This is a genomic window from Rhodococcus sp. BS-15, assembly GCF_000813105.1.
Lineage (GTDB): Bacteria > Actinomycetota > Actinomycetes > Mycobacteriales > Mycobacteriaceae > Rhodococcoides.
Genome location: NZ_BAOX01000001.1, coordinates 1 through 86,552 on the forward strand (window position 1 = coordinate 1; position 86,552 = coordinate 86,552).

Annotated in this window: 77 protein-coding genes and 6 pseudogenes; 35 read left to right on the forward strand and 48 right to left on the reverse strand. The window is 62.5% G+C overall.

The features are described from left to right. A partial coding sequence (locus tag RHBS_RS00005) for an MFS transporter (protein ID WP_128644458.1) occupies positions 1-840 on the forward strand: 840 nt, incomplete at its 5' end. Next, entirely contained in the window at positions 837-1,400 is a 564-nt protein-coding gene (locus RHBS_RS00010; protein WP_128644459.1) for an NADPH-dependent FMN reductase, read from the forward strand. The genes RHBS_RS00005 and RHBS_RS00010, both read left to right, overlap by 4 nt. 20 nt (positions 1,401-1,420) lie before the next feature. On the opposite strand, the gene RHBS_RS28595 is transcribed toward RHBS_RS00010, so the two are convergent. Continuing rightward, complete coding sequence (locus RHBS_RS28595) at positions 1,421-2,173, reverse strand: glycosyltransferase (RefSeq protein ID WP_187298292.1); 753 nt, start codon at positions 2,171-2,173, stop codon at positions 1,421-1,423. 584 nt (positions 2,174-2,757) lie between these two features. Here RHBS_RS28595 and RHBS_RS00020 point away from each other — a divergent pair. Together RHBS_RS00020 and RHBS_RS00025 are read left to right on the forward strand one after the other, a co-directional pair. Beyond that, entirely contained in the window at positions 2,758-3,369 is a 612-nt protein-coding gene (locus RHBS_RS00020; RefSeq protein WP_187298293.1) for a TetR/AcrR family transcriptional regulator, read from the forward strand. Positions 3,370-3,418: 49 nt separating this feature from the next. Next, entirely contained in the window at positions 3,419-3,604 is a 186-nt protein-coding gene (locus RHBS_RS00025) for a hypothetical protein (protein WP_128644462.1), read from the forward strand. Positions 3,605-3,772: 168 nt separating this feature from the next. Here RHBS_RS00025 and RHBS_RS00030 read toward each other — a convergent pair whose 3' ends face one another. From RHBS_RS00030 to RHBS_RS31985, 3 genes and pseudogenes are all read right to left on the reverse strand, one after another. Continuing rightward, positions 3,773-4,657: a DMT family transporter gene (locus RHBS_RS00030; RefSeq protein ID WP_128644463.1), complete on the reverse strand. Its 885-nt coding sequence runs from the start codon at positions 4,655-4,657 to the stop codon at positions 3,773-3,775. Positions 4,658-4,789: 132 nt separating this feature from the next. Next, positions 4,790-5,758, reverse strand: coding sequence for a LysR family transcriptional regulator (locus RHBS_RS00035; RefSeq protein WP_128644464.1), 969 nt, complete (start codon positions 5,756-5,758; stop codon positions 4,790-4,792). Positions 5,759-5,807: 49 nt separating this feature from the next. Further along, positions 5,808-6,842: pseudogene (locus tag RHBS_RS31985) on the reverse strand (NAD(P)-dependent alcohol dehydrogenase); the annotation flags it as partial. Between the two features lie 89 nt (positions 6,843-6,931). On the opposite strand from RHBS_RS31985, the gene RHBS_RS00045 reads away from it, so the two are divergent. From RHBS_RS00045 to RHBS_RS00055, 3 genes are all read left to right on the forward strand, one after another. Further along, positions 6,932-7,885, forward strand: coding sequence for a GlxA family transcriptional regulator (locus RHBS_RS00045; RefSeq protein ID WP_128644466.1), 954 nt, complete (start codon positions 6,932-6,934; stop codon positions 7,883-7,885). Between the two features lie 178 nt (positions 7,886-8,063). Beyond that, complete coding sequence (locus RHBS_RS00050) at positions 8,064-8,735, forward strand: TetR/AcrR family transcriptional regulator (RefSeq protein ID WP_128644467.1); 672 nt, start codon at positions 8,064-8,066, stop codon at positions 8,733-8,735. Next, entirely contained in the window at positions 8,732-9,664 is a 933-nt protein-coding gene (locus tag RHBS_RS00055) for a TIGR01777 family oxidoreductase (protein ID WP_128644468.1), read from the forward strand. The genes RHBS_RS00050 and RHBS_RS00055 overlap by 4 nt, the downstream gene beginning before the upstream one ends. Before the next feature lie 19 nt (positions 9,665-9,683). Here the strand turns inward: RHBS_RS00055 and RHBS_RS00060 are convergent, their stop codons facing one another. From RHBS_RS00060 to RHBS_RS00070, 3 genes and pseudogenes are all read right to left on the reverse strand, one after another. Next, positions 9,684-10,439: an SDR family NAD(P)-dependent oxidoreductase gene (locus RHBS_RS00060; protein WP_128644469.1), complete on the reverse strand. Its 756-nt coding sequence runs from the start codon at positions 10,437-10,439 to the stop codon at positions 9,684-9,686. After that, entirely contained in the window at positions 10,436-11,992 is a 1,557-nt protein-coding gene (locus RHBS_RS00065) for a long-chain fatty acid--CoA ligase (protein ID WP_128644470.1), read from the reverse strand. Before RHBS_RS00065 ends, RHBS_RS00060 begins: the two co-directional genes overlap by 4 nt. An 11-nt stretch (positions 11,993-12,003) precedes the next feature. Next, positions 12,004-13,127 (reverse strand): annotated as a pseudogene (locus tag RHBS_RS00070) (DUF5938 domain-containing protein). Between the two features lie 246 nt (positions 13,128-13,373). Between RHBS_RS00070 and RHBS_RS00075 the strand changes: the two are divergent. Beyond that, a complete protein-coding gene (locus tag RHBS_RS00075) occupies positions 13,374-14,012 on the forward strand; it encodes a TetR/AcrR family transcriptional regulator (RefSeq protein WP_128644471.1) in 639 nt (212 codons plus the stop codon). Here RHBS_RS00075 and RHBS_RS00080 read toward each other — a convergent pair. Next, a complete protein-coding gene (locus tag RHBS_RS00080) occupies positions 14,006-15,190 on the reverse strand; it encodes a citrate synthase (protein ID WP_237668874.1) in 1,185 nt (394 codons plus the stop codon). The genes RHBS_RS00075 and RHBS_RS00080 overlap by 7 nt on opposite strands. Positions 15,191-15,303: 113 nt before the next feature. On the opposite strand from RHBS_RS00080, the gene RHBS_RS00085 reads away from it, so the two are divergent. After that, a complete protein-coding gene (locus RHBS_RS00085) occupies positions 15,304-16,449 on the forward strand; it encodes a citrate/2-methylcitrate synthase (RefSeq protein ID WP_128644473.1) in 1,146 nt (381 codons plus the stop codon). Between the two features lie 114 nt (positions 16,450-16,563). On the opposite strand, the pseudogene RHBS_RS31990 reads toward RHBS_RS00085, so the two are convergent. Then, positions 16,564-16,962 (reverse strand): annotated as a pseudogene (locus RHBS_RS31990) (N-acetyltransferase family protein); the annotation flags it as partial. 84 nt (positions 16,963-17,046) lie between these two features. Here RHBS_RS31990 and RHBS_RS00095 point away from each other — a divergent pair. Further along, the gene (locus RHBS_RS00095; protein ID WP_187298294.1) at positions 17,047-17,610 is read left to right on the forward strand and encodes a TetR/AcrR family transcriptional regulator; all 564 of its coding nucleotides are present in this window, start codon (positions 17,047-17,049) and stop codon (positions 17,608-17,610) included. Beyond that, a complete protein-coding gene (locus RHBS_RS00100) occupies positions 17,607-18,884 on the forward strand; it encodes an alpha/beta fold hydrolase (RefSeq protein ID WP_187298295.1) in 1,278 nt (425 codons plus the stop codon). The genes RHBS_RS00095 and RHBS_RS00100 overlap by 4 nt, the downstream gene beginning before the upstream one ends. Here the strand turns inward: RHBS_RS00100 and RHBS_RS00105 are convergent. Then, complete coding sequence (locus tag RHBS_RS00105; RefSeq protein ID WP_128644476.1) at positions 18,798-19,442, reverse strand: putative glycolipid-binding domain-containing protein; 645 nt, start codon at positions 19,440-19,442, stop codon at positions 18,798-18,800. The two genes, RHBS_RS00100 and RHBS_RS00105, sit on opposite strands and share 87 nt — an antisense overlap. Before the next feature lie 146 nt (positions 19,443-19,588). Here RHBS_RS00105 and RHBS_RS00110 point away from each other — a divergent pair, with 146 nt between their 5' ends. Next, positions 19,589-20,083 carry a hypothetical protein gene (locus RHBS_RS00110; RefSeq protein ID WP_128644477.1) on the forward strand — a complete coding sequence of 165 codons (495 nt, stop codon included), beginning with the start codon at positions 19,589-19,591 and terminating at the stop codon, positions 20,081-20,083. On the opposite strand, the gene RHBS_RS00115 is transcribed toward RHBS_RS00110, so the two are convergent. Further along, positions 20,068-21,495, reverse strand: a complete 1,428-nt coding sequence (locus RHBS_RS00115) for an MFS transporter (RefSeq protein ID WP_236745309.1) — start codon at positions 21,493-21,495, stop codon at positions 20,068-20,070. The two genes, RHBS_RS00110 and RHBS_RS00115, sit on opposite strands and share 16 nt — an antisense overlap. Before the next feature lie 74 nt (positions 21,496-21,569). On the opposite strand from RHBS_RS00115, the pseudogene RHBS_RS29935 reads away from it, so the two are divergent. Beyond that, positions 21,570-21,914: pseudogene (locus RHBS_RS29935) on the forward strand (winged helix-turn-helix transcriptional regulator); the annotation flags it as partial. Between the two features lie 93 nt (positions 21,915-22,007). Here RHBS_RS29935 and RHBS_RS29940 read toward each other — a convergent pair. The 3 genes from RHBS_RS29940 to RHBS_RS00135 are packed head-to-tail and all read right to left on the reverse strand — an operon-like array spanning position 22,008 to position 24,927. Next, positions 22,008-23,366, reverse strand: a complete 1,359-nt coding sequence (locus RHBS_RS29940; protein ID WP_128644479.1) for an MFS transporter — start codon at positions 23,364-23,366, stop codon at positions 22,008-22,010. Further along, positions 23,366-24,298: an NADP-dependent oxidoreductase gene (locus tag RHBS_RS00130; protein ID WP_237668875.1), complete on the reverse strand. Its 933-nt coding sequence runs from the start codon at positions 24,296-24,298 to the stop codon at positions 23,366-23,368. Before RHBS_RS00130 ends, RHBS_RS29940 begins: the two co-directional genes overlap by 1 nt. Beyond that, positions 24,295-24,927, reverse strand: coding sequence for a DsbA family protein (locus RHBS_RS00135; protein ID WP_187298296.1), 633 nt, complete (start codon positions 24,925-24,927; stop codon positions 24,295-24,297). The genes RHBS_RS00130 and RHBS_RS00135 overlap by 4 nt, the downstream gene beginning before the upstream one ends. 97 nt (positions 24,928-25,024) lie before the next feature. On the opposite strand from RHBS_RS00135, the gene soxR reads away from it, so the two are divergent. Then, positions 25,025-25,528 carry a redox-sensitive transcriptional activator SoxR gene (gene soxR / locus RHBS_RS00140; RefSeq protein ID WP_128644481.1) on the forward strand — a complete coding sequence of 168 codons (504 nt, stop codon included), beginning with the start codon at positions 25,025-25,027 and terminating at the stop codon, positions 25,526-25,528. 45 nt (positions 25,529-25,573) lie between these two features. On the opposite strand, the gene RHBS_RS00145 is transcribed toward soxR, so the two are convergent. The 4 genes and pseudogenes from RHBS_RS00145 to RHBS_RS31995 all read right to left on the reverse strand — a co-directional run bounded on the left by RHBS_RS00145 (position 25,574) and on the right by RHBS_RS31995 (position 27,863). Then, positions 25,574-26,335, reverse strand: a complete 762-nt coding sequence (locus RHBS_RS00145) for a class I SAM-dependent methyltransferase (RefSeq protein ID WP_128644482.1) — start codon at positions 26,333-26,335, stop codon at positions 25,574-25,576. A gap of 135 nt (positions 26,336-26,470) precedes the next feature. After that, on the reverse strand, positions 26,471-26,806 hold the full coding sequence (locus RHBS_RS00150; protein WP_128644483.1) for a hypothetical protein: 336 nt from the start codon (positions 26,804-26,806) through the stop codon (positions 26,471-26,473). 3 nt (positions 26,807-26,809) lie between these two features. Beyond that, positions 26,810-27,214: a hypothetical protein gene (locus RHBS_RS00155; RefSeq protein ID WP_128644484.1), complete on the reverse strand. Its 405-nt coding sequence runs from the start codon at positions 27,212-27,214 to the stop codon at positions 26,810-26,812. A 53-nt stretch (positions 27,215-27,267) separates the two neighbouring features. Then, positions 27,268-27,863: pseudogene (locus tag RHBS_RS31995) on the reverse strand (cysteine hydrolase family protein). Positions 27,864-28,147: 284 nt separating this feature from the next. Between RHBS_RS31995 and RHBS_RS00165 the strand changes: the two are divergent. Both RHBS_RS00165 and RHBS_RS00170 read left to right on the forward strand, forming a co-directional pair. After that, positions 28,148-29,482: a glycosyltransferase 87 family protein gene (locus RHBS_RS00165; protein WP_128644485.1), complete on the forward strand. Its 1,335-nt coding sequence runs from the start codon at positions 28,148-28,150 to the stop codon at positions 29,480-29,482. Positions 29,483-29,630: 148 nt separating this feature from the next. Then, positions 29,631-30,389, forward strand: coding sequence for an N-acetyltransferase (locus tag RHBS_RS00170; RefSeq protein WP_128644486.1), 759 nt, complete (start codon positions 29,631-29,633; stop codon positions 30,387-30,389). A 144-nt stretch (positions 30,390-30,533) separates the two neighbouring features. On the opposite strand, the gene RHBS_RS00175 is transcribed toward RHBS_RS00170, so the two are convergent. Then, positions 30,534-31,286 (reverse strand): alpha/beta hydrolase, encoded by a 753-nt coding sequence (locus RHBS_RS00175; RefSeq protein WP_128644487.1) that lies wholly within the window; start codon positions 31,284-31,286, stop codon positions 30,534-30,536. Between the two features lie 260 nt (positions 31,287-31,546). Here RHBS_RS00175 and RHBS_RS00180 point away from each other — a divergent pair, with 260 nt between their 5' ends. Continuing rightward, complete coding sequence (locus RHBS_RS00180) at positions 31,547-31,918, forward strand: PLD nuclease N-terminal domain-containing protein (protein WP_094613338.1); 372 nt, start codon at positions 31,547-31,549, stop codon at positions 31,916-31,918. Here RHBS_RS00180 and lepB read toward each other — a convergent pair whose 3' ends face one another. From lepB to RHBS_RS00200, 4 genes are all read right to left on the reverse strand, one after another. Further along, positions 31,919-32,656: a signal peptidase I gene (lepB, locus tag RHBS_RS00185; protein ID WP_128644488.1), complete on the reverse strand. Its 738-nt coding sequence runs from the start codon at positions 32,654-32,656 to the stop codon at positions 31,919-31,921. A gap of 386 nt (positions 32,657-33,042) precedes the next feature. Further along, positions 33,043-34,638 (reverse strand): ABC-F family ATP-binding cassette domain-containing protein, encoded by a 1,596-nt coding sequence (locus tag RHBS_RS00190; RefSeq protein WP_128644489.1) that lies wholly within the window; start codon positions 34,636-34,638, stop codon positions 33,043-33,045. A 320-nt stretch (positions 34,639-34,958) separates the two neighbouring features. Continuing rightward, positions 34,959-35,420 carry an SRPBCC domain-containing protein gene (locus RHBS_RS00195; RefSeq protein ID WP_128644490.1) on the reverse strand — a complete coding sequence of 154 codons (462 nt, stop codon included), beginning with the start codon at positions 35,418-35,420 and terminating at the stop codon, positions 34,959-34,961. 131 nt (positions 35,421-35,551) lie between these two features. Then, positions 35,552-35,947 carry a hypothetical protein gene (locus RHBS_RS00200; protein WP_128644491.1) on the reverse strand — a complete coding sequence of 132 codons (396 nt, stop codon included), beginning with the start codon at positions 35,945-35,947 and terminating at the stop codon, positions 35,552-35,554. Between the two features lie 138 nt (positions 35,948-36,085). Between RHBS_RS00200 and RHBS_RS00205 the strand changes: the two genes are divergently transcribed. Then, on the forward strand, positions 36,086-36,949 hold the full coding sequence (locus RHBS_RS00205) for a type IV toxin-antitoxin system AbiEi family antitoxin domain-containing protein (protein ID WP_128644525.1): 864 nt from the start codon (positions 36,086-36,088) through the stop codon (positions 36,947-36,949). 22 nt (positions 36,950-36,971) lie between these two features. Here RHBS_RS00205 and RHBS_RS00210 read toward each other — a convergent pair whose 3' ends face one another. Further along, positions 36,972-37,184 carry a hypothetical protein gene (locus RHBS_RS00210; RefSeq protein WP_128644492.1) on the reverse strand — a complete coding sequence of 71 codons (213 nt, stop codon included), beginning with the start codon at positions 37,182-37,184 and terminating at the stop codon, positions 36,972-36,974. 93 nt (positions 37,185-37,277) lie between these two features. Between RHBS_RS00210 and RHBS_RS00215 the strand changes: the two genes are divergently transcribed. Beyond that, complete coding sequence (locus RHBS_RS00215) at positions 37,278-37,571, forward strand: hypothetical protein (RefSeq protein WP_128644493.1); 294 nt, start codon at positions 37,278-37,280, stop codon at positions 37,569-37,571. Between the two features lie 74 nt (positions 37,572-37,645). On the opposite strand, the gene RHBS_RS00220 is transcribed toward RHBS_RS00215, so the two are convergent. Further along, the gene (locus RHBS_RS00220; protein ID WP_128644494.1) at positions 37,646-38,863 is read right to left on the reverse strand and encodes a GGDEF domain-containing protein; all 1,218 of its coding nucleotides are present in this window, start codon (positions 38,861-38,863) and stop codon (positions 37,646-37,648) included. Positions 38,864-39,009: 146 nt separating this feature from the next. Between RHBS_RS00220 and RHBS_RS00225 the strand changes: the two genes are divergently transcribed. From RHBS_RS00225 to RHBS_RS28610, 5 genes are all read left to right on the forward strand, one after another. Then, positions 39,010-40,200: an MFS transporter gene (locus RHBS_RS00225; RefSeq protein ID WP_128644495.1), complete on the forward strand. Its 1,191-nt coding sequence runs from the start codon at positions 39,010-39,012 to the stop codon at positions 40,198-40,200. 28 nt (positions 40,201-40,228) lie between these two features. Then, a complete protein-coding gene (locus RHBS_RS00230; RefSeq protein ID WP_032396178.1) occupies positions 40,229-40,585 on the forward strand; it encodes a metalloregulator ArsR/SmtB family transcription factor in 357 nt (118 codons plus the stop codon). 27 nt (positions 40,586-40,612) lie between these two features. Beyond that, positions 40,613-41,137 carry a copper resistance CopC family protein gene (locus RHBS_RS00235; protein WP_128644496.1) on the forward strand — a complete coding sequence of 175 codons (525 nt, stop codon included), beginning with the start codon at positions 40,613-40,615 and terminating at the stop codon, positions 41,135-41,137. 35 nt (positions 41,138-41,172) lie between these two features. Continuing rightward, positions 41,173-41,901 carry a TetR/AcrR family transcriptional regulator gene (locus RHBS_RS00240; protein ID WP_187298297.1) on the forward strand — a complete coding sequence of 243 codons (729 nt, stop codon included), beginning with the start codon at positions 41,173-41,175 and terminating at the stop codon, positions 41,899-41,901. Between the two features lie 110 nt (positions 41,902-42,011). Further along, the gene (locus tag RHBS_RS28610) at positions 42,012-42,158 is read left to right on the forward strand and encodes a hypothetical protein (protein WP_187298298.1); all 147 of its coding nucleotides are present in this window, start codon (positions 42,012-42,014) and stop codon (positions 42,156-42,158) included. Here RHBS_RS28610 and RHBS_RS00245 read toward each other — a convergent pair. From RHBS_RS00245 to RHBS_RS00255, 3 genes are all read right to left on the reverse strand, one after another. After that, positions 42,131-43,099 (reverse strand): diiron oxygenase, encoded by a 969-nt coding sequence (locus RHBS_RS00245; RefSeq protein WP_128644498.1) that lies wholly within the window; start codon positions 43,097-43,099, stop codon positions 42,131-42,133. The two genes, RHBS_RS28610 and RHBS_RS00245, sit on opposite strands and share 28 nt — an antisense overlap. A gap of 163 nt (positions 43,100-43,262) precedes the next feature. Further along, entirely contained in the window at positions 43,263-44,747 is a 1,485-nt protein-coding gene (locus tag RHBS_RS31325) for a diguanylate cyclase (protein ID WP_128644499.1), read from the reverse strand. A 94-nt stretch (positions 44,748-44,841) separates the two neighbouring features. Continuing rightward, positions 44,842-45,276, reverse strand: coding sequence for a hypothetical protein (locus RHBS_RS00255; protein WP_128644500.1), 435 nt, complete (start codon positions 45,274-45,276; stop codon positions 44,842-44,844). A gap of 176 nt (positions 45,277-45,452) precedes the next feature. On the opposite strand from RHBS_RS00255, the gene RHBS_RS00260 reads away from it, so the two are divergent. From RHBS_RS00260 to RHBS_RS00270, 3 genes are all read left to right on the forward strand, one after another. Continuing rightward, positions 45,453-46,064 carry a bifunctional 2-polyprenyl-6-hydroxyphenol methylase/3-demethylubiquinol 3-O-methyltransferase UbiG gene (locus RHBS_RS00260; protein ID WP_128644501.1) on the forward strand — a complete coding sequence of 204 codons (612 nt, stop codon included), beginning with the start codon at positions 45,453-45,455 and terminating at the stop codon, positions 46,062-46,064. A 354-nt stretch (positions 46,065-46,418) separates the two neighbouring features. Further along, positions 46,419-47,387, forward strand: a complete 969-nt coding sequence (locus RHBS_RS00265; protein WP_128644502.1) for an AAA family ATPase — start codon at positions 46,419-46,421, stop codon at positions 47,385-47,387. Beyond that, positions 47,380-49,938, forward strand: coding sequence for a S8 family peptidase (locus tag RHBS_RS00270; RefSeq protein WP_128644503.1), 2,559 nt, complete (start codon positions 47,380-47,382; stop codon positions 49,936-49,938). The genes RHBS_RS00265 and RHBS_RS00270 overlap by 8 nt, the downstream gene beginning before the upstream one ends. A 244-nt stretch (positions 49,939-50,182) precedes the next feature. Here the strand turns inward: RHBS_RS00270 and RHBS_RS00275 are convergent, their stop codons facing one another. The 4 genes from RHBS_RS00275 to RHBS_RS00285 all read right to left on the reverse strand — a co-directional run bounded on the left by RHBS_RS00275 (position 50,183) and on the right by RHBS_RS00285 (position 53,421). Beyond that, positions 50,183-51,763 carry a hypothetical protein gene (locus RHBS_RS00275; protein ID WP_187298299.1) on the reverse strand — a complete coding sequence of 527 codons (1,581 nt, stop codon included), beginning with the start codon at positions 51,761-51,763 and terminating at the stop codon, positions 50,183-50,185. Beyond that, positions 51,702-52,172 carry a transposase gene (locus RHBS_RS00280; protein WP_187298300.1) on the reverse strand — a complete coding sequence of 157 codons (471 nt, stop codon included), beginning with the start codon at positions 52,170-52,172 and terminating at the stop codon, positions 51,702-51,704. Before RHBS_RS00280 ends, RHBS_RS00275 begins: the two co-directional genes overlap by 62 nt. Before the next feature lie 224 nt (positions 52,173-52,396). Further along, positions 52,397-52,684: a hypothetical protein gene (locus tag RHBS_RS29955; protein WP_237668876.1), complete on the reverse strand. Its 288-nt coding sequence runs from the start codon at positions 52,682-52,684 to the stop codon at positions 52,397-52,399. Then, positions 52,681-53,421: an ABC transporter substrate-binding protein gene (locus tag RHBS_RS00285; protein ID WP_237668877.1), complete on the reverse strand. Its 741-nt coding sequence runs from the start codon at positions 53,419-53,421 to the stop codon at positions 52,681-52,683. Before RHBS_RS00285 ends, RHBS_RS29955 begins: the two co-directional genes overlap by 4 nt. 165 nt (positions 53,422-53,586) lie before the next feature. Here RHBS_RS00285 and RHBS_RS00290 point away from each other — a divergent pair, with 165 nt between their 5' ends. Next, positions 53,587-54,633, forward strand: a complete 1,047-nt coding sequence (locus RHBS_RS00290) for a glycoside hydrolase family 26 protein (protein ID WP_236745311.1) — start codon at positions 53,587-53,589, stop codon at positions 54,631-54,633. A 15-nt stretch (positions 54,634-54,648) separates the two neighbouring features. Here RHBS_RS00290 and RHBS_RS00295 read toward each other — a convergent pair whose 3' ends face one another. Further along, complete coding sequence (locus RHBS_RS00295) at positions 54,649-55,593, reverse strand: glycoside hydrolase family 26 protein (protein ID WP_128644507.1); 945 nt, start codon at positions 55,591-55,593, stop codon at positions 54,649-54,651. A gap of 147 nt (positions 55,594-55,740) precedes the next feature. Between RHBS_RS00295 and RHBS_RS00300 the strand changes: the two genes are divergently transcribed. From RHBS_RS00300 to RHBS_RS00310, 3 genes are all read left to right on the forward strand, one after another. Next, entirely contained in the window at positions 55,741-58,851 is a 3,111-nt protein-coding gene (locus RHBS_RS00300) for a glycosyltransferase family 2 protein (RefSeq protein WP_128644508.1), read from the forward strand. Continuing rightward, complete coding sequence (locus RHBS_RS00305) at positions 58,848-59,612, forward strand: polyprenol monophosphomannose synthase (protein ID WP_128644509.1); 765 nt, start codon at positions 58,848-58,850, stop codon at positions 59,610-59,612. Before RHBS_RS00300 ends, RHBS_RS00305 begins: the two co-directional genes overlap by 4 nt. Positions 59,613-59,687: 75 nt before the next feature. Then, positions 59,688-60,710 carry a hypothetical protein gene (locus tag RHBS_RS00310; RefSeq protein ID WP_128644510.1) on the forward strand — a complete coding sequence of 341 codons (1,023 nt, stop codon included), beginning with the start codon at positions 59,688-59,690 and terminating at the stop codon, positions 60,708-60,710. Positions 60,711-60,729: 19 nt separating this feature from the next. Here RHBS_RS00310 and RHBS_RS00315 read toward each other — a convergent pair whose 3' ends face one another. After that, positions 60,730-61,233, reverse strand: a complete 504-nt coding sequence (locus RHBS_RS00315) for an LppA family lipoprotein (protein WP_187298301.1) — start codon at positions 61,231-61,233, stop codon at positions 60,730-60,732. 56 nt (positions 61,234-61,289) lie between these two features. Then, on the reverse strand, positions 61,290-63,014 hold the full coding sequence (locus tag RHBS_RS00320) for an alpha/beta hydrolase (protein WP_128644512.1): 1,725 nt from the start codon (positions 63,012-63,014) through the stop codon (positions 61,290-61,292). An 87-nt stretch (positions 63,015-63,101) separates the two neighbouring features. Between RHBS_RS00320 and RHBS_RS00325 the strand changes: the two genes are divergently transcribed. Then, the gene (locus tag RHBS_RS00325) at positions 63,102-63,401 is read left to right on the forward strand and encodes a WXG100 family type VII secretion target (RefSeq protein WP_128644513.1); all 300 of its coding nucleotides are present in this window, start codon (positions 63,102-63,104) and stop codon (positions 63,399-63,401) included. Position 63,402: 1 nt separating this feature from the next. Here the strand turns inward: RHBS_RS00325 and RHBS_RS00330 are convergent, their stop codons facing one another. From RHBS_RS00330 to RHBS_RS29965, 4 genes are read right to left on the reverse strand one after another with little or no spacing between them, the layout of a single operon-like run. Beyond that, a complete protein-coding gene (locus RHBS_RS00330) occupies positions 63,403-64,074 on the reverse strand; it encodes a S1 family peptidase (protein ID WP_237668878.1) in 672 nt (223 codons plus the stop codon). Next, on the reverse strand, positions 64,071-64,949 hold the full coding sequence (locus tag RHBS_RS00335; RefSeq protein ID WP_128644514.1) for a cyclopropane mycolic acid synthase family methyltransferase: 879 nt from the start codon (positions 64,947-64,949) through the stop codon (positions 64,071-64,073). Before RHBS_RS00335 ends, RHBS_RS00330 begins: the two co-directional genes overlap by 4 nt. Continuing rightward, positions 64,949-69,412 (reverse strand): amino acid adenylation domain-containing protein, encoded by a 4,464-nt coding sequence (locus RHBS_RS29960; RefSeq protein WP_237668879.1) that lies wholly within the window; start codon positions 69,410-69,412, stop codon positions 64,949-64,951. Before RHBS_RS29960 ends, RHBS_RS00335 begins: the two co-directional genes overlap by 1 nt. Further along, positions 69,324-74,783, reverse strand: coding sequence for a non-ribosomal peptide synthetase (locus tag RHBS_RS29965; RefSeq protein WP_237668880.1), 5,460 nt, complete (start codon positions 74,781-74,783; stop codon positions 69,324-69,326). The genes RHBS_RS29960 and RHBS_RS29965 overlap by 89 nt, the downstream gene beginning before the upstream one ends. 314 nt (positions 74,784-75,097) lie before the next feature. Here RHBS_RS29965 and RHBS_RS00345 point away from each other — a divergent pair, with 314 nt between their 5' ends. Beyond that, entirely contained in the window at positions 75,098-76,870 is a 1,773-nt protein-coding gene (locus tag RHBS_RS00345; protein ID WP_128644515.1) for a DUF4012 domain-containing protein, read from the forward strand. Positions 76,871-77,092: 222 nt separating this feature from the next. Here RHBS_RS00345 and RHBS_RS00350 read toward each other — a convergent pair whose 3' ends face one another. Continuing rightward, entirely contained in the window at positions 77,093-77,698 is a 606-nt protein-coding gene (locus RHBS_RS00350; protein WP_128644516.1) for a YveK family protein, read from the reverse strand. A 460-nt stretch (positions 77,699-78,158) separates the two neighbouring features. On the opposite strand from RHBS_RS00350, the gene RHBS_RS00355 reads away from it, so the two are divergent. Next, on the forward strand, positions 78,159-78,347 hold the full coding sequence (locus RHBS_RS00355; RefSeq protein ID WP_128644517.1) for a hypothetical protein: 189 nt from the start codon (positions 78,159-78,161) through the stop codon (positions 78,345-78,347). A 46-nt stretch (positions 78,348-78,393) separates the two neighbouring features. On the opposite strand, the gene RHBS_RS00360 is transcribed toward RHBS_RS00355, so the two are convergent. The 5 genes from RHBS_RS00360 to RHBS_RS00380 all read right to left on the reverse strand — a co-directional run bounded on the left by RHBS_RS00360 (position 78,394) and on the right by RHBS_RS00380 (position 83,487). Then, positions 78,394-80,010, reverse strand: coding sequence for a polysaccharide biosynthesis tyrosine autokinase (locus tag RHBS_RS00360; protein WP_128644518.1), 1,617 nt, complete (start codon positions 80,008-80,010; stop codon positions 78,394-78,396). A 549-nt stretch (positions 80,011-80,559) separates the two neighbouring features. Next, a complete protein-coding gene (locus RHBS_RS00365; protein WP_128644519.1) occupies positions 80,560-81,267 on the reverse strand; it encodes an SGNH/GDSL hydrolase family protein in 708 nt (235 codons plus the stop codon). Further along, positions 81,254-82,357, reverse strand: a complete 1,104-nt coding sequence (locus RHBS_RS00370; protein ID WP_128644520.1) for a glycosyltransferase — start codon at positions 82,355-82,357, stop codon at positions 81,254-81,256. The genes RHBS_RS00365 and RHBS_RS00370 overlap by 14 nt, the downstream gene beginning before the upstream one ends. Before the next feature lie 3 nt (positions 82,358-82,360). Then, on the reverse strand, positions 82,361-82,894 hold the full coding sequence (locus tag RHBS_RS00375; protein WP_237668881.1) for a DapH/DapD/GlmU-related protein: 534 nt from the start codon (positions 82,892-82,894) through the stop codon (positions 82,361-82,363). Then, positions 82,891-83,487 (reverse strand): serine acetyltransferase, encoded by a 597-nt coding sequence (locus RHBS_RS00380; RefSeq protein WP_237668882.1) that lies wholly within the window; start codon positions 83,485-83,487, stop codon positions 82,891-82,893. The genes RHBS_RS00375 and RHBS_RS00380 overlap by 4 nt, the downstream gene beginning before the upstream one ends. Positions 83,488-83,882: 395 nt before the next feature. Between RHBS_RS00380 and RHBS_RS00385 the strand changes: the two genes are divergently transcribed. Next, positions 83,883-84,605, forward strand: coding sequence for a cellulase family glycosylhydrolase (locus RHBS_RS00385; RefSeq protein WP_237668883.1), 723 nt, complete (start codon positions 83,883-83,885; stop codon positions 84,603-84,605). Here RHBS_RS00385 and RHBS_RS00390 read toward each other — a convergent pair. From RHBS_RS00390 to RHBS_RS00400, 3 genes and pseudogenes are all read right to left on the reverse strand, one after another. Continuing rightward, a complete protein-coding gene (locus RHBS_RS00390) occupies positions 84,557-85,822 on the reverse strand; it encodes a glycosyltransferase family 4 protein (protein ID WP_128644521.1) in 1,266 nt (421 codons plus the stop codon). The two genes, RHBS_RS00385 and RHBS_RS00390, sit on opposite strands and share 49 nt — an antisense overlap. Further along, the gene (locus tag RHBS_RS00395; protein ID WP_128644522.1) at positions 85,822-86,340 is read right to left on the reverse strand and encodes a DapH/DapD/GlmU-related protein; all 519 of its coding nucleotides are present in this window, start codon (positions 86,338-86,340) and stop codon (positions 85,822-85,824) included. The genes RHBS_RS00390 and RHBS_RS00395 overlap by 1 nt, the downstream gene beginning before the upstream one ends. Next, a pseudogene (locus tag RHBS_RS00400) lies at positions 86,337-86,552 on the reverse strand (hypothetical protein); the annotation flags it as partial. The gene RHBS_RS00395 and the pseudogene RHBS_RS00400, both read right to left, overlap by 4 nt.

Here is an 86,552-nt window from a genome sequence, read left to right on the forward strand (position 1 = left end):
GGAATAGTCCTCGCTGCGCGTCGGCTTCCGACCGGCATTCGCGACAGCACAGATCCCTTGGACGTACTGTCGCTTGCTCTGGCTATGGTCGGGCTACCTCTGACGGTCTACTGCATCAGCACTGTCGGCGACGGCGCGTTCCCATGGATCACTTGCATATTGGGTGTCGCAGCCCTCATTGCGTTCTTATTGCGGTCGGTGCGCGGCACCGGGACGCTCATCGACCTGACGCTGCTGCGAGACCGTCAATTCACCGCCGCATCCTTGGAAGTGTTCTTTGCCGGCGCGGCGCTCTTCGGCGGATTGATCGTGATGCCGCTGTATTTCCAACTGCAGTTGGGCGTCGACATCGTCGACGCCGGCCTGCTACTGATGGCATTCAGCCTCGCTGCCGCCGTGACCTTTCCGGTTGCTGGATGGCTTACCGATCGATTCGGGGGCGGACCAGTCGCCGCCGTCGGACTCGTGGTGACCGTGGCCGCAACGGTTCCCCTGGCTTTCCTGCCCGAGAACCCGAACCTGGTCACGCTCGAGATGCTTCAGGCAGTCCGCGGCGTCGGGTTGGCTCTGGCGGGTTCACCGGGCGTGTCAGCGGCCCTGGCCGCTGTTCGCCCCCACAAGATTGCCGACGCGAGCGTTCAGGTCAATATCTTCTCTCGCGTCGGTGGCGCGGTGGGGAGCTCCCTGTTGGTGACCGTAGTAGTCGAAGACGGAGCGGGCGAATCGGTTTCACCGAGCGACTTTCGAGTTGCGTTCTGGTGGTTGACCGGCACAGCCGTAGCCGCACTAGCCGCCTCACTATGGCTGACAATCGAACAACAACGAAAGAGCAGACGATGACAAGTATCGGCATCATCATCGGAAGTACCAGGCCTGGCCGGAAGAGCTCATCCGTCGCCGAGTGGGTTCGCATGCAAGCTGCCGGTTGCAGCGACGCGCACTTCGAGTTGATCGATCTCGCTGATTTCGACCTCCCACACCTCGATGAACCAGCGGCGGCGGCGATGAGCCGAGACTATCGAGGGCAACACACCATTCGATGGTCAAGCGCGATCGACCGCTACGACGGATACATCTTCGTCACCCCCGAATACAATCACGGTCCGACCGGGGTGTTGAAGAACGCGATCGACTACCTGTACTACGAATGGCGTGACAAGGCAGTAGGTTTTGTGGGCTACGGCACGTCCGGGGGTACCCGAGCCGTCGAGCAGCTACGTCTTGTGACCGCGGAACTTCACATGGCCAGCGTGCGAGACCAAGTCGCGTTGTCGCTGTTCGACGACTTCGACTCCGAAGGCAACATTGCACCACGCGACCACCATCGACAGACTTTGAGCCGCATGGTCGATCAGGTGGTCGCTTGGTCGCAGGCGCTGGCACCTCTACGGGGCATGTGACGCTATTCGCGTAGCCCAGCTCAGCGCGCGAGCATCACCTCGACGGCACCTGCCATTCCAGACGACGCACGCACCTGACGATGTAGGTAATCCGCACGGTCGGCATAGCCGCTGTCCCCAAGGACAGTGTCCACTGCCTTCCTGATTCGTCTGGAACCAACTCGTGTCCGGGCGATTCCGATGCCGATTCCGCTCCACTCGACACGAGCAGCCACGTCTGCCTTGTCTTGGGATCGACCGACGCTGACTACCGGCACCCCATGGCGGAGCGCGAAGCCAACCCCGCCGTATCCACCGTTGGTGATGAACGCGGATAGAGTTGGGAAAACGACGTCGTACGGCAAATCGGTTGCTAGATAGGTGTTTTTCGGCAATCGGCCGTCGAACTCGTCCAGTTCACGCCCCACCGATACGAGGACGTTGATGGGCCGGTCGGCGAGAGCTTCGATGGTCGGCAACACCAAATGCGAAAGATCCGTTTCGGCCGATCCCTGCGTCACCAAGACCGTCGGGATACTGCGGTCGAGGTCATTCCACCAGTCTGGAAGTCCATGAGCGGTTGTGTCGCTGACCGCAAGCGGTCCCACGAAGTGCACGAGGCGTGTGTACTCGTCCGGAATCGGAAACTCGAATTCGGGGACGGTCAACTGGACGATGTCGTCCACGAGACTGAGCCAGTCCAGAATGGACACCGGCAGGTCGGCCCCGACTCGCCGGATGCTCTGTTCGGCACGCCTCTGCGCGGCCCGCAGTGCCAGTGACCGAATAGCCACGTTAGCCAGCTCATTTCGCAAGCGACCCGACCAGGTACGCCCCGGTTGCCAACCCAAACCAGCTGGAGGTCGGTCGCCACCTGGTATCGAAAGAGGATTGCTCCCCCATGCCACGATCCTGGGACGAGTGTGGTTCGGGCTCAAAAGAAGTGGAATCGCCCCGAAGAACATTGATTCGACGACGACAACCTCGACCTCTTCTCGGGCGAGGATTCGCTGAATCATCTCCGACTGCGGAACCAATGGTTCGATGAAGATGTGCTCCAAGTCGAATTGCGCGCGCCGGGTACCACGAAGCCCGGCGCGCACGGGAAACACACTGTCGAGATCGTTTTCGTCGAAGTCCACCTCCACCGGCAGCGGCTCGAAAACAGCACCGACCGACTTGACCGAATCCTGGTATCGCCTTCCTGTCAGCACCAGTACACGGTGTCCGAGACCGACCAAGCGCTCGACAATAGGCAGCATCGGGGCGACGTGACCACGAAACGGCCCTGCACAGAACATGATCGAAGCCACTAGACGCCTCCCAGAATGGGTCAACAATTGACTACACTGACACTGTACCGAATACGATCGTCATCGTGACTGACACCCGCAGATACGATTCACCGACCCGAGCCGAAGCTGCGTCGCGAACTCGGCGCGCCGTAGTCGAAGCTGCAGCGGAACTGTTCGAGACCAACGGATTTGCCGGTACCACCATGCGCTCTATTGCCGAGCGCGCGCAGGTGAGCGTCGAGACGGTCAACGCCCTCGGGCCTAAACACGACCTGCTCCGAGCCGCATTCGAGCGTCGGTTTCTTGGGGGCTCCCTTCCCGGCGGAGAGTCGGCCATCGCGTTGGACGCAATCGATGCCGACTCCGTACGGACAGTTCTTGGACCGCTGATCCAGCAGTTCAACAGGTCCGTCGGCATGCACCGAACCCTCGTCGCCGCCGCCGACGCAGACGGCAATGCCCGCAATCTCGTCAACGAGCTTCGAGCCACCCAGCGTCGACAGATCTTCGACCTGCTTGATGCCCACACAGGTGCGCGAAGGGCCGAACGACGTCGAGCCGCCGATGCATTGTCGTTCGTGTTGTCGCACCACGCGTACGACCACTTCGTCGTTGGGTGCCGCTGGACTGAAGTGCAATACGAAGACTGGGCCGCGCGTGCAGTGCTCGAGGAAATGCGACGACTGCACCCGTGACGGGCCAATGGGTTTCACTCCGGACGCGGCTGCATGATGGGGTAACACCGTGATCGATCACGACGCATCGTCGCCTGTCCCACCGCGGACGCTGACGTGGGTTCGTCGACATCTGGGTGTCGGAGAACGAATCACAGAGATCGAGCAGATGTCGGGCGGCTCCACGGCAGAAGTACGAAAGTTGACCGTCGTCGCATGGGCGCAGCTTGGCGCGAAGCCGGACGGACGGACCTGACGCCACACGTCATCGAAGATCGGCTGGGCGCCTATATCTCGTTGTTGATGAATGGCCCGAAGCGAGCCGGCGATATCTGAGTGATGACCGACGCCAACTCGTCCCTCCTCGAGGACATTTGCGCTCGATCTCATCTCCGGGACACACGCGAACAGACACAGCTCCGCTCTACGCTTCTCGGTTGCGAGACTGCACGATCCACGCTCCGACCAGGATGACGGGGATACCGATGTAGACAGCAAAACGAATATCCTCCCCTCCGACAATGGTGCCGACGACAGTGGCGACGATCGGTACGAAGTAGGTGGCCACCGATGCTCTCGTCGGGTCCGTTCGTCCGGAGAGCCACGCGAAGACGACAAACGCGCCGCCTGTGCTGAAGGCTCCTAGCGCGAGCACAGCCGCAATCGGTACTGGGTCCGGCGTACTCGACAGCACTGACGGCATACCCGGAAGCACCAGGAGCAACGCAGCAATCCACATCGCTCGCATCACCACCGGCAATGCCCCGTATCGTCGCTGCAAGGGACCGGCGATGTTGAACGCTATTCCGTAGAGTGCCACTGCAACGAGAACCAGAGCTACCGACGTCGACGAGTTCGCGCCGCCGCCGTCGAGACTGGAGAGGCAGACCAGAAGGACACCTGAAAAGCCTGCCAGCAAGCCAAATACCACGATTGTTCTTGGCAGCCGGTGGTGAAGTATCGCCGCCACGATCGCCGTGAACAGCGGAGCGGACCCATTCACGACACCGGCAATGGCGGAGTCCAGATGCTGTTCGGCGACGGCGAACAGAGTCATCGGTAGCGCCATCCATACGATTGCCAACAGCACGATCGGACCGTGGTTCCTCCACGGGATACGGGTACGAGATGCCGGAATTGCAGCGAGTATCCCTGCAGCCACCGCCGCACGGGCGAAGGCAACACCGAAGGGGTCGAGCAGATTCAGCGACTCCCGAATGAGAAAGAAGGACATTCCCCAGGCGAGTGCGACGTAGGTAATCGCGGACGCGACCTGGACGTTTCGGGGACGCTCCTCGGCCGCGGTCAAAGTCCTCTGTCCCGGATTTCGAGTGGTAGCGACTGGTCGACCAATCCGTGTGCGAAGCAACGCTTGTCGTAGCTCATGGTTCGATCTCAGCACTGATCCCTGCTATGGGACAGCCGGGACCGCTGAACGTTTCTACATCGAGGATTCAGTTCGATCGATGCAGTCTCGAGGTAAGGCGCGCGCTTCTGGATCCGACGAACTTCGCTTGTCACGGGCGGCCACTTCCAGAGCCAGCACCGTTTCTCGAACGGCGGGGCGGATGGCGATCGACCGTCGCCGGCCCGCGTACACCGTGCGCAGCGGAGCAGGCGTCAGCCCGATCATGCGGACACCCGGTGGAAGCGGTCCTCGTCCCAGTCTCGGAATCAGTGCAATGCCGAAACCCGCAGCAACCATGGACAACTGCGTCGCATGTTCTCCCGCGGTGTAGGCCACATCCGGCCGAGCACCGACACTTCGGAGGGTGTCCGTCAGCCAGTCGTGGCACTGCCAGCCTGTCGGCCACATCACCCATTTGTCCTGCGCCACATCGTTCAATGTGACCGTGCTGTGGTCCGCCAGTCGGTGGCCGTCAGGAACGGCGATGTCGAAAACGTCGGTGAGCAGCCGTGCGGTCGCCACCTCGGGTGGGAGTATGAGCCGTGCACTCTCCCAGTCCTGGATGATGGCAATGTCGACGTTGCCACGAAGGAGTTCGTCGATCGATTCCTTGGGCTCCCTCTCGAATACCTCGATGTGCAGAGCTGGGAACGTGCTCGTGAGCTGCGACAGCACGGTCGGCAGCAATCCTCGGACCGCCGAGGAAAACCCGGCGATCTTCACATTCCCGACCACTGACCCCTTGTACGCCGCCAGTTCGGCCTCTGCCTCGGCCATCATCGCCAGCATGCCGTCTGCCCGTTCGACCAACAGCTTTCCAGCACCCGTGAGCCGTACCCCGCGACCACTTCGCTCCAACAAAATTTGCCCAGCTTCCCTCTCCAGCTTGGCAATTCGTTGCGATACCGCGGATGGCGTGATGTGCAGGATCTGCGCGGCAGTGGACACCGATCCTGTCCGCGCCACGGCGGCCAGAGCGTTCATTCCACCGAAGTCCAGCATTATGCGAGATTACCCAATCCCAGGTGTCGGCCTGCACCAAGACCAATTTCCCGAAGGGGGTTCCGCCCTTCAGGCGACGTAGCGACGCAACCACCACGTCATCTGAAGTGATTGGAACCGCCGAATCGATGACGGGTCGTATCCCGTGTTCGTCGATGAACGTTGCCAGCTGCTCGTACATCTCGCGCGAACCGGTTTCGATTCCGTGGATGGTCACGTTGCGGGTCACGAATTCGTAGGTGTTGATCGATGCCGACAGACCTGCGATCAGGCCGACGAAACTGATGCTGCCGCCGATGCGCACCGCGCGCAGAGATACGTTGAGATTCTCCCCTCCGACGGTCTCGACCACATGGTCGACACCGCGACCGTCGGTCCAGTTCATGACATTGTCCGCGACGTCGTCGTGACCGTAGTCGATGGTGTGTTCTACACCTAGCTCTCGCGCGAGCGCCAGCTTCTCTTCACTGCTGGAGGTGACAGCCACGCGAGCGCCACGAGCCCGCGCCAGTTGAATCGCCTGCAGCGCAACGCCTCCGGTCCCATGGATCAGCACGGTCTGTCCAGGTGCGACCTGCCCTCGGACCACCACCGCATGCCAGGCCGTGACACCCGCGACGGGCAATGTCGCCGCCTCCGCGTCGGTCAGCGTCCGCGGAGGTGCCGCCGCCTCGTCTTCGTGAACGACGACGTAATCCGCAAGCATGCCGCGATTGACCGGCCCGCCCACGGGGAGTACATACTTCCCGTCGTCCAGGTCGCCACCGCGCCAGCGTGGAAGAAACATCGCAGATACTCGGTCACCGAGCCCGAAGCGCGTCACCTCGGTCCCACGCGCGACGACCACACCGACGCCGTCGGAAACCGGAACAACAGGACTCGTGGGCCGCCAACCGGAATCCCCTTCGATGACCAGAAGATCGCGGTAGTTCAGTGACCACGCGCGCATACGAAGCAGCACCTCGTGTTCACCGGGAGACGGCACCGATGTGACGGTGCGTTCGAGGGCGTCTATGCCGCCACCGTCCGTCAGCCACGCAGTCATCGTTTGGGTTGATTCCGTCCGGCTTTTGCTTATCTCCATGTCTCCAGGATGCGTGCCACACCCGCTTCGCACGACTGGCAAATGCGACTCTTGTCGACAAGATCCCGCCACGGGGTCAAGATATCGATGTGCTCAGTACTGTCACGGTGATTCTGCAGGAACCTGTTGCCGTGTTCGAGCTCGGTGTTCTCGCCGAGATATTTGGGGTGGATCGCTCCGACGACGGGGTGCCTGCGTTCGACTTTCGAGTATGCACCGAAGCGCCGGGCAAGCAATTGTCCTCCGGCAACGGAACCTCGATCCTCACGCACCTACCTCTGTCAGCGGCCCATGACGCAGATTTGGTCACACTGATCTCGTCACCCATCGGTCGACCTCCGTCCGACGCGGTGATGCAGACCGTGCGAGATGTTCATGACCAAGGAGCTCAGCTACTTTCGGTGTGCACCGGGGTCTTTGCGCTCGCATACTCCGGTATCCTCGACGGACGTCGCGTCGCCACTCACTGGCGTCACGCGCCGCAGCTCGCCGCCGATCACCCGAGCATCATCGTCGATGCAGACCTGCTCTACCACCAGGATGGCCCCATCGTCTCCAGCGCGGGTACTGCCGCCGGAATCGACGCATGCCTCCACTTGATTCGGACTGCATACGGTCCTGCCGTCGCGAACCGAATTGCGCGCCGCATGGTCGTGCCCGCCCATCGACGCGGCGATCAGCGCCAGTTCGTCGACGCGCCTGTCAGTCTCGCACCGGACCACGGCCTCCAGAACGTCATCGATTGGATCGACAGCCACCTTGCCGACCCACTGACTACCTCCGATCTTGCTCGCGTCGCGGGCGTGTCGCCGCGGACGCTCGTCCGACGCTTCTCGAACGAGATCGGCTCTACACCGCACGGTTGGCTTACTCAGCGACGGATCGCCCGTGCGCAGGAGCTGTTGGAGCTGAACCAGTCGTCGATCGAGGCAGTTGCAGCCAGCACTGGGTTCGGCTCGGCTCCCCTTTTGCGCCAGCACTTCCGACGCCTGATCGGAATCACGCCCACCGAGTTTCGTAGACAGTTCGCCGCCGAACCGTGATCAGCGCGCTCGAGCGGAGCGACTGCGGGCCTGAGACATCGACGTTGGGGACGCCCGATCATCGTCGCTACCGGCACTGATTCCGAAGCCGCAGACGCGGTGTACGGATATTGCGACTTGAACGTGTTCAAAAACAGGTCTAGGTTCATGTTGAACACGTTCAGATCGAGGTGAATCGATGGCTCGCACGTCCGAGACTCGCGACAAGGTGGTCGAGGTAGCTCTTCGGCTGTTTCGCGAGGAGGGGTTTCAAGCAACCACCATGCGTCGGATTGCCGACGAAGCCGGCGTCTCGCTCGGGAATGCGTACTACTACTTCGCGGGCAAAGACGAGCTGGTCAACGAGTTGTACATCGTGATTCAGCGCGATCATCGCGAGCGTGCTCTCCACGTCCTCGTCGACGGCGGATCACTGTCCGAAAACTTTGCTGCCATTCTGCATTCCGGTTTGGACGTGATGGAGCCGTATCACGCCTTCGGTGGATCCTTCCTGCAGTTGGCGTTGCCCACCCGGTCCAGTTCCAGTCCGTTCTCGGAGGAATCGTCCGACGCCAGGTCCATGGCCATCGACCTCATGCGAATTACCTTGGAGACGTCGAAACAGAAGGTTCCGGGATCTCTGAAGGATGTTCTGCCACAGCTGCTCTGGATGATCTACATGGGTGTCACCCTCCATTGGGTCACCGATTCTTCGGACAACCAGGCGCGCACCCGCACCTTGGTCGACGAGCTCGTGCCGGTGGTGGCCAAAGCCGTACGCCTCGCTCGCCTCCCGGTGGCGCGGGGGTTGGTCACCGACGTGGCCGGCCTGTTGAAACGAATGACGTCCCCAGAAGGGCTCCAACAATGAGTGATTCACCATCGACCGTCGTCCTGTGCGGTGCCTCCGGCTACATCGGACGGTACCTGCGTAGCTACTACGAAGATCGCGGTATTCGTGTCAGGACCGTCGGCCGCGGAACATCCAGCGATGCAACGTGGTCCGATCATCGCAGCCTCGTCGATGTGCTCGACGGTTCCGATCTGGTCGTCAATCTCGCAGGCCGCTCGGTGAGCTGTCGCTACAACAAGACGAACGCGGACGAGATCATGTCATCGCGCATCCAGACGACGGCGCAACTCGGCCGTGCCATTGCCGACGTAGAAAACGCACCTCGATTGTGGGTCAACGCCAGCACCGGCACTATCTATCGCGATTCGCGTGACAGGCCGATGGACGAACGATCCGGCGCCATGGGGTCGGGATTCTCCGTCGAGGTCGCCCGTGCCTGGGAGCGCGAACTGTTCGAAGCAGATGTGACCATTCGCAAGGTGGCGCTTCGTATGTCGATCGTGCTGGGCGCAGGCGGCGGGGCCATCAACCCGATCATCGATCTCGCCAGAGTGGGGCTCGGCGGAAAGATGGGCGACGGCGGCCAGATGTTCAGTTGGGTTCATGTCGCCGATGTCGCTCGTGCCCTCGATCATCTCTACGACAACACTGGTATCTCCGGGCCGGTCAACGTTGCTACTCCGTTCCCGGTAACCAACGAGGACATGATGCAGCAGGTCAGGAATGTTCTCGGCCGCAGTCACGGTCTACCGACACCGGCGTGGCTGCTTCAGTTCGGTGCACGGGTGATTCGCACCGAGGCCGAACTGGTCTTGAAGAGCCGATGGGTGGAGCCACATGTGTTGACAGGCAGTGGTTTCGAGTTCCAGTATCCGAAGCTGGACGATGCGCTTGTCGACATCGCATCCGAGACGCCCCGGGGATTGCTCCCCGTCGCCCTGGGATAACGACGGGGAACCCTCGAACCTAGACGAGCGACGCAGACAAACCTCCGTCCAGGATGTAGTGGCTTCCGGTGATCCATGACGCCCGGTCGGAGGCGAGGAACAGCGTCACTTCCGCGATGTCCTCCGGTGTTCCCAGCCGTCCTTGCTTGGCTTTGACGAGGTCACCGAACGGGATCTGTGTTGCGGCTTCGAAGTCCGGGACCAGTCGATCGACCATTGCGGTATCGGCGAATCCGGGGCACACGGCGTTCACTCGCACTCCCGATGCGCGCATCTCGATGGCAGCGACGCGCGTGAGCTGGATGACTGCAGCCTTTGTGGCACAGTAGGACCCGAGCAATGCGGTACCGCCCACCCCGGCGAGCGAGGCGATGTTGACGATATTGCCCTTCGACTCGACCAATGCACCGATCGCGGCCTTCATCACCAGGAACGTGCCCTTGACGTTGACGGCGCAGATCTTGTCGAAGCTCTCCGTCGACTGCTGGAGCAGCGGTGACGACACTTCGATTCCCGCATTGTTGACGACGATGTCGAGTCCGCCGAGAATTTCCACGGCCTGCGCCACCGCACTCTGCACCTGACTCTCGTCGGACACATCGCAGTTCGCGATGCCGGCGGCACCGATCTCCTCGGCCGTCTTGGCTGCTGCGCCTTCGTCGATGTCGCTGACGACGACACGAGCGCCGCGCTCGATGAACATCTGGGAGATGGCTTTTCCGATGCCGGCTCCGGATCCGGTCACGAATACTCGCTTGCCCTCGAACTCTGTCATGGTGTGCTTCCCTTCGATGATGAGTGAGACATGGTGCTGCGTACTTCGGTCTTGAGGATCTTTCCCACTTTCGAGCGGGGAAGGTCGGTCCAGATCTGAATCTGTTTGGGTGCCTTGATGCTTCCGATTCGCGCCTTCACGTGGGTAATCAGCTCCTCGTCGGACGCGTCACGGCCGGGCCGCAACAGGACTGCCGCGGTGACGCGTTCGCCCCACTTGTCGTCGGGCAGTCCGACGACGGCGCATTCCTTCACCGACGGATGCGACAGCAGGGCCTGTTCCACCTCGGCCGAGTAGACGTTGAACCCGCCCGTGATGATCATGTCCTTCGCACGATCGACCACGTACAGGTAGCCATCGTCGTCGAGGTACCCGATGTCACCGGTGTGGTGCCACCCGTGTGCACCCACTTCGGCTGTGGCGTCGGGATTCTCGTGATAGCCCTGCATCACGAGGGGACCGCGAACGACGATCTCGCCACGCTCGCCGCGCTCGACCAGTCCACCGTCGTCGTTCATGATCGCCACCGTTGTCAGCCGAGTCGGCTTGCCTGCCGAACTCAGTCGCTCGGTAGCAATCGATCCGTCGCTGCGGAAGTGATCGGCCGGAGCGAGTGTTGCGATCATGTTCGGTGCCTCGGTCTGGCCGAACAGCTGTCCGAGAACCGGCCCGATGCGGGTCAGTGCCTCTTCCAGTCGAGTCGGTGACATCGGTGCGGCCCCGTACCAGAGGCACCGCAGCGAAGACAGATCCGTGACGTCGAGATCCGGATGATCGAGCACGCCGTAGATCACCGTCGGCGGCAGAAACGCGTGGGTGATCCCGTGTTGTTCTATGAGCGACAGGAACTGTCCGACGTCGGGAGCACCCATGACAACGACGTGTCCGCCCAGACTGAGGATGGGAAACGTCAGCACGCCCGCAGAATGAGTCAGCGGCGCGAGAGCCAGGTATCTGGGTCGATCCCCGAAGGGGTAGCTCATGAGTGCCGTTGCCGTGGAGGTCATCATGTTCTCCTCGGTCAGCCTCACCCCCTTGGGTTTTCCGGTCGTACCGCCGGTGCCGGCGATCATGCACAACCCGTCCGCCGGTCGTCTCTCCGCAACAGAATCGGAGCCGCGTTCGACGAGCCAGCTGTCGTACGAGAGCGCTCCCGGCACGTCGCCGTCCAGGCAGACGAGCCATTCCAGCCGAGGAAGCTGCTCGCGAATGCGACCGACGAGATCGGCGAAGGCTTTCTGGAAGAACAGGAATCGGCAGCCGAAGAGCTCGAACAGTTGACGGTTCTCGTCTGCTTCGTTGCGTGGATTGATGGGGCACCACACCGCCCCTGCCCGCGAGATCGCGAATACACAGGTCAACGCCAGCGGGTCGTTGGCGGAGAGCACGGCGACCCGGTCACCTGCTTCGATCCCGTTGTGCTGCAACGCAGCGGCGATGGCCACTGTGTCGTCGTACACCTGGCCGTAGTTTCGGGTGGTGTCACCGATGGTGAGACAGGGCGCGTCTCGGCCCAGTGACACACCTTTGTCGAGGTAGTCGGACAGCCGCATCGGCCCTGTCCTCAGCTGTGTGCAGTGACGATGGGTTCGAGCACCAGTCCGAACGCGCGGAGCACGCCGAGCAGTTCCCGATGTCCGAATGCCTGGCAACTCGAGGCGAATCCGACCTTCCTCGGCGGTCCCTGCAGCAGATGCGCCGCCGCGTAGGCGTTGAGCAGTGCGGTCTGCTTGTAGTTGCAGTTGCCGTGAATCACGGTGTGCACACGACCGAGTGGTCCCGACGCGTAGACCGAGTCGAGCGAGGTGTTGATGCGCGGGTTCTCCCGTGGGGGCGTCTCGCTGCGCACCGACGACGACACCGTGTCGATGATCTGGTACTTCTCCGCATCGGACTTGCCCTCCATCTGAGCCATTGCGGCAGAGATTATTTGAGGCACTGCCAGCATCAGAGGCTTGTTGATCACACCGCCCAGGGCCCGAGCATTCGCTACGCGCGGATCGTTCTTGAACCACACCGGATGGGATGTCCCACCCCAGGGCAGAGCCAGGCCCAGGTCGTGCTGGCCGGGCACAACGACCTGCATGACGCCGTCGTCCGGCCATTCGACGTACTCGTTCTGCTCCAGGTAGTAGGCCTTGGAGAACGCGGCGTTGGTGAGGATCGTGTTCGTCGACGCGACCGTCGGGTGTCCCTTCCAGAAGACCTCGATGTCGAGTGTGTCCAGCCCCGGCGTCTCGAGGCAGATGTTCGCAGCGATCTCACCGATGCTGTACATCTGCGCCAAACCTGGTGTGAGTACGAGGTTTCGGGATGCGAACTCGGCGCCGTACTTCGCCTCGGCGTCGATCATCCAGTCCTGCTCACCCGTGGTGTCGGTGTAGTGCGCACCGATCTCGATGCACGCCTGCGCAACTTCGTGGCCGTACCGCGAGAACGGACCGACCGTGTTGAGGACGATCTCGGCACCCCGGAAGGCTTCGGCGAGAGCCGCTGCGGTGTGGTCGACCTCGACGACGTCGTACTCGACGGTCTCGATTCCGGGAACCACGTCGACGATGCCTTAACTCGGCCTTCGTCACGTCCGGCGGCCAGGAACGGGATGTTGTACTCGCGCAGATATTCACAGATCAGTCGGCCGGTGTATCCCGACGCTCCGTAGACGACGACGCGCTTGTCGGTTGGCATGAAAAGTCCTCTCGTGATCGGCCCGTCCGCACGGCGGACCGAGATGGGTTGAGACTTCGGGCACCGGAGGGGACGTAGGGAACATCCGCCCTGCTGACGTGTGCCGTGGATCACACTAGGGTAGAATTTGTACAGACGTCAAGTTTTTTCTGGACAACTGCCCAGGATTTTGCCGACGCCGAGGTTCCTCTATCGGCCGTCGGGCATACACTGAGGTGACGACCACGCGCGGAAAGGACACGGACCATGACCCAAACCGCTGATCCGCGCGCGCGTATCGAGGAGCGCGCCCGCAACAAGTTCGAGTCCAAGCGGACCGAGCTGGCCGAGGCGACGCTGCACACATTGGCCGAATTGGGTTATGCGCGCACGTCCCTGCGGGAGATCGCGCAGAATTCCGAGTACTCGCACGGCGTGCTCCACTACTACTTCACCGACAAACTCGACCTGATCACGCACGCCGTCCGCCAGTACGAGGCCATCTGTGTCACTCGTTACGACGAGGTGGTAGCCAACGCGGTGGACGCCGCCGGCTTGTACGCGGACTTCGAGGAGAAGTATTTCGCCACGCTGGCCGCGGACGCCGGAATTCACCGTCTCTGGTACGACCTCCGTAATCAGGCCCTGTTCGACGGTTCGTTCCGCGGCGACGTGCTCGAGATCGAGGAGCGTCGCGAGGACATGATCTGGCGAGTGGTGGCTCGGTACTGCGAACTTCACGGCACCACGCCTGCACTCGACAAGGCCTCCGCCTACATCCTTCTCGACGGCATCTTTCAGCGCGCTCTATTGCACCACCTGGCCGGCAACACAGCCGAGATCACCGCCGCGCGTCGCCAACTGCTCGCAGCGTTCGCATTACTGGATTGCCCGACGCCTCAGTAGGTTCCCGGCCGAGTTCCCGTGTAGATGCCGGGCACCCGAAAGCGCAGGGGCGCTTCGTCGTACTCTTCGAGGGCGTGTGCGGTCCACCCGACAATTCGGGCGAGGGCGAACACCGTTTCCGGCGTGTCTGCTCTGAGCCCGTAGGCGAGGGTGAATGTGGCAAGAGCGAAATCCGAGTTGGGAAACGTATCGAATCTGTTGCTCACCTCCTCGATGATGACGTCCGCAGCAGCGACCACCACGGGGTCCGCACCGTGAGCGGGGGCCCGAAGCAATCGCAGTAGTTCCTCGGCACGCGGGTCTCGGTCGGTGTAGATGACGTGCCCGAAGCCGGGCACCCGCTCCCCCGACCTCAAATGTGTTGCGAGAGCGCCTATCGGATCGTCGATCGCCGCCGTGAGGAACCGGTACACGGGATCGGCGGCGGAGCCGTGCAGAGGGCCGTCGATACAGCCGAGGCCCGCCGAGACTATCGAGTACAGATTCGCTCGGGTGCTCGCAGCAACCCGAACTCCGAGCGTCGACGCGGCCAGACCGTGATCGACCATCAGGACGAGCGCGGGCTGCAGTACCACCAGACCGTTCGGATCGGACTCGTCGGACGTGATTGCCTCCCAGACTGATTCGGCGATCGGAAGCTCAGTGGAACCACGACCGAGGGCTGCTGCAACCGTCACCAGCAGCTGCCCTGCCTCGCGGACAACGGATGTGGACCCGGTGTCGAATCGCATCGGTCGGTAGGTGGAGGCGATGTCGACGGCGATGCGGATCCGATCGATGGACCGACAGCTCGGTGCCATCAGCCCCAGTGCATCTCGGCATCGTTGCACCACAACGGGATCGGCGACGAACTGGGTTCCGTCCACCAGCTCACCCGTCCACACGAAATGTGCAACCGATTCCAAAGTGCGCGAGCTGAGCTCGACGGCGTCACGCCCCCGATAGTAGAGATGCCCGTCGTCGATCAGCGTGACCCGAGTCCGAATTCTTTCCACGGCACCGATATCGGTGCGCCGAGCGGTATCGCGTCCGGCGAGAGATTCCACCTCGTCCACGTCGAACACGCTCCCCCGCACTCCGGGAAGTCGAGTACTGGTCAACAGTCCGCGGCTGACGTAGGCGTACACCGTTTCCGGCTTGACGCCCAACCGTGCGGCGGCCTGCGCGGTGGTGAGCATGTTCCGACCGTCGGCGTGCCTCATCTCCGCCTTTCACATTGACTCGATCAACATTGACAAGAATCAACGTTAGCGCGGATCGTAGGGATTGACCAGCGCAAAGGAGTGCAGCCATGACCGTTCTCGACGCCCCAAGAGGGCTTCACAACGTCGTCGTCACCACCACATCGATCGGAGATGTACGAGGCGACGAGGGTTTCTATCACTACCGCCAGTACTCGGCGATCGACATCGCGCTACACATGACCTTCGAGGACGCATGGTTCCTCATGGTCGAGAGCCGGTTGCCGAACGACGCCGAGCGCGCCGAGTTCCTGCGTACGGTGGCACCGCTGCGCGTGCTGCCGAAGGACGTCGCAGAGGCCGTGAAGACAGTGGCACTGTCGGGTCCCGAGCAACCACTCTTCGCATTGCGGACGGTGTTGTCGGGAATGGCAGGTGCTGTGCCGTTGTACGAGTCGACGGAATCGGACAAACGTGCGACCGCCCTGCGTCTGTGCGCGATGACGCCGACCATTCTTGCTGCCGTACACAGGATTCGAGCCGGCAAGGAACCCATCGATCCACGCGATGATCTGACGACGGCTCAGAACTGGTTGTTCATGATCACCGGGCAGGTGCCCGGGGCCGAACACGCCCGAGCGATCGACCGATACCTCACCGCCACGATCGATCACGGGTTCAACGCGTCGACCTTCACCGCGCGAGTCGTCGCGTCGACGGGGTCGGACATCGCATCCGCAGTGTGCGCCGCGATCGGGGCCTTTGCCGGACCTCTGCACGGAGGTGCCCCGGATCGTGCCCTCGACGGGCTGGACGAGATTGCCGACGTCGATTCCGCGGACGCGTGGGCACGAGCGAAAATTACTGCAGGCGACCGCATCATGGGATTCGGACATCCGGTGTACCGAACCGACGATCCCCGATCGGTGATGCTTCGCGATACGGCACAGGAGTTGGGCGGTGACCTGATCGACAAGGCAGTGCAGGTCGAGAAGGTCATCGCTGCTGCGCTCGCGGATCTCAAGCCGGACCGCAAGCTATACGCCAATGTGGAGTACTACGCAGGCGTCGTGATGGAGCTCTGCGGAATTCCTCGGTCGATGTTCACGCCCACTTTCGCGTCCAGTCGGATGGTGGGGTGGTGCGCCAACATCGTCGAGCAGTCGCACGACAGCAAGATCATCCGGCCGATCGCTCGCTACGACGGCCCAGTGCCTTCGGCAGTGGTGCGAAAAAGTGCCGCCCAGGGCACATAAGCACGCCACTGCGGAGCAGTCACAACCTCGCCCGCATAGCAGGAAAGGCGTTGGCAGTGAATCCGCTCCGCTCGTAGATTCCGCGCCCGGAGGCGTCGCCATCAACTCCACCCGTGCAATCCCGGTCTGACGAGCCCAGTCCATCACCGCATCGAACGCTCTGCCACCGAATCCCTGACCTCGGGCGAAGGGCGCAGTACATACGTTGCTGATCAAGACGTCACGCCCATTCGGCGAGAGCGGCGAGGGTGCCGCGTCGCGAACGGCACCCATGGCGCATGCTTTGATGACACCGTCGTGTTCGACGACAAAAATGCCGTAGTCCGCATCGTCCAATCGGTCGACGAACCAGTCGAATGCATTTGCGCGCCATAGTTCGTTGTCACCGACACTGCCCATCGATCGAAACATCTCGGCCCGCAACTCGACGAGATCATCCACGTCGCCGATGTGTGCCCGTCGAACTGTCACCTCGTTCACATTCGTCCTGCTTTCTCTGCCCGCTGTCGCCACTAGTGGTACGTCGTTCTAGTACGTTGTGCTAAATTGAGTTCTGTGCCTGACAGTAGACGGAGTGGCAGACGGGACGCCATTCTTTTGGCTGCAAGTTCCCTGGCAGACCGTGACGGTCTCGAGGCAGTCACCGTCCGAGCTGCTGCGCACGAAGCAGGTGTGGGAATCGGAACTCTGCGACACTACTTTCCGACACAGAGGGATCTGTTCGATGCGATCGTCGAGCGTCGGGTCGACGCGGTGATAGACGATTCGATCGTGCTCGATTCGGCAGCACCGATCGATGCACGGATCGCCGACATGGTCGGGCAGTTCCTGCCGGCCGAACTCGACCAGCCCGGAGCGCTGGGTCTGTGGTTCGCCTACTATTCCACCGCCTTGGGTCCAACTCCATCCGTGGCGAGCCAGCAACTCCTTACCGCTGCGGCACGCCGGTCGCACCAGCACATGCGCCGATGGTTGCGGCACTTCGCCAACGAGGGTCTCGTGGCCGACGACATGATCGACGATGCAACCGAGACTGCCATTGCGTTGACCGTCGGCCTGACCCTCGAAGCGTTGACTCCTGGATCCCCGATGACCATCGAGCGCGGCAAAATATTACTTGCACAGCACTTCTCAGAATTGTTGGCCAAGGCAGTGCAGTGACGAGAGACCAAGACAGACTACGCAGACTTGCATCGACAAGTCCCGGGCTTCGCACTCTTCGACGCCCGGCGACCACGAACTGCCCCGAATTCGATCTGGCATACACCCGCACCGGACAGCCGTCGGCCACACCTGTCGTGGTGCTGCCCGGTGGACCGGGTTTGGCCTCGGTTCTCCCCTATCGACGCTTCCGTCGGCGCGCAACCGCACGGGGGTTGGACGTCGTCATGATCGAGCATCGGGGAATCGGCCTTTCCCGCGCCGACACCACCGGACACGATCTTCCGCGTGCAGCGGTCACGATCTCAGCGGTGATCGGCGATATCGCAGCTGTGCTCGAGCACGAGAACATCGATGCTGCAGTGCTGTACGGCTCTTCGTACGGCACATACCTCGCGTGTGGCTTCGGTATCGAGCACCCACACTCGGTAGCCGGGATGGTCCTCGATTCGACAGTGCTGTCGGCGCACGATCACCATGCGGTTCGGTCACACGCGCGATCACTGCTTTGGGACGGACAGCACCCCGACACCGAGTCCAGTGCGCGGCTACTGCGCGATCTGATCGCCGGGGGTACCCACACCCAGGACGACGCGAGCGACGTTGCGCGGCTCACCTATGAATTCGGCGGACCCGCATTGCTGCAACGATTTCTGAAGCAGGCGACGTCCGGAAAAGCGCAGCGAACCTGGGCCTTCGTGTCGAATCTCGGAAGAAGCGAAATCGAAGACGAGGTCGCGACGCGTTTCTGGATGGAATTCGGGCCGGTCGCCGGCATCGCGTTCACCGAACTCAACTACGCACCCCCGCCCGACGGTGGCCCGTTCGATCCGGCAACTCAGTTCATTTCGGCTGCAGCCAAATACCCACCGTTCTCCAAGGAGCCATTCGACATTCCCGCGCATCTTTCGAGATTTCGGTGGCCGACGGTGATCATCACCGGAAGCCGCGATCTACGCACTCCCCGACCGATTGCCGAGCGCGCCCACGCTTCGATCCCCGGTTCGATTCTGCTCGGAATCGACAACGGCCACAGTGCGCTCGATACGCACCAGTTGGTGGCTCTGCACGTCATCGAACGTATGGCTCAGAATCAGTCCAACAGGTTGACCAGGCCGTCGGACACACAGATCATCCGACAACTGGCCGTTCGTGGTTCTGCCACACGGTTTCTGCCGCATATTATTTCAACTCGACTCAGATTGGAGAACGCAGCGGACACACTCCCTCGGCTCAGCCGATTCGGACTGCGAGCTCCGGGTACTCGACGATGAGCCTGAAGCGTCATAACGAAGATCTGCGGAGAAGTCGAACTGCGGGGCGGTGTAGCCGAGCGAGAACGGTGATGTGACGGTCGCCGGGATCTCGTACCTCTGGTCGAGCACTTCCACCACGTTGGCAGTGGTGCGCACATACACCGAGCGCACCTCGTGCGAACCGGGTTCTGCCCAGAGTCTATGGACTGGAATGGTGTTGGTGACGACAGAAGCTTCGAGATCGATGTCCGCGCATGCAGCCAGATCGGGGCGCACTTCACCGTCGACAAACCACGTGCCGTTCTCGTCACGAGCGAAGTCAGTGCTCCACGTCGCGTCGCGGATCTGCGTTTGGACAGTGGCCTCACGCGTTGCCCACTGTTCGTCGACGATCACGCGATAGGACACTGCATAGCTCGCGGATCCTTCCACCGCGACACTGCTACCCCAGATACGAGTCGTGCCGTCCGCAGGGTTCGAAGCGAAGTACGCCACCTCGAAGCCGTCGCGCAATCCGCGGTGCCGCCACGCTGCAGTCTCGGGAAGTTCGTGGAGGTCGTATTTCTCGATCGTCATGTCGGGACTCCGTATCGATGTGCGCTCGAAGATCGAGACTACCTGGACAACAGCTGCACCCCTTGACCTTCCAGTAACACGAAGCTCGATGCTGGCAGTCGCCGCTCCCTGCGGTCCACTGATGAATCACCGAAGGAGCAGAACCGATGACCGAAGACCTCGACACCACGATGACCGCGATCGTCGCAGCAGCAACCGAAGGACGCGTCGGCGATTCTGCCGGTGCTCGTCGATCACTGCTCGGACTGTGGAACGAAATCGGTACCGATGGGGATGCCCTACATCGTTGCACTCTCGCCCACTATCTGGCGGACCTGTACGACGACCCGGCGCAAGCCTTGGCATGGAACATTCGGGCTCTCGATGCTGCAGATGCCCTTACCGACAACCGAGTTCGACGCCATCATGGGTCGCTTCATGTCGCCGGTTTCTATCCTTCACTACATCTCAACCTCGCTGAGGATTACCGCCGTCTGGCATCGTTCGAGGCCGCCGGCGCGCACATAGATTCAGCTCGAAGGCTTGCGGAGGACCTTCCGGACGATCCGTACGGCACAGGCATCCGCGACGCCATTGCCGATATCACCGAAGCTATCGCCCGTCGCGACTCGGCCACCGATGCACGTCAATCCGCGTCCTGACCCACGCTCGTTCGCTGACGAACGAACAGCAGTATTCCGATGCCCAGGGCGAGTCCTGCTGCCACGGCGGGGACGATCAATGCACGCTGGTAGTCCTCGACCGACGGCTCGCCGAGACTTCCGCCGACGAGCACGACCGTCACGATCGAGACGCCTAGGGCAGCACCGAATTGGAATCCGGTGTACACGATTCCACCTGCCAATCCATGCTTGTCATCGCTGACGCCTTCTACTGCAGCAGCAGTCAGCGGGCCGTAGATGAATGCGAATGCCAAGCCCAGCAGGAGCAGCGATGGCAGTAGGTCACCGATTCCCGAGCCCTGATCCAACCGGAGGGTCAGAACGAACCCGAGTGCCACCGCCCCGAGGCCGGCAAGCATCACTGCAACGTTGCCGAATCGGGCGACCAACTTCGGTGTCAGGAACGGTGCAACGACCAACTCGATCCCCATCGCCGCGAATGCAGTGCCTGTCTGCAGCGGAGTCCAACCCAACAATTCTTGGAGATACAGCGTCAGGACGAATTGCCATGCGAAGAAGGCGCCGATGAACAGCAATCCCACCGACGTTGCCCACGGCAGCAGTCCGGCTGTCACCACTCCTGCGGGGATCAACGGGTTTTCCGCTCGCCTCTCGATGGCGACGAAGGCGCACCCGAGTAGAGCGGCGGCACCGAATGCACTGAGCCCCAGTACGTTGGACACGTTCCCTCCTACGGTGACAATCCCGTACACCAGGCTGACCATCGTTGCAGTGAGCGTCGCGCCTCCAGCAAAATCGAATGATTCGCGGGCTCGATCTTCGGTCTCTTCTGCGTCGCGCGCGATGAAAAGCCCTCCTGCGACGAGGAATCCGAGCCCCAGGACAGCCGGGGCGAAGAAGACCAGCCTCCAGTCCAGTGACGTGAGCACGCCTCCGGCGAACACTCCGAGGAGAAATCCGGAGGCCCCGATAGCTCCGTAGACGGCAAGGGCCTTGTTGCGCAACGCTCCTTCTGGAAATGTCGTGGTAAGGAGACTGAATCCAGCGGGTGTCATGAAACCGGCAGTTGCACCGGTGATGAACCGGACCACGATCAACACCCATGATTCGTGCGCCAACCCACCGATGGCAGAGAAGGCCGCGAACACGGCGAGAGCCGTCAAGAAGACCCGGCGTCGTCCGAGGACGTCGGCGGCGCGACCACCCAGAATCATGAACCCCGCGTAGGCGAGCACATAGGCGCTGATCACCCAGTGGGCCGAACCGGTGCCGAGGCCGATATCGGCAGCAATGCTGGGCACTGCCACGTTCAGCATCGCGATGTCGATCCCTTCGAGGAACAACGCTCCGGTCACGACACTCAGTACGACCCACGCACGGCCCGGCAGCAGCGACACATGGCCTTCGATTGCTGATTCGGATTCGGTCACAACACTCTCCTCGGTGACAAAACATCAGTTGGTTACTTCTTGTAACCGACTGCAGCCTGGGTCATCATGAGTGCATGACACAAGAAGGCACTTTGGAGTCAGTCGGTTCCCCGCAGGGAAGTGACCAGGTGGCCGACGGATGTTGCCGCGATGGCCGTGACGCGTACCAATGGGATGCCCGCGAGGACTGTGGCGTCAGGCAGATTCTCGATCGTGTCGCCGACAAGTGGTCGCTTCTGGTGATCGCGTTGTTGGACGAGCAAACCTTTCGATTCGGCGAACTTCGACGAGAGATCGACGGGATCAGCACTCGCATGTTGACCGTGACTCTGCGTAACCTCGAGCGCGACGGCTTGATCGACCGGCGCATGTACCCCGAAATTCCTCCGCGCGTCGAGTACCGACTCTCGGACCTGGGCCGAACGTTGCTGGGAACCATCCAAGCTCTCGTCGAATGGACCGAACACAATCAGCAACGAATCGCCCACGCTCGGGCAGTATTCGACGACGCGTCAGCGGTGACTCCGTCTCAGGTTCGAGTCGGGTCGACGCGCAACGAGAACGGCGGCACCGCCGACACCAGCAATCAGCGTGTAAGCGATCAGGAACTCGTGCGCGATCGCGAGCGACAACACCGCTCCTGACACCGCGATCAAGATCGATTGGTTCATCGACTCCGAAATCTGCAAACCGGAACTGTTGGCACCGTATGCGGCCTCCGTCGATTCCGCCAGAACAGTGGCGGTGATTCGCGGGTACGCCAGCCCCATACCTGTTCCCATGACGATGCATGCGCCCACCAGAGCAGGTACCGGTATCGCTCCGGCGATGAACAGCCACGCGCCGACAGGGCCGACGAACACCAGCGCTACCGCTCTCGGTACCAGAGCGGAACCACCCTCGCCGCCGGAGCTTCTACCCTGCAGCCAGGCTCCGAAAATCCATCCGATCGCTCCGAGGGCAACGATCAGGCCGGACGAACTGGGACTGTAGCCGAGCTGGCGCTGGAGGTAGAGAGGCAGATAGATGTCCGTTGCCGCAACGGTCGCACCCAGCAATCCACGTAGCACGGTCGCGCGAGGAATGCCCGGTCGAAACCTGAACGTGCCCTGGGGAAGAAGGCGTGTTGCCGACAACCCGATCAGCGAAACGGCGCACAAGCTGCCCAGGACAAGAATGGGAACTGTTTGCTGACCCGCGAGGTGCAGCGCAAGCACGCCCGCCGCTGCAACCATGGCCCATCTTCCTCGATTTCCGAATACTGCTGTGCCGTTACGTAACTGGACCGAACCACGGACCGCGACAAGCAGTATTGTCAAGGACACTCCGGATCCGACCAAAGCCAGCGCGAACACCGTTCGCCAACCGACGAACTCGACGAGTACGCCGGCGAGCAGCGGTCCCGAGATTCCGGGTAGAAGCCACGCAGCCGTCAACAGCCCGAAGGTTCGAGAATGCAGCTCGGCTGGGATGCACTGTGCAATGACTACGTACAAGACGACAGAGTTGATTCCGCCGCCGAATCCCTGCAGCAGCCGACCTGCCACGAAGAGCTCGATCGTGGGTGCCACCACACAGAGCGCAATCCCGATGAGAAAGGCAGTACCGCCCACTGCCATCGGGACCCTGACACCGCGTCGGTCGGCCCAATTTCCCCCAATGGTCATCCCCACCAGAGCTGCGGTCAGTGTCGAGGCATACGCGAGTGAATACCAGCGATCGGCACCGAAGTCATCGACGATCACGGGCAGAGCAGTGGTGATTGCGAACGACTCGAACGCAATGAACGTCATCGTTCCCAGCAGGCCGATAATCAGCGGCCGATGCTCTCCCGACAGCAGGTTCGAAGGACGGTCCACCCTGTCGGTCATCAGCTTCCTTCATCGACGAGCAACACGACCTTGCCGCGCCCGTGTCCGCTCTCGACGTCACGATGCGCCTGGCCGGTCTCGTCGAGCAAGTACGCGGCCCTGACTGTGACGCGCAACTGTCCGGTAGCGCACAGATCGACGAGTTCGCGCAGACGCTCGGCCGATCGATCGCTCGAAATCCATTGGCACTGGAGCTCTTTTGCCAGTGCCATGTCGACGATCGTTCCAATGCGGGAACGGTCGGACGTCAGATCGACTGCGGTGCGCAGGTTCTCATGTCCGGCAGCGTCGAGCACCACATCGACTCCTTCCGGAGCCGCTGCCGCGATTCGTTCGATCTGACCCTCACCGTAAGTTACTGCGACTGCGCCCATCTGCTCCAGATACGGGTGGTTGTCTCGACTTGCCGTGCCAATCACCCGCAGGCCTCGATGAAGCGCCAACTGAACCGCCATCGAACCCACCCCACCCGCTGCCCCATGGACCAGCAAAGTTTCACCTGCCCGCGCGCCCAACCGTTCCAGGGCGGTGTGGGCCGTCTGACCCGACGCGGACAGCGACCCCGCCGTGCGCCAGGAAACGTGAGAGGGCTTGGCTACAATCTGGTCGGTCGGAACGCTCACGTTCTCCGCGTAGCAGCCGAGAACTCGATATCCCAGGACGTCGTCACCGACCGCGAACTGGTGGACATCTGCACCGAGCGCCTCGACGGTTCCCGCAAATTCGTCGCCGAGAATCTGCGGAAACTCGATTCTCGCGCCCGGCGGTACCCACCCTTCCCGAATCGCCGCATCGGTCAGTTGCACACCGGCCACTCGAACCTTGACCAGCACCTCTCCAGAATTCGGAGTCGGCCGGGCAAGCGTTCGGGTCTTCAGCACCGATGCGGGGCCGTGTTCGTCGATCGCAACGGCGCGCATCGTGTTGATCATCGGCCGACCGCCGGGCGACCTTCGATCCGATCGAGACCGACGCTCGGATCACCAGTGATTCTTACCGAATCGGCAAGAACAGTCGGAATCGAGCTGATGCCGAGCGCGGCCGCATCGCGAATATCGTCGTCGACAGCGGCCGAGTACTCGTCGGTCTCTACGAGCATCGTGATGTCGCCGCCCGCCAGGCCCACCTGTTCGCCGACCGAGCGGAGGACCGTCCAATCCGCTATATCGTCGTTGAACTCGAAGTGCCTCGAATACAGGGAATCCCACGCCTCGAATCTGTTCAACTCTCGATCCGCCACCAGCTTCAGCAGTCGGTGCGCATTGCGTGAGTCGACTACCAACGCGGTGTCGATGTTGATGGTGAGCGATTCCGATGTACCGCCCGCCACGATCTTCCTGCTGTGAGCCGCCCATCGTGCTTCGTCGAAGCCCCACGAGGACAGCGCCGCTTCCCGAACGGTGATGCCGGAGCGAGTTGGACCGGCGGGTTCGAGCAGAAAGCTCCTGTACTCGACCCGCGTGCCGGATTCGAGACGGCCGAGTGCCCGCCCCAGTTGTCGATGCCCAATCCAGCACCACGGGCACCGTAGGTCCGCCCAATTCGTGATCGTTGTCGTCAATTGTCTCTCCTGACCTCGCCGAAGACTGCGATGTACAGTGCACTTCATCAAGTGCACTTGACGTCAAGGCGAGTGAGCGAACCCGGAGGGGCAGATCATGACACAACTGGATACGGACGCGGTATGGCTCAAGCCAGGCCAGGTCGCAGAACGTGCCGGGGTCGCAGTATCCGCCCTGCACTACTACGAACAGGTTGGATTGATTTCCAGTCGCCGCACGAGCGGAAACCGTCGGGAGTACCGGCGCGACGTGCTGCGGGTTATCGCCTTCATCAGAACAGCTCAGCGTCTCGGCGTGTCCCTGGAGAAGATCAAGGATGCGCTCGACCAACTGCCGGAACAGGCCATACCAGGAAAACGCGATTGGGCGCGTATATCTCGACAGTGGCGCGACGAACTCACTGCTCGCATCGAAGAATTGACGGCGCTGCGAGACAACTTTTCCGACTGCATCGGATGCGGATGCCTGTCGCTGACATCGTGCCCCTACTCGAACCCCAATGACATTCTCGGACAACAAGGTACGGGAGCACGACGCCTCACAGACCGGATGACGCAATCGACGAAACGCACAGGAACCGAAACCTCGCTATTTTCGTGATCGTGATCGTGGAACGATCGACGTGCCACGGACTTCTCGAACAGCTCAGTCGATTTTCTTGGCCTCGATGAGGAATCGAGTCGAGTGTGCAACGAATGGCCCGTCGTTCTCGATTCGTTCGTGCAGTTCGTACAACGAATCGCGATACTGCTCGACGGTGAAGCCAGGCACCATCCAGATCACCTTGCGCAGAAAGTAGATGACGGCACCGACGTCGAAGAACTCGATTCGTAGCGACTCGAATCGGATGTCCACTACGTCGAGCCCAGCGGCCCGAGCATCTGCGCTCTCGTCCTCGTAATGACGCGCGCGCCGAGTAGACGCGGGCTGCGGTCCCAGAAAGTACTCGACGAGTTCGAAGACACTCGAATGGCCAACGTGCTGCGCCAAATAGGTTCCGCCCGTGCGCAAGACGCGGGCGATCTCGTCCCACCACACCGTGGCAGGATGTCTACTCGTCACCAGATCGAAGGCCCCGTCGGCGAAGGGTAGAGGCGGCTCATCGGCGTCTGCCACCACCACAGCTCCGCGCGGATGCAGCAGCGCAGTCGCTTTCGCTACGTTCGGCGGCCACGATTCGGTAGCGACCATCACCGGCGGAAACGACGCCGCTCCCGCCAGCACCTCTCCCCCTCCGGTTTGGATATCGAGTGCCGCCTCGGCGAGTGCGAGCCGCTCGCCCATGAGCCGCTGATATCCCCACGAGGGACGCTGTTCGGACGCGCGACCGCTCAACCATGAGAAGTCCCAGCCATCGACCGACACGGAGTCCGCTTCGGCCACCAGCTTCTCGAACGATCGGGTCATGGGGCACAGCCTGCCAGACTCCAGACGTTCTGTTCCACACATTTTCGCGACGGATGGCGTCGTTCTGCCGCTCGTCACCGGAGCCATTTCGAGCTCCTTCGCGGGTTCGGCAACAAGAGCCACCAATCGACATGGTCACAAGGTCTTGATTTTGGCGAACGGGTAGCAACCGATCACCACGGCGACGAACACATAGGCTGCCAGCCCGGCCAACTCCCACGTCGTTCTTTCGCGCTGGAAGTCGGAGAATATCCAAAGCAACGGAGCCAGCAGCCAAATGGCGGCAGCGACGCCGCAGACGACGAACAGCCTGTTCGCCCGTGCACGCAGGTGTGGGGTGGTCTTCACCCGGTCCGGTACGTCGCTGCCGTAGTAGTCCGGATAGAGAACTTTGCCTCGCAACCCGACTAACGAGCCGAAGCCGAACGCGAAAATTCCCACGATCAGCCCGAGAGCGAGCGCAGTGTTCACGGATCACCGTCCCGCTACGGCTCGGCCCGGCTTGGATAGCGCTCTGTAGTTGCGAATTGTGTTGACGCACAACCACGCAGTGACGATGGGGGCGAAGAATCCGAGTGTCAGGCCCCCACCCATCAGCGAGATCACGACGACTGTGCACCCGATCAGAGTGACACCAATCAAATCGATCTTTCGGCCGATAGACGAACCCGCGGTCGCCACGATTCCGGGAAATCGCGGCGAGTCGACGAGCATCCGTCCCGCCGCGACGCATGCAGCCAGTCCTACAACGACCATGAATGCGAACACAATCGTTTCACCCCAACCGATCTCGGCCCAGTTCAACCGCGGCTCGAACAGCCCGCGAACGAACGCCTGGAGGGTGGGGACCGAAGCAAAGTAGCCCAGGTACAGCAACACGATTGGTCCCGCCAGACCCGCAGCCGTCCGCCCATTCGCCATACCGAACGGTATCAAAGGGCTGGAATGTCGGCAGGCGTTGACACCGAGAGCAGGTCCTCTGTCGTGACAACAGTTGCGAACTCATCGTGCAGGTTCGTCGCGGTGACAGCCGACAAGGTGGCGGCGGGCACGGTCGTTCCGTCAGGCCCGACGCGATCGAAGGTGTGTGTTGCGTCGATGACGAAGTACGTGTCGTATCCGAGGTTCCCGGCCATCCGAGCGGTCGTCTCGCAGCAATGATTTGTCGTGATCCCACAGATGACGACCTGGTCGATGCCCTCGCACCCAGCCAGGCATGAAGATCAGGGGTGCCGTAGAAGCTCGAATTGACTTGTTTGCTGATCAGCAGATCCGGACTTCCTTCGATGACGTCTTTGAACGCGTGCCCGGGACTACTCGGTGACAACGGAGACAAAGGGTTGTCGGAGTCGTGTCGAACGAACACCACCGGCCATGACTCGGACCGCCACAAGCGAACGAGGGCAGCGATATTGCCTTCGCACGACGGGTTGTCCCGCGGACCCCAGAACTCGGCATCGTCGAATCCCGCCTGTACATCGACAACGATCAGAGCGGGCCTTCGAAGGTCGATCTGCGCTGCGCCCATGCGGCCAAGGATACGACGAGGTTCCTACTGCCGAATATCCAACTCGACGGGTTGCACGCCCCCCAGAGCCGCCAATGCCGATTCTGCTGGCGTGAAACGCAACTCGACGAACCATCACAGATACCGGCGGATTGCCTTTTTGGCCGCTGGAAACGAGTCCAAGGTCTGGATGCGGCTCCAGTTCAGGGTCTGCATTCAGGTCGCCGCGCAGACAAGACCATAAAGCGACCAGTCAGTCCGTGTCGAATCCGTTGTTGTAAACGGCACGTTCTATCGTCACATGCATGACGTCGTCCAGCTTCACGCCGCTACGGACCAGAACTGGACAGCGCACGCACGCTGAGCGACGATCGATCACCGGAGACGCACGTGCACAGGTCGTTCCGGGCGCACCGGACTCATCTGCGCACACCACACCGAATCGTTTCGGTCGGTGGTGGCTGGCAGGGTCGGTACTTGCAGCGTGCATCGCGATTGCAGCGCATGCGTTCTTCCTGGGGTGGACGGTTCCGTTCGGTCTCTTCGGCAACGGAATCGACACCATTGTCTACAGGCACGGCGGCGACGTCGTCTTGCAAGGCCAGCCCCTGTACGAGTTCGCGTTGTTCGACATCGGATTGCCTTTCACCTACCCGCCGTTCGCGGCCTTGTTCTTCACCCCGCTGGCATTGCTCACCGTGACGAGTGCCGTGACCGTGCTGCAGATGATCAATGTTCTGCTGGTCTACGCCGCGGTTGTTCTGAGCTGGCGTGCTCTCGGATATCGCAGCGGCGGAATGTATCTCGTCAGCGCACTGATGGCAATTGCGTTCACATGGCTCGAACCGGTACGGATGACCATCTGGCTCGGGCAGATCAATCTGCTGTTGCTCGTGTTGGTTCTGTTCGATCTCAGCCGGGGCGAAAATAGTCGTCTCCGCGGTGCCGGTGTGGGAATTGCCGCGGGCCTCAAGCTGACGCCCGCCTTCTTCGTGCTCTACCTGCTGACTCTCAGACAGTGGCGTGCGGCGTTCACCGCGAGTGCCGCTTTCACGGTCACCGTCGCAGCCGGATTCTTGATCATCCCCTCCGATTCCTGGAAGTTCTGGACCACGACCATGGTCGACTCCGAGCGGATCGGGGCACTGGCATCACCGGCGAACCAGTCGATCCACGGCGCACTGGCGCGGTTGTGGCCGGGCCACACGCCGCCGTTCCTGGTGTGGCTTCTCTGTGCCGCAGCCATCACCGCCCTGGCATTGTGGACAGCTGCACGGGCTCACCGAGCTGGTAAGACGTTGCTGGCGTTGGTGATCTGCGGACTCGCAACGCCGATGGTCTCACCATTTGCGTGGGGACATCACTGGGTGTGGTGCATACCGCTAGCCATTGTCGCCCTCGACTACGCGAATCGACACAGCACGTGGTGGAGCTGGCTGGCACCACTAGCGGCCCCTTTGCCCATGATTGCCTGGTACTTCACCGACTACCGCGGCATCAAGGCAATCGGAATTTTCATGTTCGAGGGGTCCCGTGCCTTCGAGGCTGCCGTTCAATTCACCTACCCAGCGGTATTTCTCGGAACAATTGCCGTCACGCTGATCTGCTCGACGGGTCGGCGCCGTCCCACGACTGCGTGACGATCTCTGCTCACGTTCGGACCGCCCTGGCGAACGCTGATTCGCCCAACCCGCCCGAACCGAAACGCATACCCGAGTAACGTGGGCAATTACGCTGAGCTTCACTTGATATACGTCCTGCGAATAGTGGGTCAGGCACGATGAACAGGTGACCTTCACCGTCTCCGTTCTCGCTGATCGTCCCGATCTCGCAGAACCACTGTGGAACATGCACTCGTCGTGGCCGACGTTCATGACCAAGGATCCGATCGGTTCGATGTATTTCGATCCCGCCATCTTCGAGTTGTTCGCCGACCACGTCCTCGTGTGTCAGGACGACGCAGGAGCCGTGGTCGGCAGGGCCATTTCCATACCGTTCCATTTGCCCGACGCCTCTGTCCTTCCTGCCGACGGCTGGGACGGCGCAATCAGACGCGGCATCTGCACTCGACTCACTGAGAAGTCCGCCAATGTGGTTTCGGCGCTGGAGATTTCCTTGACTTCGAGCACTCAGGGACGAAGCTTGTCGACGACGCTGCTGGTCGCCCTTCGGGACAATGCCCGACGACTGGGCTTCAGCGAACTCTTGGCTCCGCTCCGTCCCAACGGTAGAACCGATCCAGATGAGCCGATCGCGTCGTACATCCACCGCACTCGACCGGACGGCTTGCCGGTCGACCCGTGGCTGCGCGTCCACGTCCGTGCGGGCGGTCGCATCGACAGTGTCGCGCCACGGTCGATGGTCGTGCCGGGAACTCTCGCCGAGTGGCGGGAGTGGACGGGTCTGCCGTTCGACCGATCAGGACCGGTAGATGTGCCGGGTGCATTGGTACCGGTGATCGTCGACCTCGATCGCGGCATTGCCGTGTACACCGAACCGAATGTGTGGGTGCGTCACGCGACGGACCCGCAAGGCGATGCTGAGTAGTTTGAGGTACGAGCTCGCTTCGAGCCGGTCGAAGTACCCGGATGCGAACGGCCCCTGAGTGCCAACAACGTTCTTATATTGGATTCGCTACGTCTCCGCGGGGACGACGGTTCGGCCCCACGGTGAGCTGTGCATTACATTCGCCTACCCGGGCGGTGTTCTCGGAACAATGAGATGCCGATCGAAGAACCGGTTTCCATCGTCGCCCTCGAAGTGTGGGACACCGGTGTGCCCACCTATGTTGGCGTGCAACGTTTTCTCCTGGGACCCGAAGGCGTCGAACAGATCCAACGCCATCTGTCGGTCGTTTCCTTCGTCGTCCCATTGCAGCAGAATCTGTAGTGGAATGGTGGTCTGCCTCGCCTCCTCGAACATACTGCGCGGCAAGAAGCTCCCGGCGTACAGAAGCGCAGCGGCGATGCGTGGTTCGACCACAGCGAGCCGAACACCGATTGCAATCACTCCTCCCGAGTATCCGACGGGGCCACAGATTTCGGGGAGTTCCAGTACGGCGTCCAAGGCGGATTGCCATTCCGGCACTGACTTCTCGACCAGAGGGAGCACGAGCCTATCCACCACATCGTCGGTCACTGGCTCACCGACCGCCACCGCGTGGCGCAGTTCTGCCCGAGCTTTCTCGGCATCCGCCGACCGCGGACGCGCACCGCTTCCGGGTAGTTCGATGGTGGCCGCCGCATAGCCCGCTGCCACTGCGTGACGCGCGCGGGTCGATACCCGCGGATACATCATGTCCAGTCCGCCGGGGTGACCGACGAGAATCAGCGGTGTCGGCTCGGCTGGTGTTTCTGGCGTCCAAAGAATTCCGGGGATGTCTCCGACGGTGAATCTGCGTTCGAGGACGTGGTCGTCGAGGCGGTGTTCGGAAGTGACGTGCATGGTCGTGCCTTTCGGGAGTGCTGTTGAACGGCACTCCCCGGGCGACTTACCGCCCGACCGTGACTCCACTGAGGAGCGCCAATGTCGATGCTGCGTCCACGGGTGTCACCTCCTCGTTTGCGTACGGCCCACCGAAAGCTAGCAGGGGTCGACGCTCTCCGCCACCGAATACGCGTCGAGGCCACAACTGTTGAATTCGCGACAACCTCGCTACGATGCTCGATACATCAGACCGAACGGTCTTGAACATGGAGGATCACATGCCGTATCTCGGTCTGCTGGTGATGTTGCTGTGGGTGTTCTGTCTGATCGACGTGATCACGGCCGACGACGGTGGAGTGCGATTCCTCCCGAAAATCGTGTGGCTGCTGTTGGTGGTGTTTCTCCCGTTGGCCGGCTCGTTGGCATGGTTGTTCGCGGGACGTCCGATAGGTGGCGGAATCTGGGGAGGTTCCGGCGGCGGTAACCGGCGGGCGAGCAATTCTGCGTTTCCGGAGTACGAGACGCGCCCTGGTCGTCAGGCGGCGCAGAATCCCGATGCCGATGCGGAATTTCTTCGGCAGTGCCGAGAGCGCGCGGAGGAGCAGCGTCGACTCGAGCGCGAGCGCCGCAAGCGAGATCTTGGATTCTGATCAGTGTTGCCGAATCGACGGCGACTCGATGGTGCCCCATCGCGACGGCGGCAGCACGATCAGTCGCGCTTTGCCGATGACATCTCCGACGGGGACCGTTCCGCCCAGTTCGTCTTTGCGGTGAGCTCTGGAATCGGCTGAACCGCTGCGGTTGTCGCCCATCACCCAGAGACTTCCGGTGGGCACGGTCACCGGCCCGAAGCAGCGTCCGGATTGGGGCGTGGTCTCGCAGGTGAGCGTGTTCTCGACGAACGGGAAGTCCATGACGACGTATGGCTCGTCGAGTGGCTGACCATCCACCTCGACGCGACCTTCCGCATCGCAGCACTGCACGGTTTGCCCACCGGTGGCGATGACGCGTTTGACGAGGTCGTTCTCGTCGGGCGCAACCAGTCCAACCCAGGAACCGGCGTCTTGTAGCGCCTTCGCTATCGGGTTGGTCGACCGCCCGGAGCTGTACCCGACATTCCACGACGAGGTTGGTGCACGGAACACCACCACATCACCCGGCTCCGGGTCACCGAAGCGAAAGGTCATCTTGTCCACAATGATCCGATCGCCCGTGCATCCCGCGCACCCATGCAGCGTCGGTTCCATGGACTCGGACGGTATGAAGTACACGCGACCGACGAACGTCTGCAGAGAAACGCTCAACACCAGCGCAACGACGACGAGGACGGTGATCTCGCGAAGCCAGGACGGGACTCTGCGTCGCTGCGGATCGCGTGCCGTTGTCATCCTGGCAGCCTAGAGCCAGACAGTTGCGTAACGTACTGAGCATGTTGTTTCTGGGCCTTGTGGTGGCTGTCCTCAGCGCGACGATGATGACCGTCGCGACGAGACAACTGTCGAGCGTCAACGAGGGCCACCATCTCCCGATGATCATCGGTAGATTCGCGGTCCGTTCCCCGTTCGCAGCCACAGCGCTTCGAGTAGGAGCTCAGACTGCAGCTCTCGTCGCTGCGCTGATCGTCATGAATGCGACGTGGGATTACACCGCTCCCTGGCCTTCGATCATTCTCACCACTACAACTCTCGTTGCGCCAGTTGCAATTCCAGTCATAGTCATAACCTTGACGCACAATCGACACTTGCCGGCCCCGGGACGGTGACCATCCACAACATCAACCGCACTCGAGGTCAAGAGTTTCCCAGGAATTTGTGTCTCGCAGCATCTGTCGATCGTGTGTGGAGACCACCACCGCGGCATCGGTCGCGTCGAGGGCCTGGGTCAATTCGTCCACCAGCGCGATGGACAGGTGATTGGTCGGCTCGTCGAGCAGCAGAACGCTCGGCCGGCTGGCGAGAGCCAGTGCGAGGTCGAGGCGACGATGTTGCCCCATCGACAGTTCACCGATCCGCTTGTTCATCTCTCGTGACCGCAGCAGGCCGAGCGAAGACAACGAGACCGTCCCGTCGAAGCGCGATCGAAAGTACTCTCCCGCTCGGCTTTCGGGCGGTAGTGCCGATTCCTGACGCAGCAGAACGACTCGCGCGTCGTGCGCTGCACGCACCTGACCGGTCGTCGGGTTCTCGTGTCCCGCGAGCACGGAGAGGAGTGTGGACTTCCCGGATCCGTTCGGCCCCGTCACCACCTGCTTGACGCCTGCCGACAGGGTCAGCGATACAGGCACACCCAGTCGCCCCTCCACCATCACATGTTCGGCAACCAACAACGTTCCCCGCCTTGCAACGATCCTCGGAAACCGTAGTTGCTGAGGTGGTTCCGGAACAGGGAGCAGCTGAGATTCCAGGTCCTCTTGCCTGCGGTGCACGTTTCGTACGAGACCGCCTGCACGCGTGGCTCGTTGATGCTTGTTCGTACCTTTGCTCGGCCTCCATCTGCTGACCAGCTTGTTCTGTGCTTTGCTCAGATCCTCGCGGAGCTTGACGGTCATCGCCAACTGCTGTTCGTACTCCTGCTCCCACGCGATCCGCTCGGCAGCGCGACCGGCCCGATAGCTGGCATAGCCGTCACCGTAGACGCGTGGGCGACCGTCCGGAGTCGGATCGAGATCCAGAATGTGTTGCGCTACATCGGACACAAGAGCTCGGTCGTGACTGACCACTACGACGCCACCGGCCCGATCTCGAAGCCGTCCGGTCAGATAGTCCAGGCCGGCTCGGTCGAGGTGATTGGTCGGTTCGTCGAGGAGCAGAAAGTCGTGATCTCCGCCGAGCAAACAGGCGAGTCGCACTCGGTAACGTTGTCCAACAGACAGTGTGGAAAGAACTCGGCATCTGTCGGTCACTGCTCCGAGTCCGTCGAGCGCAATGTCCAGTCGCCGCTCGGCGTCCCACGCGTCGAGAGCCTCGACGCGCTCCAACGCTGATGTGTACCTCTGTTCGGCTTCTGCTCCGCCAGAGGCCAATTCGTTCGATGCCGAGTCCAGCTTCGCCAACGCCGATATCGACTCGGCGATGGATTCGCGAAGGACCTCTCCGACAGTGCGTTCGTCCGTGGTGGCCATCTCTTGCTCGGCAACACCGAGGGTCCCGACACGTGACACGGTTCCCGAGTCGGGCGTCAACCGTCCGGCCAGGACGTGAAGGAGGGTGGACTTTCCGCGTCCGTTCTCGCCCACGATTGCCCACCGAGATACGGGTGTCACAGCGATGTCGACACCGGTCAATACCGGTGAGCCACCGAAAGCGACTGCGATGTCGGAGGCGATGAGTTGCGCGTCGGCGCGCGCAGGGATAGTTGCAGAATATGCCATGAGATCTCCGAAAAATAAGCGCAGCAACATAACTGCGCGTGAGTGACGGACGGACCGGGTAGGTCCGGAATCAACGGCACGGTCGAACGCGGGTAGTTCCACACGTTCGACTCGACCGATGAAGACCGTCACTCGAAGATCAAATGCATGCCGGCACGGTAGCAAGCCGAGTCGGCGGTCCGCCATCGGTTTTTCGTCAGCTGCTGGCGGCCTAGGCAAGCATCGGTCCATACTGTTCCGGTGAAGAGCCGGATTCGGGGCAATCACCCTGGTTGTCTTCGGCTGCGCCTGCGCACCCGTCGAAGTGGCCGAACAGTGGGCTATGACTGAGGTCGAGCCAGGACGTCGGGCAATTTGGTCGATAGGACTTGATTCCACCCTCGCGCAAATGCGTTGCGTGCCATGACCTGCCGCTTGTCTTCAACATCGAAACCACTGTGTGTCAACAGCAGCCGAGTACCACGCCCATGTGAATGGACCTCCCAACTCGAGAACCATCGCACGGGGCGAGCCGAGCGCAGGTCCATCCAGCTCCAGGTCATGGCTCTGTCGGGAGTAGCCGCCAACACTTCACACGCAATTTCGGCGGACGAACTCGACGGAACGGACAACAGGAAATGAGAACCGACGATGGCACCCATGTACCCGGTCGACGGCATCAACCACCGCTCGAGCGCTGCCGGATCGGTGATCGCGTTCCAGACAGCCTCCGGTTGCTGGGCGTAAAAACTGCCCACTTCGACGCGTGATAGATCCGGCTCGAAATCGAACTCCGGGCTCACTCGCTACTCCGCATCCTCGGGTTCCTCCGAGACTTCCATCCGTATCCGCCCTTGTTGCGTACGACCCGACACGACGACCGCACGCCTACCAAGGCATGACAGTAGTCCGACCGACCGCAAGCGTCTGACGTTCAAGCGGTGGGCCCCAGCTTCGCTGGATCCGCAGGCGCGAGAAAGTACGCGAATGCATAGCTCACCGATGTCAGTGTTGCGAGCATTATCAACGACTCCGGGTGCAGAGAAGGAGTTCCCGATGCCGCCTCGGCCCAGGCGAGCAGTCCCCCAACCACCAGCAACACGGCCGCTGCCGAACACAGCGCGAATCGATGTCTCCACCGGTTGCGAGTGCGCGGCGGCCAGAACACAGCAGTCCGCGCTGCGTAATGCCCACCTGCGACAGCGACGAGGCCGACGATCAGCCCGACCACTGCGCCGATCACAGCAGGGAGGGTCAGGTCCCACCACCGACCGTTGGCACTCGACCAGATGAGCGCCGCAGCCGTGCACGCACCACTGGCCGCTGCCACGCACAGCTCTTTGGCGACCCAATCCATGCAGATGACTCAAACACACAGAATCCGGTGCAGCCAACCGCGCTGAGCGCGGTCCAGTGCACCCGATTCGCTCCGCGGAACCGCTCCGGCGCAGTGAACGTCCAAGTGGACATGCTCGATGAATGGTTGGCGCAGCACGACGGCGTGATCACTCGCGCGCAGGCGGGGTTCTGCGGCCTGAGCGGCGATGCTGTGGACCGCTTGGTGCGCGCGGGTGCGTGGCGAACGATTCACCGCGCTGTGTACTTCGTAGTCGACCGCCCGTTCACTGCGGACGCGCGCATTCGGTGCGCGGTGTGGGGTGCGGGACAGAACGCTGTGCTCAGCGGGGAAGCCGCGGCCTTCTGGCATCGGGTGATAGCCGAGATGCCGAACATCATCGAGGTCACCACCCCGCGCAAGGGGCGCAGCCGCGCCGAGGGATGCCGGCTCCGTCGCCGCGATATCCACAGCAAGGACATCGTCGAGCGCCGCGGGCTTCAGGTCACGTCTCTCGACCTCACCGTTCTCGAAGCCTCGATCGGCAAGGCGCACATCATGGATCGGGCACTTCAGCGACACACCGACCTCGGGCGGTTGCAGAAAGCCCATGCGCGAAACCCCGGTCGCACCGGTGCTCCCGAAGCGAAGCGGCTACTGAAGATCGCAGCGAATGGTGCCCGCTCCGAGGGAGAGCGACTCTTGATCGGAGAGTTCCGGGCCCGCAAGATCAGCGGCTGGGTGGTCAACTATCGATGGGGCGAATACGAACTCGACATCGCGTTCCTCGCCGAGATGGTCGCCATCGAAATCGACGGCTGGGCATTTCACTCCGATCACGATGCATTCCAACGGGATCGGACCAGGCAGAACGGCATGACTCATAGCTGGACGATCCTTCGCTACACCTGGATCGACCTGACCGAAGACATGGATCGCGTAATCGTCGAAATTGTCGCCACTCTCGATCGAATCCGGTGCAGCCAGCCGCGCTGAGCGCGGTCAGCTGCACCCGATTTCATGGCCGCGGGGACCGGGGCGGACTGTACGACCCGTCGAGTCGACCCTTGATGCGTCGGATCGCCTTCCATCCCGCGGGCGTCACCGCGGTGCTGATGATCGCGCCGAACATGATGCCCTGCAGCAGTGCCGACCACTGGCCGGGACTGTCTCCGAACAGAGGCCATTTGTACAGAATTGCAAGGACCGCGAGGAACACCAGAGCACGCATACCTGCACCCTCCCACGACATCGTCAGCGCCGCGAACTATCCGGTACCGTGGAGAAAACGGGCAAAGTGGATCACACCAGGCCGGAGGCCGAGATGCAGAAGCCATTTCGCAAGTGGGTCATGACCGGGGCTCTGAGCAAGAAATGCGGCGCAACCCGAGCCGATTACATCAATGCATTGGCTCTTGCCCCCGCAGTCGGTATCGGCTTCCTTCTGATCCAGTTGATAGTCGACTCGGGTTCGACGGCTCTCGACACTGCGGCAGGGTGTCTGGGCGGTGCCATCACCGGTTTCCTGTACCTCTACATCGCGTATCGAGTCGATGCACGCAAGAACCGCGGGCCTATCCCTGCGCCGCCGCTGGGTGCTCGGCCGACACGGCTCTGAAATGCGCCCTGCTCCAGCGGATCAACGCGACTCTGTTGCATTCTGACCGACTGAAGCCCACATTGATCCCGATCTCAGGCGCGCTTCGAGGAATACATTCGTTCGTCTGCGATGCGGAGAAGGTTGTCGGGGCTGGTGGTCGGCTCCCAGCTCCATCCGACGCTCACTGTCACCTGGATTGCGGTGCCGGCGATGTCGTACGGCCCGGCGAGTAGGCCGACGACTCGTTCGGCCAATCGCTCGACTCCTTCGAGTGAGCGGGCACTGCGCAGCAGGACGACGAATTCGTCTCCTCCGATGCGGCAGGCGACGTCGTCCGAGCGGACATTGTCGAGGATGCGCCGACCGATTCCCTGCAGCACGGTGTCCCCCACGGCATGGCCGAATCGGTCGTTGATGGACTTGAAGCCGTCGACGTCCACGAAGAGTATTCCGACGGGGCGGTCGCCTGCCGACTCCCTGAGCGAGTGCAGTTCGGCCATCAATCGTCGACGATTCGCCAGGCCGGTCAAGTCGTCGATCAGCACTTGTCGTTCGAGGTCGGCTTCGGCTGTTTTTCGTGCGGTGATGTCCTGGATCTGCGCGATGATCACGTCGCCGGCTTCGCTGTCGCGTACCAGCGTGGCGTTGCGCTGCACCCAGATGGTTGCACCGTCCTTGCGGACGTACCGCTTCTCCGACGCGACGGTGGTCAGGGTTCCTTCTGCCAACGCGCGAAGGTGTTCGTCCGCGATGGGGATGTCGTCGGGATGAGTGAGGTCGCGAAAGGTTTTCTGCTGCAACTCTTCCGCGGTGTATCCCAATAGTTCGCAGAGGGCCTTGTTCACCTGCAACCAGCGTCCGCCGACTGTCAGAACGGCTTTGCCGATCGGGGCGTTCTCCATCGCGATCTGGAACAGCCGGATCGCTCGGTCGCGTTGCCGTTCCACTTCGGCGCGGGCGCTGATATCGACCACCAATTCGGTGAATCCGACGACGGTGTCGTCGACGATGTCGGGAACGTAGGTGGCCTGCGTGACGCGCACCGCGCCGCGGACATCGATGAGTGTGCGGTCGAACTGTTGCTGTTCACCGGCGAGCGCCGCGGTTATGTAGGGCGAGTTCAACCCGTACAGAGTTTCGCCGAACAGTTCGCTGATGTGCATGCCGAGCATTCGTGACGGCTCGATGCCGTAGTAGTCGGCGTAGACCCGATTGGCGAAAACGTTCTGCTGCGAGCGATCCCAGTATCCGATCATCGAGGGCAACTGATTGATGGCTCGGCACGCACTCTCCACAAATGCGTCGGCCATGAACCACCCCCGGATGCTCGATTGTGTCCCGAATGTACCGAAAAATACCGGTTCACGTGCGGCTGGTTGCGTGAACCGGGGGCAGAGAACCAATACCCGAAAATATTATGAGTGCGCACTTGCGCACATGTGTGTATGTTGAAGCCATGCTGCTCGACATTCCCGCGTTCCGACGCCTCTTCACCGCGCAGGTCGTCGCGTTGCTGGGCACCGGACTGTTGACGGTGGCGCTGGGGCTGCTCGCCTACGACATCGCAGGCAGTGCCGCCGGCGCAGTGCTCGGCACCGCCCTCGCGATCAAGATGATCGCGTATGTGTTTGTCGCTCCGATTGTTTCGTCACTGACCAGCACGCTGCCGCGCCGGCTCGTACTCGTCACCGCGGACGTCGTCAGGGCGCTCACCGCGCTGGCATTGCCCTTCGTCGATCAGGTGTGGCAGGTCTACGTACTCATCTTCGTTCTGCAGGCCGCGTCGGCCACCTTCACTCCCACCTTCCAGGCCGTCATTCCGTCCGTGGTGCCCGACGCGCAGCAGTACACCCGCGCGTTGACGCTCTCGCGACTCGCCTACGACCTCGAATCTCTGGTCAGTCCGCTCATCGCCGCAGCCCTGTTGACGGTCATCGGCTTCCACACGCTGTTCGTCGGCACAGCTCTGGGGTTCGTCGTCTCCGCGGCGATGGTGCTCGGCACCGCACTACCGAGACACCTCGCAACGAAGACCCAAAGACCCACCACGGGCATCGCGACCTTCGTCAGAAATCCCGAACTACAGGGACTGCTCGCGTTGAACACGGTGGTCGCGGCAGCGACGGCTCTCGTGGTGGTCAACTCCGTGGTCTATGTCCGCGATCTGTTCGGCGGATCGAGCAGTCAGCTGGCCATCGCTCTCGGCGTCTACGGTGCCGGGTCGATGGTGGCGGCACTGTTCATCCCGCGAGCGCTCAGATCCACGAAAGATCACACCGTCATGCTCACCGGGGCGGCAGTGGCCGTGACCGGAACTGCGGCAGCGACACTGGTGGCGACCATGCACGGAGGGTCGGCCGCCTGGGTTGCGTTGGCTACGACGTGGGCGCTGTTGGGCGTCGGGACGTCGATGATCAACACGCCGTCGGCGAGGATTCTGCGTCGTGAATCCGACGAGAGCACCCGAACGTCCATCTTCACGGCACAGTTCTCTCTGTCGCACGCGGCGTTTCTGCTCACCTATCCGATAGCGGGATGGGTCGGGGCCCGGTTCGGACTGTTCGCCGCGGCGATGGTGCTCACGGGCTTGGCTACACTTGCGCACTGTCCGCAGCACGCCTGTGGAGTCGCTCCCGAATGTCGGTGATCGCCTCCGCGTAGGGAGACGACGTTCGATGCCACCGAAGAAGGAACCGCGCATCAGTCTCGACCATGCCGTCGAACCGGACTCGGCACGCCTGGCCACGGCCAGCGACACTTTTCGGATGCTCTCCGACCCCACCCGACTGCACATCCTCTGGCTACTCGACCGAGGCCCCGCGGACGTCAGCGCACTGACCACAGCCACCGGAACCTCCCGCACCGCCGTCAGTCAGCATCTGGCCAAGCTCCGGTTCACCGGACTCGTCGAGACCCGACGCGACGGCCGCAACGTCATCTACCGCCTGGCCGACGGTCACCTCGCCCGCCTAGTGCGTGAGGGCCTCAACTTCGCCGACCACAAGGTCACCGGCGAGCCCCCGCACGAATAACCCTGCACCACAACAAGAAAGCACCCGATGAAACGCCTCGCCGTGATCGCAGCCGCCATTCTCACCGCGACGGCACTGTCGATCGCCCCAGCAGCTGCGCATGCAACTCTGCAGTCCAGCGACCCTGCCGAGAACTCCGTGCTCGACGCCGCGCCGGACGAGGTGACCCTGACGTTCAACCAGTCCGTCTCACAGAACTTCGCCACCGTCACCGTCGTCGATTCCGACGGAATGGATTGGGCCGCATCGGAACCGGCGGTCGACGGCAGCACGGTGACCGTCGATCTGGACGGTCTCGGCGCGGCGGGCGAGTACACCATCGGCTACCGAGTGGTCTCCGCCGACGGGCATCCGATCACCGGCAGCATTCCGTTCCAAGTCACCTCATCGTCCCCGACGTCGACAACACCCACAGCGCCGGCCACAACCGAAACAACCCCAACCGCCGTGGAAGAGACCGACAGCGGATTCCCACTCTGGCCCATCGGGGCGGCGGTGGCCGTGGTCGCCGCAGCGGGTGTTCTGTTCGCGCTTCGTAAACGCAGCAACTGACGTCATCATCCGATATGGACGTGAGACCATGCAGCATGAGTGACGGTGGCCCCCGCCCGAAGTCCGATGGCCGTAAGCGGCGTTGGGAACAGCACAACACCGATCGTCGACGCCATATCATCGACGCGGCCATGACGGTTCTGGCGCGCGATATCGCTCCTGGTGAGCGGCTCACCACCCCTCAGATTTCCGCCGAGGCCGGGGTGCATCGCACCGGGCTGTACCGGCATTTTCGGGATCGCACCGACTTGGACACTGCCATTCAGCGGGCCATCTGCTCGGAGTTGACGGCCACGTTGGTCACGTCGTTCGCATTGACCGGAACTCCTCGCGATGTGGTGCACCGCGTGGTGAGCACGTACGTGCGCTGGGTTGCCGAGCATCCCGCGTGGACGCGTTTCGTCGAGCAGGACGTCAGCGCCGAGTCGCCCACGCCGCTCGAGGAGACCAACGCTCTGTTGGCCGAGCAGTTGGAAGTGAGCGTCGCCGCGTTCCTGTCGCTGGTGCACGCAGACCTGACCACCGACGACTGGTCGCTGGTGCGGCCGTGGGTGGCGGGCCTCGTCTCCGGTTGCATGGGTGCGGTGCGCAGTTGGAGCGGGCAGACCGAATCACGTACCGGGCTCGATCATTTCGCGACGTTCCTGGCCGACACCATCTGGCTGCAGGTCAAGGGCCTCGGGGCATCCCGCGGGATCGCGATCCCGCAGGTGCCCCTCGAAAGCGTCGTCGACGACATTCAGCCGAACGACGGCTCGCGGTAGCCCCGAAAGCGTCGGAAACGCATCCATCAGGTCACATAGAATACTTTCGCAGTATCAAAGTATATTTCGTGCTGGACTAATCGCGTTTTCTGACGACCACCGAGGCAGGCGTGCTCGAGGTACTGACAGCCAGCAAGCGCAACCAGATCTGGGCTGCCACGGCGGTGCTGGCCGAACTCGATGCGCTCAGTCTCACCATCGGGAAACGTTCGATCCCCCAACAATCAGCTCAGCCGAACGACGGCTCACTGCGGTAGCGCGAGGGGCGTCCGTCGATGCCGAGGGCGCGCCAGACTCGTCGGGACGCGCGGTTCATCAGTCCGAGCTCGCCCGCCAGCATGCGAACGTCACCGAAGGTGTCGCGCAATGCTTTTCGTGAGGAGTCGCTGTCCCACCACACGGCGTCGACTACCTCGTCGGGGATGTCGAGGTCGCGTCGCATCTGCTTGCTCGGTTTCATGATCACGTCGCACAGCAGTCTCATGATGACCGGCATGAGTATCGAGATCGATGCCTTCTCGAAGCGTCCGAGCCGCGGGGCCTTGTGCTCGAGGTACTGATGCGCGAAGCCGATGTGACGGGCTTCCTCGGCGATGTGAATTTGCATCACGCGCTGGACCAAGGGGTGTCCGACGCTACCGGCACGCAGGACGCCCTTCTGCATGTGGTCGATCGGCTCTTCTCCCGCGAGGACGCCGACGAAGAATCCGAACGGTGCGGACCGGCTCGCGAAGAGTGCCAGCACGGGCACGATCTTGCGGAACCACGCGGGGCCACCCGGCACGTTGATGCCGATGCGGTTGACCAGTTCCTGGAACATCTGCGTGTGGTGGCACTCTTCGGTGGCCTCGTGCGTCGAGTACCGGAATTCGGGTGAGTCGTTGGGCAGCGTCAGGGCGTAGTGCATGAGTCCGCTGATGAGGATCTGCTCGAACTGCAGACCCACCTTGACCATGCTGGCCTGGCGGTACATCCCGATGTGAATCTGCCGGTCCAGGGGAAGCGACTTGTACCAGTCGGTGTGGCCGAGCGGGTCCGCGTCCGGGAGCACCCAGCGTGGATCGTTGGGAACGATCGCGTATTCGGGCTCATCCCAGGGGATGTCGAGGAAGGCGTCGAAGTGCTGATGCACCGATGCCGTCGACAATGCGTGCAGCCTGTCTCGGTAGAGCATCCGTGCGTCGTCGACTGCAGTCATGGTGGTCCTTCCGCCTGCGTCCGAACAAATGTGTACGCAACACAGCGTCACACATAAAACCGGTTGGTGCAACGCTCCGTCGCAGATACATGAGAAATGTTCTTCGAAACGACGAGGCCGGCCGACCGCACTGCGGTCGACCGGCCTCGAGGCAGGCGCTCCATCACCAGTGCGGCAGCACCATCACCACGAATCCCAACCCGACGATGATGCCGAGAATTCCGGTGCCGATAGCCAGCGCAGTGTCGCTGCGATCGGCGGGCGGGCCGGAGAGGTCGGGGCTGCGATCGGCCCACAGCGCAGAGGCGACGGCAATCAGTCCTGCCGCGATCCCGAGGCCCGCGGCCCAGAACGAGACGATCGACAGCGCACCGAACATGACGGCGTATTCGGTCACCTGTGCGCGGGTACGAATGCGCCGATTCCACCACTTCGGTGGCATGTCGTCGTCCGAATCACGTGTATCGAAGTGGGGAGAGGTGACGGTCACTGCGGACTCCTTTCGAGTGAGAATGTGACTCCATTTTGGCACTCGGCGGTTGAGAGTGCCAATCCCCTGGACGGGGCCGATGGGCGCGCGAGGCCCCGGTTCCGCAAACGCGCGCGCACTTGCGAAACGCGTCCGGATTCGCCACCGATCCGGGCATAATTTGCGTGCACCTGGCGAATGCGCGCGCGATTGCGGGAAATCCGGGCCGAACACCTCAACGACTGCGGCGCAGTGCCTTTCGTCGATACATGTCGCGTCGGCGAGGGGCAGCAAGGAATCGAGCACGTCGGCGTTCGGATCACCGAGCGCCGTTCCGTATGTGACTCCCACCGGGTGTCCCTCGATCAGTTCCCGGGCGAGAGCGTCGACCTGCTCTTCGTCGTGTCCGGCGACGAGGACGGCGAATTCGTCGCCGCCCAGTCTGGCGACCACACTTCCGGCGGGGGCCTTGTTCGTCAGTCGCTCGGCCACTTCGGTGAGTACGCGGTCGCCGGCGGCGTGGCCCTGTCTGTCGTTGACTGCTTTGAAGTGGTCCACGTCGAACACTATGACGGCGATGCTCTCCCAGCGACGGGCGGCGCCGTCAGCGAGGTTCGCCGCCGCGTAGGTGAAACCTGCGCGGTTCCACGTGGCCGTCAGCGGGTCTCGCATAGCGCCGGCGATGAGGTCGGCACCGAGGGCACCGAACATCTCGGCAGCTCCGAGGATGCACACCACGTAGAGGATTGCCCACAGAATCGGCACCGGTGCCGGAGAGAGCAGCAGCGCTGTGGTCGAGAGCGCGGCGAGCGCGATGCACAGCACCCGAGCCAGTACTACGCGGTAGGTCGCCCGCAGGTAGAGCGCGAGGAACATCGCCGGTATCAGCGCCCACACTTGGCCTTCGATGTACTGGTGAAACACCATGGTCAGGGCCGGTGCCGCCGCGGCACACGCGATGGCAATTCCCTGCCGTACGGGGTTGGGCCGCCGAGTTGCCAGCGCCAGCAACCCGATTGCAGCCACTGCCGAGGCCCACATCTCGCCGACTGCACCGGCCCCATTGGTATCGAACCTCGATGCGAAGACTGCCACGAGATACAGCACCATGAGCACGGCGAGCAGGGACGCGAGAACTCGGCGACGTCCGTCCATCACCGACGAGGCAGCATTCGGCATCGCTTGCCGCTCTCGCCGGGGAATCACAGACCGTCCATCGCTGCCGAACCGACCGCGTTACCCGTCGAGGTACATCTAGTGACACATTTCGCACTCACGACCCCCAAAGAAGCCGTTGCCCCACAGACGCCTTCGTCGGACCCAGATCGAAGGTCGAGGCGTCGGGCATCAGGTACGGGACGAGTATCCGCATCGCGTATTCGCGGTGTTCGAGCAGAACCTCGAGATATGTGCCCGACGCCTCCTCGCCGGTCACGTCGGAGACGATGGCGTACGACCGCAGATCTCCGGCGACGGCTCGCAGATCGTGGACGAGTTGCTCGTGCATCGCGGTGTTCGATGCCCCGCCTCCCTCCGACTGAGGCGGCGCGAGCACCCGCTGCCCGCCGGAGATGGCGTTGACTACGGCCACCGGGTGCAATCCCCAGTTCTCACTGATCCGTTCGGCTGCGATGTCGATACAGACGTCGAGCAGGTCGTCGAAATCCTGTTGGCACTCGATGCTCGTCACTTCTCGCCACTTCGTCATGCTCGAACGTCCCCCATCGTCGATCGACTACCCCCACCCCTTCGACGCTCGGCGACGACGGATGGTTCCCGAAAGTCGTACATTCGTACCGATTTGCCGAAACCGCAATAATACTTGCCACATCATCGATGGGCTGCCACTCTCGGTTCGAGGACATCGAACCGAGAGGGCTCTGCATGACGCACACATTCGACAAGGACTATTGGCAGCACCATTGGGATGACAGAACATCCAATACCGTCGCCGCGAATCCGTATCTCGTGGAGGAAACAGCCGGATTGACGCCCGGCACCGTGTTGGACGCAGGATGTGGTGCCGGAGCAGAAGCGATCTGGCTTGCCGAGCGGGGCTGGCGAGTCACCGGTGCCGACATCTCCACAGCCGCCCTGACCGCGGCCGCGAAGCAGGCCGAGTCGGCACGTGTCGACGTCACCTGGATCGAAGCCGACCTGACGTCATGGAACCCGACGGAGCGATGGGATCTGGTTATGACCCACTACGCGCATCCGTCGATTCCGCAGTTGGACTTCTATCGACGCATCGCGCAGTGGGTTGCGCCGGGCGGTTCGCTGCTCATCGTCGGGCATCTGCACGATGGCGCACAACATCATTCAATCAATCAAGAGCCGCCAAGCGAGGCCACCGTCACCGCGAAAGACATCACTGCCCTGTTCGACGCCACCGCCTGGCGCATCGACACCGCGGCCGAGCGTTCCAGGACCGTCGGCGGCACAGGTGTGCATCCGAAGACGTTGCGCGATGCGGTGGTTCGGGTCGCCCAGAGGTAGGGGCGTAATGCGCGAAGCGTTCAGCGGCGGTTCAGCGCGCTATCCGGAGAAATTCAGTGCGTCGGCAGGAATACGAACGTCGCGCCGGACGTCCGCTAGATTATGAGTGACGACACCGAAACCATCCTGATGCGTCATTTCGGAAGCCTTGGACGTCTACTACCTCGGTCGATACCAACCCGGTCGGTGCCATCCGTCACACTGATGTCAGATAGAGTCCGCCTGAACCAGCCGCCAGGTGGACAACACCGAAAATCAGGCGGACGACGCCATCTGCCGCCGTCGTCCGAATAGTTGCTCTGCGACGTCGGCACCATACGATGGAACCTGTGTCTACTACCCAGAGGAGGGGCGATGGCAGGGCTCGGTGAGCACATCACGGCTATGGTCCGGAGCCATGCCTCGGGCGACGACTCCTCTTTCTACGCCGTAGCGCTGCAGGTCGCCGCTCGTGAGGCGCGCCAGGGGCACCACGTGCTGGCAGACGAACTCAAGAGAGCCGTCGAGTCTTCTCGCAAGACCACGCCGCGAAGCAACGTCACGAAGTTAGCCCAGCCGCGCGGTGACCTGGCAGAGCTAGTGACGGTAAGTCATCCCGAGGTCTCCCTGCGCGACTTGGTCGTTTCGCCTGAGATGCAAGTTCGTCTCAAGCAAGTCCTCGCTGAACAGCGCCAGCGAAAATCTCTACTCGACCACGGGTTCGCGCCCGCCCATCGATTGCTGCTCGAAGGGCCGCCCGGTACCGGAAAAACTATGACGGCTGCGGTGGTAGCGCGTGAACTTTCGCTCCCACTGTTCGCAGTTCGCCTCGATAGCTTGATGAGCAAATTCATGGGCGAAACTGCCTCGAAGCTCCGAGTTGTCTTCGACGGAGTTCGCGACCGCCGAGGCGTTTACCTCTTCGATGAATTCGACGCGCTCGGCGCGGACCGCGCAGGGAACGACGTCGGCGAAGCCCGCCGGATTCTGAACTCATTCCTGGTGTTTCTGGAAAACTCAAGCTCTGACAGTATCGTCATTGCCGCGACCAACCACCGGGCGAGCCTCGACAAGGCTCTGTTCCGCCGTTTCGATGCCGTGCTCACCTACGACCTTCCCGACTCCAAGCAAGCTAATGCTGTGATAAGAGCCCGCCTCGGTCGGCTTTCCAAAGGAGTCTCGTGGCAGGCGATCGCGAAGCACACCGACGAGCTAAGTCATGCCGACCTTGTCAAAGCGGCCGAGGCAGCAGCGAAGGCAGTGCTCATGCGAGGAGATGCAAACGTTACTGCCGATGACCTAGTCACCGCCCTCGATACGCGGCGGGCAGCGAGCATTGGCTGACGATCTGCGCCACCTAACCCACCTGCTCGTTATTGATCGCGTCGAAGACGAGGATTTCCACCGGAGGAACGGTGGAAACGCGAAGATCCGCCCACTCGCGCAGCGTGCCAACGGTATTGCCCTACGAGGCCAGTTGGCCGACATACTGTCCGACGCAGACGGGCAGCGTGCCGCCCTCAGCGTTTCTGCCGATGAGCTGAGGTCACTGGGGACATTCGTTACCCTTGAGGGCGCTGACTCAGCGTATCCGCTGAAGATTGATTCTCTCCAACAGCGGACTCGCCACACCGTCAAACAGAAACTTCCCAAGTGGTTGCTGATGTCTGTTCAACCGTCCACAGACGACAGCCCAGAGCGGGCCGTGGTGTGGGTAGCCGACGACTACCGTCAGGAGTTCCTAAAACTATTCGAGGATTACTTGACCGGGACGACCACGCAGGGCAATCCAGTGAACTGGGAAACCCCAACCGGAAACCCCCCGAACCGCGAACTTGTCGCGAACATTGGACGCATTCGTAGGGCGGTTCTTGATGACTTATGGCAATCGGCGGAGGCACCGCAGAAGCACGGCCTGCAATGGTTTGAACTGTGGCTTGAACCTACCGACAACGCCATTTCTTCATTGCGATCCTTCGCGGACCTGTATCAGATGAAAATCTTAGATCGAGTCCTTGTTTTCAACGATCGAATAGTAACCTGGGCCGAGGCCAGGTGGACTGATCTAGAGATACTTCCATTCACCAGTATCCCGTTGGCGGAAATACGCAAACCAGAATTCATTGATTCAATCGAAGATCTCGCGTCCGACGAGCAAGACGAGTACGTGCAGGAACTCGCCGGCCGGATAGTCGCCGCTGATAATCACGCACCTGCTGTCTGCCACCTCGATAGCGGAGTTGCGCGCACCCATGTCTTACTCGCCGAGTCGCTCGCCGAGGACGACCTTCACGATGTCATCGGAAATTCAGGCTTCGATCTCTCGGGCCATGGCACTTCCATGGCGGGCTTGGCACTTTTCGGAAAGCTCGATGACCTGCTCACGGGCAACGGCGAGATCAGACTTCAGCATCGCCTCGAATCGGTGCGGGTACTTCCAAACAACGGGGAGGCCGATCATGATCCCAGGGATTACGGCACAGTCACGATTCAGGCGGTGGCGCTATCGGAATCGACCGTGCAGAGGGCACGCGTCTTCTGCGTCCCACTGTCAACCAATGCCGATCACCCCGGAGAGCCTACGCTTTGGTCCGCATGCATCGACGCCCTGGCCGCTGGCGTCGATGTCGTGAGAGACAACGACCATCTGAAGCTGCTCGCGACACCTGAACCTGACGCTGCAAGGCTAATCGTGGTGTCGGCTGGAAACGTCGGCACTTATCAGCATGACCACCTTGCTGAATCAGATACAGCCGTAGTCGATGATCCTGCTCAAGCGTGGAACGCCCTGACCGTTGGTGCCCACACCGAGCTGACTGCGATCCCGACCGACCCGCAGTATCAAGGCTGGCGGCCAGTCGCAGACGATGGCCAGCTGTCGCCGCACAGCCGCACCTCCTTGCTGTTTGGGCCCAAATGGCCGATCAAGCCCGACATCTGTATGGAGGGAGGCAACGTCCTCACTGACGGCGAATCAATGTTCGAGCCGCGGCTGCCTCTCCTCACGTTGCGTACGACCGGAATCGGCAATGATTCGGCGCTGACATCAGCCAACGCCACCAGCGCTGCAACCGCCCAGGCTTCCCGGCTCGCAGCTCTCGCGATGAGCCTTTACCCAGACTATTGGCCCGAAACCATTCGCGCCTTGCTCGTCCATTCAGCTGAGTGGACTCCTGCCATGCGTGCTGAAATCGATGCCAAGAAGGGTAAGAAGAAGGACCAGCTGATTCTTCTTCGCAGGTACGGCTGGGGTGTGCCCACGGAAGAAGCTGTACTCCGGTCTTCGCAACAAGCCGTCACCCTCGTTGCACAAGATCAGTTCGTACCGTTCGAAGGTACAAACTATAAGATGCGACGGTTCCGTCTGCATTCACTTCCTTGGCCGGCCGACGCGTTGAGCGAGATCGGCGCTGGTGACGTGGCCCTGAAAGTGACCTTATCCTATTTCATCGAGCCATCGGCGTCGAAGCGCGGCTGGCGCCAGCGATATTCATATGCGTCGCACGCCCTCCGGTTCGAGCTACAAAATCCAATCGAGAATCAGCAGCAGTTTATCGCCAGGATTAATCGGGAGGCTGCGAACGACGAGGACAGCGCGGGAACGGCCTCTAGCGGCACTGATCGATGGCTCGTCGGTCCCGACCAACGCAACTTCGGCTCACTGCACCAAGACTTATGGGAGGGTTCTGGGCAGGAACTTTCGGCATGCAATTCAATCGCGGTATATCCAGTCGGTGGCTGGTGGAAGAGGAACACGCGAAAAGATCGGCTAAACTTGCCGATACGCTATTCCCTGATCGTGTCCCTTAAGACACGCGAGGAAAATATAGATCTGTACACACCTATTGCCACGCAGCTGAATATTCCTATCACGACCGAGCTATTCGGATATTGATTCGATTCGCAGACCTCAGAATTTGTGCAATCAGGCACGAGACCGCAACCCGGCGTATACCTATCGATCCGAATTGGCGGCGAGGGTACAGTTCCCCTAAACCGAGAAAATAAGAGCAGCGGCATCCTGCACTCGTGAAGTTTGTATACCCGATGACGCTAGAGCGCGCCTACCTGACTTGCGACTTCGAGATCAGAGGGGTGATCCACGAGAGCCCTTCACGCAGCCTCCCGGAAAGTTCATTTCAACGTGAGGCGTGCAGTGACCCAGAAAATCCGCTACCCGACAATTCCGAGATAACCACTATGCGATGTTTCTCGTAGAGCTTGTCGACGCGCCGGACATAGAGCCATCCGGCTACACACCATGCCGCCGAAAGAAGAAAGCCGAGCATCGTCGCTCCCACAATAATAAAAGCCGCCACCTGAAGAGCCGATTCATCCGAGTATGAAACCCGGTCGATAGCGACCACGGACAGCCATACGCCCACATTGATCATCAGAACACCGACACCAGTCCGTATACCGAACCCCCGGCACGGAATACGAATACCTGCTCGAATTAAAAAGCGACGGCGGCGAATCCACTCGAGCACAGCAGCTGACCTACCAACCAATACGAGCGCTATGACCGTAGACCCGAGCATCCAGAACACAAACTCGATCCCCGGGACATCAAAATCACCGAGAGCCATCTGCATCGATAGGATCGCCACAGCGAGGATCATCAAGGCACCCACGATGGCGTCAATCCGACAGCTCAGCCGTAAATGCTTGAAACTGGCTGTGCGACCCACGCGCCAGGCCATCCAGATGGCCAAACCCGCGAACAAGACCGCCGAGATTCGGATCGGAACGCCCCCCGACGCAGATATCGAACGCGAAATTTCTCCCAGGCTCCGCACCAACCAACCAAACGCCCCTGTCACGTAAAGCGTCAGCACACCGGAAACCATGGCCACAGAGAATATGAAGCCCACCATACCGGCTCGGTCCAACCGACGGCGTTGACCGCGCACCGCGATACTGACTGCGCGGATGACAGATGCGACCATCCACAAAACGGCGAGAATGCTTGTCCAGGTAATTACAACGCCTACGATGTCGGACATGCTGGCAGCGCTCCTGCTCGCACTCTGCACAACCCAATGGATGACACCGATCATGACCCCTGCGACCACGCAATACTGTCCAGGTCCGTCGAATAGGCGCTTCACCATTGGCATGTGCCGTACCGAAATCCACAGCATTCCGCGAATTCCAACCTCCATGTCAGATACGATGCGTACCGCCCACCAAACGCGCGGGAGATTTCGTAGCCGCCGGATTCGCCACGCGGCCGCCCGTTGCCTCCGCAACGCGCCGACCAGAAAGGCCCTGCGAATCTTCAGCAATTCGTCCGCCGACGCCTTGCGCTCTAAGAGCGCATTGAGACCTGCAAGATCACCAACGTCGATCTCATCGTCCACATCAATGAGATTCGTCGTGCCGAGAATAGATTCTGCCCTGAACATCTCGTCGATAGTCAACAAGTCGTGCTGTAGTCCGCGCCTGTACAGCTCGGCAACCGCACTGCGTTGGAACGCAACATCCCAACGTTTGGACTTGAAGATTGGGATGCCAAATACAAACAGCAAAGACGCGTACAACACGATCGGCGCCGACACCAAGCACCAGAAGACCGTCTGAAGCAGACCCATGGCGGTAAGAATACGACTTACCCCTGACAGATGTCGCGTGCTGCGGCCGCACCAGCCGAGACAGTCAAGGATCCTGATCTCCAGATCGGCCCGTCGTTGCTGACACTGCGCCAATCTGATTGTCACGCTGCGTCCTTGGTGTTTGCAGAAGCCGTAGGTCGACACCTCGAGCAGTCCTGCCATCCGGTGAACAGCGGAATTCGCGTACTCCGCGGCCATCAACGCGTAAAGCTCTACTTTTGTTGATTGGCTGCGAAGTACGCGGACGCTTTTTCAGGAACACGATGTCTTTCTCCTGCTCAGAGACCTGACGGCGCAACCAAACAAGCTCGGTACGTTCCGCGGCCGTGAGTTGATCACCCGAGGCCGCCGCAGCCTCGATCCGGCGGCGTTCGTCGGCGACCCAGCGGCCGAGCAGTGTTTCGTTGATGCCCAACTCCCGGGCGACCTCGGCGATGGTGCGGCCGGAATCGATCACCCTACGGGCGGCCTCGACCTTGTACACGGTCGCGAACGACCTGCGCTTGCGGGACATGCGGACATCCATCCAACGGAACCCTCGGTCCCGCAATCTCGGTGTCCACCCTCCGGGGAACCTCACTGGATTGTATGTCCGTTTCGGTTGCCACTGCAGCCGACAAACAGTCACGGCGAGGCAGTCGATCAGAGCTTCCGTTGGATCAGGGCCGCACTCACCGGCGTGAACATGTGAGCCCCCCCATAGGCAGGATCGCCGGAGTCTGCCCACTCGGACTCGCCTCAACTCACCGCGATACCCTCTGCAAGTCCGTCGACCAGAGTCGGCAGGAAGTACGGAATCGACAGTGCCGTCGGGCCCACTGCAGCTCCGGCTTCCTGCCCGACGAATCCGGCGACCGCACCGGTGGCGACCGCCGGAATCTGCCGTGAGACAGGCGAATCGAGGAACTGCTGCAGGGCATCCTCGGTGTCGACCTGAGTGAACACCACATCGGCGTCGATCTTCGAGATGTTCTCCGCCGAGACGGTCGTCGAGTAGGTGGCGTCGTCGGTCGCGAGGTCGGTCACCGAGGCAGGTGAGACGAAGCGAGATTCTCGAGCAGCTCCACTCGCGGGTCCGACGGCAACAGAAGGTAGTACACGTCGGCAGCCTCGGACACGTATGCGATTGTGCGGCCGTCGAATTCGGGATGCTGAGCGCCTGCGTCCTTCACCTGGCGATCCAGATCGGCAACGAGATCGCGTGCGCGCTCGGGGACCCCGAGAACATCACCGGTCGTGGTAATGACGTCGCGCCACGGCGTCGACCACAGTTCCTCGGGCGGGGCGATGACGGGAACTCCGGCTGCGGTCACCGCGTCGTATTCGGCTCGGGTCAGGCCGGAGTGCGGGGCCAACACGACGTCGGGGTCGGTGGCGAGAAGTTTCTCGACGGACAGTGCGTCCGTGACGTTGTCGAGCAGAACCGGGGCAGGACCGCCGAGCGACTCGATCGCGCCGGACACCCACGGATAGGTCAGATCGTCACCGCCGCCGTATTCGGCCGACGGCATCGCTACCGGGACGACTCCTAGGGCGAGCACCGCGTCGGTGGTGCCGAATCCCCATGTCGCGACCCGTTCGGGCACCGCGTCCAGCGTGGTGTCTCCGTATATGTGCTGCACGGTCAGCGGAAACGAGCCGGTGGACGGCGACTCGATCGGGCTGTCGGTCGAATCGGACGAGCTGCAGCCGATCAGTGCGATGGATGCGGCTGCCACGGCGGTGAACACTGCGGCGAAGCGGAACGTGAGGCGATGAGTCATGAAATTCCTGTAGCTCGAGAGGGCATTGCAGATAAGGCTAGCCTTAGCTACTTCACCTGAGAAATCCGGTCGGGTCGACGGGGGAAAACATTCCACTCGACCGATCTCGCCCCGAAACCGGTACCACCGTCCGTAGTCAGGAAATTATCAACCAAACGTGTTGCCATGAAGGACATTTGGCACTCCCGTTCCCACCTGCAGCAACGCCCGGAGTACTACCGTCGCAGCATGAGAAACACCAGGTCGTTGGCGCGAACGATCGGCGTCGCAGCTGCCGCTCTCGTCATCCCGCTCGTCCTCGGTTCGACTGTCGTGGCATCGTCGTCTCCGATGACACCGCGAACTCAACAGATCTCCTCGGCACCACTGCGTCTGGGCATCATCAATCCCAACGGCCCGTCCGCCACCTGGGAGTTGGATCAGATCGAATCTGTCCTCGGCGAGCGTGCGTCGCTCGCAGTGATCTACAAGGACTTCGCGCAGCCCGCTCCGATCGCCGAGCTCGACGCCGCCGATGCACGCGGGTCGAAAACCCTACTGACGTGGGAGCCCTGGGCTGCGGGCGCGGGCGTCGTACAGCCAGATTTTCAGTCCTCGGACATCACCGCGGGTCGGTACGACGCCTACATCACCGAATGGGCTCGGGCACTGGCGAGTTGGGGCAAGCCGGTGATGCTTCGTTACGCGCACGAGATGAACGGCAATTGGTATCCGTGGGCAGATCGGGTCAACGGCAACACCGACGGTGACTACGTGCGTGCGTATCGACACGTTCACGATCTGTTCACCGCAGCCGGTGCGTCCAACGTCGAGTGGGTGTGGAATCCCAACGTGCCCAACGCAGTTCCCATGTCGGTGGTCTATCCGGGCAGCCAGTACGTCGATGTGGTGGGGCTCGACGGCTACAACTGGGGTACCAGTCAGTCGTGGAGCGCATGGCAGACCCCGGATCAGTTGTTCGGCGATGGACTAACGCAGGTGCGGGCACTCGCCCTGGGCAAGCCCATCGTCCTCGGCGAGGTCGCGTCCGCCGAGGCCGGTGGGTCAAAGCCTGCCTGGATCACCCGGTTGATCGAGTACTTGGCCGCGCAGCCGGACGTCACCGGATTCCTGTGGTTCGACATGAACAAGGAAGTGGATTGGCGTATCGACAGCAGTCCCGCCTCGGCCGCCGCCATGGCATCGGCTCTCGCCGCGCGTCCCAGAAGCTGAGCGCCCGGACGCTGACTACCAAGCAGATAGTGCACCCGATGCTGCGTCGAGTGCGGCCGGCGAGCTGTCCAGACGCCAGTTCGCTTCACCCTCTTTGTCGAAATCGAACCACAGCAGTCCGCTGACGGAGGTCGTGTCCAGGTACTCGAACAGGTCGGTGATCCAGGCGGGCTTGTCGCCCAACTGGTCTCCGGTTCCAGTCTCGTAGATCCAGACCGGCTTGCCCGGCGCAACTGTGTTCGCTGTCTGAAGAGCCCCGCCGAAGACCTCGTCCGGCGTCTGCCACGACGTTGCCTCGCCGCCTCCGTTGTATCCGTCGATGCCGATCAGATCGACGTACATGTCGCCGGGGTACGACGCCTCGGCGATGGGCAATCCCTCCGCGCGGCCACTACTGGCATCGAAGGACCACACCCATTGCACCTTGTTGGCACCGGTGCGCATGAATATGTCGTGAACGCGTCGGTAGGCGTCGAGGTAGTCATCAGCGGTACTTCGCGAACCGTCGACCGACCACGGGTACCACGATCCGTTCATTTCGTGCGCAAAACGAATCTGCATGGGCTGATCGAACTGTGCTGCCGCATCGGCCCATTGGGTGATGTAGGCATCGAACTCCCCCGCTGCGATACGGGACGGCGAATAGCCGTCCTGATACTCGCCTGCGTTCGGATCCCACGGCTCCCAGGTGACGGCGGGAATCGCGCCTCGGTTGTGGATCTCGTACAGGGTGTCCACCGGTAGCGAGCGCTGCCACGCCCACGCCTCGAAGAAGTTGACCACCTCGGGCTCTCTCCCCAGCTCCGCACCGGTGGCGAAAGCCGAGCTCACTCCGGCATTTTCGCCGTCCGAGGACAAACCGAACGTGCGCTCCGGGCGATCGGGCGCTGAGGAGCAACCTCCGACCGCGACCGACAGCACAGTGATGAGCGTGAGCAACGAGGTCCGGAAACGGGTCATAAGGAGTCCAAGATTAGATCAAACGACGGACAGTTTGAAAACGGCGCCCTAAGCAATCTCGAGGTATGTTTTGGTGGTCGGGGGACACCAGGTCAATGACGACCTCATTCCATCTTCACTGCCGCGCTCGTGAGCCGATTGGTCGTCATGACGTCTATCTTCCAGAGCCATACTGTGCGCTTCTCCCCACCGGATTCCGACGAACTCCCCTCTCCACCAACGGATATCGAACGCGACTCGTACCTGCAGAGCGAGCACCGTTGGATTCCGCTGGCGTCGAGTTTCGGTGGCTTTCTCACCACGGTCAGCCTGCTGTACCTGGTGCAGGGGCAGGCATGGGCAATTCCGTTGCTCGTTCCACTCGCCATCACGACGGCGGCAATGGTCCTCTCACTGCTGACCTCCGTGCAGCCGCGCCGCGACACCTTGGCCGGTCACCGAGAGCGAGTACGTGCGTATCGGCCCGTGCACTACCCGAGCGTCGATGTGTTTCTGCCGAGCGCGGGAGAAGACATCACTGTGTTGCACAACACTTTCTGGCACGTGAGTCAGCTCGAATGGAGTGGCGAGCTGACCGTCTACGTGCTCGACGATTCCGATCGGGACAGCGTTCGAGAACTGGCCGACGCCTTCGGCTACGAGTATCGCGTCCGGCCCAATCGCGGATATCTGAAGAAGGCAGGCAACCTGCGATTCGGGTTCGACGAGTCCCGCGGAGACTTCATCACGATTCTCGACGCAGATTTCGTACCGCGGCCGGACTATCTGCATCAACTCATGCCGTACACCACCGAAGAAGACGTGGCCATCGTGCAAAGTCCGCAGTACTTCGACACCACGCTGCGGATGAAGTGGATGGAGTACTCGGCGGGGGCGACGCAGGTGTTGTTCTACCGCTGGATTCAGGCGGCGCGAGATCGAAGTGATGCGTCGATCTGCGTCGGTACCTGCGCGGTCTATCGGCGCAGCGCACTCGAGGTCGGCGGCGGCTTCTCGGCCATCGAACACAGCGAGGACGTCTACACCGGTGTCGATCTCATGCGCGTCGGATACCGAACTCGGTACGTACCGGTGGTCGTATCGAAGGGGCTGTGCCCGGAGACGCTCGATCAGTTCTCCAATCAGCAGTACCGCTGGGCGAACGGGTCGATGAGTCTGCTCAAGTCCCGCGACTTCCATGCGGTGAAATTCTCACTGCGCCAACGCCTGTGCTTCTGGTCGGGCTTCATGTACTACATCGACACGGCGATCAACATCTATGCCATTGCGCTGCCGCCGATTCTGATGGCCTTCCTCGCCCCCGAGGACGTGTCCATCAACAACTACCTGTTCGTGTTCCTGGCCATGGTGGTGCGCATCGCCATCGTCCCTGTCGTCACCATGGGCCGCGAGAGCGCCATCGGGCTCGACCGCGTGCAGACGTTCTACTCCTACATCCACTCCGTGGCAGTGTTCGACGTCATCCGGGGCCGCACGGACGCGTGGCAGGCGACGGGAATCAAGACCCGCTCCACCACCGCTCTGCGCGTCAAACGTCTGATGACCACGTGGCTGGTGCTCGTCCAGCTGGCGATGTGGGTCGGCATCTTCTGGCGGGCTCCCGAGTACGGCTGGTCGAACTACGCACCGATGATCGGATTCGCCGTCTTCAACCTCGTCGTGGTCTATCCACTGATGTTCTGGCGTACCGAATTCCCCACACTCCTCGATCCGATGACCCTGCGGCGAAGGCTGTTTCGCTCGGAGATCTCGACCTTCGTGCACCAGATGCCATCCGATCGCTCCACGCGGCGCACACCCTCGACGCCCCGGAGCTGGCTGACGGCGTCGTGGCCGTGGCTGGTTCTGATGTGCGCGGTGTCCTCGGCCCTGTCGCTTCGGCCCGGTTCCAACACCACCGCCTTCCAGGACGAGGGCCTCTACGTGTTCGTCGGGCACCGGATGATCGAGCACATCACCGACGGCGTCAATGTCACCGAGTATCCGGGTGCCTACTTCTCCGGTGCCCCGGGCCTGTTCCCGATCCTCGCTGCGGCAGCCGATTCCGTCGGCGGCCTCGAGGCGGCACGCATGGTCAGCATGGTGTTCGTCTGGGTTGCGATCGTCGCGACGTACGGCGTGGGCAGCCAGCTCTTCGGCCGGCTCGCGGGCCTGCTCGGTGCCGCGGTCTTCCTGCTGTGCGGCTCGGTGATCTTCCTGTCCCACATGGCGACCTTCGATGCGATGGCCATGAGCCTGGTCGCCGTCGCGCTGTGGCTCACAGTGCGCAGTGCGCAACAGGATTCGCTGCTCTGGGCTCCGATCATCGGAGCGGCACTGGCCTTGGCATTTCTCACCAAGTACGCCACGGCGGTCTATCTTCCCGGTATCGCCGTGATCGGAATGCTGCTGACGTGGAACAAGATTCGATGGGGAGCCGTCCGGCAGGCCTTGTTGATCGTGTTGTCGGCCGTCGCGGTGTCCTTCTTCGTTCTGGTGTTCTGGGCTCAGGATCTGGTACCCGGGATCATCTCGACCACCACCGACCGCACACCGATCTCTCCGGCCTCGGCATCGCTGCTGCTCACCAACGCCGCGATGTGGATCGGGGTGATCCTGATCCTGGCGGTGTTCGGCGCTGCCCTCCAGTGGCGTCGCTGGCCGTTGGTCCTGACGTTGTTGGCTTTCAGCGTCATCGGGCCTGCGCAGCAGATTCGCATCGGCGAGGAAACGTCGCTGTCCAAGCACGTCGCATTCGGCATGGTGTTCGCGGCCCCACTCGCGGGGTACCTGCTCGCCTGGTTCATCGCTCGCTCCAGGTGGTTCGGGGTTCCGCTCGCGGCCGCTGCGCTGTCGATGCAACTGGTTCTGGGCTGGACACAATCGCAGGAGTTCCTCACCTCGTGGGTCGACGACACCGCGGTGGTGGAGGCCCTGCGCGAGGAGATCGCCGTCTCGCCGAACAAAGCCATCCTCGGTGAGGAACCGTCGGCGCAGCGCTATGCCCTGCGCGGCGAGGTGGAACCGATCCTGTGGACGGATACGTTCAGCCTGAACTACGGAAACAAGAACGGCATGAACGCCTACCGCGAAGCGATCGACCAATCACATTTCGGGACGATCTATCTGAGTCTGAACACCGACAACGGACGAGCGATCAATCAATATCTGACCACCTCCGATACGCCGTATCGCCTGTCGAACAAGGTGCCCTTCACTCGGCATGGCGAGTTCGCGGGTTACTACCTGATCTGGACTCCGAAGGTGTTGGCGCGATGACCGCGACCTACGCGGACGTCCTGGTGTGCGTCCCGACCTACAACGAATCCGCCAATCTGGTTCCGCTGGTGCGTCGGGCATTGGATTCCGTTGCCGGTGCCACGATTCTCGTCATCGACGATTCGAGTCCCGACGGCACCGGGGACATCGCGGATGTATTGGCGGCGGAGCATCCCGCCGTGCGAGTGCTGCATCGGCCCGCCAAATCGGGTCTGGCCACCGCGTACCTCGATGCGTTCCGATACGGCCTCGAGAACGGATTCACTCGACTGGTGGAGATGGACGCCGACGGCAGTCACCCTCCCGAACGATTGCCGGCGATGATCGCGGCCTCCTACGCTCCGGAGGTCGGCCTCGTCATCGGATCTCGCTACGTGCCCGGCGGGCGGACCGAAGGGTGGCCGCTGAGCCGCAAGATCCTCTCCAAAGCCGGGAACACCTACGTGCGCCTACTCACGCCGTTGACGGTGCGAGACGCCACCGCGGGCTATCGAGTATTCACCGCCGACGTACTTCGAGTGATGGATCTCGATTCCGTCACTTCGCGCGGGTACAGCTTTCAGATCGAAATGGCATTGCTGGTGGCCGATACCGGAAAGAAGATCAGCGAAGTTCCCATCACTTTCCGCGAACGAGAGTCCGGCACGAGCAAGATGAGCCGCGCCGTAGTGATCGAGGCACTGTGGAAAACGACGATCTGGGGATGGCGACAGAGATCGGTGCAGCCCACGGCGCACACAGCTGAATCCGAAAGCCGATAACCCTACGAACTCGTACCGGGCGGTTAGAACGGCGAAAGAGGGACGATATGTAACACATTCGGGCATGATGTAGCGATGACTACCAGCGTCTTGGCTGCTTCGGAGTCGGGTGTGTCCGCAATTGCGTTGTGGACCTTGATCATCGTGGCGATCGCTGCGATCGGTGCCGCATGGGCAGCGCTGAGCGTGCGTCGGGTCGGCGCGAACGAGGACGTCATCTCTCGGGAGCTGGCGGCACTGCACACGGCCGTCGACCGTCAGGTGCGTCAGTCGAGCGACAACGACTCGTGGAATCGCGACGAGGTGACCGCGCGATACCAGGAATTACTCTTCGCGCTGTCGAATGTCGATCGAGTTGTGGCCGAGGAGATTTCGGCTGCAGTGGTGTCTACCCCGGTCGGCGATCTCGATGCCGCGAAGCGGTCACTGAACAAGGCCTACGACCAGCTCGATCTGGCGCTCACCGCGGCATTGGTGGTTGCTCGCAGACGCGTCCATCCGTTGGCGTTGGAGTTGTCGACGGGCATCGATCGCCGGGTGTTGACTCCGCTGGCACCCGAATCCGGAATCCCTGCTCCCGCACACGAACGTCTGCAGAGCGAGCACGCGTACATCATCAGAATGCACTCGTTGTTGCTCCAGGCGATGCGCGCCGATCTGGGACTGCTCGATCCCGGCGTCGAGGCAACGCTGATCTTCACTACCAAAGAAGTGGAATCGGGTGTGCTGGCAGATCGGTCGACAGCAGCCGGACGCAGTGGCGTGCAGCTGATCAACCTCCTCGAGGACTTCGGTGTGACGCCGTTGCTCGGTGCGGAAGACGACTATGTGATGTCCGACGACCTGCTGGTCCAGTGCGAGGTGCTCTACAGCGCGGTGAGCACCACTTTCCAGGCGGTGATGCGCCACATAGGCGACGAAATCCATCTCGCAATTCGTCCCGATCTCACCGATGAACGACTCGACGAAATCTACGAGATCGCCGTCCGGCTGGTCGAAGCAGGACTGCGCGGAAACATTCACCGCAGAGACGGACTCGACGGCAGCAGCCTGTTCCTCGTCGAGCCCACGCATCGAGCCGGAATGGGTCGGGTGTAGCCCAAACGTTCCTACCGGATCAGCGCAGGTAGCAACCCGTCGTGATCATCAAGGCCGTACGCCCACCCGAGCCGAGGAGAATGTGACCACCATCGGGGTCACGAAGACTCATCTGCCGACGGTCCGCACTGCCGCCACCGAGGTCGACGCCGTCGAAACCGTTGGCTACGGCAATGGAATCGACGGCCTCGCGCACTGCCGGCCACCGATCCGCAGGAATCGGATCGTCGGAACTGAACGGCACGAGCGTCACATTCAGGCCCGGCGTATTGGAATACGGTTCAGCACAGGGTGATTCGCTGCGCGAGCGCGTGGTCGCCCATTCCAACCCCGGAACCAGTCTCGAGATAGCTTCCTTGATGTCTTCTTGCATCCGCTCGAATCTCGGCTCCACCGTGCTTTGCCGACCCGCCCGCTGCTTCAACTCCTCGAACGCCGCGGCGGTCTCCTCCGCTCTGATCTCCGAGTCGGCCTGTCCACGCGGCCGATGTTCGCCCTCGTACGGCTCCGGCGTGTTGCTCATGCACCCTCCCAGGAATACGACAGCGAGTAAGGCTGCGATCGTGGTCGACGTTCGCGTCATCGGGGCACCGCCACATCGGGAATGCCCGCGATCACGGCGGCTTGATTGAACTGGCTCGTGGTGTCCAGCTTGTAGTAGTCGCTGTGGCTGCCCATCCGTTCCACGATGGGACCGGTGAACCGATCGGTGGACATCAGCGCGACGTCGGTGCCGTCGGGCATCACCACGTCGGCGGCCCGAGTCGACAGATCGTGCACCCCGGCGATCTCGCGTGGATCACCGTCGAATCGTGCCAGGGCGGCGACACCGTCACCACCCGATGCGAGGGTGTACGCATCGCCGCTGATGTGGAGAGCACCCAGGTTGTCGGTGCCGATCCCGGGTGATCCCATGAACACCGCGTCGTCCACACCGGTACCGTCCTGCAGCGCGAATCCTGTTGTGAGAGAACCGTAGGAATGTCCGACGGCGGTCAGGTGCGGATCATCCGACCGTGATGCGTCGATGCCGTCGAGGAACGATGCGAGCCGTTCGCCTCCGGTCTGGGCCATGCCATCGGACAACACGCCGACGTCCTGTGGAGCCTCGTATCCCATGTAGGCCACCGACGCGACCGTGTGCCCGGCGGTGTCGGGGCTGTAATGGTCGAGCTGCCACTGCGAGAGTTGTCGGATACTCGCCGCGTCGTTCACAAGGCCGCCGAGCCCGCCGTCGACGGTGCTGGTGAAACCTGGGGTGTGCACCGAGACGTGGTCGGCCGAATCGACGTCACCGGCCGCAACCACCGCGGTGGCCAACGTCCGATCGGGCGAGGCGTCGAACGCCAGCAGTTGCCGGTCCGGAACCGGAACGCGCTGTCCGTCCGGACCCAGCAGGAAGCTACCGTCGGTTCCCGTCTGGAACATCACGTGTTCGACGGCATCGAGCGACGCACGTTTGTCCTGCGCCCACTGCAGTCTCTTCTCGTCCATCGCACTTCCGGTCTGGTCGTATCGGGCCTGTGCCTCGTTGATCTGACCGTCGATGGAGCTGCGATCCGTATCGAGCTGGGCCAGGTTTGCGGCCGATCGCTCGGCGGCGGGGATGCCGTCGAGATCTCCGATCCAGTGGGGACGTTCGTCGCGGACGTAGTCGCGTTGTTCGTCGGTGAGCGAGTTCCACCATTGGTTGTTCTCCGACGGATTCCCTTCTGCCGGAGGTGTCGGGGTTTTCGTCGCTCCCTGGTGTGCGCCCAGGCCGACTGCCTCCCGGACGTCGGTACTGCCGTTGTCGGAGATCAGGTTCTGCGCTGCGGCGTTCATGATCCTGGCCGCGTTCTCTTCGATTTCTGTTCCCCGAAGGACGATTTCGCCGACACGGTCGAGGAGTTCGGCTTTCAGTCGCTGACGGTCCGCGGCTTCGGCGTCGGTCTGATTCGGTGGTCGTTCGAAAGCCCACCTGTCCCAGAGCGTGTTGTCGTCGAGAACGGCGAAGTCGTTCGCGAGGGCGAGTGACGAGACCTCGGCGAGCGCACGTTTGAGTGCGGTGACCGCGTCCTCGGTGTCGTCTGTGAGCCGCTTGATCGCTCCGACTTGTGCCGCGGAGTCGGTCAGCTGATCGACGACGGCTTCGAATGCACGGCGGGCCACCTCACTGGTCTCCCCTACCCAGCCGTCGACGAGCTTGATGCCGTCGAGCTGATCGCCCAGATCGATCAACGTGTTGGTTCTGCTGGTGAGCGAGCTGCTGAGCCGCTCGAGCCCCGCCGCGTCCCAGTCGTTGATTCCCCCGATGTCAACCACGCGGTCAAAGTACCAGCCACCGGCCTCGCGACCGAGTGTTACGTTCACCGTGGTGACAGGCACCAACAGCCTCGGGGGAGGAATGTGATGGGGGATCGACTGGAAGTCAGCGTTGCAGTGCTTCTCGACGCAGCAGGCAGAACCGACCTCGCGATCGAGATGGCGTCCGAGGATCTGGCCGTGGTGGCACGCGATCTGTCGGCGGGTACAGCGTGTTGGCCGGGAGCGGCACGCGCGGTGTTCTCCGCCCTGATGTCCGCATGGGATGCAGCCGACTCGACACTGTCGGCCGACGTGAAAGATCTCGCTCGACAACTGCAGGCCTCTGCACGCGAATACGCCGAGGCAGATGCTCGAACAGACGCGGCAATTCGCGGAACAGGCTGAACTACACCGGTCGGAATCCTGCCCCCGGCGCGCCGGATGCGCTCAACAAACGCAGCGATTCCGGTGCCGACGCATATGCGGTGGGACTGACCAAGGGCGCGCCGGAGGCGTGACTGGCGATGCCGACGAGCGTGGTGCCGATGACCAGTGGACCACCGGAATCGCCCCAGACGGTCAGTGCGTCGGACATCAGGTCGCTGCCTCGAAAGTCGACGATGCTTCCGCAGGTCAATCCGCTGCCGAGACCGGTTTTGCAGACCGGCTGCCCCACCGATCCGGTGCCGATGTCCGTCACGGTGACGCCACCCAGACTGGCGACCGGCGTGACCGCGGTGGGATCGAGAACGATGACCCCGTAATCGGGCCCCCAGTGCCCGACGGCCGTGGTGCCGACCGGCGCGGTCGGCGATCCCACGAGAGTCACCGGTAGTCCGGGGCGGAGGATGCAGTGCCCTGCGGTCAGGGCAACGAGCCGTCCGGCGTCGTCGTACCCGACGGCCGCGATGGAGCAGACGGTCAGGTCGTCGATGCCTCCGGTGGTGACGAAACCACTGCCGGGTCCGACGACGGGCAGGGGTGCGGCAGCGGCGGTGCCGACGGACATCGTCGTGCACGCGAGGACCATGCCCGCGAGCCCGCCGATCAGTCGCAGCAGGGGGCGTGTGATTCTCATGGTTGCAATGCCTCTCCGGCTTCCAGGGTGAATTGCACGACGTCGATGCGTGAACTCTTGAATCGAGCCGACGAGCCGGTGAGGTACTGAACGTACTTGTCGTACGTAGCCTCCGAGGACACGGCAATCGCCGCCTCCCGCGAAGCAATCAGTTTCTCGGCCCACGTGTCGAGGGTCCTCGCGTAGTGCAGCCTCAGGGGATGCTCCCGAAGTAACTCGAAGCCTGCCTCGGCCGCCTTCGCTTTCACGGTCTTGACCAGCGTCAACTGCCCGCCGGGGAAGATGTCGCGCAGAATGAAACGGGAGAAGTGCGCATCCTCACGGGTGAGTCCACCCCCGCCGGAGGCCGGATCGGGCGGCGTGATCACGATGGTGTGCAACAACATTCGCCCGCCTGGCCGCAACACCGAGCGGCACTTGGCGAAGAAGGCAGAATATCGCTGACGCCGAAAATGCTCGAAGGCCCCGATACTGACGATCCGGTCGACGGGCTCGTCGAATTCCTCCCACCCCTGCAACCGGATGTCGACGTCGCGCTCGCTCGGCAGATCGGCTACCAGCGCTCGGGCCTTGTCGTGCTGATTTCGGCTCAAGGTCAGACCGATGACGTTGACGTCGTATTTCTCGACGGCCCGCTTCGCGAGAGCGCCCCACCCACAACCGATGTCGAGCAGCGTCATCCCCGGCTCGAGGTCCAGCTTGCCGAGGGCCAGGTCGATCTTGGCGGTCTGCGCCTCCTCCAGCGTCATGTCCTCGCGCTCGAAGTAGGCGCAGCTGTACGTCATGCTCGGATCGAGGAACAGCGCGAAGAAATCGTCCGACAGGTCGTAGTGTGCCCGGACGTCATCGACGAACGGCTCCAGTTGTTCGCTCATCACGCGACACCCTTCCCCACAGAATCGGTACCGATCACTCGGCCTAGTGCCCGGGCACCGTGCTCGCCCAGCATGTCTTCGTGTTCCACATCGACCCGGTGAACCGAGATCCGGCCGTCGACGAAGTCCGTCCATTGCTGCGCACCGTGCGAGCCGCGGGCGGCAAAATAGTGCACCGGCCCCGCGAACACCGCCGGTTGGTACGACGCCACCCAACCGGGGGCCGATACGACCGGCCGGAACATGCGGCGCAGATGATCCTCGGTGAGAAACGCCAATTCGCTTCTTGTACTGTGCAATCGATCCACGATGGCCTCGAACGATTCACCCTCGACCCCGAGCTGAGCAGCGAGATCGCCGATCTCGAACTCCGCGACACCCTCCGGTGCCGTGAGCTGTGCATCGACAAGTGCGAGCAGGGCCACGTCCTCGCCGTCCGACTGCAGTTGCGCCGCAACAGCATGCGCGATCACACCGCCGAGCGACCACCCGAGCAGGTGATAAGGCCCGTGGGGCTGCACAGTGCGAATCTCCTGCACGTACCTGGCGGCGAATTCCTCGATCGACGACGGTGCGGCGTCGACGTTCGAGATACCCGGATCCTGTAATCCGTACAACGGGCGGTCTGTCTCGCCCAGCAACGACAGGTAACTCCACGCGATTCCGATGGCCGGATGCACACAGAACAGTGGGGCACCGACGCCCTCGGTCCGGACTGGGAGCACCACCTCGAACGCAGCATCCGAGAGGGCACCGCCGCGTTCTCCTGCATCGAGTTGCGCTGCCAGGGCGGCGATCGTCGGGTGCATCAGCAACAGGCTTATCGGAAGCCGGCGATCCAGCCGATCCCCGAGTGCATCCATCACCTGCACCACCGAGAGCGAGTGCCCGCCGAGATCGAAGAAGTTGTCGTCGATCCCGATGTGTTCGGCGGCAATGTCCAGAACGTCGGTGAACTGCGCGTGCACCAGGTGTTCGCTCGGTGAACGCGGGGCACGCCGTTCACTCGACAAAACCGACGGGGTCGGCAGCATTCGTACATCGACTTTGCCGGACAACGTCATTGGAAGCGCGTCGACGACGGTGACGGTGGTCGGCACCATGAATGCCGGCACCGTTCCCGCCAAGAAGTCGCGCACTGCCCGCGGTTCGACCGAGCCCACCACGTACGCAGCCAACGAGTGCGCGTGACCGATCACGCTGACCTGGCGCACCTCCGGGTGACGCAGCAGAGCCGCCTCGACCTCGGCCAGCTCGACGCGATGGCCGCGAATCTTGACCTGTGAATCCACTCGGGCCAGATATTCGAGTTCGCGTGCACCGGAACGAATCACCCAGCGCACCAGGTCGCCGGTTCGGTACAACCGACCGTCGCCGAAGGGATTGGCAACAAAACTGCTTGCAGTCATACCGGTCCGACCGACGTACCCCTCGGCAAGACCGACCCCGCCCAGGTATAGCTCCCCCACGACGTTGTTTCCCACCGGGCGCAGACGTGTATCGAGCACCACTGCGTCGTAGCCTCGAATCGGTCCGCCGATGGTCACCGGGCCCGCCGCACCGTTCAGGCCCCAGTCACGCTGGTCGGTTGTGCAGGTACTCATGACGGTCCCCTCGGTGGGGCCGAAAGCATTGAACACCGAGCGACGACGCGACCATCGTTGCAGCAGAGCGGAATTGACGGCCTCGCCCGCCATGACGATCACCCGAAGCGATGGAGTGGCCGCCGAATCGGTCACCTGCAGGACGGTCGGCGTGAGGCACGCGTGGGTGACTCCGTACCGATCTATCAGCGCTTCGAGCTCCCGACCGCCGTGCACCTCGGACGGCACGATCACCGAGCCGGCCCCGGAACCCACCGCCATCAGCATCTCGAAAATCGACGCATCGAAACTCGGTGATGCGAACTGAAGAACCCTGGAGTCCGGCTCCACGCCGAACAGCTCTCGCTGACTTTGCACGAGATTCGCGATGCCGCGGTGCGTCACCCGAACGCCTTTCGGTGCCCCGCTGGATCCGGAGGTGTAGATGACGTAGGCCACGCTGCTCAGCGGTGGTCGACGCACCTCGACGTGCTCGAGCTCCTCACCGGTGATCGTCAGCCAGTCGCTACCGGCCGAACCGAAGTCCACGGACGAGATTCCCGTGACCGGGGCAGCGTCGTCGAGGATCTCCTGTATCCGCGCAGCAGGCTGCGACGGGTCGATCGACAGGAACCCGGCACCGGCCTTGGCCACGGCCCACACTGCGGTGACATATCCAACCGATCGTGGCAGCGCGACCGCTACCAGATCTCCCAGCCGGATGCCTGAACGTACGAGCCTGTCTGCCAACGCATTCGACTGCCGATCCAAGTCTCGGTAGGTCAGCGCCCTCGAACCGTCGATCACGGCGATATTGTCGGGCCAGGTGTTCGCGGCGTGCTCGAACACCGCGGCCAGTGTGTACTGCTCGGGCGCACTGTCCTGGCGCGTGACGACGGCCGATGGGCCCTGGCGGAAGTCTGCGCTACCCAGCCGGATGTCCGGTGCCGTCGACACCATGGTCAACACTGCGGTCAGCCGCTCCGCAAATCCGGCAATCACGGACTGGGAGAACCTGGACGCGGAGTACCCGAGAGAGCCGATGAGTCCGGCGTCGGACTCGTCGACCAGGACCTCCAGATCGAACTGTGTTTCCGTGATGTCCACGCGACGCGGGGTGATAGAACTGGATTCCAGTTCGATTGTGGGAGTTGCCGTATCGCCGAAGGCGAGAAGCACCTGGAAGAGCGGGTGAGTATCGACGGCGCGGGCAGGTTGCACCGCGTCCACCACCGACTCGAACGGCACGTCCGAGTTCGCGAACGCATCGAGGTCCCGGTCGCGCACCTCGGTCACGAAGTCCTCGAACGTCGTCGACGGATCGACGTCCGTCCTGAGCACGACGGTACCGACGAACATGCCGACGAGGTGGTCGAGCGCCGGGTCGGCTCGTCCCGACACCGGCGTCCCGATGGCGATGTCCTGGGTGCCACTGGCTTCTGCGAGTACGGCGGCCAGCGCTGCGTGGACGACGACGAACACGGTCGCACCCAGCCGATGCGCGAGCGACCGGAGTCGAGCCAGATCTTCCGGGCTCACGGAGAACTCCACCGGCGTCGCCTCGTGTGACGCGTCCGGGGTTCCGGTCGGCAGGTCGAGAAATTCGGGTAGTCCGGCGAGGGTGCGACGCCAGAACTCGAGCTGATCGGACGCCACCGCATTCAGGACGTCGTGCTGCCACAGCCGGTAGTCCGAGTAATCGACTGCGAGCGAATCGAATTCGGGGGCAAAACCGGACGGCCTGGCCAGCAGAGCGATCTCGAGGTCTCGGGCCAAGGGGCGAAGCGACAGCCCGTCGATCGCGATGTGGTGGGCGACGACGGTGAGCACCCGCTCGCCGCCGCGTTCGGTGCACACCAATCGCAGCGGCGCTTCGACGGTCAGGTCGAAGCCGTGCAGTGTCGATGCATCGACGCTCGCGTGCGCGTCGTCCAACGTCGACAGCACGATCTGCGGATCGAGAACAACCGTGACGGGACCGTCGCCGGTCGAGGGGTACACCGTGCGCAGCGGTGTGTGCCGCTCGAGTACATCCGCGATCGCAGCACGCAGGACGCCCGGATCGAGGTCGGCCGGAAGCGGCACCTCGAAGGCGATGTTGTACGCGGCCGATGCCGGATCGTATCGATTCTGCAGCCAGATTCGTCGCTCGGCCGGTGCCAGGCCGGAGTACGAGCGCGCATCGCCGCGGTGCACCAGGGCAGGCAACGGTATGTAGTTCTCGGACAGTGATTCGATCGCCGATGCGAGCTGTGACGCGGTGGGCGACTCGAAGATCGTGCGCACCGGAACTCGGGTGCCGAGCGCCGCACCGATCCGGGTGGCGGCCCGCGTCGCGGCGAGCGAGTCTCCGCCGAGGACGAAGAAATTGGCGTCGACGGCCGGATTCTCGATCCCCAACGTGTCGGCAAAAATCCCGAGGATGACGTCCTGCGCCAGTGTGCGTACGGCAGCCCCGTCGCCGACGGTGGGGTCCGGGGCGTCCAATGCCGCGAGGTCCACCTTGCCGTTGTCGGTCAACGGAATCCGGTCGGTCTGCGCGATGGCGGCCGGCATCATCGCGAGCGGAAGGTGCTCCAGCAGCCACTGCGCGGCTTCCTGCTCGTCGATACCCACCACCCAGGCGAGCAGTCTGTTCTCCCGTACCGCCGCTGCTGCGCCGCGCACATCGGGGTGTGCAAGGAGAGCAGACTCGATGTCTCCCAGCTCGATTCGTACACCGCGGACCTGGACCTGCGAGTCGCGGCGGCCCCGGTAGTCCAGCAGACCCGAGACACCCAGGCGCACCAGATCACCGGTTCGGTAGAGCCGGGTGCCGCCCTGGCCTGCGACGAACCGCTCGGCTGTCGCCGCGGCCGCGAACCGGTAGCCGCGCGCCAACCCGACCCCGCCGAGATACAGCTCCCCCGACGCCCCCTGGTGGTACCGGCTGCAACCGATCGTCGAGCACGAACGCTCCCACGTGATCGAGCGGTCGACCGATCGTGACCGGCTCACCGGCGCGAAGCGAGTCGGCCAGCGTGGCCACTACCGTCGCCTCGCTGGGGCCGTAGGCGTTGAGCATCGACCGTCCTGGCGACCACGCGTCCACGACGCCCGAGCCCAGCACGTCTCCGCCGACCGCGACGGTCTCGACACCGGCGGTGGCGGGCACCGTCGCGAGTACCGCGGGCGTGGAGAGGTAGTGGGTCACGCGATGCTCGGTCAGGAAGGCCGACATCTCGTCTCCGCCGAGGAGGTCGGGCGGCGCGATCACCATCGTCGCCCGGGCCCCGAAGGCAAGCACGAGCTCGAGAACAGCAGCATCGAAGTTGACCGAGTAACCATGCAGTACTCGAGAATTCGGCGAGACGTCGTACCGTGCCACCACCTGCTGTGCGAGCGCGTACACACCCTGGTGCGTCACCACGACTGGCTTGGGTGTTCCCGAGGAACCCGACGTGTGGATCACATAGGCCGGGTGCGCAGGGTGGAGCGCTCCGAGGCGGTCGTCCTCGGTCAGGGGCAGGTCGCTCAGCGGCTCCGCCTGATTCTCGTAGAGCCAGTTCACTCCTGGTTCGAGCCCACCGAAACCGATCTCGATGTTCGCCAGCATCTGGTCCCGACGAATTGCCGGGTAGCGCGGATCCACCGGTACGAACGCGCCGCCGGCCTTCACCACGGCCCACAGCGCCACGATGTACTCGGCCGAGCGCTCGAGCGAGAGTGCCACCAGAGTTTCCGGTCCGACGCCGTGGCTGATCAGCAGCCGCGCGATTCGGTTCGAGCGAGACTCGAGCTCGGCGTAGGTCAGCGACACCACACCGTCGATGGCAACCACGTCACCGAAAGCAGCTGTATCGCAGCTCAATACATCGAGCAGCGTTCCGCTCGGCATCGTGGAAGGCAGTGTGGGCGCGTCGGCGAGGGCGAGGTCACCGACGACGAAGGTGGAGTCCGCGACCGCGGCGTTCAGAACCGCCAGAATCGCTGACGCAAACTGTTCGACGGTGGCCTGCTGGTACAGGTCCTGCGCGTACTCGATCTGCCCACGTAGTCCGACCGAGTCCAATCCGGCATCCTGTCCGGTAGAGGCTTCCTCCAGCACGAGATTGAGGTCGAACTCGGAAGTGCGGGTGGGGATCTCCAGCACCGCCACTGGCAGATCCTCCACCGAGCGATGCGGTGCATTGTCGAATGCCAGCATCACCTGGAAGAGCGGATGCCGGTCGAGGGATCGGTCGGTGACCAGGGCGTCGACGATGCGCTCGAACGGAACATCGGAGTGCGAGAACGCGTCGAGGTCTGCAGTGCGGACTGCACCCATCAGGTCCGCGAAACTGCCGGACGGGTCCACCGTGACTGCGAGAGGGAGGGTTCCGACGAACATTCCGACCATTTCGTCGAGTGCTTCGTGACCTCGCCCCGCAGACGGGGACCCGATCACCACTCGGTTCGACGGACCGAACCGGCTCAGAGCGGCAGCGACCGCAGCATGGACGACCATGAACGTGGTCGAGTTGGTTGATCGGGCCAGCTCGCGAATTCCCGCGTGCAGGTGCGACCCGATCGCGAAGGGCACCGCACCCGTGATCATCGATTGCACTGCGGGCCTGGGGAAATCGGCCGGCAGTTCCGCCGAAGCAGCATCGTTTCCGCCCACAACACCGGTCCAGAACGACAGCTGTTCGTCGGCGACCGAGTCCACGTAGGCCCGGTTCCACACTGCGTACTGGCCGTACTGTGCGCGCAGTCGTGGCCACGTCGGCGCGTGACCTGCGCTGCGAGCTGCGTGCGCGAAAGCGAAGTCGCGCACCAGCGGGTCGATCGACCAGCCGTCCATCGAGATGTGGTGCACGACCACCACGACAACGGTGTCGCCCTGCTCGTCCACTCTCAGAAGCGTTGCGCGGATGGGTACTTCGGTTGCCACATCGAATCCCTGCGCTGCGGCTGCCGCGATGGCAGAGTCGAGGTCGCTCTCCGACACAGTCTGCGCGGATACATCCACGAGGACGGTATCGGTGGGCCGGACCACCTGTCGCGGACCGTCGCCGTCGTCCGGGTAGTACGTCCGCAGCGCTTCGTGACGATCGGCCACGTCGCGCAGTGCCGTCAGCACCAACGAGGCGTCCTCACCTCCGCCGACCCGAATGGCAATCGGCATGTTGTACGCGGGCGATGCCGGGTCGAATCGGTTCAGGAACCACAGTCGCTGCTGGGCGTAGGACAGGGGGACGCGCCCCGGCAACACGGTATCGAGCAGTTCGAGCGAAACCTCGCGGGTCGCGGACGAGTCGACGGCCGCCGCGACTGCGCGGACCGTGGGGTCGGCAAACAGCTCGGTGAGCGACACTCCGGAGCCGAGCCGTGCGAGAACTCGGGTGGCACTGAGCGAGTCACCGCCGAGCTCGAAGAACGAGTGCTCGCGGCCGACCTTGTCGACACCGAGGACGTCGGCGAAGGCTCCGGCGACGCTGCGTTCGGTCTCGGTTTGCGGTGCCACGTATTCGGTCTGTGTAGACGCGATCGGGGCCGGCAATGCCCGTCGGTCGACCTTGCCGCTCGCCGTCATCGGCATCGCGTCCAGCACCACAATCCGGCTGGGAACCATCCACGCGGGCAAGCGGTCTCGAAGATGACCCTCCAATCCCTCCGAGACTCCGGTGACGTACAGGACCAGTCGGTTGTCGTGCATCGACGCCGCCGCGGCGTTCACTCCCGGAAAAGTCGATGCTGCGGATTCGATTTCCCCGAGTTCGAGGCGACGCCCGTTCAGTTGGATCTGCTGGTCGCTGCGACCGAGGTACTCGAGCGAGGACCCGTCGACGGCCCACCGGACGATATCGCCGGTGCGGTAGAGCCGCGCTCCGGTCATCCCCGGGTCTGCGACGAACCGTACTGCGGTGGAGCCGAACTGCCCGTCGTATCCGCGGGCGAGCCCGCCGCCGCCGAGGTACAGCTCGCCGACGCCTCCGTGCGGAGTGGGCCGCAGCTGTGTGTCGAGTACCAGTGCTCGGACGCCCGGCAACGGAGCGCCGATGGTGACGCGGTCGCCGGCCGCCATCGGAGCCGACACCGTTGCCAACACGGTCGCCTCGGTCGGTCCATAGGCATTGAGCATTGTCCGCTCGGCGGAGACGAACCTGTCGCGCACCGTGGGCGGGCATTCTTCGCCGCCGACGTCGAAGACCTCGATGGATCCGAGGTCATCTGGGTCGAGGGTCGCCAGCACTGTCGGTGAGGTGATCAGATGCGTGATCTTCTCGCGGTCCAACAACTGCGCGAGGGCGGGCCCGGCGTAGACGTCGGCTGGGGCGATGACGAGGGTGCCGCCGGCAGCGAACGCCGCCAGGATTTCTTGGATGGACGCGTCGAAGACCGGCGAGGCCACGTGCAGCACTCGCGAGTCGGCGGAGACGGAATATCGTTCGACGACATTGGCCGCTAGTTGCGCGAGTCCCCGATGGGTGACGCTGACGGCCTTGGGTTTTCCGGTCGACCCGGAGGTGTGGATGACGTATGCCTCGTTGTCGATGTGCACCTGAGGCGGCGTGAACGCGCTCGGGTCCGCGTCGAGCAGATCCTCGATGGTGAACCAGCGAACGGTGCTCGGAAGTTGTTGCAGCAAAGGTCGAGTGGTGATACCGAACTCGACGCGTGCATCGGCGAGCATGGCGGCCAACCGCTCGGCAGGCTCAGTGGGGTCGACGGGGACGAACGATGCGCCGGCAGTCGAGACCGACCATGCGGCCAATACGGATTCGTAGGAGCGTGCCAGCGCAACGGCCACGCGCGTCTCCACACGTACGCCATGCACGATCAACTGCGCAGCAACATGTTCCGCAGCGGCGGTGAACTCAGCGCTGGATCGATCGATTCCCCCTGCCCGCACCACTGCGCCGCTCGTCAGTATCGAAGGCAGCAGCGCAGGTGCCGCGGTGGCCGCTGGATGCGCCTGCAGCAGTTGGGCCTTCTCCTCTTCGCCCAGCACATCCAGCTCCGACACTGTGAGTCCCTCTGGCGCACTCACCAGCGCACGCAGCAGAACGAGGAATCGGCGGTGGTGGGCTTCCAGCTCGTCGGTGCTATAGAGGGCCGGGTTGCCGAGGAAGTCGACGCGGGTACTGGTGCCGGCGACGCCAGGGTAGACGTTGACCATCATGTCGTCGATGGGGCCGCTCGAGAGCACGCGGTATTCGCCGATGACGTCGCCGAGCCGAATTGTGCTGTTGTACATCATGATGTTGACCGTGGGGCCGAACACTCCGCGCCCGGCGGCAGCGCTGTCGGTGCCTTCGCCGGTCGCCCGCTGCATGTCCTCCACGCGGAAGCGCTGATGACGCAGCGCACCGGTGAGTTCCACTTGAATCCGTCGGAGCAGCTCTTCGACGGTCACCCCCGGCTCGACGCCGATGCGCAGGGGCACGACGTTGGACATCATGCCCGAGGATTCCCGCAGTTTGGTGGTCGCTCGGCCCGATACCGGCAAGCTGAGCATGGCGTCCTCGGTGTCGGTCATCCGCGCGAGGTAGAGCGCGAACGTCGCGAGCACGACGGGGACGTCGGAGGAGTTGTACCGATGTGCCACTTCGGCAACGGCTTCGGTGAGGTCTGCGTCCAAAACCGCACCCACGCTGACGGTCACTCCGCTCGGCGCAGCACGCGTACGCGAGGTGCCGGCGAGCCGGGGGGCCTCGAGGTGGCCGTCGAGTCGGCCGAGCCAGTACTGACGATCGGTGTCGTAGCGGGAGGACTGGGGGTACGCAGCCTCGTAGTCGTAGATCTCCCGCACACCGATGGCGCGGGTCTTCGGGATATCAGTGCCCTCGACAATCGCGGTGTACGCCGCCGCTGTGCCTTCTTGGACCGAGATTGCGCCCAATCCGTCCATCACGATGTGGTGCGCGCGGCTGTACCAGTAGTAGTGCTCGTCTCCCACCTGGATGATGTCGGACGAGATCAGTTGGTCGCGAACGAGATCTACGGGTCGGCGGTACTGCTCGTCCATGTAGCGCTGGGCATCCTCGATGGGATTATCGCGGTCTCTGAAATCGCGGTAGATCATCGCGTACGGCACGCGCAGGTCTGCCCATTGGTAGGGAACGCCGTCGTGGAGTCCGATCCGGACTGCGGGCGACTCGAGCCGTCTGCAGGCGATGTCGGTTGCGCGGATCAACACGGACGGATCGATATCGCCGTGGATCTCGACGTATTGAGCGATGGTGAACGGCACATCCGGTGCCAGCTGCTGAGCGAGGTAGATGTTCATTTGCGCAGCAGATAAAGGGAAGCGGCCATCCTCGAACGGCTCACCCGCCTCTGGCGACACTGACAGACCTCCTCAACGCATACGCCCCGACGGCATCGATTCGGCTGGACGCCGCCCAGCAACGTTGAACTACATCGCTCGTTACAAACTAGTCGACCCGATGTGAATGCTCTACCCGGATCGATATTGCCTCACCCTTCCCAACAACGGCATTCATTTGTTCGTGCGATCGAACGACAGGTGCACCGAATCCGCCGCGCCCCTTTAGGCTGTGCAGTCGAACTCCTTCCCTTTTCACCGAGAGGCCACCGACGATGGCGACCAGTTCCACCGATGTCCGTGGTTCTCGCTCCGGCAAGAAGCGCCCGATCCTCGTCGCGGTCGGCGTGTTGCTGGTGCTGGTCATCGCCTTCCTGGCCTGGTTGGGCTACGAGGCCTACTCCGCACAGTCGTCTCTGACCGCCACCCGTGACTCGGCTACGCAGGCCAAAGACGCTCTGCTCGACGGTGATGCGGCAGGGGCCGAGGCTGCTGCCGCGCGAGCCTCGGAGTCCGCGGACGATGCGGTGGCCGCGACGACATCCATCCCGTTTTCCATAGCCAAAGCCGTTCCTTACCTTGGTAGTCCGTTGAAATCGGTGTCGCAGATCACCGACGTGGTGCACGGATTGGCCGTGGATGTGCTCGCCCCCGCATCGGCTGCCGGTGCCAGTTTGAATCCCAGCAGCCTCGTCGACGGCGGCACAGTGGATACCGCTGCGTTGCGGGACGCGCAGCCGGTACTAGAGCAAACCTCCGCGGCAGCCGAGGCGCTCAGCGACCGCGCGCAGCAGGTGGACAAGCCTGCGTTCCTCGGTGTGGTGGACGAGGCTCGGACGTCGCTGATCGATCAGACTCATGACCTCGCTAGTCTGCTGACCAATACTCATATCGCCAGCCAGCTGTTGCCCTCGATGCTCGGCGACAACGGCCCGCGCAGTTACTTCCTCGCGTTCCAGACCAACGCCGAGGCGCGCGGCACCGGTGGTTTGCTCGGTGGCTACGGCATCATTCGGGCCGAGAACGGTACGGCCCGAGTCGATACCCTCGGCAGCAACAACGAGCTCGAATTCGCGAAGCAGCCCATCGATCTGGGTCCCGAATACAACGCACTGTGGGGTCCGCGAAATACCACCATCGATTTCCGTAACTCGAATGCGAGCCCGCACTTTCCGTATGCCGCGCAGATCTGGTCGTCGATGTGGACGGAGCAAACCGGTGAAGTGCTCAACGGTGCCATCGCCACCGACCCCATTGCGCTGAGCTACATCCTGGGAGCGACCGGCCCGATCACGTTGGCCGACGGCGAGCAGATCACCGCCGACAACGTCGTCGAAATCACCCTCAGCACTGCGTATTCCAGATTCGGCGACGATCAGGCAGCTCGCAAGGCGTATCTGCAGGAGATCGCTGCGGCAGTGGTGCAGAAGATGACCACCGGCGCAGCACCCACCAGACCTCTGCTCGACGCGGTGGGCCGCGCCGGCAGTGAGGGCCGCATCTCGATCTACAGTGCAGATCCGGCCGAGCAGGCAATTCTGGCCGATACCAAGGTGGGTCATACGTTGCCGGACAGTCCGGCTCCGTACGCCAACGTGGTGGTCAACAACGCCGGCGGCAACAAGCTCGATTACTACCTCACCCGCGACATCACGTATTCGGCCGAATCGTGCACGGCCGGTACTCGCAAGTCGACGGTGACGGCAACGCTGACCAACACTGTTGATCCGAATGGCCTGACGCCCTACGTGGCGAGCACGTTCCAGACCACCGTGGAGTACGGCACCAACGAGTCGATCGTCTACCTGTACGGCACTCAGGGCGCGAAGATCACCTCTATGAAGGTCAACGGGATCACCGGCTTCTCCATCCAGGCCGGTACCGAGCTGGGCCGTCCGGTGCAGGCCGCGTATCTCACCATTCCACCGGGTGAGTCCCAGACGGTGTCGTGGGAGCTCGAAGAACCATCGGCCCCGGGCGAGGCGACGGTGCCCTTACAGCCTCTGGTCGATCAACCGACGGTAACGATCGACGTTCCGCAGTGCTGATGGGCCTGCAGTGCTGATGGACCGAGCGTCTTCGTCACAGTCGGCGCGAGGGTAGTGCAGTTGTTCGCCGACTGACCTACAGTTCCGTTCCGTGATCGGAAAAAGACGCAGTGACGAGATTCGGCCTCCAGAACAGACACATCCATTTCTTTGGATCATGTTGGCGTTGCTCATACTTGCCGCAGTAGCGCTGTTCGTCCTCACCGAATACGAAGGCCGGTTCTAGCGCCCACGAATTCGGCGACGCACGATCACCACTGCAGTTCCGATCAGCAGCCCTACCGCTGCACCGATTGCCAGGTATTCGGCAGTGTTGGGGTGGATCGGCGCGTGATCCGCCTCAGCCTTCTTGATGATCTTGACCCCGACTGAGGAGACTCCACCGCCCTCGGGAGCTTCCAGCTCCGAGACCACTGCAGTCAATTGAAGAGCGACCGTGTTCGCGATGTCGCGCGCGAGTTCTGGAGAGCCGTCGGTAACAACGACGTCGAATCGATCAGGATCTCGTGCAATCGACGTTGTGACCTTGTCGGCCAACTGCGACGGAGAAAGTTCGAGCGCGAGATCGGCCAGTGCCTTGGACAGGATGACATCACTTGTCACTAGTCCCGAGTATGCCGCGACCCGCTGCTGAGAGAACAAGCTGCCCTGGTACGTCTCGCCTGTCGTCGCGCCACCCGAAACGAAGACCGTCATCTCCGCGCGTGATTCGTAAGTCGGTGTCAGCAGCAAGGTGATCCCGAGTGCCACCGACATCGAGACGATCACCGAGACTGCGACGACTCCCCACTCTGATCTGATGGCGTTCGAGAAGCTCGGTACTTTCAAAACCAGTCCCCCATTCGCGCTGCAGCAACTCGAAATTCTACGGAATCCCTCGACCCACGAGACGAGCGGACCACGGCACGGCTACCGCTGCGCTTGTCATCCAACTGAATGATTTTTCATTTCAAAGCGTCCACCTACGCGACTCGTTCGACGGGCGTGGCCCCCGTGCATAACACCCGCTTATGCCCCGCTATCGGACGACCACGGATCGACCAGATGGGATGGCTCATTTACGAACAGTGGTCCACCTGCACCGGGTGGGACCCCAGCGCGAGCGCCCGCCCTGGGCGTCGAAACTGGGCGACCACCTGATTCGACAACAGGGCACATAACGCGGGCTATGCACCCCAGAAACGGTAGATAACAGCCGGAATACCCTGTTGCTCAACAATTTTGGCTAACCTTGCGGAGGTGTAGCTTCGGCTTGTCACCTCAGCCTTCGACCAGCCAGGAGTTGCTCATGAGCAAGAAGAAGTCCGAACCAACCATCAGCGTCAAACTCACCGCGGTCATTCAAGTGCTGGCCGCCGTCGTCGTCGTCACGCAGGTTCCGAATGTCACGACGCCGGTCGCGCTCGGCGCTATTACCCTCGCCGGACTCGTGATCGGCGCGGCCGGGCGACCGAAGCGGAATGCTGGACGATCATGACGAATCATGACCGCTCAGCGTCTGCTCGCCGAAACCGCTCCAGGGTCTACTTGTTCAAACGAGGGTTGTCGGAACCGTTCCTGGGTGGATCGCTAGGCACCGCAGTGCGACGAACTTGCGAGTAGGGCGCTGAACTCGACGCCGCGGTGCGCACGGCCCCGGTCGGTTTTGCGGACGCGGCCTGCGTCGGTCCGGGATTCCCCGAAGGCGGCCGCGGCGGGGTAGGTGCCGGAGCCTGCGTAGCAACCGGAGCCTGGGGTGCGGGCGCTGGTGCGGGAACCGGTGGTGCAACCTGACGGGGCAGGTTGGTGTCGGCGGTGTAGTTGTACGAGTAGCTGTACATGTCGCCCTTCTTCGAGGGCGTCAGAGCCAGCACCACGCCGAGAACGTGCGCGCCGATGGTTTCGAGATTGCCGATGGCTCTGGACAATTCGACGCTCTTGGTATGCCCGTATCGGGTCACCAGCAACGCACCGTCGGCATGGGTGGTCAGCACCGCCGAGTCCGTGACGGGCAGCAGCGGTGCTCCATCGACGATCACATAATCGAACTTGGATCGGAGCTCGACCAGCAGGGCGCGTGATGCTTCCGAGCCCAGCAGCTCGGAGGGGTTCGGTGGGATCGGCCCGGAGGCCATGGCCTGCAGGCCCTCGTACTTGGTCGGCTGCAGCACCTCGTCCACCTTTGCCTGTCCGGCGAGAACGGTACTGAGGCCCACCGAACCGATGAGGCCCATGTACTTCGAGATTCGGGGACGCCGCAGGTCACCCTCGACCAGCACCACATGGTGACCGGCTTCGGCCAGGGCAACAGCCAAGTTCACGGCGGTGGTCGTCTTGCCTTCACTGGGAATGGCGCTGGTGACGACGATGACGCGCGGCGGATGGTCAACTTCGAGGAACTGCAGGTTGGTGCGCAGCTCACGGAACGCCTCGGCACTGGACGATTGCGCGATGTCCTGGAAGTCGACGGCCGGCTGCTTCGTGCGCTCCTTGTCGAACGGGATGGTGCCGACGAGTGCCTTACCGGAGATCGCCTCGATCTCGCGGCGGTCCTTGATCGTGTTGTCCAGACGGTCTCGCAGTACTGCCAGTGCGATGCCGAGCAGTAGACCAACGGCCGCACCGAGGGCGAGGTTGCGCTTGGTCTTCGGGCTCACCGGTGCTGCGGAGACGTCTGCCTGTTGGAAGGTCTTGACACCGGCCGACGGGATACCGCCGTCCTCGGGTGTCTCCAACTCGCGTACCTGGGTCGTCAACTCGGAGGCCATCGCGTTGGCGATATCGCGAGCAAGCGACGGTGAAGAGTCGGTGACGGTGATATCGAACAGAACGGTGTCGGGAGTCGAGGATGCCGTCACCTTCGAGGCAAGCTGCGACGGAGTCAGGCCGAGGGGAAGTACGTCGAGAACCCGAGCCGCCAAGGCCTCGCTGGTCACCAACTCGGAGTAGGAGGCCACACGCTGCTGCGAGAACAAGTTGCCCTGATACGTCTCACTCACCGACGTTCCACCGGACGTGGAGACGAACATCCTGGCACTCGACTCGTAGAGCGGCGTCGTCAACAAGGACGCACCCAGTGCTCCCAGGATCGCTACGACCACGGTGACGGCAATGATGATCCATCGCGCCTTCAGGATTTTCAGATAATCCTGTATCTCCATGCTTCGAGCTCCTCGTCAGTTCGTACAACTCGCAACGTGCCACCGCGTGGCTTAATCGTTACATAGGTGATTGGTTTCTGTGCACCAGATGAGATGCCGCGCAATTCTGGACAATTCATTCGTTTGATTCACGAGTTGAATCAAGCAAATGCCCCGTTGTGAGATTCGATCGCGCAGACACAGCCCAAATTAGAGGCGAAACTGCATTGCTCGCCCCGCACGTCGATCCTGTTCCGCACCCCTGCGTGCTGCGACGATAAGCGGCAACCGGACGCCCCCGAAAGCCGAGGTGACTCTCACCACTCTCGCGAGCCCACCGGCACGGCCACGATCCATTATCCAGCAGCCAAAAGCAGCTGCCCAACGTGCGAACCGGACACAATCGGACTCATGTTCGGCAAGCGCGGATTGTCGCGAGATTTTTGGTGGAAAGTCAGCGGTGCGACAGCGGTCGTTGCTGCAGTCGCCTTCGTTGCGGTTGCTGTGTTCGTCTAGTTCACTCGGGAAGCTACAGAGGACTCTGCCCCGTCTGCACTGGGGTGACAGGCGTCATCTCAATCCCTGTTCGACGGCGTGTGCGATGGCGGCGTGCCCCCTGTCGTCGACGTGTACCCCATCGGGCGCAAGCATGTCGTCATCGATTACATCCGGGTCGGTCAGCGAGACGAATTCTCCACCGACAGCATTCACTGCGTCTCGAACCACACCCTCGTACGCGGTGACGAAGGGCGGTACCTCGGCCGCCGACGAGGGCCCGACGGCGATGATCCTCGCGTTGGGTAACCCCGTGCGAAGTGTGCCCATGGTGTCGTAAATCGCGTTGACGACATCGGTGGGGTCGCGGACGAACTCCGTGAAGTCGTTGATGCCGCCGCCCACCACGACGATCGGCGGATTCAGGGTGACGGCGTAGCCTGCCATCTCCTGAAAACTGCCGCATCGTTCGGCTCCACACCCCGACGCCGCGAGTGCATAGCCAGTGGCACCGATTCCGATGTTCTCCTCGGTCCACAGCTTGTTCGCCGAGACGAGCGATGTCCACCGGCGGCCCAGATCACTTGCACCGGCTCCGGATACGTAGGAGTCCCCGATGAAGACGGCACGTGGGCCGCCGTTGACCGGCGGAACGAATGCAGTAGTGGATGTGTCCGACAGTCCTCGGTCGGTGCGCGCAGCGTCGAATCGCAGGCCGACGATCACGGCACCGAACACAAGGATTACCAACAGAATCAGCAGAACGGCTCTACCCCGAGACATGCCTCACCGCCTCTCGATATATCCCGTCGAGTCCCTGAGCAACGATGTCTGTACCGAATTCGGTACGCGCCGCCGCCCGGCCCCGCCTGCCCATCGCGCGGCGCAGGTCCTCATCGTCCAGAAGCAATCGCACGGCGTCGACGAGAGGCTGCAGTTCGCCGGCGCGCACCACGATCCCACACCCGATGCGCGTGATATCCGATGCGAGGCCGCAACTGTCGGTGACCACGACGGGCAGCCCCACTGCCATGGCTTCGAGAACAGACATCGGATACGGCTCGTCGGCGGAGGGAAGCACATAGATCGTGGCCGTCCGCATGCGTTCCGCGGTCTTGTCGGGAGCGCACGGCCCCTCCCACCGGATCCTGGGCTCGGTCCTCTGCGCTATCGCGTCGCCGGTTCCCGCATCCGGACCGACGAGTGCAAAAGATGCGGAATCATGTTCACGCACAATCACTTCTGCCATGTCGACGAAGAGATCTGCGCGCTTGCGCGGATGCAGACGAGCCAGAAATAGCACCTCGAGACCGGTATCCGACGCCTTCTCCGGCAGTGCCGGAACGCCGTTGATCAATTTGACCAATCTCATATTCTGCCCCGCGACGCCGATCAGATCGGTTCGCTCACGCTCGGTGAGATAGAAGACTGCGGCCGCTCGGCGCAATGTCGATCGGGTGACCAGGGCGTCGAGTGGGATCGCGAGAAGCCTGCCGCTGGCATCGATCATCCCGTGGGTTTGCACCACCGTCGCCAGTCCCCGCAGACGGCACAGGCGAGCGGCGGGAAGCGTCACCAGATCACGGGCCAGGTGCACGTGGACCAGATCGAATCTTCCGGATTCCGCGGCCAGCCACCGAAGCATGCCGGGAGCGGTGAGACCCGCGAAGCCGCTGCGCGGAATCAGCATGCGGGGACGGAACAGTTCGACGCGGACGACTCCCGATTGAGGGGTGGGCCCGCTGCCTGCCGCGACAACCGTCACGTCGTGGCCCAGATCCGCGAGTGCCTCGGCTTGATTGAGGGCTACCCGCGTGGGTCCGCCGAAGGCACCGTCCTCGGAGATCAGTGTCACCACGTGCAGGATGCGCATCGCTCACTCCGGTCGGCGGGCGGAGGGTGCGAATACCGTTGCGCCGTCGTCTACGTCGTCGGTCACCAGTGCTGTTGCGCCGATTGTGGCGTCGTGGCCGATGGTCACGCCGCGCAGGATGGTCGCTCGGGCCGCAACCCATGCTCTGTTACCCACGACAATGGGAGCATTGTCGAACTCGAAGGTCTCCGAGCGCCGGTCGTGGCTTCCGGTGCACAGCAGTACAGCCTGGGAGATGCAGGTATCCGTGCCGATCGTCACCGGTTCGAGGTTGAGAATCCACGCGTCCTCACCTATCCACGAATGGTCACCGACTGCGAGCTTCCACGGCCAATGAATGCGGACGCGGTGCCGAATCGACACGCCGACGCCGATCTGCGCGCCGAACATCCGAAGGATCTGCAGCCGAATCGAATTGGGACACCACCACTGCGTGACCAGCAGGCCAGAGGTAAGCATCCACAGCACTTGAATGTGGAACGGCTTGCCCTTGTCGTATCCCGCTCCGGTGAAACCTGCGAGCGAACGCCCGGTCACGTCCGCTTCTTGAGTGGCTGCGCCAGCGGCGCCGCCATGACGGTGCCCGGTGGAACGTCCTTCACCACCACCGCATTGGCCCCGATGGTGACACCGTCGCCGAGCACGATCGGCCCTGTGACGACGGCTCCGGCCGCGACCATCACGTCGTCACCGATGGTCGGTCGCCCCTTCGGTGAATAACCTACCGATGCATGCTGATTGACCCAGAAGTTTCGGCCGATCGATGTCGCCGAGACCATGATTCCGTTGCCGTGGTGCAAGAAGATTCCCGGGCCGATGGAATCCGATTCGAGAAGGATGGTCTGATCCGGCCGGTAGAGGCGCTTCATGATCACGCGCACCGGAAGCGGGCTTTGCCGCATCCGGAAATGAACCACATTGCGAAATTCGTGCAGTGCGCCCGCGAGGTAGGCGAACCGCGAGTACTCGTCCAGCGGGACGAGCGCATCGTTGCCGATGCATTCGATCCACCGATCCACGTCCGCCCGCATCAGATCCTCGTTGCCCGACGATTGCACGCCCCACCACAGAGGCCGTGCCCAGATGCGAGCCAGCCTGATCAGAACGGACTTTCTCGCGGTGTAGGGCATAGGTGCAAATCTAAGGTCGCGCAGCCGTGGTGTCCACCCGTCATACTGCATCGTATGGCCTTGCGACGCAGATGGGTTCCGCTGGCATTCGTGCTGCTTCTCGCTGCGTCGTGTTCGACAAGCGTTGAGCACGAACGAAGTCCCGAACCCGGACCCGATCCCGCTTCGGAGTGGAATTCGGTGCACGTTGCCAGTAATGCCGCGAGCATCGGAATGCCTGGTTCCGACGTCGAGCGCGATATCGCCGCCGTTGCCGAAACCGGATTCGCAGCAATCAGATTGCTGGTCAAGTGGTCCGACATCGAGAGTGTCGAAGGTGCTGCCGATTGGAGCCGAATCGACGCCGAGGTCGAGTGGGCCACCGAACGCAATCTCGCGGTGCTCGGTGTATTGACGTGGGCACCTACGTGGCTGTGCCGGCCGAGTACGCGCTTGTGGCGCATCCCGCACCCGATTCTGCCGATAAGTTCGCCCAATTCGCCTCTGCCGCAGCCTCTCGCTACCGCGACCGCATCACAGCATGGGAAGTGTGGAACGAGCCGAACGTTGCGGCCAGCTACGGCCCGAGCGCGAACCCGGTTCACTATTGCGAGGTCCTCTCGGCAACCTCCACGGCGATTCGCGCCGCGGCACCGGGGGCATTGGTGATCACCGGACCGACCTCGCCCGCAATCGATTCCGCCAACGATCTGTCCCCTTCGACGTTTGTCGAAGCCCTCTACCGATGCGCGGGTGCCGAGACCTTCGATGCCGTCGCGATGCATCCCTACAGCAGCCCCCAGCTGTTGAGCGAGCCGACCGAGACCTCGTCCTCGGCCAACGAGGTCGCCGCCGTCCGCTCCGTGATGGTGCGCCACGGGGACGGTCACAAGAAAATCTGGTTCACCGAGTTCGGTGCGCCCACAACGAGCTCGGGCGTCGACGAGCAGCGGCAGGCCGATATTCTGGTCGACGGGATCACCACACTGACGCAGCTGCCCTATGCCGGGCCGGTGTTCGTCTTCGATTTCCGCGACTCGATGACGGGCAGTGTTGTACCCGACTACAACTACGGTCTGGTGCGATCGGACTACTCCCCCAAACGTGCACTCGATGCGGTTCGTGCCCTCGTGGGGTGAGCACTCGCCAGTGTGTGCACCCATTCCTCGAATCTGTCCAGGGCCACATCTCGAGACATATTGTGCCGCCTGTATCGATTCCCGGACTCGACGAACTGCGCACACTTCGCGGCGTCGGCGGCCAGATCGATCACTCCCGCCACCATCGCAGACGGATTTGCCGGGTCCACGCGCATTCCGGCACCGGCAGATCGCACCTCCTGATCGGTGACGCTGCCGGCTGCGGTGGCAGCGAGGACGGGGCTGCCGCTGCCGAAGTACGCGGTGAGCTTGCTGGGTACGGCCATCTCGGCAACCTCGGGGAGCTCGTTGACCAGCAGAACATTTGCTGCATCGAGTGCAGCGCGAAACTCTTTCTCCGGCAGAGACTTCACGAATTTCAGGCAGGTGATTCCTTTGCCCAGCTCTTCGAGCGTCTCCCGCTGGTTGCCGTCACCCATCAGGACGAACTGCACCGGCCCACCCCGGCGTTCCGACTCCCGCGCCGCCTCCACCACGTTCTCGAGGCCCTGTTTGAGTCCCATGTTTCCAGCGTGCAGCGCAATCACCGAGTCCCGTGACCATCCCAACAGATCGCGTGCATGGTCACGACTCATCGGTGCCTGGTACGGCATGTGCGTCCAGTTCGGGATGATGCTGAGCTTGCGCTCGGGCACATGCAGCGCAGTCCGGACGTGATCTGCGAAGCGCTGGTGGATCACCGCGACCCCGTCGGCCGCGCGCAGGATGCCCGATTCGAGATTGCTTGTCGCACCGGCACTCGGTCCGTGCATCGCACCCGTCTCGATGACGCCGCGGCTGTACAGATCCTGTACCCACACCCCCAATGCAGGCCGGAACGGCTGCGCTTTCAGGCGAGCCATCACCAGACCGGTCGACACCAGCGCCGGCGATACGCACACCACCACATCCGAGGCTGGGATACGACTGCGCGCCACTCTGCTGCCGAAGGACAGTTCCAGATGCGCACGCTGGGTGACGGTCATGCTGCCCGGAACGTAGTGCCGATGTCGGGTCACGTGCACACCGTCGACCGTCTCCTCGATGGTGGGACCCGCGTACCGCGGGTCAGGTGCCCATTGCGGGTAGTGCGGGAAGCCGGTGACAACGTGGATGTCGTACCCCCGCGCAGACAGTCCTTCCGCGACATCGGCGGTGTAGGGGGCGATCCCGGTGACTTCGGGTTTGTAGTTGAGGCCGATCAGAGTGATACGCATCAGCGTCTCCGTTTCCGTACTTCGAATTCCGACCGCCTCTTGTTCCACAGCTCGTCGGTCGTACAGATACGGCGAGCAGGATTGCCTGCCACCACATCTCCCGGTGCGATCGACTGCGTCACCACGGACCCGGCGCCGATGATGGCGTCGTCGCCTACGACGACACCGGGCATGATGACCGTTCCCAATCCCACGAATGCTCGTGCGCCGATCGATACCGGCGCTCGGCGGTACAGCTCCTCGTCGGGGGGAAGTTCTCCACGTGCTTCTGCCACTCGGTCGAGAGAGAAGTCGTGTGTGAGTATTTTGACGGCATCCGACACGACGCAGCGGTCACCGAAGGTGATCGAACCGGGGCCGGAATTGTCGAGGAAGACAGTGGACGAGATCCACAGTGGCGTGCCCTCGATCGTCACACCTGCTCGTCGGAGCAGTGTGATGACGACGGTCATGTACGCGTTCTGATCGATCCGGTTCAGGGTGCGCAACAGTGGGAGGAATTTCGCGACGTCGATCATGGAACCCTCACTGCCGTAGCGAGTTCTATTCGAGCAGAGGAGTCTTTAGGTTCAGCGTTGCGGCCGCGAACCAGGCGCGGGACCCAGGCGATGTCGGGGATGAACTGGCACAGCACGACCGCGCCTGCGGTGACGAGCACGACGCCCGCAGCACCGGTCGTCGGCGCTACCGCGATGGCCGCGACGGTGGTGACCGCGGCCATGGCGGCAGA

Excerpts from the sequence above, each read along its gene's own strand:
- RHBS_RS00010 (WP_128644459.1), top strand. The coding sequence starts at position 837 with ATGACAAGTATCGGCATCATCATCGGAAGTACCAGGCCTGGCCGGAAG.
- RHBS_RS00035 (WP_128644464.1), bottom strand. The coding sequence starts at position 5,758 with ATGCTGGACTTCGGTGGAATGAACGCTCTGGCCGCCGTGGCGCGGACA.
- RHBS_RS00050 (WP_128644467.1), top strand. The coding sequence starts at position 8,064 with ATGGCTCGCACGTCCGAGACTCGCGACAAGGTGGTCGAGGTAGCTCTT.
- RHBS_RS00055 (WP_128644468.1), top strand. The coding sequence starts at position 8,732 with ATGAGTGATTCACCATCGACCGTCGTCCTGTGCGGTGCCTCCGGCTAC.
- RHBS_RS00060 (WP_128644469.1), bottom strand. The coding sequence starts at position 10,439 with ATGACAGAGTTCGAGGGCAAGCGAGTATTCGTGACCGGATCCGGAGCC.
- RHBS_RS00065 (WP_128644470.1), bottom strand. The coding sequence starts at position 11,992 with ATGCGGCTGTCCGACTACCTCGACAAAGGTGTGTCACTGGGCCGAGAC.
- RHBS_RS00075 (WP_128644471.1), top strand. The coding sequence starts at position 13,374 with ATGACCCAAACCGCTGATCCGCGCGCGCGTATCGAGGAGCGCGCCCGC.
- RHBS_RS00080 (WP_237668874.1), bottom strand. The coding sequence starts at position 15,190 with ATGCTCACCACCGCGCAGGCCGCCGCACGGTTGGGCGTCAAGCCGGAA.
- RHBS_RS00085 (WP_128644473.1), top strand. The coding sequence starts at position 15,304 with ATGACCGTTCTCGACGCCCCAAGAGGGCTTCACAACGTCGTCGTCACC.
- RHBS_RS00105 (WP_128644476.1), bottom strand. The coding sequence starts at position 19,442 with ATGACGATCGAGAAATACGACCTCCACGAACTTCCCGAGACTGCAGCG.
- RHBS_RS00110 (WP_128644477.1), top strand. The coding sequence starts at position 19,589 with ATGACCGAAGACCTCGACACCACGATGACCGCGATCGTCGCAGCAGCA.
- RHBS_RS29940 (WP_128644479.1), bottom strand. The coding sequence starts at position 23,366 with ATGACCGACAGGGTGGACCGTCCTTCGAACCTGCTGTCGGGAGAGCAT.
- RHBS_RS00130 (WP_237668875.1), bottom strand. The coding sequence starts at position 24,298 with ATGATCAACACGATGCGCGCCGTTGCGATCGACGAACACGGCCCCGCA.
- soxR (WP_128644481.1), top strand. The coding sequence starts at position 25,025 with ATGACACAACTGGATACGGACGCGGTATGGCTCAAGCCAGGCCAGGTC.
- RHBS_RS00145 (WP_128644482.1), bottom strand. The coding sequence starts at position 26,335 with ATGACCCGATCGTTCGAGAAGCTGGTGGCCGAAGCGGACTCCGTGTCG.
- RHBS_RS00165 (WP_128644485.1), top strand. The coding sequence starts at position 28,148 with ATGACGTCGTCCAGCTTCACGCCGCTACGGACCAGAACTGGACAGCGC.
- RHBS_RS00175 (WP_128644487.1), bottom strand. The coding sequence starts at position 31,286 with ATGCACGTCACTTCCGAACACCGCCTCGACGACCACGTCCTCGAACGC.
- RHBS_RS00180 (WP_094613338.1), top strand. The coding sequence starts at position 31,547 with ATGCCGTATCTCGGTCTGCTGGTGATGTTGCTGTGGGTGTTCTGTCTG.
- lepB (WP_128644488.1), bottom strand. The coding sequence starts at position 32,656 with ATGACAACGGCACGCGATCCGCAGCGACGCAGAGTCCCGTCCTGGCTT.
- RHBS_RS00190 (WP_128644489.1), bottom strand. The coding sequence starts at position 34,638 with ATGGCATATTCTGCAACTATCCCTGCGCGCGCCGACGCGCAACTCATC.
- RHBS_RS00205 (WP_128644525.1), top strand. The coding sequence starts at position 36,086 with ATGCTCGATGAATGGTTGGCGCAGCACGACGGCGTGATCACTCGCGCG.
- RHBS_RS00210 (WP_128644492.1), bottom strand. The coding sequence starts at position 37,184 with ATGCGTGCTCTGGTGTTCCTCGCGGTCCTTGCAATTCTGTACAAATGG.
- RHBS_RS00215 (WP_128644493.1), top strand. The coding sequence starts at position 37,278 with ATGCAGAAGCCATTTCGCAAGTGGGTCATGACCGGGGCTCTGAGCAAG.
- RHBS_RS00220 (WP_128644494.1), bottom strand. The coding sequence starts at position 38,863 with ATGGCCGACGCATTTGTGGAGAGTGCGTGCCGAGCCATCAATCAGTTG.
- RHBS_RS00225 (WP_128644495.1), top strand. The coding sequence starts at position 39,010 with ATGCTGCTCGACATTCCCGCGTTCCGACGCCTCTTCACCGCGCAGGTC.
- RHBS_RS00230 (WP_032396178.1), top strand. The coding sequence starts at position 40,229 with ATGCCACCGAAGAAGGAACCGCGCATCAGTCTCGACCATGCCGTCGAA.
- RHBS_RS00235 (WP_128644496.1), top strand. The coding sequence starts at position 40,613 with ATGAAACGCCTCGCCGTGATCGCAGCCGCCATTCTCACCGCGACGGCA.
- RHBS_RS00240 (WP_187298297.1), top strand. The coding sequence starts at position 41,173 with ATGAGTGACGGTGGCCCCCGCCCGAAGTCCGATGGCCGTAAGCGGCGT.
- RHBS_RS00245 (WP_128644498.1), bottom strand. The coding sequence starts at position 43,099 with ATGACTGCAGTCGACGACGCACGGATGCTCTACCGAGACAGGCTGCAC.
- RHBS_RS31325 (WP_128644499.1), bottom strand. The coding sequence starts at position 44,747 with ATGCCGAATGCTGCCTCGTCGGTGATGGACGGACGTCGCCGAGTTCTC.
- RHBS_RS00255 (WP_128644500.1), bottom strand. The coding sequence starts at position 45,276 with ATGACGAAGTGGCGAGAAGTGACGAGCATCGAGTGCCAACAGGATTTC.
- RHBS_RS00260 (WP_128644501.1), top strand. The coding sequence starts at position 45,453 with ATGACGCACACATTCGACAAGGACTATTGGCAGCACCATTGGGATGAC.
- RHBS_RS00265 (WP_128644502.1), top strand. The coding sequence starts at position 46,419 with ATGGCAGGGCTCGGTGAGCACATCACGGCTATGGTCCGGAGCCATGCC.
- RHBS_RS00280 (WP_187298300.1), bottom strand. The coding sequence starts at position 52,172 with ATGTCCCGCAAGCGCAGGTCGTTCGCGACCGTGTACAAGGTCGAGGCC.
- RHBS_RS00285 (WP_237668877.1), bottom strand. The coding sequence starts at position 53,421 with ATGACTCATCGCCTCACGTTCCGCTTCGCCGCAGTGTTCACCGCCGTG.
- RHBS_RS00290 (WP_236745311.1), top strand. The coding sequence starts at position 53,587 with ATGAAGGACATTTGGCACTCCCGTTCCCACCTGCAGCAACGCCCGGAG.
- RHBS_RS00295 (WP_128644507.1), bottom strand. The coding sequence starts at position 55,593 with ATGACCCGTTTCCGGACCTCGTTGCTCACGCTCATCACTGTGCTGTCG.
- RHBS_RS00300 (WP_128644508.1), top strand. The coding sequence starts at position 55,741 with ATGACGTCTATCTTCCAGAGCCATACTGTGCGCTTCTCCCCACCGGAT.
- RHBS_RS00305 (WP_128644509.1), top strand. The coding sequence starts at position 58,848 with ATGACCGCGACCTACGCGGACGTCCTGGTGTGCGTCCCGACCTACAAC.
- RHBS_RS00310 (WP_128644510.1), top strand. The coding sequence starts at position 59,688 with ATGACTACCAGCGTCTTGGCTGCTTCGGAGTCGGGTGTGTCCGCAATT.
- RHBS_RS00315 (WP_187298301.1), bottom strand. The coding sequence starts at position 61,233 with ATGAGCAACACGCCGGAGCCGTACGAGGGCGAACATCGGCCGCGTGGA.
- RHBS_RS00325 (WP_128644513.1), top strand. The coding sequence starts at position 63,102 with ATGGGGGATCGACTGGAAGTCAGCGTTGCAGTGCTTCTCGACGCAGCA.
- RHBS_RS00330 (WP_237668878.1), bottom strand. The coding sequence starts at position 64,074 with ATGAGAATCACACGCCCCCTGCTGCGACTGATCGGCGGGCTCGCGGGC.
- RHBS_RS00335 (WP_128644514.1), bottom strand. The coding sequence starts at position 64,949 with ATGAGCGAACAACTGGAGCCGTTCGTCGATGACGTCCGGGCACACTAC.
- RHBS_RS29965 (WP_237668880.1), bottom strand. The coding sequence starts at position 74,783 with ATGAACATCTACCTCGCTCAGCAGCTGGCACCGGATGTGCCGTTCACC.
- RHBS_RS00345 (WP_128644515.1), top strand. The coding sequence starts at position 75,098 with ATGGCGACCAGTTCCACCGATGTCCGTGGTTCTCGCTCCGGCAAGAAG.
- RHBS_RS00355 (WP_128644517.1), top strand. The coding sequence starts at position 78,159 with ATGAGCAAGAAGAAGTCCGAACCAACCATCAGCGTCAAACTCACCGCG.
- RHBS_RS00360 (WP_128644518.1), bottom strand. The coding sequence starts at position 80,010 with ATGGAGATACAGGATTATCTGAAAATCCTGAAGGCGCGATGGATCATC.
- RHBS_RS00365 (WP_128644519.1), bottom strand. The coding sequence starts at position 81,267 with ATGTCTCGGGGTAGAGCCGTTCTGCTGATTCTGTTGGTAATCCTTGTG.
- RHBS_RS00370 (WP_128644520.1), bottom strand. The coding sequence starts at position 82,357 with ATGCGCATCCTGCACGTGGTGACACTGATCTCCGAGGACGGTGCCTTC.
- RHBS_RS00380 (WP_237668882.1), bottom strand. The coding sequence starts at position 83,487 with ATGCCCTACACCGCGAGAAAGTCCGTTCTGATCAGGCTGGCTCGCATC.
- RHBS_RS00390 (WP_128644521.1), bottom strand. The coding sequence starts at position 85,822 with ATGCGTATCACTCTGATCGGCCTCAACTACAAACCCGAAGTCACCGGG.
- RHBS_RS00395 (WP_128644522.1), bottom strand. The coding sequence starts at position 86,340 with ATGATCGACGTCGCGAAATTCCTCCCACTGTTGCGCACCCTGAACCGG.